Source organism: Enterobacter sp. PTB (assembly GCF_051130085.1).
Taxonomy (GTDB): domain Bacteria; phylum Pseudomonadota; class Gammaproteobacteria; order Enterobacterales; family Enterobacteriaceae; genus Enterobacter; species Enterobacter ludwigii.
The window spans coordinates 171,455-279,744 of record NZ_JBDKEE010000006.1; the positions used below are offsets into that span (position 1 = coordinate 171,455).

Here is a 108,290-nt window from a genome sequence, read left to right on the forward strand (position 1 = left end):
GGGCCTGGTTACCGGACAGACGTTCCTGGTAGGACATACCGGTCCAGTCATAGCCGATACCCGCAGGCAATTTACCTGCCAGCTCTTCCATCAGGTTCATGGCTTCACCGGTGCTTCGGCCTGGTGCGGCCTGACCCAGGATCTCCATGGATGGCAGCCCGTTATAACGTTCCAGACGCGGCGAACCGTATTCCCAATGCGACGTAGAGAAGGATGAGAACGGCACCATCTGACCGTTGTTGCCGCGAACGTACCAGTTGTTGATATCGTTCGGTAACATACGGTATTGCGCTTCTGACATCACGTACACTTTCTTCACACGACCACGGTCGATGAAGTCGTTGACGTAGCTACCGCCCCAGGCCGCGCCCAGCGTGGTATTGATGTCACTGATGGAAACGCCCAGTGCCTGCGCTTTCTCCTGATCGATATCGATTTTGTACTGAGGCGTATCTTCCAGACCGTTAGGACGCACGCCGACCAGAAGGTCAGGGTGTTTCGCCACTTCACCGAACAGCTGGTTACGTGCCTGCGTCAGTTTTTCATGACCCAGACCGCCCTGGTCAATCAGCTGGAAGTCGAAACCTGTCGCTGTCCCCAGTTCAACAATCGCTGGCAGGTTAAAGGCGAAGACCATCGCATCTTTAATCTGTGAGAACGTGCCCATTGCACGGCCAGTAATCGCCTCAACTTTGTTCTCTTCGCCCGGACGTTCTGACCAGTCTTTCAGAGAAACGAAGGCAATACCGGTGTTCTGACCACGACCCGCAAAGCCAAAGCCGTTAACCGCAAACACGGATTCAACGTTGGCTTTCTCTTTGGTGAGGTAGTAATCCGTCACTTCATCCAGCACCTTCTGGGTACGTTCTTGCGAGGCACCCGCCGGCAGCTGTGCCATCGTCAGGAACACGCCCTGGTCTTCATCGGGCAGGAACGAGCTTGGCAGACGAACGAACAGATAGGCCATACCCACCACGATGATGATATAGAGCAGCAGGTAACGACCGGTGCTGCGCAGGATGTTACCCACGCTGTCGGTATAGTGATGCGTGCTCTTATCAAACATGCGGTTAAACCAGCCGAAGAACCCTTTATGCTCGCCGTGACCGCCTTTCTGAACAGGTTTCAGCATGGTGGCACACAGTGCAGGCGTCAGGATCAATGCAACCAGTACTGACAGCGCCATCGCCGAGACGATGGTGATGGAGAACTGACGATAAATTGCACCGGTTGAGCCGCCGAAGAAGGCCATCGGGATAAATACCGCAGACAGTACCATCGCGATACCGACCAGCGCGCCCTGGATCTGGCCCATGGATTTACGGGTTGCTTCCTTCGGCGGTAGACCTTCTTCCGCCATGACACGCTCGACGTTTTCTACCACCACGATGGCGTCATCCACAAGCAAGCCGATGGCGAGCACCATCCCGAACATCGTCAGGGTGTTTATCGAGTAGCCAAAGATGGCCAGTATGGCGAAGGTCCCGAGCAATACGACCGGTACGGCGATGGTTGGGATCAGCGTCGCGCGGAAGTTTTGCAGGAACAGATACATGACCAGGAATACCAGGATGATCGCTTCTGCCAGGGTTTTAACCACTTCGTGAATCGAGATTTTGACGAACGGCGTGGTGTCATACGGATAAACGATCTTCAGGCCGGACGGGAAGAACGGTTCCATCTTCTTCAGTTCCGCACGGATAGCCGTCGCAGTGTCCAGGGCGTTAGCACCTGTCGCCAGTTTGATCCCGAGACCGGAAGCCGGCTTGCCGTTAAACTTCGCAATGATGTCGTAGTTTTCGCCACCCAGTTCCACTTTTGCCACGTCGCGCAGACGAACCTGCGAACCGTCCTGATTCACCTTCAGCAGAATTTTGCTGAATTCATCGGCGGAGGTCAGACGGGTCTGTGCGATGATCGAGGCGTTAAGCTGCTGGCCTTTCACCGGCGGGGTACCGCCTAACTGACCGGCGGCAACCTGGGCGTTCTGCGCTTTGATGGCGTTGATCACGTCCACCGGCGTCAGCTGGAAGTTGTTCAGTTTGTTCGGATCCATCCAGATACGCATCGCGTACTGAGAACCGAACAGCTGAACGTCACCCACACCAGACGTACGGCTGATGGCGTCCTTCATGTTGGCGCCCACGTAGTCGGAAATATCCTCCTGCGTCATGGTGCCGTTGGTGTTGATAACGCCAACAACCATCAGGAAGCTACTGGACGATTTCTCGACGCTCACACCCTGCTGTTGTACTTCTTGTGGCAGCAACGGCATGGCGAGCTGCAGTTTGTTCTGGACCTGAACCTGCGCGATGTCAGCATCAGTACCTGACTGGAAGGTCAGGGTGATCTGTACCGTACCGGTTGAGTCACTGTTTGAGGACATGTACATCAGGTTATCGATACCGTTCATGTTCTGTTCGATAACCTGTGTCACGGTGTCCTGCACCGTTTTTGCATCAGCCCCGGGGTAGGTTGCGGAAATTGTTACCGCCGGTGGCGCAATCGTTGGATATTGCGCGACAGGCAGCTTCAGGATCGCAAGTCCCCCAGCCAGCATGATGATTATGGCGATCACCCATGCAAATATGGGGCGATCGATAAAGAAATTAGGCATGTCTTAACGGCTCCTGTTTAAGTTAAGACTTGGTTTGTTCTGACTGGCCAGCGGCCGAAGCTTGTTGTTTATCGTCAGATTTCACTTCCTGTGCTTTGACCTGCGCGCCAGGACGAACTTTTTGCAAACCAGTAATAATCACGCGATCGCCATCTTTCAGACCTTCCGTCACCAGCCATTTATCGCCAATCGCCTGCGTGGCAGTGATGTTGCGCGTTTCGACTTTGTCATCAGCCCCGACAACCAGTGCACTCGCGTCGCCACGTGGCGTACGGGTGACACCCTGCTGAGGCACCAGAAGTGCGGTTGGGTTGGTGCCTTCTTCCAGACGCGCGCGAACGAACATACCAGGTAAGAGTGTCTTATCCGGGTTCGGGAAAATCGCACGTAAGGTGATGGAACCGGTGGTTTGGTCGACCGTCACATCGGAGAATTCCAGTGTGCCTGCCTGCGGGAACTTGATACCGTCATTGGTCACGAGCTCCACTTTGGCTTTACCGTTTTCCTGCTTCAGCGTGCCGTTTGCCAGCTCTTGTTTCAGGCGCAGGAAATCGTTGCTGGACTGGGTCACGTCAACGTAAATCGGATCAAGCTGCTGCACGGTGGCCAACGCGTTGGTCTGACCGTTCTGCACCAGCGCCCCTTCCGTGACGGAAGATTTACCGATGCGACCGCTGATTGGGGAGGTCACTTTGGTATAGGCGAGGTTGATACGCGCTGTTTCCACTGCAGCTTTCGCGGCAATCACGGCGGCGTTGGTCTGCTGTGCATCAGACAGGGCAGTGTCATAATCCTGTTGACTGATGTACTTGGTACCGAGCAGTTTTTTGTAACGGTTCAGCGTCAGTTGGGAGATTTTGGCTGCAGCTTCTGCTTTCGCCAGATCGCCTTTCGCGCTCTCATAGGAGGCCTGGTAGGTTGCCGGATCAATCTGATACAGAGACTCGCCAGCTTTCACTTCACCACCCTCGGTGAAGTTACGTTTCAGGATGATACCACTCACCTGAGGACGCACTTCTGCGATGCGGTATGCGCTGGTACGGCCCGGTAATTCTGTCGTTATCTGGAGAGGTTCGGACTTGAGCGTCACCACGCCAACTTCTGGCACCTGCTGAGCTCCTTGTTGAGCCTGTTTGTCGTCACATCCTGTTAGCGCTAAGCTGCCTGAGAGCATCAGAACGACCGCCAGAGGCGTTAACCCTCTGTTTTTGTTCATATGTAAACCTCGAGTGTCCGATTTCAAATTGATCAATGGTCCTGAGTCCAAAAACCCATTGCTGCGTTTATATTATCGTCATGCTATGGTACATACATTCACAAATGTATGTAAATCTGACTCCTGTAAATTCACTAACGTATGGCACGAAAAACCAAACAACAAGCGCTTGAAACCCGACAACACATTCTGGATGTGGCTATGCGTTTGTTTTCTCAGCAGGGTGTTTCGTCAACCTCGCTGGCGCAGATTGCTCAGGCCGCGGGCGTCACGCGGGGAGCGATTTACTGGCATTTTAAAGACAAGACAGATCTGTTCAGTGAAATCTGGCAACTCTCAGAGTCCAGCATTAGCGATCTTGAGACTGAGTATCGGGCAAAATTCCCCGAGGATCCACTCTCAGTATTAAGAGAAATATTAGTATATATCCTTGAAGCAACGGTAGTTGAAGAACGTCGCAGGTTAATGATGGAAATCATCTACCATAAATGCGAGTTGGTCGGAGAGATGGCGGTCGTCCAGCAGGCGCAGCGCAGCCTGTGTCTGGAAAGCTACGATCGCATTGAACAGGTCCTGACCCAGTGCATGCAGGCGAACCAGCTGCCGGCGACGTTAATGACCCGACGGGCGGCAGTCCTGATGCGCAGTTATATTTCCGGCCTGATGGAAAACTGGCTTTTCGCCCCGGACTCCTTTGACCTGAAGAACGAAGCCCGCAGCTATGTCGCTATTTTCCTGGAGATGTGCCAGCTCTCCCCGACGCTGCATGGCAAGTCAGGCTCGCTAACAGCCTGACGCGATTCCAGGATTTCTCTTAGAGGCTCACGTTCGCGCTATTCTGCTTCAGGCGAGCGTGATATCCTGCACGCCGGACTATTTTCGGTCATCTTCTGACATCATTCACAACTATGCTGCACACCAATCGCTCGCAACATCCTGTTCTTGTATTTTTATTGGCGACGCTGTTTTTCTTCGCAACGGCACCGCTTTCCTGGGCCCGCGCCGATAACAACAATGACATCCCTTCACGCAGTGATGTTCAGTCGCAACTCGACACCCTGAATAAACAAAAAGATCTCTCTGCTCTGGATAAGCTCGTTCAGCAGGATCTGACGGAGACGCTGGAAACGCTTGATAAAATTGAGCGTGTTAAAGCGGAAACCACACAGCTTCGGCAGAAAGTGGCGCAGGCGCCTGAAAACATGCGTAAGGCCACGGAATCGTTGAATGCCCTGAGCGATGTGGATAATGACGACGAAACCCGTAAGACGCTCGCGACCCTGTCGTTGCGTCAGCTGGAATCGCGCGTCGCACAGCTGCTCGACGATCTGCAAACGGCGCAGTCCGATCTCGGTACGTACAACAGCCAGCTTGTCTCCCTGCAAACCCAGCCCGAGCGCGTGCAAAATGCGATGTACGCCGCCTCTCAGCAGCTGCAGCAGATCCGCAACCGTCTGAACGGTACGTCGGTTGGCGAAGGCACCCTGCGCCCAACGCAGCAAACGCTGCTGCTGGTGCAGCAGGCCTTACTGAATGCGCAAATCGAACAGCAGCGTAAAAGCCTGGAAGGGAATACGGTGCTGCAGGATACGCTCCAGAAGCAGCGCGACTACGTAACGGCGAACATTAATCGTCTGGAACATCAGCTTCAGCTGTTGCAGGAGGCGGTTAACAGTAAGCGCCTTACGCTGACGGAGAAAACGGCTCAGGAAGCCGTCTCACCGGACGAAACTGCCCGCATTCAGGCGAACCCGCTGGTGAAACAGGAGCTCGAGGCTAACCATCAGCTGAGCCAGCGCCTGATACTGGCAACAGAAAGCGGTAACTCGCTGGTTCAGCAAAATATCAGAGTGAAAAACTGGCTGGACCGCGCGCTGCAGGCTGAACGCAACATTAAAGAGCAGATTGCGGTTCTGAAAGGCAGCCTGCTGCTGTCGCGTATTCTCTACCAGCAACAGCAGACGCTGCCGTCCGCCGATGAGCTCGAGGACATGACCAATCGCATTGCGGATTTGCGTCTGGAACAATTCGATGTGAACCAGCAGCGCGACGCCCTTTTCCAGAGCGATACGTTTGTCGCCAAATTGGAAGAGGGCCATTCCAGTGAAGTGAACCCGGAAGTTCACGACGCTCTGCTGCAGGTTGTGGATATGCGCCGCGAGCTGCTCGACCAGCTCAACAAACAGCTCGGCAACCAGCTGATGATGGCGATTAACCTGCAGATCAACCAGCAACAGCTGGTGAGCGTGTCGAAAAGTCTGCAGGAGATCCTGACCCAGCAGATTTTCTGGGTTAACAGCAACAAGCCGATGGACTGGGACTGGATCAAATCCTTCCCTGAAACGCTGAAGGCGCAGATTAAGAGCATGAAAATCACCGTAAACTGGGAGAAAGCCTGGCCTGCGGTGATGATTGCCTTCCTGGCGGGGCTCCCGCTGCTGCTGATTGCTGGCCTGATCCGCTGGCGTCTGGGCTGGCTGAAGAAATACCAGGATAAGCTGGCGTCTGAAGTGGGGCAACTGCGTAACGACAGTCAGCTGCACACGCCAAAAGCGATTCTGATCGATCTGATCCGCGCGCTGCCGGTCTGCCTGATTATTCTGGCGGTGGGGCTTATCCTGCTGACGATGCAGCTCAACATCAGCGACCTGCTGTGGGCGTTCAGTAAAAAACTGGCCCTGTTCTGGCTGGTGTTTGGCGTGTGCTGGAAAGTGCTGGAAAAAGACGGCGTTGCGGTGCGTCATTTCAACATGCCTGCGCAACTGACCAGCCACTGGCGTCGTCAGATTGTACGCGTCAGCCTGGCGCTGTTGCCGCTGCACTTCTGGTCCGTTGTCGCTGAGCTGTCTCCGCTGCACCTGATGGACGATGTCATGGGCCAGCTGGTTATTTTGCTGAACCTGCTGCTCATTGCCATCCTGATGTGGCCGATGTGCCGCGACAGCTGGCGGGATAAAGAGTCTCACAACATTCGTCTGGCCACCGTGACGGTACTGGCGATTATTCCGCTGGCACTGATGGTGCTCACGGCGACGGGGTACTTCTATACCACGTTGCGCCTGTCCGGACGCTGGATTGAAACCGTCTATCTGGTGATCGTCTGGAACCTGCTCTATCAGACCGTACTGCGCGGCCTGAGCGTGGCGGCTCGCCGCATCGCTTATCGTCGTGCCATCGCGCGTCGCCAGCATCAGGTAAAAGAGGGGGCCGAAGGCGCAGAGCCACAGGAAGAGCCAACCATTGCGCTGGAGCAGGTTAACCAGCAGACACTGCGTATCACCATGCTGGTGATGATCGCGCTGTTTGCGGTGATGTTCTGGGCGATCTGGTCTGATTTAATCACCGTCTTCGCCTACCTCGACAGTATCACCCTCTGGCAATACAACGGCACCGAAGCGGGCGCCGCGGTAATGAAAAGCGTGACCATGGGCAGCCTGCTCTTTGCTCTGGTGTCGTCAGTGGTAGCCTGGGCGTTGATTCGAAACCTGCCAGGCCTGCTTGAAGTGCTGGTGCTGTCGCGTCTGAACCTGCGTCAGGGGGCGTCGTATGCCATCACCACCATCCTCAACTACGTCATTATTATTGTCGGGGCGATGACGGTCTTTGGATCGCTTGGCGTCTCGTGGGATAAACTGCAGTGGCTGGCGGCCGCGCTCTCTGTCGGTCTCGGTTTTGGCTTGCAGGAGATCTTCGGTAACTTTGTTTCCGGCCTGATCATCCTGTTCGAACGTCCGGTACGTATCGGTGATACCGTCACCATCGGCACCTTCTCGGGAACGGTCAGCAAGATCCGTATTCGTGCCACCACCATCACCGACTTCGATCGCAAAGAGGTGATCATCCCGAACAAAGCGTTCGTCACCGAGCGACTGATCAACTGGTCGCTCTCCGACACCACAACGCGCGTCGTCATTCGACTGGGTGTGGCCTACGGCTCCGATCTGGATAAAGTGAAAGAGGTGTTGTTAAAAGCCGCGAAATCGCATCCTAAGGTGATGCACGAGCCCGCTCCAGATGTGTTCTTCACCACCTTCGGGCCGAGCACGCTGGATCACGAGCTGCGGTTATACGTGCGTGAGCTGCGCGATCGCAGCTACACCGTGGATGAGCTGAACCGCACTATCGATCGTCTGTGCCGTGAAAACAACATTAATATCGCCTTCAACCAGCTTGAAGTTCACCTGCGTAACGAGAAAGGTGACGAGCATACGGAAGTGAAGCGCGAGATTCAGGGTGACGATCCTACCCCGGCGTAATTCAGGTTCCCTCTCCCGGTGGGAGGGGATCAGGGTGAAGGCGACTGGCCTTCACCTTGCCTTCAAAATCCGTCTTCACTATCTCAAGTGCTTTCAGCACCGTCTGGGCAGGGATGTCATGATTCTCCAGCAGCATAATCAAATCGACGGCCAGCTTGACCTCATCGGGTGCATTTTCCAGTGACATTTACGGCTCCTGTTAACGGGTCAGACGTTCAATGACGCGTTCAATTTCATCCAGTGCCTGACGGCAACGAACGATGCGGCCCTCGAGGGCGCTAATCTCTCGCATTAATAACTGCTGCTCTTCCAGCGTCTCGCTTGCGTTCAGGCGCATTTCCCGCTCCCGCTTCATCTCAAACAGACGGCGCGCAAACTCCTGGTTCTCCAGCCGCTTGCGCTGCCATTTACCGAGACCCGGTGACGCGCTGTCCCAGACGCGTAGCGGCCAGGCGGTCATTTCACGGTGCAGGGCGGTGATCTGCTCGGTGAGATGTTCCGCAAGCCAGGCGACCTGTTGCTGTTGGTTGTTCTCAACCGCGTGGCGCAACTCATCAAGATTCGTCTGCGCCTCAGCAACATAATCCTGGATGCGTGTGCTGCGGGTACGAAAAAGCTGCCGGTCAAAGCGCGGCTTCAGCGTAGCATGCCCCATTAACGGCGTAGCCTGCGCGCGCAGGGTGGACAGCTGATTTTGCAGCGTCTCCAGAAGCAGGGCTGTTTTCAATACGCTCTCCAGTGGTAAAGTAGCCGTTCAGTTTGATAACGATTCGCATTATGCAGCGTACTATTTTAATCATCATTGGCTGGCTCGCGGTAGTGTTAGGCACGCTGGGCGTGGTTTTGCCCTTATTGCCCACCACGCCTTTTATCCTGCTGGCAGCCTGGTGCTTCGCCCGTTCATCGCCGCGCTTTCACCACTGGCTGCTGTACCGCTCCTGGTTTGGCGGCTATTTGCGCCACTGGCAAAAACATCGGGCAATGCCGCCCGGTGCGAAGCCGCGTGCAATCGCGGTGATCCTGATTACCTTTGCCATTTCATTATGGCTGGTGAAAATGATGTGGGTGCGCATTCTGTTGCTGACGATCCTCGCCTGTCTGCTTTTCTTTATGTGGCGGATCCCCGTGGTTGATGAAAAGCAACAAAAGCACTGAAGCCTTATAATGGCTGTTGCAATTATTGCGCGCAGCCAGTAAATTCGACCGTTTTCGAGCACAGCTGCGCCTGGTCAAAGGTTAAACAATTGTTACCCTGGCCGACTCGTTGCGCGCTGTGAGTAACACTGTTTCATTTAGGCACAAACCGATGACCGCAACTGCACAGCAGCTTGAATATCTGAAAAACAGCATCAAAAGTATCCAGGACTATCCAAAGCCTGGCATTCTTTTCCGTGATGTCACCAGCTTGCTGGAAGACCCGAAAGCGTACGCGCTCAGCATTGAACTGCTGGTCGAGCGTTATAAAAACGCCGGGATCACCAAAGTAGTGGGTACCGAAGCCCGTGGATTCCTGTTTGGCGCGCCGGTCGCGCTGGCAATGGGTGTTGGCTTTGTGCCGGTGCGTAAACCGCGCAAACTGCCGCGTGAAACCATCGCAGAGAGCTACGAACTGGAGTACGGCACCGATCAGCTGGAAATCCACGTTGATGCGATCAAGCCTGGCGATAAAGTGCTGGTGGTTGACGATCTGCTGGCGACCGGCGGCACGATTGAAGCGACCGTGAAGCTGATCCGTCGTCTGGGTGGTGAAGTGACCGACGCGGCATTCATCATTAACCTGTTTGACCTGGGTGGCGAACAGCGCCTGGAAAAACAGGGCATTACCAGCTACAGCCTGGTGCCTTTCCCGGGTCATTAATCCCGGTTTTCACAACCTCGCTCAATGGGTGAGGTTGTGATAGCATTCCCCTCCATAAATTCACCTTCCAGCGTTGCAGAGCCTGCCCATGAGTTATCAGGTGTTAGCCCGTAAATGGCGACCACAAACCTTTGCTGACGTTGTCGGTCAGGAGCATGTGCTGACGGCCCTGGCGAACGGCTTGTCGCTAGGTCGCATCCATCACGCTTATCTTTTCTCCGGCACCCGCGGCGTCGGTAAGACCTCTATTGCCCGTTTGCTGGCAAAAGGTCTGAACTGCGAAACCGGGATCACCGCCACGCCGTGCGGCGTGTGTGACAACTGCCGTGAAATTGAGCAGGGGCGCTTTGTCGATCTGATTGAGATCGACGCCGCCTCGCGCACGAAAGTGGAAGATACCCGCGATCTGCTCGACAACGTGCAGTACGCGCCGGCGCGTGGCCGCTTCAAGGTCTACCTGATCGATGAAGTGCACATGCTGTCACGCCACAGTTTCAACGCCCTGCTGAAAACGCTGGAAGAGCCGCCCGCGCATGTGAAATTCCTGCTGGCGACCACCGATCCGCAAAAGCTGCCGGTCACTATTTTGTCGCGCTGCCTGCAGTTCCATCTGAAGGCGCTGGACGTCGAGCAGATCCGCGCTCAGCTTGAACATATTCTTGATGAAGAGAAGATTGTCCACGAACCGCGCGCCCTGCAGCTGCTGGCCCGCGCGGCAGACGGCAGCCTTCGTGATGCCTTAAGTCTCACCGACCAGGCGATTGCCAGCGGTGACGGTAAACTCTCGACCGACGCGGTCAGCACCATGCTCGGCACGCTGGATGACGATCAGGCGCTTTCTCTCATCGAAGCGATGATTGCCGCCAACGGTGAACGCGTCATGTCGCTGGTGAACGCCGCGGCTGCCCGGGGCATTGAATGGGAAGCGCTGCTGGTTGAGATGCTGAGTCTGCTGCACCGCGTGGCGATGCTGCAGCTTTCTCCGTCCGCCATCGGTGCCGATATGGCGGTTATTGAACACCGGATGCGTGAACTTGCGCGCACCGTCCCACCGGCTGACGTGCAGCTTTATTACCAGACGCTGCTGATTGGCCGCAAAGAGCTGCCGTTTGCACCGGATCCCCGGATGGGCGTTGAAATGACCCTGCTGCGTGCGCTGGCGTTCCATCCGCGCATGCCTCTGCCGGAGCCGGAAGTGCCCCGACAGTCTTTTGCTCCGGTCGCCCCCACTGCGGTGATGTCGCCTCAGCAGGTGCCACCGCAGCCGACGGCTCCCCCGCAGCAGAACGTACCGCTGCCGGAGGCCACCAGTTCGGTGCTTGCCGCACGAAGCCAGTTGCAACGTGCTCAGGGAGCAACCAAACCAAAAAAGAGTGAACCGGCAGCGCCAGGAAGAGCGCGGCCGGTGAACAACGCCGCGCTTGAACGACTGGCTTCGGTTACGGAGCGCGTTCAGTCGCGCCCTGCTCCGTCCGCGCTCGAGCAAAAAGCCCCGGTGAAAGAAGAGGCTTACCGCTGGAAGGCAACAACCCTCGTTGAAGAGGTGAAAGAAGAAGTTGCCACACCGAAAGCGCTAAAAAAGGCGCTGGAGCATGAAAAAACACCTGAGCTTTCCGCGAAACTTGCCGAAGAGTCTATTGAGCGTGACGCGTGGGCCGCAGAGGTCAGTAAACTGCAGTTGCCGAAGTTGGTTGAGCAGGTCGCGCTGAATGCCTGGAAAGAGCAGGACGGTCATCAGGTACGTTTACACCTGCGACCGGGTCAGCGGCACCTGAATTCCCCTGGCGCGCAAAAAGCGCTGGCCGAGGCGCTCACCGCATTACACGGTGCACCGGTTGAATTGACTATCATTGAAGATGATAATCCGGCGGTGCGAACGCCACTGGAATGGCGTCAGGCGATTTATGAAGAGAAGCTCGCGCAGGCGCGCGAGTCGATTATCGCGGATAACAATATCCAGACTCTGCGCCGGTTCTTCGACGCCGATCTGGATGAAGAGAGTATTCGCCCCATTTGATCGTGAGTCTGACTTACGGTTGTAATCCTTAAACGTGAAAGAAGAGAGAAGCCTATGTTTGGTGGAAAAGGCGGTCTGGGTGGCCTGATGAAGCAGGCTCAGCAGATGCAGGAAAAAATGCAGAAGATGCAGGAAGAGATCGCTCAGCTGGAAGTCACGGGTGAATCCGGTGCCGGTCTGGTCAAGGTGACCATCAACGGTGCGCATAACTGCCGTCGCGTTGAAATCGACCCAAGCCTGCTCGAAGACGACAAAGACATGCTGGAAGATCTGGTTGCAGCCGCGTTTAACGATGCTGCGCGCCGTATCGATGAAACTCAGAAAGAGAAAATGGCCTCTGTTTCCAGCGGTATGCAACTGCCGCCTGGCTTCAAGATGCCATTCTGATGCAAACCAGTCCGCTGCTCACGCAGTTAATGGAAGCACTGCGCTGTCTGCCGGGTGTCGGCCCGAAGTCGGCGCAGCGCATGGCGTTTACGCTATTGCAGCGCGACCGCAGCGGCGGGATGCGCCTGGCGCAGGCTTTGACCCGTGCCATGTCAGAAATTGGTCACTGTGCGGATTGCCGTACCTTTACCGAGCAGGACGTGTGTAACATCTGCACTAATCCGCGTCGTCAGGAAAATGGTCAGATTTGCGTGGTGGAGAGTCCGGCGGACATCTACGCCATCGAACAGACCGGGCAGTTTTCTGGCCGCTATTTTGTGCTGATGGGGCATCTCTCCCCGCTGGACGGAATTGGCCCGGACGATATCGGTCTCGATCGCCTTGAACAGCGTCTTGAGTCCGAAACGATCAAAGAGGTGATCCTCGCCACCAACCCAACGGTGGAAGGGGAAGCTACGGCCAACTACATCGCCGAATTGTGCGCACAGTATGGCGTTGACGCCAGCCGCATCGCTCACGGCGTGCCAGTGGGCGGTGAGCTGGAGATGGTGGACGGCACCACGCTGTCCCACTCTCTGGCTGGACGTCACAAGATTATTTTCTGACCAAACGGAGGCTGCAATCGCGGCCTCCGCTTGAAATTCTCCCCTCGTATCCCCATCTCTCCCTCAACGTTTTAAAACCCCATTAAATGGCATTGTTGAGGTCGACATAGATGAAAGGACAAGAAACCCGTGGTTTCCAGTCAGAAGTAAAACAGCTTCTGCACCTGATGATCCATTCCCTGTATTCCAACAAAGAAATCTTCCTGCGTGAGCTGATTTCCAACGCCTCCGATGCGGCGGACAAGCTGCGCTTCCGCGCCCTGTCTAACCCGGATCTGTACGAAGGCGACGGAGAGCTGCGCGTGCGCGTCTCTTTCGATAAAGAGAACCGTACCCTGACTATCGCCGATAACGGCATTGGTATGAACCGCGACGAGGTCATCGACCATCTCGGGACCATTGCTAAATCCGGTACCAAAGCGTTCCTCGAATCAATGGGCTCCGATCAGGCGAAAGACAGCCAGCTGATCGGCCAGTTCGGTGTGGGCTTCTACTCGGCGTTCATCGTTGCGGACAAAGTCACCGTACGTACCCGTGCAGCAGGCGACAGTGCGGATCACGGCGTCTTCTGGGAATCTAAAGGCGAAGGCGAATACACCGTTGATGACATCACCAAAGCGGACCGCGGTACCGAAATCACCCTTCACCTGCGTGAAGGCGAAGACGATTTCCTGAATGACTGGCGCGTGCGCTCCATCATCAGCAAATACTCCGACCATATTGCCCTGCCGGTTGAGATTGAAAAACAGGAAGAGAAAGACGGTGAAACCGTGGTGTCCTGGGAGAAAATCAACAAGGCGCAGGCGCTGTGGACGCGCAATAAATCTGAAATTAAAGACGACGAATACAACGAATTCTACAAACACATCGCCCACGACTTTACCGATCCGCTCACCTGGAGCCACAACCGTGTGGAAGGTAAGCAGGAGTACACCAGCCTGCTGTATATCCCGTCTCAGGCGCCATGGGATATGTGGAACCGCGATCACAAGCACGGTCTGAAGCTGTACGTCCAGCGCGTGTTTATCATGGATGACGCCGAGCAGTTCATGCCGAACTACCTGCGCTTTGTGCGTGGCCTGATTGACTCCAACGATCTGCCGCTGAACGTCTCCCGTGAAATTCTGCAGGACAGCACCGTCACCCGCAACCTGCGTAATGCACTGACCAAACGTGCGCTGCAGATGCTGGAAAAACTGGCGAAAGACGACGCTGAAAAATACCAGACCTTCTGGAAACAGTTCGGTCTGGTGCTGAAAGAGGGCCCTGCGGAAGATACATCCAACGTAGAAGCCATTGCTAAACTGCTGCGTTTCGCTTCCACTCACACCGACTCCTCTGCGCAGACCGTGTCGCTGGAAGAGTACGTCTCCCGCATGAAAGAAGGGCAGGAGAAGATCTACTACATCACCGCCGACAGCTACGCCGCGGCGAAGAGCAGCCCACACCTCGAGCTGCTGCGTAAGAAAGGCATCGAAGTACTGCTGCTGTCTGACCGCATCGACGAGTGGATGATGAACTACCTGACCGAGTTCGACGGTAAGGCGTTCCAGTCCGTTGCCAAAGCCGATGAGTCGATCGATAAGCTGGCCGATGAAGTGGACGAAAGCGCGAAAGAAGCGGAGAAGGCGCTGGAGCCTTTCGTTGAGCGCGTGAAAACGCTGCTGGGCGATCGCGTGAAAGAGGTGCGTTTCACTCACCGTCTGACCGATACCCCGGCCATTGTCACCACGGATGCGGATGAAATGAGCACCCAGATGGCGAAACTGTTCGCCGCGGCGGGCCAGGCGATGCCAGAAGTGAAGTATATCTTCGAGCTGAACCCGGATCATCCGCTGGTGAAACGCGCGGCGGATACGCAGGACGAAGCACGCTTCGCCGAGTGGGTTGAGCTTCTGCTGGATCAGTCTCTGCTGGCCGAGCGCGGCACGCTGGAAGATCCTAACCTGTTCATTAAACGTGTGAATGCGCTGCTGCTGGCGTAATTGACCCGCCTCCCCCTGGTCTTCTCCCTCTCCTGTGGGAGAGGACCGGGGGAGGGCTCCAGACCGCTCCTTCCCGTTAATCTCCCTTCATTAACCGTTTCAGCCCGCCTGCCTTCCTTGAGCCATATCCGTTCTGGTGGTATTGTTTAGCGCTTTTGAAAAATTGAATCGACTTTTGAGGGGATTTTCGCAATGCGTATTATTCTGCTTGGCGCTCCGGGCGCGGGTAAAGGAACTCAGGCTCAGTTCATCATGGAGAAATACGGTATTCCGCAAATCTCCACCGGTGATATGCTGCGCGCCGCTGTTAAATCTGGCTCCGAGCTGGGTAAACAAGCGAAAGACATCATGGACGCAGGCAAGCTGGTGACCGACGAGCTGGTTATCGCTCTGGTCAAAGAGCGCATTGCTCAGGAAGACTGCCGTAACGGTTTCCTGTTGGACGGCTTCCCACGCACCATTCCTCAGGCTGATGCCATGAAAGAAGCGGGCATCAACGTGGACTACGTGCTCGAGTTCGACGTGCCGGACGAGCTGATCGTTGACCGTATTGTTGGTCGTCGCGTACACGCTGCATCTGGCCGCGTTTACCACATCAAATTCAACCCGCCTAAGGTTGAAGGTAAAGATGACGTTACCGGTGAAGAGCTGACCACCCGTAAAGACGATCAGGAAGAGACCGTGCGTAAACGTCTGGTGGAATACCATCAGATGACCGCTCCGCTGATCGGTTATTACACCAAAGAAGCGCAGGCGGGTAACACCAAATACGCGAAAGTTGACGGCACCAAAGCCGTTGCTGACGTTCGTGCAGAGCTGGAAAAAATCCTCGGCTAATTGCACCTCTCTCACCCGGGCTCTCCGGGTGAGAAAAATTCTCATCTTACCTATTGCAGCAATGGGTTTCGTTTAAACGCTTTTCCGCTACAATTGAAAACCATTCAAATGGTTAAGAGGCGTGAATGAGTCAGGCGAAAACCGGCATCCTGCTTGCCAATCTGGGTACACCAGATGCACCGACATCAGAAGCGGTAAAACGCTACCTGCGACAATTTTTAAGCGACACGCGCGTCGTGGATACCCCAAGACTGTTGTGGTGGCCGCTGCTGCGTGGCGTCATTCTGCCGATTCGTGCCCCACGTGTAGCAAAGCTTTATCAGTCCGTCTGGATGGAAGAGGGCTCACCGCTGATGGTGTATAGCCGTCGGCAGGAAAAAGCGCTGGCCGCCCGCCTGCCGGATATGCCCGTCGCGCTGGGCATGAGCTACGGTAAACCGTCACTGGAAAGCGCGGTCGACTCGCTGCTGGCGCAGGGCGTCGACCACATTGTGGTTCTCGCCCTTTATCCGCAGTACTCCTGCTCGACGGTTGCCGCCGTCTGGGATGAGCTGGCACGTATTCTGGCGACCCGCCGCCGTATTCCTGGCGTGACCTTTATTCGCGATTACGCCGATAACGAACGCTATATTAAAGCGCTTGCCAGTAGCGCGCGCGCGTCGTTTGAAAAACATGGCGAGCCGGATCTGCTGTTGCTCTCCTATCACGGGATCCCGCAGCGCTTCGCCAATGAAGGGGATGATTACCCGCAGCGCTGCCGCGATACTACCCGTGAGCTGGTCTCAGCCCTCGGCCTGCCGCCAGAGAAAGTGATGATGACCTTCCAGTCGCGTTTTGGCCGCGAGCCATGGTTAACGCCTTATACCGACGAAACCCTCAAAATGCTCGGTGAGAAGGGCGTGAAACATATTCAGGTGATGTCACCCGGTTTCTCCGCCGACTGTCTGGAAACGCTGGAAGAGATTGCCGTGCAGAACAGAGAGTTCTTCCTCGAGGCGGGCGGAACGAAATACGAATACATTCCGGCCCTAAACGACTCGCCTGAGCATATCGAGATGATGGTGTCACTGGTGACAAACAGCCGCTGATCGCACTATGGTCCGGGTTTGTGCTACCATTCCCGGCCCATAATCCTTGCACAGTTCAGACCCATGAAATTTCCCGGTAAACGCAAATCTAAACACTACTTCCCCGTTGATGCCCGCGATCCGCTCCTGCAGCAAATCCAGCCGGAAAATGAAACCAGCGCCGCATGGGTCGTCGGTATCGATCAGACGCTGGTGGACATTGAAGCTAAAGTGGATGATGCGTTTGTCGCTCGTTACGGTCTGAGCGCCGGTCACTCGCTGGTGATTGAGGACGATGTTGCCGAAGCCCTGTATCAGGAGCTGACGCGTGAAAACCTGATCACCCATCAGTTTGCCGGTGGCACTATCGGCAACACCATGCACAACTACTCGGTGCTTGCCGACGATCGCTCTGTGTTATTGGGCGTCATGTGCAGCAACATCGAAATTGGTGGCTACGCCTACCGTTATTTGTGCAATACCTCCAGCCGCACCGATCTGAACTACCTTCAGGGCGTTGACGGGCCGATTGGCCGCTGCTTCACGCTGATCAGCGATTCCGGTGAACGTACCTTTGCCATCAGCCCCGGCCACATGAATAAGCTGCGTGCAGAGAGCATTCCGGAAGCGGTGATAGCGGGTGCGTCTGCACTGGTGCTGACGTCGTATCTGGTGCGCTGTAAACCCGGTGAGCCGATGCCGGAAGCCACCATGAAAGCGATTGAGTACGCGAAGAAATACAATGTGCCGGTCGTTCTGACGCTGGGCACCAAATTCGTGATAGCCGACAACCCCGAGTGGTGGCAGGCCTTCCTGAAGGAACACGTCTCGATTCTGGCGATGAACGAAGAAGAGGCTGAAGCGTTGACCGGCGAGAGCGATCCGCTGCTGGCCTCCGATAAAGCGCTCGACTGGGTCGATCTGGTGCTCTGCACTGCCGGACCGGTAGGGCTGTATATGGCAGGCTTCACGGAAGAAGAGAGCAAACGCAAAACGCAGCATCCACTGCTGCCAGGCGCCATTGCCGAGTTTAACCAGTACGAGTTCAGCCGCGCGATTCGCCATAAAGATTGCGAAAACCCGCTGCGTATTTACTCCCACATCGCGCCGTATATGGGCGGGCCAGAAAAGATCATGAACACCAATGGCGCGGGAGATGGCGCACTGGCGGCGCTGCTGCATGACATCACTGCGAATGCCTACCATAAAACCAACGTCCCGAATTCCAGCAAGCACAAATTCAACTGGCTGACCTATTCGTCGCTGGCGCAGGTGTGTAAGTACGCGAACCGCGTGAGTTATCAGGTGCTGAACCAGCACTCGCCGCGCTTAACCCGCGGTCTGCCGGAAAGGGAAGATAGCCTCGAAGAAGCCTACTGGGACCGATAAAGGCAAAACGGCAACCTTGCGGTTGCCGTATTCGTGTTTGTACCCTCTCCCGGTGGGAGGGGGTCAGTCAGGGGCTGCAGGAGGCACACTTACCCTGTCACCACCTCGTCAACCGGCGGTTTCGTTAACAGCGTCAGCATCGCTTTTGCAATTTCGCGTTCACCCATCACCACCTGATCCGCACCCCGTTCGGTAATGTACTCCACCTCATCGTCATAATGGGCGCGGGCAATGATCTCAATATTCGGGCACTTCTCACGTGCGGACGCCACAATTTCACCCGCTTCATAGCCGTTTGGAATGGTCAGCAGCAACCAGCGCGCGCAGTCCAGATGCGCGAGATTCATGATCTCTTCGTTTGCCGCATTACCCAACACCGCGCGAACGCCGCGCTCGCGCAGCTCGTCGACGCGGGTACGTGATGTTTCAATCACCACCAGCGGGATCCCCTGCGCCATCAGCTTCTCACCGAGCAGGCTTCCTACGCGGCCAAAGCCGACCAGCAGGGCATGATTGCAAATATCCACCGGGATCTGCTTCTCTTCTTCGATAGCTTCTTCCAGCGTCTGCTCTTCCAGCGTTTCGGTTTTATCGAGGTATTTTTCCAGCAATGCAAACAGGACCGGGTTCAGCATGATGGAGAGGATCGCTCCGGCGAGGACCAGATTTTGCCCGGCCTGAGGCAGCAGATTCAGCGCCATACCCAGGCCTGCCAGAATAAAGGCGAACTCACCAATCTGCGCCAGGCTGGCGGCGATGGTCAGAGCGGTACGCGGCGAGTGGCCAAACATCCGTACCAGGAAGAAGGCGGCAACCGACTTACCAAAGATAATAATCGCCAGGGTGCCCATCACGGCCAGCGGCTGCTGAACCAGAACCATCGGATCAAACAGCATCCCGACGGAGACAAAGAACAGGACGGCGAAGGCGTCGCGCAGCGGCAGCGTATCGTGCGCCGCACGGTGGCTCAGCTCGGATTCGTTCAGCACCATCCCGGCGAAGAACGCGCCCAGTGCAAAGGAGACGTCGAACAGTTCTACGGCCCCAAAGGCAATCCCCAGCGCCAGGGCAAGGACAGACAGGGTAAACAACTCACGGGAGCCGGTGGCCGCGCTGCGGGACAGGATCCACGGCACCAGACGGCGGCCCACCAGCATCATAATGGTGATAAACGCCACCACTTTCCCGATGGTGATGCTCATGTCCAGCGCCAGCGTCGCAAAGCCGACGCTCTCTTTTTCCATCATACCGGCGACGGCAGGCAGCAACACCAGCGTCAGCACCATCACCAGGTCTTCCACAATCAGCCAGCCTATCGCGATTTGTCCGCGCTGGCTGTCGATAAGCTGCCTCTCCTCAAGCGCGCGCAGCAGTACGACAGTACTGGCGGTTGAAAGACACAGCCCAAAAACGATACCGGTCATCAGCGACCAGCCAAGCACTGTCGAAAGCGCCATTCCCAGCAGCGTCGCTACGGCTATCTGTGCGATCGCTCCCGGTATGGCGATCGACTTTACCGCCATCAGATCCTTGAGTGAGAAATGCAGACCCACGCCAAACATCAGCAGAATCACGCCTAATTCCGCCAGTTCGGGCGCCAGTTTGGTATCCGCCACGAAACCTGGCGTAAAGGGACCCGCCAGCACACCCGCTAACAAATAGCCCACCAGAGGCGAAATACGCAGTTTATTGGCAATCATGCCGAGGATAAAAGCGAGCACAAGTCCACCAACAATGGTGGTGATAAGCGGTGTGGCGTGATGCATTCCGTCTCCTTTCGTTGTGGGTGTTCCATTTGGTTAAAAAACCAAAAACCGAGTAATAGTTTATGACAATTTTTGCCGTTATGTTTATGAATAATTGTTGAAGTTTGAATAAAACAGCAATATGCGTGTAAAAAAGCGCATTTTGATAAATTAGGCGGGGGGATGCAGAAGAAACCCTTATGGCATCAGGGGGTCAGGTCGCCAAAGTAAAACTTTAGCGACCGTTATATTACGCTTTATGGCGGTTATCAGGCAGGAATATGGTCAACATCCCCAGAAGTGGCAGGAAAGCACAGATTTTATAGACCAGGAAGATACTGGTGTGGTCGGCAATCATGCCCAGCACTGCCGCACCAAGGCCGCCCATGCCGAAAGCAAAACCGAAAAAGAGCCCGGAAACCATACCGATACGGCCTGGCAGCAGCTCTTGCGCGTAAACAAGGATGGCGGAAAACGCCGAGGCGAGGATAAACCCAATAATCACGGTCAAAATCCCCGTCCACTCCAGGCTTGCATACGGCAAAATAAGGGTAAACGGGGCCACGCCGAGGATAGAGCCCCAAATGACGTATTTGCGCCCGATTTTATCGCCCACAGGCCCGCCGATAACCGTCCCTGCAGCCACCGCAAACAGGAAGGCAAACAGGTGAATCTGGGCGTTTTGGACCGATAATCCGAATTTTTGCATCAGGTAAAAGGTGTAATAGCTGCTGATGCTCGCCATATAGAAGTATTTCGAGAAAATCAGCACCAGAAGCACGGAGACGGCCAGAATGACCTTATCGCGAGGAAGGGGATTGATAACCTTCGCTTTAGGTTTACCTTTGTTCACGCGATGCTGCGCGGCATACCAGCGGCTGATCTGAATCAGCACGATAATCGCCAGCAAGGCTGCCAGCACAAACCACGCCACGTTACCCTTGCCGTACGGAGCGATGATCACCGCTGCCAGCAGTGGGCCGAGGGAGCTGCCAAAGTTACCGCCCACCTGAAAGAGCGATTGCGCCAGCCCGTGACGGCCCCCGGAGGCCATGCGCGCCACGCGTGAGGACTCCGGGTGAAAGACCGACGACCCCGTGCCCACCAGCGCGGCGGCAATCAGCACTGCTTCAAAGCTGCCTGCCATTGCCAGCAGCACCAGCCCGCTCAAGGTAAAACACATGCCAATCGGTAGCGACCACGGCATAGGATATTTATCCGTCCAGTAGCCCACGACCGGTTGCAGAAGTGAGGAGGCCAGCTGGAAGGTCAGGGTGATCATCCCGATCTGCACGAACGTTAATGAAAACTCGGACTGCAGCAGCGGGTAGATCGCGAGAATCAACGACTGGATCATGTCGTTGAGCAGATGTGAAAGGCTGATTGCGCCTAACACTTTAAACGAGGTGCGCGACGCCGGAGCGCCAGACACGGGCTGGGTTGATTCACTGATTGCCATAGAGATGAATACCACGTCTTTTGTTATTAGAAATGCAGGGTGTAATTATTATCCAACTAACATACCCGGCAGTGACATTTGAATAAAGTCGCAATTCTGAAAACTTATTTGTCTATTCTTATTAGTCACTGTAATTTTTGCCTTTGTCTATTGGTCAGGGAGAGAGAAGATGAAGTTAATGAAGCGGAGCGTCGCGCTGGCGCTGATCGCCGCCTGGGGTCTGGTTAGCCTGCCCGTGCAGGCCTATGAAAAAGATAAAACCTATAAAATCACCATTCTGCATACCAACGATCACCACGGCCATTTCTGGCGCAGTGAATACGGCGAATACGGTCTGTCGGCACAAAAAACGCTGGTGGATGGCATTCGTAAAGAGGTGGCAGCCCAGGGGGGCAGTGTACTGCTGCTGTCGGGGGGCGATATCAATACCGGCGTGCCGGAATCTGATTTACAGGATGCGGAGCCTGATTTCCGCGGCATGAATCTTATTGGCTACGATGCGATGGCCGTCGGTAACCATGAGTTCGATAACCCGCTGACGGTGCTGCGTCAGCAGGAAAAATGGGCCAAATTTCCGTTCCTCTCTGCCAACATCTACCAGAAAAGCACCGGCGAGCGACTGTTCAAACCCTGGGCGCTGTTTAAGCGTCAGGATCTGAAAATTGCGGTCATCGGGTTAACCACCGACGATACGGCAAAAATCGGCAACCCTGAGTTCTTTACCGATATCGAATTCCGTAAACCGGCAGACGAAGCGAAGCTGGTCATTCAGGAATTGCAGCAGAACGAAAAGCCGGATGTCATTATAGCCACCACCCATATGGGCCACTACGACAACGGTGAGCACGGCTCGAATGCGCCGGGTGACGTGGAGATGGCTCGCAGCCTGCCTGCGGGCTCGCTGGCGATGATTGTGGGCGGTCATTCACAAGACCCGGTCTGCATGGCGTCAGAGAATAAAAAGCAGGTCGACTACGTGCCAGGCACGCCGTGTGCTCCGGACCGTCAAAACGGTATCTGGATTGTGCAGGCGCACGAATGGGGTAAATACGTGGGGCGTGCGGACTTTGAGTTCCGTAACGGCGAGATGAAGCTGGTGCACTATCAGCTCATTCCGGTCAACCTGAAGAAGAAAGTGACTTACCCTGACGGGAAGAGTGAACGCGTACTCTACACCCCGGAAATTGCCGAGAACGCGCAGATGCTCTCCCTGCTGACGCCCTTCCAGAATAAAGGCAAGGCGCAGCTGGATGTGAAGATTGGTACGCTGAATGGTCGTCTGGAAGGGGACCGCAGCAAAGTTCGCTTTGTGCAGACCAATATGGGGCATCTGGTGCTGGCGGCACAAATGGCGCGCACAAATGCCGATTTTGGCGTGATGAGCGGCGGCGGCATCCGCGACTCCATCGAAGGCGGAAACATCACCTATAAAGATGTGCTGAAGGTTCAGCCGTTCGGTAACATCGTGGTGTATGTCGACATGAGCGGTAAAGAGGTGATTGACTATCTCACCGCCGTGGCGCAGATGAAGCCGGACTCCGGCGCTTATCCGCAGTTTGCCAACGTCAGCTTTGTGGCGAAGGACGGCAAGCTCAACGACCTCAAAATCAAAGGCGAGCCGGTCGACCCTGCCAAAACCTACCGCATGGCAACATTAAGCTTTAACGCCACCGGCGGTGACGGTTATCCGCATATCGACAATAAACCGGGCTATGTGAATACCGGGTTTATCGATGCGGAAGTGCTGAAGCAGTTCATCGAGCAGAATTCACCGATCGACGTGAATACCTACGAGCCGAAAGGCGAGGTGAGCTGGCAGTAGTGCGGTTTTGTGCCGGGGGGCGGCTATGCCTGACCCGGCCTGTATGAGAATCGTCGGCCCGGTAAGCACAGTGCCTCCGGGCCACTTCCTCAATCCCGTCGCGCAATATCCGCAAATGTCGCGTCCAGTATTTTCGCCAGATCGCCTGCGGACAGTTCAATATCCAGCCCGCGTTTGCCGCCGGAAATATAAATGGTGTCGAAGGTCTGCGAAGGGGCATCAATCAGCGTCGGCAGGCGTTTTTTCTGCCCGAGCGGGCTGATACCGCCGACAAGGTAGCCGGTAGTGCGTTGCGCAACCATCGGATCGGCCATATCCACCTTCTTTGCCCCCAGCGCTTTGGCCACTTTCTTGAGATCCAGCTGCCCGGCAACGGGCGTTACCGCGACGGCGAGGTGTTTCATATCACCGTTCACCGCCACCAGCAGCGTCTTATAAACCCGATCGGCGTTCAGCCCCAGTTTGCGCACCACTTCATCACCAAAATTCGTTTCGCTGGGATCGTGATCGTAGGTGTGGATCCGAAAGGGAATGTTGTTTTTTTCGAGTAATTTAACGGCGGGAGTCATAGCTATCCTTCTTACGACAGACAATTCATGCTGACAGCATACGCCTGACGTTTGTCTAAAAAATAGCACCATCTTGCGCAATAGTATTGGCAGTGATGGTCACTTTGAGCGACAATCGGCTCAACCGAAGGTCTCCTTCGGCATAATAAAAACGATGAAATTCCTCTTTGACGGGCCAATAGAAATATTGGCCATTTTTTTATTTCAGCAGTGACGGCAAATTCCCTTCTCCGTACAAATGTAACGCCCCGACAGCGACCACGTAACGCCCCGCAGGCAACGCATGTAACGTCTGCTGCCAGGCTTTGTTGCGCTCGTTCATCAGCACATCATACAACGATTCACTGAACGTCGACGGCAGCGCCAGTTTACCGTCCGTGGGCGGCGCATTCAGCCACCAGCCGATCATCGTTTGCAACAGACGCGCGTTGGTGTGCCAGTGGGTCAGGGTATCATCCAGCAGCATCAGCCCATCATCAGGAAGCTGGCGCAGCAGGGCTATCTGGCTGTCCGTACCTTCGAGCTCAATGACTGACAAATGGCGTGCTCTCGCGGCATTCAACAGCTGGTAATCAATACCGTAATCGCCGCGTAGCCCCAGACGCTGCGCCTGGGTCGCCTGCAGGACCATCGCGATTTGCCACAGCGGCAGTGTGTCCAGCATGGAGAGCGACACCCCCGTCTCATCTGCGACGCGCGTCAGTTCAGCAAACTGCGTGTCGTTCAAACGTTCAGCAAGGGGGAGATCGCTTTCGAGGCCGGCAAACGGCGACGTCTGGCCCGAAATATCCGCTTCAACGACCAGCGCATCGGCGCTCTTCAGCAGTTTCATCAGACCGGCTGGCAGCGGGGACATATCCTGCGTGCCCATATGGATGCTGCCCACCAGGTGAAGGTGCTGCCCGCCGGGAAGCGAGATATCCATGCCGGGCCAGGCATAACGGCGGGGGAAGAGGGCGCGAAACGATGTTTTTATACGATTAAACAGACTCATACGCGCTCCATAAACGGAAAGGTTCATGCTAGCGCGTAGGAGAAGAAGGTTCAATCTTTCGGTTTAAACCGCAACAACCGGTTTGCGTTGCTCACCACGGTAATGGACGAGAGCGCCATCGCCGCACCCGCGACAACCGGGTTCAGCAGCGTGCCGGTCAGCGGCCACAAAATACCGGCAGCAATCGGGATACCGAGCGAGTTGTAGACGAAGGCACCCAGCAGGTTCTGCTTCATGTTGCGCAAGGTGGCTTTTGAAATCGCCAGCGCGTCCGCAACGCCCATCAGGCTGTGACGCATCAGGGTGATGGCGGCCGTCTCAATGGCGACATCGCTACCGCCCCCCATCGCAATACCCACTTCCGCCTGTGCCAGCGCCGGCGCATCGTTAATCCCGTCACCGACCATCGCCACCTGGCGACCCTGGCTTTGCAGCGTCTTGATGGCGTCTGCTTTGCCGTCAGGTAACACCCCGGCAATGACCTCGTCAATCCCAGCTTCCCGGGCGATGGCGTTCGCCGTCACAGGATTATCCCCGGTCAACATCACCAGGCGATAGCCCGCACGATGCAGGCGTTGCAACGCCTGCACGCTGTCCTGGCGTAGCGGATCGCGAATTGCCAGCAGCGCCGCGGCCTTGCCATCAACGGCAAGCAGAACCGGGGTTGCGCCCTGAGAGGCTTGATCTTTCAGGTCTTGTTCCAGGGCTGAAGTCTCAACGCCATGCTCCTTCAGCAGTGCCTGATTCCCCAGCAGCAGCGTGTGCCCTTCGGCGGTACCGCTGACGCCTAAACCGCGCAGGGTACGGAAATTGCTCACCTGCGGCAGGCTGGCATTCCCGGCTTTCTCAATAATGGCGTGGGCCAGCGGGTGGCTGGAGCCTTGTTCAAGCGCCGCGGCGAGACGCAGTGCGTCATCCTGCGTGATGCCTGCGGTTATCACGGCCACTACCTGCGGTTTCCCTTCCGTCAGCGTGCCGGTTTTATCAAACACCAGCGTGTCCAGCGTGCTCGCCCGCTGCAGCGCATCGGCATCCCGTACCAGCACGCCAAATTCAGCGGCACGGCCTACGCCTGAGATGATCGACATTGGCGTGGCAAGACCGAGCGCGCAAGGACAGGCAATGATCAGCACCGTGGTGGCAATCACCAGGGTATAGACAATTTGCGGTGCCGGGCCGAAGACATACCAGATAGCCGCGCTCAGCAGCGCGATACCGACCACGACCGGCACAAAAATGGCGGAGATTTTATCGGCCAGCTGACCAATTTCCGGCTTACTGCTCTGTGCCTGACGCACCATGCGAATAATGCGTGACAGCGTGGTATGGCTGCCGACCGCACTGGCGGTGAAAAGCACGCTACCGTCCTGCACCACCGTACCGGCATGAATGGCATCGCCCTGGGCTTTCTGTTGCGGGACGGGTTCTCCGGTCAGCATCGCTTCGTCAAACCAGGCTTCGCCCTGAGTGATTTCACCGTCGACGGGAACGCGGTCGCCGGTGGTCAGGCGCAGCGTCATGCCGGGTTGAACTTCAGCCAATGGCACATTTTTTTCACCCGCATCCGTCACGACGCGCGCGGTCGGTGGGGTTAAATCCAGCAGGCGCTCCAGCGCTTTGGAGGAACGCTGACGGGCGCGCGCTTCAAGCATATGGCCGAGGTTAATCAGGCCGATAATCATCGCGCTCGCTTCATAATAGAGATGACGCGCTTCCATCGGGAACCACTGGGGCCAGACGTTGACGCTCATGGAGTACAGCCACGCCGCACCCGTGCCGAGTGCGACAAGGGTGTCCATCGTCGCGGTGCGATTTTTCAGGCTTTTCCAGGCGCTGGAGTAGAAGTGACCGCCTGCGAAGACCATCACGGCAAGCGTAATCAACCCAATGACTAGCCACAGCATGCGGTTATCGTCGGTGACCATCATATTGTCACCGATCATACCCCACACCATGACCGGGACCCCAACCAGCAGCGCGACGATGGCCTGCCAGCGGAAGCGTTTCATGGTGGCGACGGCCGTTTCCTGCTGGCGTTCACGACGTTTGAGGTCATCTTCGATGGCCTCTGCGCCGTAGCCCGCTTTTTCAACGGCCTGCACTAAATCTGCGGCGGAGGCACTGCCCATCACCAGCGCAGTACGCTCCGCAAGATTGACCCGTGCCTGCGCGACACCCGGTACAGCCTGCAAGGCATTTTGTACCCGGGAGACGCAGCTGGCGCAGCTCATGCCGTTGATCAGCAGCTGTTGGCTGTCATCAATATCATCAGCTACCGGAAGCTCAGGAGTGGCCGCTGTCAGTGCTTCCGACGGGGATGATGACTCTGCCAGCGGTTTAGCCTTTGGGTGGATCAGCTCCGCCCCATAACCAGCCTGTTTGATCGTATCAATCAGCGCATCCGCACTGGCGCTACCGGTGACGGCGGCGTGATCAAGGGTCACTTCAGCGCTGTCTACATCAGGACGCTGTTCCAGACTTTCTTTAACGCGTTTGACACAGTGGCCGCAGGAGAGGCCGTCCAGTGTCAGGTCAATAGTGTGAGACATAACAAAACTCCCGTATAATGATCTGGTCAGATGTTGACCGGCATAACGCTTTTCGCTAACTGTTATGAAGGTTAAACCTTCCATCAAGGGGAAGGTCAAGGGGGAAATGTGAATATCAGTGATGTTGCGAAAAAAACCGGATTGACCAGCAAAGCGATCCGTTTTTATGAAGAGAAGGGGCTGGTGACACCGCCGCTGCGCAGTGAAAATGGCTACCGCAGTTATACGCAACTGCATCTTGATGAACTGACGCTGCTGCGCCAGGCGCGGCAGGTGGGATTTAACCTTGAAGAGTGCGGCGAGCTGGTCACCTTATTCAACGATCCGGCGCGCCATAGCGCAGACGTGAAAAAACGTACGCTGGAGAAAGTGGCTGAGATTGAACGCCACATTACCGAGTTACAGGCGATGCGTCAGCAGCTTCTGGCGCTGGCGGAATCCTGCCCGGGGGATGACAGCGCAGACTGCCCGATTATCGATAATCTGTCCGGCTGCTGTCATCGTAAGGCTCATGCCTGACAGGCTTTAACCCGCAGGGTTATCCCTTCCACCGCAATGACCTCAACCTGCGTGCCGGCGCTGAGGTCATCGTCGGCCACCACGGGCCATGAACTGTCGCCCACGCGCATATGTCCGCGCCCGTTAACCAGCGCCGTGTCGAGCGTAAAACGTTTGCCGACAATCTGCTGCCCGCGCTGATTGAGGTGGGCGTCGAGCGGTTTCTGCTCTGTCACCTGGCGGTTAAGCCAGCGCCACCACAGCCAGGCGGCCAACAGCGTCAGCACGGCAAATAACGCCCCCTGCCACGCCCAGTCGAGGGGCAGTAGCCAGACCACTAACCCGGTAATGACAGCGGCAACACCGCTCCAGAGCAGGTAACCGTTGCCGCCAAGCATCTCCGCGGCCAGCAATAAGCCACCGAGGCTTAGCCAGAATGCATGAGGATGTGCGACGATTAGCTCAATCATTTTTTGCGCTCGTTTCCGCTGTCTTTGATAAGTTCAGTGATCCCGGCGATGGAGCCCATCAGGCTGCTGGCATCCAGCGGCATCATCACCACTTTGCTGTTGTTCGCGGAGCCAATCTCTTTCAGCGCGTCAGTGTATTTTTGCGCAACGAAGTAGTTCACCGCCTGGATATCACCCGCCGCAATTGCTTCAGAGACCATCTGGGTGGCGCGGGCTTCCGCTTCTGCAGAACGTTCACGGGCTTCCGCCTGTAAGAAGGCAGACTGGCGTTCACCTTCCGCTTTCAGGATCTGCGACTGTTTTTCCCCTTCGGCTTTCAGGATCTCTGCCTGACGTACCCCTTCAGCTTCCAGAATGTAGGCGCGTTTGGTCCGTTCCGCTTTCATCTGCGCGTTCATGGAGGCGATTAACTCTGCCGGTGGGCGCACGTCGCGGATCTCAATACGGGTAACTTTGATCCCCCACGGGTTGGTGGCCTCGTCGACAATGTGCAGCAGGCGGGTGTTAATGCTGTCGCGCTGAGAGAGCATCTCGTCCAGCTCCATTGAACCGAGCACGGTACGAATGTTGGTCATCGTCAGATTTACGATAGCCAGCTCCAGATTGCTGACTTCATAGGCCGCTTTTGGCGCATCAATAACCTGAATAAAACAGACCGCATCAATGGTGACGTTGGCGTTATCCTTGGAGATCACTTCCTGGGAAGGAATATCCAGCACCTGTTCCATCATATTGATTTTACGTCCAATCCTGTCCATGAAAGGGACAATCAGGCTTAAACCCGGCTGGAGCGTGTTGGTGTAGCGGCCAAAGCGTTCAACGGTCCACTGATACCCCTGTGGGACAATTTTGACGCCAGCGCCGACAATAACCAGCGCAACGAAAATAAGGACAGGTATAACGATAAGCATAAAAACCTCCTGTTTTGCATGCTGTGACGAAGGGAACTGCGTGTGTGTTATGAGTCAGTATATCGGCTATCGGGCTGAAATTCGCCCCTGTAAAGAAGGGGGCGCGACGAATACCGGTAAAACCTTTACTCCAGCCATCGACACACCCTATTCGCGCTACGTTCGTGAAAGGATTATTCTACGCGTGGTTGCAATAAAGGTGGTTACAGGATGCATGATGAACAATAAAAATACGCTCTTGCAGGTCAGGGATGTCGGTTTTCGTGTGGCAAATACCACGATCCTTCAGCATGTCGATTTTTGTCTTTCCCCGGGGGAGTTCAAACTGATAACAGGGCCGTCAGGCTGTGGCAAAAGTACGTTATTAAAGATTGTCGCTTCACTGCTCAGCCCCACTGAGGGCGCTATTCTGTTTGAAGGGCAGGATATCGCGACACTGTCGCCAGAAAGCTATCGCCAGCAGGTCTCTTACTGCGTGCAAACCCCTTCGCTGTTCGGGGACACGGTTTATGACAACCTGGTCTTTCCGTGGCAAATCCGTCATAAAACGCCGGAGCCAGAAAAATTTATCGCCGATCTGGCCCGCTTTGGCCTGTCGAAAGAGACGCTGACAAAATCCATCAATGAATTATCGGGCGGCGAAAAGCAGCGTGTTTCGCTGATTCGCAATCTGCAGTTTTTGCCGAAGATATTGTTACTGGACGAGATCACCAGCGCGCTGGATGAGGTGAACAAACGCAACGTTAACGAGATTATTCATCGTTACGCAAGCGAGCAGAATATTGCCGTGCTGTGGGTTACGCACGATTCAAACGAAATTACCCATGCGGATGACGTCATTACGCTTGAGCCGCAGGGCGGGAAAATGCAGGAGGCAAACCGTGGGTGAGCATAATATTACGAATACGTCGCTGGCGTTTTCGATGGTACTGGTACTGATCGCTATTGTGGTGAGCTACCGGGAAAAGCTGGGTCTGGAGAAAGATATTATCTGGAGTATCTGCCGCGCGGTTATCCAGCTCATTATTGTCGGCTATGTGCTGAAGTATATTTTTAACGTCAACCACGCGGTGCTGACGCTCCTGATGGTGCTGTTTATCTGCTTTAACGCGGCGTGGAACGCGCAGAAACGCAGTAAGTATATCGATAAAGCGTTTGTCTCATCGTTTATCGCCATTACAACCGGGACGGCGCTGACGCTGGCGGTGCTGGTGGTGTCCGGCTCAATAGAGTTTACGCCGATGCAGGTTATCCCTATTTCCGGGATGATTGCGGGGAACGCTATGGTGGCTGTAGGACTGTGTTACAACAACCTCGGCCAGCGATTTAGCAGTGAACAACAGAAGCTGCAGGAGAAATTAAGTCTGGGGGCAACACCGAAAATGGCCTCGGCGGTACTGATCCGCGACAGCATCCGCTCGTCGCTGATCCCAACGGTGGATTCCGCAAAAACGGTTGGGCTGGTTAGCCTGCCGGGAATGATGTCGGGGCTGATTTTTGCCGGTATCGATCCGGTCAAAGCCATTAAATATCAGATCATGGTGACCTTTATGCTGCTCTCTACGGCCAGCCTGTCGACCATCATTGCCTGCTATTTAACCTATCGGAAGTTCTACAACGCGCGCCATCAGCTGGTGGTGACGCAGTTGAAAAAGGCGGGGTGACCGCCTCTTTTGCAGGCCCGGTGAGCGCTAGCGGCACCGGGCCTGTTCATCAGTAGAGCAGGGCGTACAGCTGACGGCGGTACGTTGACGCCAGCGCATCGCCGGTGCCCAGCGCGGCCAGGATCTCCTGGAACATTTTCCGCGCCTGACCGTCGGCGGCACCCAGATCGTTTTGCAGATGGCTGAACAGCAGTGCCAGCGCTTCTTCGTTACGTCCCACCTGATGCAGCTGCAGCGCCAGCTGGCTTGCCAGCGCGGCATCGGTCGGGTTATCGGCAACCTGCTGTTGAAGCTGCTGGATCTCCGGCGTATCCGCCGCCTGTTTCAGCAGATCAATCTGCGCGACCAGACCCTGATAACGGGTATCCTGATCCTGCAGTGGAATGGTCTTCAGCACAGCTTCTGCATCGTCGGAACGGTGCAGGGCAATCTGCGTTTCCGCAAGGAGCAGGCCAATCTGGCTGTCCTGTTTCGACAGCTGCCACGCCTCTTTGAGCAGCGGCAGCGCTTCGTCGTATTTGCCTTCCTGCATCAGTCCCATGGCTTCCTGCGCCTTCAGCTCTTCCTCGCGTGGCAGGACTTTATCCAGCAGGGCGCGGATCGCTTCTTCAGGCTGTGGCCCCTGGAAGCCATCAACAGGTTGACCATTCTGGAACAGATAGACGGTAGGAATCGCGCGTAGGCCAAACTGAGACGCCACCATAGGCTCTGCGTCACAATCCAGTTTGGCGAGAATGAACTGGCCATTGTATTGCGCGGCAAGGCTTTCGAGTACCGGCGTCAGCTGCAGACAGTGTTGACTACGCTCAGACCAGAAGTAGAACAGCACCGGTTTGGTCATGGACTGTTCGAGGGTCTGTTGCAGGTTTGCTTCAGTAATATTGACGATATTCTGTACGGACATGCGGCCTTCTCTTTTATCGTTTTGTTATTTACATGGGGGTTAGCGACGACGCTTCAACTCAACCGTGTAAAATTTTGTCCATCATCCGGCCCGGCAGCAGGCGTTTTAACCAGCCTACCGCATGGGTTACCAGCGTCACCGGATAGCGCATTTTTGGGTTTTCGCTCTCAAAAGCATGGCGCACTTTAGCGACGACTGCTTCCGGCCCGAGCGTAAAGCGTGCGGCGATACCGGGGTTTTCGACCGGTTTATCCGCCTGGGTCTGGTTAACGTTTTCCGTAAAGCGGGTGCGGATAGGGCCCGGCTCAATCAGGCTGACCTTAATGCCGCTGTGACGCAACTCCATGCGCAGGGCGTCGGACCAGGCCTCCAGCGCATACTTGCTGGCGGCATAGGCCCCGCGGCCCGGCGTTGAAATCAGCCCCATCACGGAGGAGGTCATCACAATGCGTCCTTCACCGTGCGGCAGCATGGCGGGGAGCAGGCGCATGGTGAGCTGATGGACGCCAAAGAAATTGGTGGAAAACTGTTTTTCCAGCTGTTCGCGGGTGAGCGTGTCCAGGGGACCATACACGCCGTAGCCGGCATTGTTAAAAAGGCCGTACAGACGGTTGTCGGTCAGGGTCAGCACCTCATCGGCAGCGCGTTCCACGCTTTCCGGTGAGTCTAAATCCAGTAACACACCGGTAAAGCCCAGCCCGTTCATGCGTTCGACGTCGTCGGGTTTACGGCAGGCCGCCAGTACCCAATATCCCTGACGCTTCAATTCGAGTGCACTTTCAAGACCGATTCCGCTGGAACATCCTGTAATTAAGACCGATTTTTGCATAACTTTACCTGTCAGGATCTCCGCTGAATTAGGAGTCATGTTTAACTAAAGGGGCCAGCCGTGTTGCCATCCAGTCGGCAATAAACGGCTGCGCATCGCGATTGGGGTGGATCCCATCGTCTTGCATCCACTGGGGTTTGAGATAGACCTCTTCCATAAAAAATGGCAGCAGCGGAATATCAAACTCGTTGGCAAGCTTTGGGTAGATCGCGCTAAAGGCTTCATTATACCGACGTCCATAGTTGGCGGGCAGGCGAATTTGCATCAGCAGCGGTTGCGCATTCGCGGCCTTAATATCCTTAAGGATCGTGCGCAGGGTCTGTTCCGTTTGCTGAGGCTGGAAACCACGCAAGCCATCATTACCGCCCAGCTCAACCAGCACCCATCGCGGTTGATGCTGTTTGAGTAAGGCTGGCAGGCGCGACAAGCCTTGCTGCGAGGTATCACCGCTGATGCTGCCATTAATAACCGTTGTCTTACTCTGCCATTTGTCATTGAGCAGAGCTGGCCAGGCCGCGTTGGCCGCCATGCGATAGCCTGCACTCAGGCTGTCACCGAGAACCAGTAACGTGTCCGCTGCCGCCGCGCGGAAGGTCATCAGGATTAAAAACAGGAAGGGCAAATGCCAGCGGAAAACATTGTTGAAGTTCATCGTCTTAAGAAGTCCGTCGGTCAGGGGGAACACGAGCTTTCCATCCTCACCGGAGTTGAACTCGTTGTCAAACGCGCCGAAACCATTGCGCTGATTGGCGAGTCCGGCTCCGGGAAGTCCACGCTCCTGGCCATTTTAGCCGGTCTGGACGACGGCAGCAGTGGAGAGGTCAACCTGGTCGGGCAACCGCTGCATCAGCTTGATGAAGAGGCGCGTGCCGCGCTCCGCGCACGTCATATCGGGTTTGTCTTTCAGTCCTTCATGCTGATCCCGACGCTCAATGCGCTGGAAAACGTTGAACTGCCGGCACTGCTGCGCGGCGGTAACAGCCGTGAAAGTCGCGCCCACGCCAAGGCATTGCTGGAGCAGCTAGGGCTTGGCAAACGCCTCGACCATCTTCCGGCGCAGCTTTCCGGCGGGGAGCAACAGCGTGTGGCCCTGGCCCGGGCGTTTAACGGCCGCCCGGACGTGCTGTTTGCGGATGAGCCTACCGGAAACCTCGACCGAAAGACCGGGGATAAAATTGCCGACCTGCTGTTTTCGCTCAACCGCGAACACGGGACCACGCTGATTCTGGTGACCCACGATCCGCAACTGGCTGCCCGCTGCGACCGTCGCCTGCGGCTGGTTAACGGTGAACTGCAGGAGGAAGCATGATTGCCCGCTGGTTTTGGCGCGAATGGCGCTCGCCCACGCTGTTGATTGTCTGGATGGCGTTAAGCCTGGCGGTAGCCTGCGTGCTGGCGCTGGGCAGCGTCAGCGATCGCATGGAGAAAGGGTTAAGCCAGCAAAGCCGCGAGTTTATGGCCGGAGACAGGGCGCTGCAAAGCTCGCGTCCCGTCCCGCCGGGCTGGCTTGAGGAGGCGCGTAAGCGTGGACTGAAGGTGGGGGAACAGCTGAGCTTTCAGACCATGACCTTTGCCGGCGATACGCCGCAGCTGGCGAGCGTCAAAGCCGTCGACGACCTTTACCCGCTGTACGGTGAACTGCAGACCAGCCCGCCTGGCTTAAAGCCGAAACCGGGCACGGTGCTGCTGGCGCCACGTTTAATGGCGCTGCTGAACCTGAAAACGGGTGACAGCATCGACGTGGGTGACGCCACGCTCCGCATCGCCGGGGAGGTGGTTCAGGAACCTGACTCCGGCTTTAACCCGTTCCAGCTTGCCCCGCGCTTGCTGATGAATGCCGCTGATGTGGCGAATACCCATGCCGTGCAGCCGGGAAGCCGCGTCACCTGGCGCTATAAGTTTGCGGGAACGCCCGCCCAGCTTGACGCGTATGAAAAATGGCTGCTGCCGCAGTTAAAACCGGAGCACCGCTGGTACGGACTGGAGCAGGACGAAGGGGCGCTTGGTAAATCTCTCGAACGTTCTCAGCAGTTCCTGCTGCTTTCAGCGCTGTTAACCCTGCTGCTGGCCGTGGCGGCGGTGGCGGTGGCCATGGGGCACTACTGCCGCAGCCGATACGATCTGGTGGCGATCCTTAAAACCCTCGGCGCGGGCAGCGCCCAGCTGCGTAAGCTGATTGTCGGCCAGTGGCTGATGCTGCTGGTGTTGTCAGCACTCACCGGTGGGGCGATGGGGCTGCTGTTTGAAAAGCTGCTGATGGTCATGCTGAAACCGGTACTGCCTGCCGCACTTCCACCGGCCAGCCTCTGGCCGTGGCTGTGGGCGATTGGCGCGATGATGGTGATCTCGGTGCTGGTGGGGCTTCGCCCGTATCGGCTGTTGCTCGCGACGCAGCCGCTGCGCGTGCTGCGCCGTGACGTGGTGGCCAACGTCTGGCCGCTGAAGTTCTATCTTCCTGTCATTGTTGCGGTGTCGGTTGGGTTGTTGGCCTGGCTGATGGGCGGCAGCACGCTGCTGTGGGCCGTACTGGCCGGGGCGGTGGTGCTGGCGCTGCTGTGTGGTGTGGTCGGCTGGGTGCTCCTTAATGTGCTTAAAAAGCTGACGGTGAAGTCGCTTCCCGTGCGGCTGGCGGTGAACCGTCTGCTGCACCAGCCCTGGTCTACGCTGAGTCAGCTGTCTGCCTTTTCGCTGTCGTTTATGCTGCTGGCACTGCTGCTGGTGCTGCGCGGCGATCTGCTGGATCGCTGGCAACAGCAGCTTCCGCCGGAAAGCCCGAACTATTTCCTGATCAATATCGCCCCTGAGCAGGTGACACCGCTGAAGACGTTCCTGGCGGAACACCAGATTGTGCCGGAGTCGTTCTACCCCATCGTCCGTGCGCGTCTGACGCAGATCAACGGCCAGTCCACGGAGGGAAACAAGGATGAATCGCTTAACCGCGAACTGAACCTGACCTGGCAGGAGAAACGTCCAGATCACAACCCGATTACCGCCGGCAGCTGGCCGCCGAAAGCGGGTGAAGTGTCGATGGAAGAGGGGCTGGCGACGCGCCTGAACGTCAGGCTGGGCGACAGCGTGACCTTTACCGGCGATACGCAGGACTTTAGCGCTAAGGTCACCAGCCTGCGTAAGGTGGACTGGGAAAGCCTGCGGCCGAACTTCTTCTTTATTTTCCCCGCAGGCGCACTGGACGGACAGCCGCAAAGCTGGCTCACCAGTTTCCGCTGGGAAAACGGCAACGGTATGCTGACCCGGCTGAACCGCGAATTTCCGACGGTCAGCCTGCTGGATATTGGCGCGATCCTTAAACAGGTCGGGCAGGTGCTGGAGCAGGTCAGCCGGGCTCTGGAGGTCATGGTGGTGCTGGTGACGATCTGCGGCGTACTGTTGCTGCTGGCCCAGGTGCAGGTCGGGATGCGGCAGCGTCATCAGGAGCTGGTGGTCTATCGCACGCTCGGGGCGAGTAAGCGACTGCTGCGCACCACGCTGTGGAGCGAGTTCGCCCTGCTGGGGCTGGTCTCGGGTCTGGTGGCGGCGATGGGTGCTGAGACGGCGTTAGCCGTGCTGCAGACCCGCGTCTTCGATTTCCCGTGGGAGCCTGACTGGCGACTGTGGTTCACGCTGCCGGTCTGCGGTGCGGTGCTGCTGTCGCTGTGCGGCGGCTGGCTCGGCACGCGATTGCTAAAAGGCAAAGCGCTGTTCCGTCAGTTTGCCAGTTAGTTCAAATCCGTGATAATTACGCACCGGTTTATCTGCTGGTGCGTAATAATTTAGCAGCACAAATCGGTAATACCCATGCGTTTAGTAGCACAAAACATTAAAAACCCGCGCACACAGCAAGATTATTTCCAGTTAATATTCACCTGCTAAATATTTAGCAGCGTGTCTATAAAGGAAAAATAATGACTATAAAAAAATCAGCGCTGGCAGTAACAATTGGCGCAGCAGTGGCATTGACCTCCTTCGCATCTCAGGCGGAAATCACGGTTCTTAAACAAGACCCTCAGGCGGGTAACCCGCTGAGCCGTCTTAACTTTACCGTTGGCGGCAGTATTCGTCCTCAGTTCAACATGATGACGGGCGACGGCGATAAAGGCTCCTACAAACGTAATGGCTTCGACGGCGGCACCCGTTTCCGTTTCGCAGCAGATTACTATCTGTTTGATGACATCAGCTGGATCAGCTACTACGAGCTGGGTGTGAACATTCCGGCGCTGTTCAACTGGGATAATCACTACGCTGAAGGTGCTAACGACACCTCTCGCCGTATGCTGTACACCGGTCTGAAGAGCGACACCTGGGGTACGCTGACCTTCGGTCAACAGAACAGCGTTTACTATGATGTGGTTGGCGTGAAAACCGATATCTGGGACTACGACATGATTGGTCAGGCTCCAGGTAACGGGATCAACGGTGACTACGACGGCTCTTATCGTTCACGCAAAATGCTGAAATATAAGAAAACCGTAGGCGATGCGGATATCTATGCATCCTACCTGTTTGAAGACAGCGAATACCTGCCGGGCAATGGCCTGCGTTACAAACGTAAAGGCGGCGGTTCACTGGGTCTGGATTACCACCTGACCACCGATCTGACCTGGGGCGCAGCGTGGAACTACACCCGCGCGGACATGCGTAACCCGGACAACGGCGACAGCAAATCTTACGACCAGAATATCCTCGGTACCGCGCTGAGCTGGACGCCGGATAACTGGACCTTCTCGGCTGGCGGCGGCTGGTACCAGAACTTCCTGACCACCAAAAAAGTGTCTACTGACAACTACTTTGCCGGTGATGCATGGGGTATTGAATACTTCGCAGGGTACAAATTCCCAATCGATCAGTATGCGGTGAAATCCATCCAGCCTTACTTCATGGGTGACCGTATTGAGTACGTGAATGGTCGTAACTACCAGCGTATCGATAACGGCGTGGGTGTTAGCGTCCAGCTGGACTACGGTTTCCGTGTTGATTACGAACACGTGTTCACCTCCAGCACGGATAACCTGGGCGACATGAACCTGGTGCGTCTGCGTTACGACTTCTAAGTTCAGTCCGCAGGGGAGTCACCCCGATATGAAAACGGCAACCCTGGGTTGCCGTTTTTTGTGCGCGTGATTCAGCGATTGAGCCAGTCAGCCACGTCCTCAAACGTTCCGCGAAACACAATCTTCTCCGCTTTTTTTGCCAGCTGCCAGGTGTACATCGGGTCGTAATAGTCGTTCAGCAGCGGGGCAAGCCAGCGCAAATGCGCGTCGGTGCTGCCAGAACGTTGTTGCTCCTGCAGGGCGGAATCCAGCAGCGCCGTAAAGTCTGCAAAGCGCTGCAGCCCCAGACGGCGGCGAATGGCAAACAGGCCGTGGTGCAGGTATTCGCTGTACGCTTTCCAGCCCGCCTCTTCGCCAAAGGCAGCGGAAAAATCCGCCCACATATGGTCGAAATACTCTTCACGCAGGCGTTCAAGACGGACATCAAACGGGTCTTCTACTACCACAACAGGCGCCTGAACCATGCGGTCTCGCAGGCATTCCGGCAGGTGGTTGGAACCAATCATCCGCCCTTCATCCTCCAGCACCCAGCGTGCGGCCTCTTTTTTCAACAGCACGACGGCGAGCTGATTTTCGAAGCTCGCCTGCGAAAGCTGTGGTGTAAGCGTGCGGCCAAACGACGAGCCGCGATGGTGTGCCAGCCCTTCCAGATCCACGCCCTGCGCGTGCTGTTTCACCAGCAACGTTTTGCCGCTCCCGGTACAGCCGCCGATCAGCACCATCGGTTTTTGCACCTGCTCAGCGGTTACCTCAATCGCGGTCTGACGCAGCGCTTTATAGCCGCCTGCGATCAGCGGGTAATCCACGCCGCGCGCTTTCAACCAGGCCTGAGTGATATGCGAGCGTTGACCGCCACGCGCGCAGCAGAGGTAGCCGGTGGGGTGGGAGAGACAGGCTTCGCGCCAGGCGTTAATGCGCATCTCACGGGTACTGCCTGCGACCAGGCTATGGCCGAGAGCAAGCGCAGCGTCCGGCCCCTGGCGTTTATAGCAGGTACCGACGGCGGCGCGTTCATCATCGTTCATCAGAGGCAGGTTGATTGCCGCAGGCATCGCGCCCTGGGCGAATTCGATCGGCGCGCGAACGTCGATTAAAGGGGTATCGGATGCGAGGATCGCGCGATAGTCCGTTCCATCGTTCATGGTTTTTCCAGAAGAAAACTAAGCTGCAATGGGCGGGGATTGTACGCCGGGGAGGGGGAAGGTCAACTCCCCGGCAGAGGAGTATTACTTAAGCTTTGATTGCGCCCAGATAATTCCGCTCGCGTATTCCGGCGGCAGGAGAGGAATAATCGCTTCCAGCGTGGCGCCCAGACGATCGGTGTCGGTATCGTTCAGGTTCAGGTGACCGACCTTACGACCCGGACGCACCTCTTTGTCATACCAGTGCAGATGCACCAGCGGCAGCTTGAGCCAGTCGTAGTTCAGATCGGTACCGATCAGGTTGATCATCACCGACGGGCTGTTCACCACCGGCTGCGGCAGCGGCAGGTCAGTGATGGCGCGCAGGTGCAGCTCGAACTGGCTGATGGACGCCCCGTTTTGGGTCCAGTGACCGCTGTTGTGAACGCGCGGTGCCAGTTCGTTAATCAGCAGACCGGACGGCGTGACAAAACACTCCATCGCCATGACGCCGACGTAACCGAGTTCGTGCATGATGGCAGAGAGCATCTCTTCTGCCTGCGCCTGCTGTTCAGCACTGGCCTGCGGGAATGCAACGCTGGTACGCAGGATCCCGTCCTGATGCAGGTTATGCGTCAGCGGATAAAAAACGGTATGGCCGTCCTGCCCGCGAGCGCCCACCAGCGAGACTTCACCGCTGAAGTTAATGCCCTGCTCAACGATGCACTCCCCGTAGCAATCGTCCGGCAGCTCGTGAGTGTCGTCGGCGCGCAGACGCCACTGTCCACGACCGTCGTACCCGCCGACGCGACGCTTCACAATTGCCAGCTCGCCCAGCATTGCAAAAACATCCTTCCACTCGCTTTTATCGGACAACAGCTGCCACGGCGCAGTCGGCAGCCCGAGCTTATCGAACAGCTGCTTTTGCGTCAGACGGTCAGCAATAATGGGAAAGACGTCGCGGTTAACGAAGGCATTGTGACGCGCCAGCTCGCGCGTCAGGGCCGTTTGTGGCCAGCGTTCAATCTCCGCGGTGATCACACTCTGGTGAAACGGCACGGCTTCCGGTTCGTCATCCAGCCCGACGGGCCAGACGGCAATACCCAGCGGCTCGCCGGCCTGACGCAGCATACGGCCTAACTGACCATTACCGAGGACACATACCTGCTTCATGCCGCACCCCGCGGGTCCGGATTGTCCAGCACCTCGTCGGTCTGAGCTTTACGCCAGTCCGCCAGACGCTGATGTAACGCTTTATCGTGAGTCGCCAGGATCTGCGCGGCGAGCAGGGCAGCGTTGGCAGCGCCCGCTTTACCAATGGCCAGCGTGCCGACCGGAATGCCACGCGGCATCTGAACGATGGAATAGAGGCTATCGACACCACTTAACGCAGCGCTTTGCACCGGAACACCCAGAACCGGTACCAGCGTTTTGGCGGCAATCATGCCTGGCAGATGTGCTGCGCCGCCCGCACCGGCAATGATCACCTCATAACCCTTCTCTTCGGCGCTTTCGGCGAAGCTGAACAGTTTGTCCGGTGTACGGTGTGCAGAGACCACTTCAACGTGGTGCGGAACATTCAGGATTTCAAAGATTTCGGCGGTGAACTGCATGGTAGCCCAGTCGCTTTTGGACCCCATCACGATGGCGACACGCGCCGGATTATTGCGGGAAGACATGCGTCTTAAAACTCCTGTGGTGCGAAACACACTGCTTTCGAGGGCACAGAGAATAGCATGTAATAGGGGCAAGGAAAACGGTTGCGCGGTTAAAAAATGAGCCGTTGTGGCCCTCAGGAGATAACAAAACAGACCGCGTTCTGGCGGTCTGTTTTATGAGGCATCGATGTGCTTTGATGTGCTTTTGACGGGCGGCACGGTCAGCAGACGTCTTATTTGGTCAGTTCTGCCGTCATGTGAACGCGGTTGTTAAACTGAGCGCTGGTGATTTTGTAAGACGCGCCCTGTTCAGCAGCCTGAGCGGCAATTTTCGCTTCTGCGCGGTCAAGGGTAGAGGCAGTGGCGCTGACGCTCTGAGCAAAAGAACCGAAAGAGATCAGAGAGAGTGCGGTAACAGCAACGAAAGTTTTGATGGATTTCATGGTCGTATTCCTTAAATGTTTTATCTGGGATAGGGCGTGTTGCCCTGATGTGATAAATAATAGGCCGACCACGGGCTGATTAAAATCGAAACAATTTGCCGATATTGTTCAAAAAAATAGAATGATTTTTGGCAAGTTAAAACGGGAAAGCGATCAGTTCCACACCGTCAGGCGTGACGCTGACCATAGAACCTTCGCTGTGCCAGGCCCCCAGGACGACGCGGTGGGCCGCTTCGCCGTTGGCGGTAAGGGTATGCACATCGGGACGATGAGTATGACCGTGGATCAACCACTGAACGCGGTGTTTTTCCATGACCCTGACTACCGCCTGGGGATTAACGTCCATAATGGCCATGGATTTGCCGCTGTTGGCGGCCTTACTGTCGGCACGCATTCTGGCTGCGATCCGCTTGCGGATAAACAGCGGCAGAGCCAGGAATAGTTTTTGGATCCACGGGGTATGAACCTTAGCGCGAAACGCCTGATAGCCGGTGTCGTCAGTGCAGAGTGTGTCACCGTGCATGATTAACACCTTTCGGCCATAAAGGTCGAGTACCTGCTCTTCCGGCAGCAGCGTCATGCCGCTGTCGCGGGCGTAGCGCTTGCCGAGCAGGAAATCACGATTGCCGTGGATAAAGAAGCAGGGGATGCCGGAATCGACCAGCGCTTTAATGGCAGCCGCCATCTCACGGTGCAGCGGGTTGGGATCGTCGTCGCCAATCCAGGCTTCAAACAGGTCACCCAGAATGTAAAGTGCATCGGCACTTTTCGCTTCACCGCGTAAAAAACGCAGAAAACCGGCGGTGATCGCCGGTTCTTCTGTTTGCAGGTGCAAATCTGCAATAAAGAGTGTCGCCACGAATTACTCGCTGACGGTCACGCTGTTAATCACGACGTCTTCTTTTGGAACGTCCTGATGCATACCGCTGCGGCCGGTCGCCACGGCTTTGATTTTGTCTACTACGTCCATACCTTCAACCACTTCTGCGAAGACGCAGTAGCCCCAACCCTGCAGGCTTTCGCCGGAGAAGTTCAGGAAGTCGTTGTCAGCAACGTTGATGAAGAACTGGGCTGTTGCAGAGTGAGGAGCCTGCGTACGCGCCATCGCCAGCGTACCACGGGTGTTTTTCAGACCGTTGTTCGCTTCGTTTTTGATCGCTTCTTTCGTCGCTTTCTGGTTCATGCCAGGTTCGAAACCGCCGCCCTGGATCATAAAGCCGTTGATCACGCGGTGGAAAATAGTGTTGTTGTAGAAACCTTCGCGGCAGTAGTCCAGGAAGTTTTTAACTGTTTCAGGCGCTTTGTCATCAAAGGTTTTGATTACGATATCGCCATGATTAGTGTGGAAAGTAACCATTTTTGCATCCTGTTCCGTTATTGTGGTACGTCGACCCGCGTTTGGGTCATCTATAGGGGCTTGTTATAGCATAACCACAGGATGCGATCACCTTGCATTGTGTGCTGCTTCAGGTTTGAATTACAGGTAGAATAACCGGTTTTCAACCACACACGTGTTTACATGGAATCTTCGATGTTAAAAATCTTTAATACAATGACGCGCCAAAAAGAGGAATTTAAACCTATCCATGCCGGGGAAGTCGGCATGTACGTGTGTGGTATTACGGTTTACGATCTCTGTCATATCGGCCATGGCCGTACCTTTGTTGCATTCGACGTTGTCTCGCGCTACCTGCGTTTTCTGGGCTACAACCTGAAATACGTGCGTAACATCACCGACATCGACGACAAAATCATCAAGCGTGCGAACGAAAATGGCGAAAGCTTTGTTGCGCTGGTGGATCGTATGATCGCGGAAATGCACAAAGATTTCGACGCCCTGAATATTCAGCGTCCGGACAGCGAGCCGCGTGCCACCCACCATATCCACGAAATTATCGACATCACCGAAAAGCTGATCGAACGTGGTCACGCCTATGTGGCCGAGAACGGTGACGTGATGTTCTCCGTGCCGACTGACCCTACCTACGGTCAGCTTTCCCGTCAGGATCTGGATCAGCTGCAGGCCGGTGCACGCGTTGATGTGGTGGACGTGAAGCGTAACCCGATGGACTTCGTGCTGTGGAAGATGTCCAAAGAGGGCGAACCAAGCTGGCCTTCCCCGTGGGGCGAAGGGCGTCCTGGCTGGCACATTGAGTGCTCGGCGATGAACTGCAAACAGCTGGGCAAACATTTCGATATTCACGGTGGCGGTTCGGATCTGATGTTCCCGCACCATGAAAACGAAATTGCACAGTCAACCTGTGCGCATGGCGGCGAGTATGTGAACTACTGGATGCACTCCGGGATGGTGATGGTTGACCGTGAGAAGATGTCTAAATCTCTGGGCAACTTCTTCACCGTGCGCGACGTGCTGAAATATTACGATGCGGAAACCGTGCGCTACTTCCTGATGTCTGGCCACTATCGCAGTCAGCTGAACTACAGCGAAGAGAACCTGAAACAGGCGCGTGCGGCGCTGGAGCGTCTGTACACTGCCCTGCGCGGTACCGATAAATCTGTACCCGCGGCAGGCGGTGAGGCGTTTGAAGCGCGCTTTATTGACGTGATGAACGATGACTTCAACACGCCGGAAGCCTACTCCGTGCTGTTTGATATGGCGCGTGAAGTTAACCGTCTGAAGTCAGAAGATATGGCGGCGGCGAATGCATTGGCCTCCCATCTGCGTAAGCTCTCTTCGGTACTGGGTCTGCTGGAGCAGGAACCGGATCTGTTCCTGCAAAGCGGTGCGCAGGCGGACGATAGCGAAGTGGCGGAGATTGAGCAACTTATCAACGCGCGTCTGGAAGCGCGTCAGGCGAAAGACTGGGCGGCAGCAGATGCCGCGCGTAACCGTCTGACGGAAATGGGCATCATTCTGGAAGATGGCCCGCAGGGAACCACCTGGCGTCGGAAATAATTCTGGTGCGCGCTGATGCCCTCTCCCACCGGGAGAGGGTGCAAACACTAAAACGGCAACTGGGTTGCCGTTTTGCTTTTACCTCCGCTTCCACCACAACAGCCCCATCAGCACAACCCCTGGCAGCCACACCCACAGCAGCTCCGACATAATCACCTGATGCCCGTAGGGCGTGGTATAGCGTGACAGCGCAAACGGCGCGACCTTAATGACCTGCCACGGTGCAAAAAACCGTTCATCTGACCACGGCCACAGCCAGCCGACGCCTTTTCCCCCGGTGGTGATGGAGTCCAGCAAGCTGTGCGACAGCAGAGACACGGTTAAGAACAGCCAGCAGCGGGTCAGGCTTGCCCGAAACCATCGTCGGCCCATCAGTACGCAAAGTATCGGCACCACAAAGGCAAACAGCAGGGAGTGGGTAAAGCCGCGGTGGCCGAACACATTGCCGTAGGCAACGCCGAACTTAAACGCCAGCACGTCGGCGTCCGGCAGCATGGCGAGGACGACGCCGGCAAACAGCAGGCGGGGAGGGATGATTTTACGTCCCAGGCCTAAGCCCAGACACAAAGGCACTGCAGCGTGGGTGATAACGGTAGGCATTGCGATTATCCATGGCAAAGCAGGGAAATATAGCAGCGAATGGGCGCAATGAGGATGGTGTTAGCGTCTTATTTACGCCGATTCCCGGGCAATAAGCTGCCCGGAAAGGGTGATACGCTGTGTTTGCAGTTCCGGCTCTTTTAACTTGCGGATGATCAACCCCGCCGCCTGACGCCCCGTCTCCTCACTGGCGGAGGAAACGTAGGTAAACGAGGGAGACGTCAGGTTCACGTGCAGCATATCTTCAAAACCGACCAGCGCGACCTGCTGGGTGAGAAACACATCTTTCCCCACGGTGCGCCCCACCTGATGAATGCCGGAGATGGAGCCGATCATCGCATCCGGCGAGTGGCAGAGCAGGGCGGTAATGGTGTTGTTTTTTTCCAGCAGCTGGCGGGTGGCGAAACCTGCGGCCAGCGTGTCATCGCTACACGCAGGCGAGTATTCCTCACGCCAGACCAGGCCGTTCTGGGTCATCGCGCTGCGAAAGCCGAGCAATCGCTGCTCGCGGATAAGGCAGCCTTCACGACCCCCAATGTAGGCAATGTTGCGGTGTCCGCGCTCGATAAGATAACGCGCGGCAAGGTTCGCCGCCTGGCGGTTGTCGCGCATCACCAGATTGCATTTTTCATCCAGCAGGGACTGAGAGACCACCACCAGCGGCAGCGGGCACTGGCGGATGTGTTCCGGCAGCGAGGATGCCCGGGTGTCAGAGGCCAGATAGATAACGCCGGCGACCCCCTGCTGTTTAAACGACAGCAGGCAGCGCTCAAGATGTTCATGGTCGTTCAGCGGCTGGCCGAGGAAAACCATATACCCCTGTCTCTCCAGCTCCTGGACGATGCTCGCCATCACCTTAATGGAAAAGCTGTCGCTAAAGTCGCGCAGGATCAGGCCGATCAGGTTGGAGGTGTTAGCGCGGAGGTTGGCAGCGGCGACGTTGTGAACATAGCCCAGCGTAGTGATGGCAGCATTGACCTTCGCGATTGTTGCGTCTGAAATTTTCCCTTTCTGGCGCAGCACCAGCGACACGGTGGAGACCGAAACGCCCGCATGCTTTGCGACATCAATGATGCTGACTTTCTTCAAAACCGCTCCCTGAAATTTACCGATTATCAGCCAGATAAGACAACGTCCCCCAGCGTACAGGAGACGTGTCGTTCAGGCATCTTATTATTTGCCAATCATGGTGGACATGGTCTGGGCGATAAACTGTGCTCTGGCACCGAAAATCACCTGAATACCGTTATCACCGACGAACACTACGCCGCGGGCGCCAAGGCCGTTCAGACCGTCCTTATCAACCGCTTCACTTTTTGCCACTTCCAGGCGCAGACGGGTGATGCAGGAGCCGACGGAGTCGATGTTGTGCGCGCCGCCCAGCAGGTTGATGATCTCTGTGGCGAGTTCTGAATCTGACTTATCGTCCGCACTGGCGGTCACTTCTGTACGGCCCGGCGTTTTCACGTCGAAACGACGGATCACAAAGCGGAACGTGAAGTAGTAAATCAGGCCCATCGGAATGCCGATAATAATGGCGTTCAGGAAGTTAGTTTTGTAGCCGTTAAATGACGGCAGGATCCCGAACGAGAGGTAGTCGATAAAGCCCGCAGAGAACGACTTGGCGATATGCGCATGCAGCAGATACATGGTCATGTACGCCAGACCGGCCATGATGGCGTTAAAGACGTACAGAATAGGGGCGACGAAGATAAAGGTAAATTCAACCGGCTCGGTGATCCCCGTCAGGAAGCAGGTGAGCGCCGCAGAGAACAAAATACCGGCCGCGATTTTCTTATTTTTGGTGTGCGCTTCGTGGTACATCGCCAGACACGCCGCAGGCAGCGCGAACAGCATCAGCGGGAATTCACCCTGCATGAACTTACCTGCGTTCTGGTAGCTGTCACTGCTGAAGGATTTGACCCCTTCTTCCAGCATCTTAAACCAGATGGTCTGGTCGCCGTGAATCACCTGACCGGCCTGGGTGGTGTAATCCCCAAACGAATACCAGAAAGAGGGATACCAGATGTGGTGCAGGCCGAGCGGGATCAGCGCACGTTCCACCAGACCGAAGATAAAGGTCGAGGCTGCCTGATTATCGCCATTAACCACCACGGAGAGCGCATCGATGCCCGCCTGGATATGCTGCCAGACATACGGCAACAGCAGGCCGAGCAGGAAAGAGAGAAACGCTGTCGCAATCGCCACAAAGCGTTTCCCGGAGAAGAACCCGAGGAACTCTGGCAGCTGCAGGGTGTGGAAACGGTTATAGCACCAGGCGGCGAGAATACCGCAGATCAGGCCGCCGAAGACGCCCATCTGCAACGTCGGGATGCCGACCACCATCGCGTATTTGCCGCCCTGAGACGCCATTTCCGGCGTGATGCTCAAGACGGTGCTGATGGTGATGTTGGTGACAAACACCGAGACCGCCGCCGAGAGCGCGGCAATGCCGGACTCGGATGCCAGCCCCACGGCGGAACCAATGGCAAACAGCATCGGCAGGTTATCAAAGATAACCCCGCCCGCGTTCATCATCAGCGGCAGGTGAAACTTATCGCCAAAGGCCAGCAGCAGGCCCGCAGCGGGAAGCAGTGAAATTGGCAGCATTAACGCGCGACCAATCATCGATAATTTAGAGAGCGATTTAACAAACCCTGATATCAGACTCATGCTGATTTCCCCCGAGTAGCGCTTTTTTTGGCGCTGTTATTGTAAGTAGAACGTTTTAGTAGAACGTTCTACTTATCGTGGGGAAAGAGTGAAAAACGCGCAACAGAATTTTCACTTTTCAACAGATGAAATAGTGATTATTTGAAGTCGATCGATAATTAACCGTGATGGGTGTGGGGGAATGTGGGTTCCCTCTCCCGACGGGAGAGGGGGGGAGAGCATCAGGCGGTCACCGTCACGGTTTGCCCTTCAAAGCTCACGGTCTGACCCGCGACAATTTTGCAGCGCTTGCGGGTTTCCACTGCGCCGTCCACCTTAACAAGCCCGTCGGCAATGGCGATTTTGGCCTGTGCGCCGCTTTCGGTCCAGCCTTCCAGCTTCAGCAGATCGCACAGCTCAACGTGCGGGTGTTTACCTAATGAAAATGTGGCCATCTTACGCGTCCTCTACGTCGTGGTACTCTTCGCATGCCTGCAAAGTATTCTGAATCAGTGTGGCAACGGTCATCGGGCCTACGCCGCCCGGAACTGGGGTAATGTAAGAGGCGCGAGCCGCAGCATCTTCGTAAACCACGTCACCGACCACTTTCCCGTTTTCCAGACGGTTAATACCGACGTCCACAACGATCGCGCCTTCTTTAATCCATTCACCCGGAATAAAGCCCGGCTTCCCGACCGCCACGATCAGCAGATCGGCGTTTTCTACGTGATGACGCAGATTTTTGGTGAAGCGGTGGGTCACGGTGGTGGTGCAGCCAGCGAGCAGCAGCTCCATGCTCATCGGACGGCCGACAATGTTTGATGCGCCAATGACCACGGCGTTCAGACCGTAGGTATCGATGTTATAACGCTCCAGCAGCGTAACGATACCGCGCGGCGTGCACGGACGCAGACGCGGGGCGCGCTGGCACAGACGGCCCACGTTGTACGGGTGGAAACCATCAACGTCTTTGTCGGGGGCGATACGTTCCAGCACCTTCACGTTGTCGATGCCGGCTGGCAGCGGCAACTGAACCAGAATACCGTCGATCGCGTTGTCGGCATTCAGGGTATCAATAAGTTCCAGCAGTTCTGCTTCGCTGGTGGTTTCCGGCAAATCGTAAGAGCGGGAGACGAACCCCACCTCTTCACACGCTTTGCGTTTGCTGCCGACATAAATCTGCGATGCCGGGTTGCTGCCGACCAGCACAACGGCCAGCCCGGGGGCGCGTTTTCCGGCAGCTTTACGCGCCTTCACTTTTTCCGCGACCTCAGAGCGCACCTGCTGCGCAATCGTTTTACCGTCAATAATCTTTGCTGCCATCAGAGAGAAGATTCCGTCTGTAACGTTTGAAAGGGGGGATTGCCTGTATTTTGTCAGAAGCGAGCGCCGCTGTCAGTCACCCTTTGCGAGTTTTCATCAGGAGGCCGTAAAAACCCTTCTGAGGGGATGGTCAATTTCTTAGGCAGGATTAGGATGTGACCTGGCGAAATGACAGCGTTTTGACATATTTTAAAATACATTCATGAGCTACTTTGTCTCCTCCGAAATAAGCTTTCAATTAATCAATTGAACGTATTTCTTATTCCCGATTATTCGCGGGAAGGGTTATTTACATTTTAAAGGAATAGACATGAAACTCAGCAACATTGCTTCTACTGTTATTGCTACTCTGGCCCTGGTTGCGGGTGCCGCAAATGCAGCAGATCCAGCCACTCCGGTTACCGTAAATGGCGGTACCGTACACTTTAAAGGTGAACTGGTTAATGCTGCATGTTCAGTAAATACTGATTCTTCCGAGCAGACGGTTAACCTGGGCCAATACCGTACCGCGAAGTTCACGAAAGTGGGTGACACCACCTCTAATATTCCGTTCACCATTGAACTGAATGATTGTGACCCGCTGGTTGCGAAAACGGCCGCAGTTGCGTTCACCGGTCAGATCGACGCGACCGACAAAACCCTGCTGGCGGTAACCTCTGGTAACAACGACAACTCCGCGAAGGGCGTGGGCATCGAGATCCTCGACAGCAAATCCACCACCCTGACTCCAGATGGTTCAACCTTCTCTGCCGCGCAGAACCTGATCGAAGGGACTAACACCCTGAACTTCACCGCGCGTTACAAATCAACGGCTGCGACCACCGAGCCAGGCCAGGCAAACGCTGACGCCACTTTCGTAATGAAATACGAGTAATTCCTCCGCACAGGGATGTTCAGGCCTCAGGGAAGAGGCCGTCATACGCAAAGGCCAGGAACGAAGGATGACAAGGACCGGAACACTACTGCTGTTAACCCTTGCGATGGCCTGCCAGGCCTCAGCACATACCGTGGTAATCGACGGCGGCAAAGTTCATCTCAGAGGTGAACTGGTGAACGGCGGCTGCGCCGTGGCACCCGACAGCCAGAACATGCGCATCGAAATGGGGCAGTACCGAACCAATTCATTTTCCGGTGTGGGCAGTTTTTCCACGGTCAATGTGCCCTTCACCGTGCGGCTGCTGGATTGCAGCGTGGATGTCTCGCGCACCGTGGGGATCCAGTTTCAGGGCGTTACGCCAGCAGAAGATCCGCAGGTTTTTCTGGCGACATCGCGGCCAGGTGAATCACCGATAAGCAGCGGCGTCGGGCTGGCTCTTTTTGACGAACAACAACGTCAGATTATCCCGAACGCAACGGCCGTCAGCTGGTTGCCGGTGAATACCAGTGAGCTTGCGTTTCATTTTAGCGCCCGCTATCGGGCTATTTCCGAACACCTCGTGCCAGGCAATATTCAGTCGGATGTCTGGTTTACGTTGATTTATCCATAACACCTGCGAACACATTATTAAAGGTACGGTTGTGATGAATACCCTAATTAAACCAGGACTGTTTTTATCGTTAATTTTAATGATGGTTTCTGCATGCGCAAATGCTTCCGGCGGTATTGCGCTGGGGGCCACCCGCGTTATTTATCCGGCAGATGCAAAGCAAACTTCGCTGGCGATCACCAACAGCAATAAACAAGAGCGCTATTTAATCAACGCGTGGATCGAAAATGCGAATGGGCAAAAAGAAAAAACCTTTGCCGTGACCCCGCCGCTGTTTGTCAGCGAGCCGGACAGCGAAAACACGCTGCGCATTATTTATGCCGGGCCCGCGCTGCCTGCCGATCGTGAATCGCTCTTCTACATGAACGTGAAAGCGATCCCGTCCGTGAACAAAGCGAAAACGGAAAACAATAACGTGCTGCAGCTGGCCATCCTGTCGCGGATCAAGCTGTTTGTCCGCCCGACAAATCTGCCGATGCAGCCGGAAGAGGCGCTCTCGCAGCTGCGTTTTGAGCGCGTCGGCAACCACCTCAAAGTCAGTAACGCTTCGCCGTATTACATCACGCTGGTCAATATGAAGCTGGGCGGACAGACGCTGGATAACCTGATGGTTGCGCCTAAAAACTCGGCGCAGCAGGTACTGCCAGCCGCCGCAAGCGGTACGCTCTCCTGGCAGAGCGTGAATGACTACGGTGCCATTACGCCGGCGCGTAGCGTCAACCTGTGAGCAGAGTCAGCGCGATGAATAATCACCAGGGACGTTACTGCCCGGTCGCACTGGCGCTGATGGCAGCGCTCTGGCCACAGGCTGGCTGGAGCGAAAGCTACTTTAACCCGGCCTTCTTGTCCGATGACACCGCCAACGTGGCGGATTTATCGCGTTTTGAACAAGGTCACCAGCAGGCGCCTGGCGTTTATCGCGTGGATATCTGGCGTAACGATGAGTTTATCGCGACGCAGGATGTGCGCTTCGAGCAGGCCGACAATACACCGCCGGTTGCCGGTGGGTTGTCGCCGTGCATTACGCGCGTGATGCTGGAGCGTTTTGGCGTCAATATCGCAGCCTTTCCTGAGCTGGTTAACGTGAAAGGGGAGACCTGTATTCCCCTGGCGAAGGCTATTCCCGGCAGTGAGATCGCGTTCAACTTCGCCTCGCTGCGCCTGAATATCAGCCTGCCACAGGTGGCGATGCAGAACAGCGCACGCGGCTACATTCCGCCCGATCAATGGGATGAAGGGATCCCTGCCGCGCTGGTGAACTACAGCTTTACCGGCAACCGCGGGAGCGAGGACGACAGCTATTATCTGAACCTGCAGAGCGGGCTGAACTATGGCGCGTGGCGTTTACGCAATAATGGCGCATGGCGTTACACGCAGAATAACGGGCAGCGGCACAGCAACTGGCAGAATATTGGCACCTGGGCGCAGCGCACCGTGATCCCGCTGAAAAGCGAGCTGGTGCTGGGCGACAGCAATACCGGTAATGACGTTTTCGACAGCGTGGGTTTTCGCGGCGGGCGGCTCTTCTCGTCTGACAGCATGTACCCGGACAGCCTGCAGGGCTACGCGCCAACCGTTCGCGGCATCGCCCGGACGCCCGCCAAAGTGGTCGTTCGACAAAACGGCTACGTTATCTATCAAAGCTATGTACAGCCTGGCGCCTTTGCCATCACCGATCTCAACCCAACCTCATCAAGCGGTGACCTTGAGGTGACGGTTGAAGAGAAAGATGGCAGCCAGCAGCGCTATACCGTGCCGTATTCCACCGTGCCCCTCCTGCAGCGCGAAGGTCGCTGGAAGTATGACCTGGTGGCCGGGGATTACCGCAGCGGCAACAGCGAACAGGATACGCCATTCTTCACGCAGGGTACGTTGATTACCGGGCTTGGCGACGGCTACACGCTGTACGGCGGTACCCAACTCGCGTCACGTTATACCGCGGTGGCCATCGGGGCTGGGAAAAACCTCGGTGACTGGGGGGCAGTGTCGCTCGATATCACCCATGCCCGCAGCCAGCTCGCGGATGACAGCCGCCATGAAGGGCAGTCGCTGCGTTTCCTCTATGCAAAATCGCTTAACGGATTCGGAACCAACTTCCAGCTGCTGGGCTACCGCTACTCCACAAAAGGGTTCTACACCCTGGACGATGTCGCGTGGCGTTCAATGGAAGGCTACCAGTATGCCGACAACCAGGATGATGACGGTGTGCCGGATGTGGAGAGTTATCACAACCTGACGTGGAATAAAAAAGGGCGCTTCCAGCTCAATATTTCCCAGTCGCTGGGGGATTACGGCTCGGTCTATATCTCCGGTAGCGAACAGACGTACTGGGGCACCGATGAGTCCAACCTCTGGTATCAACTGGGGTACGCGGGCGGCGTGAAGGGCGTCAACTACTCCGTGTCCTGGTCATGGAACAAATCCGTCGGGATAGACGGCACGGACCGAATCGCGTCGTTTAACGTCTCCGTACCGTTCAGCCTCTTTACCCGCCAGGGTTTTCGTCGGGACAGCGCCATTGACCGCGCCTATGCCACGGCGTCAGCCAGCCGTAATAGTGATGGCGACACAAGCTGGCAAACCGGGGTCAGTGGGACGTTGCTGGAAGATCGCAACCTGAACTACAGCGTGACCCAGGGCCACACCAGCAATAACGGCTCAAGCGGAAGCGCCAGCGCGAACTGGCAGGCAACCTACGGCACGCTGGGGGTGGGCTACAACTACGCACGCGACCAGCACGATCTCAACTGGCAGCTCTCCGGCGGCGTGGTCGGCCATGCGGATGGCGTAACCTTCAGCCAGCCGCTGGGTGATACCAACGTTCTGATCAAAGCGCCGGGAGCATCGGGCGTGAGCGTGGAAAACCAGACCGGTGTGAAAACCGACTGGCGTGGCTATGCGGTGATGCCGTATGCCACCGTCTACCGCTATAACCGCGTGGCGCTGGATACCAACACCATGAGCAATAACACCGATATCGAAAATAACGTGAGCAGCGTGGTGCCGACAAAAGGGGCGCTGGTGCGCGCCAGCTTTGATACCCGTATTGGCGTGCGCGCCCTGCTGACCGTCACGCGCGGCAACCAGCCTGTGCCATTCGGTGCTGTGGTGCGTGAAACCCAGAGCGGCGTCACCAGTATGGTGGGCGATGACGGACAGATTTACCTGAGCGGCCTGCCGCTGGAAGGTGAACTGTTGATCCAGTGGGGCAACGGGATGCAATCCCAGTGTCGTGCGCACTACAGCTTGCCAGAAAAGAGCCTGCAACAGGCAATCACACTTAAGGGGATTCGCTGTGAGTAAAATCCATTGCCTGGCTTTATCACTTCTCTCTATTTTGCCCGTGGGGAATGCCTTAGCCACCGTGTGTGTGAATGAAAAGGGCGTCCCTACGGAGGTGCATTACGACCTGACGGATAAATTTAACAGTTCGAATAACCAGATCGGACAGGTGGTGACGCTCAGCGAGAAATCGCAGTGGGTGGGGGTGAATGCCGTCTGCCCGAAGGGCACCACCGGAAACACGACCAAACGTAGTTATGTTACCGATTACCCGGTCACGGGAACGAGTGATGGCTATCAGTACCTGAAGCTAAACGACTATCTGGATGGGGCAATGAAAATTACGGACAGCTTTGCTGGCGTATTTTATCCGCCAAAAAGTTACATCCAGATGGGGAGTCACCCGAACGTCTCTAAAAACAAACCGTTTGGCGTTCAGGATTCCAGCCTCGTCTTTCGCCTTAAAGTGACACGACGGTTTATAAATATGGTGGTGATCCCGCGGGCGACCATGTTCCGCGTCTATGTCACCACTACCTCTTCTGATCCGTTAACCTCGCCGGTCTACACCATCAGCTACAGCGGGACCATTCAGGTGCCGCAAAGCTGCGCCATCAATGCGGGGAATATCGTGGAGTTTGACTTCGGCGATATCGGGGCCTCCCTGTTCAGCAAGGCCGGGGCGGGTAACAAACCGGAGGGGGTAACCGCGCAAAGCAAAACCATCGCCATCAAATGCACCAACGTGGAAGCGAACGCAATGCTGACGATGCGCGTTGAGGCAGAAAAGGTCTCCAGCAACGCGGTGGTGTCGGATAACCCCGATGTGGGGTTTGTGATTGCCAACGAAAGCGGTACCCCGCTAACACCCAACAACCTGACCAGCAAAATTCCGTTCCGGCTCGACGACAGTGCGCAGGCGCAGGTGGGGATCCGGGTCTGGCCGGTCAGCGTGACGGGGAATAAGCCTGCGGAAGGCCGTTTTACGTCGCGGGGTTATCTGCGTGTGGATTACGATTAAGGGGAAGAGATGCGGAACCGGAACTGGCATTTCGCCGCGATGACACTGATGATGCTTCACGCCAGCGCGCAGGCAGCCACTGCGCTGGGGGAGATCAATATTCAGATGTACGGCAACATTGTTGATTTTACCTGTGTGGCCGAGGGCAGCGATAGCGACAAGACCGTCACGCTGGGAACCTGGCCCACGAAACAGCTCAGCACCACGGGAAGCCGCACGCAGCCCATGGCGTTTACGCTGAAGCTGACCGGCTGTCCGCCAGGTGCGGCGTCCATCACGTTTTCGGGTAAAGCCGACGGAAGCAATAACGGGTTACTGGCGCTCAATGACGCCAGTACGGCAAGCAACGTTGCCGTCGAGATCAGGGATGCGGATAAAACGCGTCTGGCACTTCAGCAGGCCAGCCAGCCGGTAGCGGTTGATGCGCAGGGAAATGCGACATTGTCATTTTATGCCAATTATATTGCCACTGCTGATAACCCTCAGCCCGGACGGGCTGATGCTGATGCCACCTTCATGATTAATTATAATTAGCGCTGACCGCACTCCCTGCAGCTCGGATAAGCTGCAGGGAGTGAATTCAGGTTATAGCAGTTCGTGTGCTTTGGCATAATCAATTAATTCAACGATGCTTTGCACACCCAGCTTGGAATAAATATTGGATTTATGTGCGCTGATGGTTTTGTTGCTTAATAGCAACTGCTCTGCAATCTCCTTATTGGATAAACCATTTGCCAGGTAACGTAATACCGTCACCTCACGATTCGATAATGGCATATCCGCGACCATCCCTTTCCCCGAACCCAAATGGTTTATAAAATTCAACGTTTCCGACGGGAAAAAAGAATAGCCCATCAGGATCATTTCAACGGCGTTGTAGATCTCGCCCAAATCTTTTCGTTTACTGACAAAACCATTTGCCCCGGCGCGAATGGCGCGTCCCGCGTAAAAAGACTCGGATTTTGAAGAGAGGAACAGGACCTTGATGTCTTTATTTAAGTTTCTGATTCTCTTCAGTAAAGCGAAGCCATCTGTGCCCGTAAGTTCGATGTCCAGGATCACCAGATCGATAGGGTGGTTACGGATACAGTCAAGGACTTCATGGCTGTCGCCAGACTTGAGTTTGACTGTGATGTTTTTATTTTTCTGTAGCAGGACTTCTATCGACATTCTGACGATAGGGTGTTCGTCCATAATGATAACGGATGCCGGTTTCATTTTTAATGCCTCAGACTGTTAAAAGCGTTATGCCGAGTTTGGTTAAAACTCTCGAAATGCCGGAAGGATAAATGTGCAGATCCTTATACCGTAGTATTTCCCTGGAAAGAGCGAAAGCATCCTTGTTAACGTAGTGAAGAAATCTATGCCTCAGCGCGGTCATCTCATTTGGCTGGTGTTGGCAAAAAGGTTTTTCTTATTCATATTTGATACGCGTCTTATTATACCGTGTAAGTTTTTTCCGAAAACCCTGTAAATTACCCCTCGCTTATTACTTTGTATTATCTTCTGGATCCGAATAGCTATTTTTTTAAAATTAGATTAAATATCCTGTTATCCCATTTACCACATCTTTTGATCTTTATGTAATAACAAAAAATGACATATCACACTGTATGTTGATCAAATGTTAACAAATCGAAGGCCGTTTTCAGGGGCTGAAAGCGGGATCGGATGGCGAAAAAGTGTTCACAGAGGGCACCAGACCTTCGTTTGAAAGTGATCGGGTCGCCGCCGGAAAGGGCACCCGTCGTACAGCAGAACATACTACAGACTTCGCTTTCGACTGCCAGGCAGTCTCGCCGAGCCGCTTGTTTTTACATCATTATCGTCTTATTAACTCCTTTATCAAACACTTAACGCACGGAGGAAAGTACTGCAGATTATTCATTCTGTGACATTTCACATGGTTTAAGCCCGTAAATTAGGAATAGTTATAAAATTGAAATTATTGTTAAAATTTAACAAATAAGTAACATGATTGATAAGTAAATTCCTAAAGGTCTTTAGGAAATAAGGGCTTAGTGGGTGGGTTAGAAGGTGCAGTCTGAGAGGTTATTGAGAAGGTGCAGCAGTTCCTGGCGATGGGTCAGACCCAGTTTCAACAGAATGCAGCTGAGACGATAGATAATGCGGCTATAGGGGCGATTCTGCATCAACGCTATCTGGCGAAGGGTCTTCCCCCGCGATAACTCCTGCAAAATAGGCCATTCGGTGCGGGAGAACCAGTCTTTATCGCAGCCCTGGGGAGGGCTGGTATCCATCAGGCTGTGCTGGAAAGCAGACGGCGTCAGTTGACGTTCGAGTACGTGAAAAGGGCCCGCCGCTTTGCAGAACAGGCGAGTATCGTAATTATCCGCCCTGACTAACAGATAGGGCGTCAGAAAAGGGGGATAGAGGCTATGCCTTCTGAGCTGATCCAGCTTGTCGATCAGCGCAGTGGAGCGGCTTTCAATATCCACCACCAGACGGGCGGATGGCCACTGGGCCAGGGCGCTAAACGCATCCTCCAGCGTAGGATAGTCGCAACAGCTGCTCAGGGGAAATTGGCCGTTGAGAAAACCGGTGCGCAGAAAATGATCCTCCGTCACCAGAATGATAAACGGAGCGTCTGTTTTGCGGGGCTGGCTGATGGACTGGCTCAAAAATTCGAGCCGGTCGAAGAAGGGGGGAGCAAAAGGCGAGCGCGTAAATCCCAGTGCATCACTTCCTGTACGCCGCCGCCGGTAACGGCGCACTGTCATTCGCATGGACTCCCCCCTGGAAATGGCTTTTTAATCCTCCGGCCATGTCCAGGACGGCCAGTAATAGCCCTGGCCGAGTTCTGCGCCTGCCTGCAGTGCCCAGGTACAATCCTGCTCAGTCTCAATACCTTCAATAAGCACTTTCCCGGCAAGCTGAAAGCACCGGGACACCAGTTGCCGTAGCGCGGGCGTGGCGCGTAGACGCCAGAATGCATCCTTATCGATTTTTACGCCGCTTAACGGTAACCGGCAGGATAAAAAGGGCGGGATGAGTGTTTCATCAATGTCATCCAGCCAGATACCGTGACCTTGTCTTATGAGCTGCAACAGGCTCCGGGTAACGGCCTGCCTCTGCGCGGCTGACAGCGTTAAAAAAGCACTGGGGTCGACAAGTTCAATATTCAGCGGCGGACATTTTATCCGGCTAAGCCGCTGAAAAGCGTCGGGCTCTGTCAGGACGGTTATCGGCAGATTAATGAAAAAATTATTACAGTGCGGGGTATTTTTTAACGCGGTGAGCTGTGCTTCAAGCAGCGTTATCGACCAGTCTGCAGACTGAAGGCGGAAAAAGGCTTCGCTATGCTGCGTTTCAGACAGGACGCTAAGGACCTCCACGCCGACCCTGCGTAAAGAGGAGAGGGCGACGATGGGCTCAAGTTTGATGCCGACGATGTCCTGAGAAAGGTACTGTAACCGGGGGGGCGTATAGGTCAGGTTTTGCGCTGTCACTCCATGGTCCTGTTGTCTGTCAGCCTCCAGGCGGCCGGGATACCTCACACTAGTGTGACGAGCTGACGCTCAGGAAAACAGCAGGCGTTACTTAAATGCAACTAAGCCTTTTCGCAGCGCGAAATTCTACGACGGAAAAGCGATGAATGTTGAAAAAACAGCCGTATTTACAATCGGCTAGCGGTAATTGCCCCTGAAAGCCGAAAAGGCATTGACTCACCTGTCATTGACCGTATAATTCCAGGCGTTTCACCACCGCGAAGTTCACTCTTCTCAGTGCGCCCTTAGCTCAGTTGGATAGAGCAACGGCCTTCTAAGCCGTAGGTCGTAGGTTCGAATCCTACAGGGCGTGCCATTTACTGCCTTCACCCTTTTTCGCTTCCACTCTCCCGTTTTACGCTAAATACACGTTTATGCCGATCTCATTCTGTCGATTAAATAATCGGGAAATAAATAGAACGCTAATGAATATTTGTTATTTTTCCAGCCTAAGGTTTTCTTAATCTTTATTTCATCCATTTTTATAATCTGGATTTTTATCATATTTATCCGCTGTATAAGAATATTTTACACTTTTACGACTAAACTTGATTGATACTAATTATCATTAGCGTTTTTGTATGCTTTAATCCTGTCCCACAACGCTATGCGTGGTAAATCACCCTGGTCTATAAAGGATATGTTCATGAATTCTCGCCTGTTGTCATGCTTCTCGCTTGCCTTGTTGTCTTCATCTCTTTTCCTTTCCACACAGGCACTTGCCGCTGATAACAACGAAGGTATCGTTGTTTATAACGCGCAGCATGAAAATCTGGTGAAGGCGTGGGTTGACGGTTTTACCAAAGAAACGGGTATTAAGGTGACGCTGCGTAATGGCGATGACAGCGAGCTGGGTAACCAGCTGGTTCAGGAAGGCACGGCATCACCTGCAGACGTGTTTCTGACGGAAAACTCGCCTTCAATGGTTCTGGTGGATAATGCCAAACTGTTCGCGCCACTGGATGCAGAGACCCTGAAGCAGGTGCCTGCGGAATTTCGTCCTGCGCACGGCCGCTGGATCGGGATTGCTGCGCGTAGCACGGTGTTTGTCTATAACCCGGAAAAATTGAGCGAACAGCAATTGCCAACATCGCTGATGGATCTGGCGAAACCTGAGTGGAAAGGCCGCTGGGCGGCATCGCCGTCAGGCGCGGATTTCCAGGCGATCGTGAGTGCGATGCTGGCCCTGAAAGGCGAGCAGGCTACCCTTGAGTGGCTGAAGGCGATGAAAACCAATTTTGTGGCCTACAAAGGTAACAGCACCGTGATGAAAGCCGTTAACGCCGGCCAGATTGATGGCGGTGTGATTTATCACTACTACCGTTTTGTCGATCAGTCCAAAACGGGTGAAAACAGCAAAAACACCCAACTCTACTACTTCAAACATCAGGATCCGGGTGCCTTTGTCAGCCTTTCCGGCGGTGGCGTACTGGCGTCCAGCAAACACAAAGAACAGGCTCAGGCATTCATCAAGTGGATCACCGGTAAAGAAGGTCAGGAGAGCCTGCGCACCAACAACGCGTTTGAATATGCGGTTGGCGTGAACGCGGCCTCTAACCCGAAACTGGTTCCGCTGAAAGATCTGGATGCGCCGAAAGTGGAACCTTCAACGCTTAACAGCAAAAAAGTTATCGAGCTGATGACGCAAGCCGGCCTGCTGTGATCCTGAGAGTTAAGTGAACGCCTTATGTCTGGTCTGAGTCTCGACATCGGAAAAAACAGGATGCAGGAGCCTGCCCGCAGGCGACCTGCGCTGCCGATGGTTGCGTTAGCTGTCTTATTTTCATTAATGGCGCTTCTGCCTCTGGGTTTTATCATTGCCATTGGCATTGAGACGGGCTGGGAGACCATTAAGACGCTGGTGTTCCGCCCGCGTGTTGCTGAGCTGCTCAGCAACACGCTATGGCTGACGGCCTTAGCGGTTCCGCTTTGTATTGTGACCGGCGTGGCGATAGCCTGGCTCACGGAGCGTACCCGGCTGGCCGGGCGGGGAATATGGTCTGCGCTGGCGGTCGCCCCGCTGGCAATCCCCGCGTTTGTACAAAGCTATGCCTGGGTGAGCGTCGTCCCCTCCCTGCACGGTCTTTCCGCGGGAGTATTCCTCTCTGTTTTAGCCTACTACCCGTTTATCTACATGCCGGTTGCCGCGGTACTGCGCCGCCTCGACCCGACCCTTGAAGATGTGGCCGCGTCGCTCGGCACGCCGCCGTGGCGGGTCTTTTTCCGCGTAGTGTTGCCGCAGCTCAAGCTTGCTATCTGCGGCGGGGCGCTGCTGGTCGCGCTGCACCTGCTGGCGGAATACGGCCTGTACGTGATGATCCGCTTTGATACGTTCACCACCGCGATTTATGACCAGTTTCAGTCTACCTTCAGCGGCCCGGCAGCCAATATGCTGGCGGGCGTGCTGGCCTTATGCTGTCTGGCCATCTTAATGCTGGAAGGGGTGACGCGCGGAAAAGCACGCTATGCGCGCATCGGCGGCGGGGCCGCACGTGAACAGAAACGCTGGCCGCTGAAGCCGGTCGCGGCCACGCTGGGCCAGCTGTTTTTCCTCACGCTGATCGTGCTGGCGCTGGGCGTACCGTTAATTGTGCTGTGTCGCTGGGTCTGGCTGGGCGGTATTGAGAACTGGATGAGCGCGGACCTCTGGCACTCCCTGCGCCAGACGCTCATACTCGGCGTGGGTGGGGCACTGCTGACCACGGCCTGCGTGATCCCCATTGCGTGGCTTGGTATCCGTTATCCGCACCGCGTCTTCCGGATGCTGGAAGGGTGTATCTACATCACCAGCTCGCTGCCGGGGATTGTGACCGCTCTCGCGCTGGTAACGGTGACGATTCATTACGCCCGCCCCATTTATCAGACGGAAATTACGCTGTTCCTCGCCTATCTGCTGATGTTTATGCCCCGCGCGCTCATCAACCTGCGGGCCGGGATTGCACAGGCGCCGGTAGAGCTGGAAAACGTGGCGCGTAGCCTTGGCAGCACGCCTGCGAAGGCGCTGTGGAGCGTCACCATGCGGCTGGCCGCGCCGGGTGCCGCCGCGGGGGCTGCGCTTGTTTTCCTCGGCGTCAGCAACGAACTGACCGCCACGCTGCTGCTCTCCCCGCTGGGAACACGCACGCTTTCCACCGGTTTCTGGGCGCTGACCAGTGAGATCGATTATGTTGCCGCCGCACCGTACGCGATGCTGATGATCCTGATTTCACTCCCGCTGACCGCCATCCTCTACGTGCAGTCGAAAAAAATTGCAGGACTATGACATGCTTGAATTAACGTCTATTTCTAAATCCTTTTCCGGTGTGCAGGTGCTCGACAGCTTAAACCTGAGCGTTGCGCCGGGGAGCCGGACGGCGATAGTCGGGCCGTCCGGGTCAGGGAAAACGACGCTGCTGCGCATTCTTGCCGGCTTCGAAACGCCGGACGCCGGGCGGATAGTGATGCAGGGCCGAACGCTGTTTGACGAAAACAGCTTCGTTCCCGCCCATCTGCGCGGCATCGGCTTTGTTCCCCAGGAGGGGGCGTTATTCCCGCATCTCAGCGTTGCAGACAACATTGCCTGGGGGCTGGACGGCACGCGCCACGAAAAGCGCCAGCGCGTAGAGGCGCTGATGGAGATGGTGTCGCTGGACAGGCAGCTCGCGACCCACTGGCCGCATGAGATTTCTGGCGGACAGCAGCAGCGTGTGGCGCTCGCCCGCGCGCTGGCTCAGCGTCCTTCATTGATGCTGCTGGATGAGCCGTTCTCGGCGCTCGATACCGGTCTTCGCGCCATGACCCGCAAAGCGACCGCTGACCTGCTGGCGGAAGCGGGCGTTGCCTCGATTCTGGTGACGCACGATCAAAACGAAGCATTATCTTTTGCCACCCAGGTGGCAGTAATGCGTTCCGGGCGCTTTACCCAGGTGGGTACCCCGTATGACGTCTACACTCAGCCCGTTGATGAAGAGACCGCGCTGTTTCTGGGCGACGCGGTGATCCTGCCCGCTCAGCTTACCGCCGGCCATGCGGTGTGCGCGCTGGGTGAGATACCCACCAACAATACGCATGCCACCGGGCAGGGCCGGGTCATGATGCGCCCTGAACAACTGCGCGTGACGGCGTGCGCGCCGCATGAAAGCCCGGTGTCGATAATTGATGTCGATTTTACCGGTCATTTGTCCACGCTCACCCTGGCGTTTGCCGGGCATCAGGAGCCTGTTGTTCTGAAGACTGTAAGCCAGCCTGGCTGGAATCCGGGTACGGCTGTGCGTATTGATGTTGCGGGAACCGCCCGCGTTTTATCGTTCTCCCGCCGCGCCTGAAAGACCGTCCCGGAAACGGGGCGGTTATGCCACGCTATCCCGTCCATACGTCCTCCTGCTTTCCCGCGCCTGTTAACCGATTTTCTCACGCAGTGACGTGCGTTTACGCTTGCCAACAATCATGTAATGCGTATAGTTCTCATTTGCATTGCACTTGATTACATTCTAAGGCCCGACAACGGGCCCTTTTTGCGCGCACGTTTAATGAGTTAATTATGAACAACACGAAAAGGCATAAAACGCTGCTGGCTCTCGCCATTGGCGCGGTCACGCACTCCGCCCTGGCGGCGGATGAAAAGAAAGAAGACACCCTGATTGTCCAGTCTGCGCCTGCCAGCGATTTTAAACCCGGCGGCGACCAGCTTGTGCCGGCGTTCCTTGACGGGCAGGTGGCGAACGGTGGACGCATGGGGATGCTGGGGCAGCAGAACGCCATGGACGTGCCGTTTAATATCATCAGCTACACCTCGAAGCTGGTAGAAGATCAGCAGGCGAAAACCATTGCTGATGTGGTCGCTAACGACGCGGGGGTGCAGTACGTTCAGGGTTACGGCAACAGCGCCGAAACCTTCCGTATCCGTGGCCTGAAGTTTGACGGAGATGACATGACCTTCGGCGGCCTGTCCGGCGTTCTGCCGCGTCAGGTGGTGGATGCGCAGATGGTCGACCGCATTGAGATTTTTAAAGGGGCAAACGCCCTGATGAACGGCGCGGCAAGTTCAGGCGTGGGGGGAATGATTAACCTTGAGCCGAAACACGCGGATGAAACGCCGCAGGCAAAAGTGGGCGTCGATTACACCTCCGATTCCCAGTTTGGCACTACGCTGGATGCGGGCCGTCGCTATGGCGACAACGACCAGTTTGGCGCGCGCGTGAACCTCGTCCATCGCGAAGGGGAAAGCGGGGTGCCCAACGATCGCCGCCGCACTACGCTGCTCTCCACCGGCCTCGACTACAAAGGCGACAATTTCCGCACCTCGCTGGATGTGGGGTATCAGAAGAAAACCTTCCATGGCAGCCCGACCAGCGTCAATATCTCCGCCGTGGATTTCGTGCCTGAACCGCCGAAAAACGATCGCAACTTCTCGCAGAAATGGGCCTACAGTAACATCGAAAATGAATTCGGGATGTGGCGCAGCGAGTACGACATTACCGATAACTGGACGGCCTATACCGGCCTCGGCGCACAGCACGCTCACGAAGAAGGGATTTATAGCGCGCCGAAGCTGCTGGATAAAAGCGGTAAGGCGACGGTCAGCCGTCTTGATACCAACCGCATCAGCGATTCCGTCAGCGGGATGGCGGGTATTCGCGGTAACTTTGCTACCGGCTTCGTAACGCATAAAGTCAACGTCGGTTACTCCGCGATGACCAAAAACGAAAAAATCGGCTGGAAAATGTCGTCGGCGGCGGATAACCCAACCGCCAATATCTACCACAATACCGGTGTGGATATGCCGGATAGCTCCAGTTTCAACGGCTTAGGCGGAAATTACAGCGATCCGCTCACCAGCGGGCGTACCCGGACGCAGGGCTGGCTGTTGAGTGATACGCTGGGCGTGCTGGACGACAAACTGCTGTTTACCGCCGGGGCGCGTCATCAGAAGGTGGTCATTCGCGGATACAACAAAATTACCGGGCAGGAAAATAAAGCAGACGGTTTCGACGGCAGCCGCTGGATGCCTACCTACGGCGTGGTTTACAAGCCGTGGGAGGCGATCTCCCTGTATGCCAACCACACCGAAGCGCTGCAGCCGGGTCAATCAGCCCCTAACACCGCCACCAACTACGGGCAGAGCACCGGCATCGTTCACTCTAAGCAGAACGAAGTGGGCGTGAAGGCGGATTTTGGTCGCGTGGGCGGCTCCCTGGCGCTGTTTGAGATCAAAATGCCGTCGGCGATCCTCAACAGCAACGGTCATTATGGTCTTGATGCCGAGCAGCGTAACCGCGGCGTGGAGCTGAATGTGTTCGGTGAGCCCCTGCTGGGCGTCCGTCTGAACGCTAGCGCTACCTGGCTGCAGGCGGAGCTGACCAAAACCAACAACGGCCTCAACCAGGGTAACGATGCGATTGGCGTTCCGAATTTCTATGCCGTTCTGGGCGCAGAGTATGACATCAAACCGATTGATGGCCTGACCGCTACCGCGCGCGTGAACCACTCCGGCACGCAATATGCGGACCTGGCGAACACCAAAAAGCTGGACAGCTACACCACGCTGGATCTGGGTATGCGTTATCGCTTCGCCGTTAACCACAATCAAAATCAGATGACGGTGCGTGCGGGTATCGACAACGTGACCAATGAAAACTACTGGTCCAGCGTGGATGATTCAGGTACCTACATCACCCAGGGCGAACCGCGTACCTTTAAAGTCTCGGTGGGCTACGCATTCTGAGAACGCCGCTCGTTATCCGGGGCAGGGATGCCCCATTCCCTTGCTACCACCAGCCTGAAGTGTTAAAACGTGCCCCTTCTAAAAAAGAGACAGGGGTAGGGCGTGAAAGACGCGTCATCCGCTTCAGGCACCGGTAGCGCTGAAGCTTCGTCGGAACAGAATCCGACGCTGCAACGTGGTTTGCAAAATCGACATATACAGTTAATTGCCCTCGGTGGGGCTATCGGTACCGGGCTGTTTCTCGGCATCGGCCCGGCCATTCAGATGGCGGGGCCGGCGGTATTGCTGGGTTATGCCCTCGCCGGGATTATCGCCTTCCTGATCATGCGCCAGCTCGGCGAGATGGTCGTCGAAGAGCCTGTGTCAGGCTCGTTCGCGCACTTTGCGTATAAATACTGGGGCCCGTTTGCGGGGTTCCTCTCCGGCTGGAACTACTGGGTGATGTTTGTGCTGGTGGGGATGGCAGAGCTGACCGCCGCTGGCATCTACATGCAGTACTGGCTCCCGGATGTGCCCACCTGGATTTGGGCGGCGGCCTTCTTCATTATCATCAATGCCATCAACCTTGTGAACGTCCGTTTGTACGGTGAAACCGAGTTCTGGTTTGCGCTCATCAAGGTGCTGGCGATTATCGGCATGATTGGTTTTGGCCTGTGGTTGCTGTTCTCAGGTCACGGCGGTGAGCGTGCCACGATCGACAACCTGTGGCAGCACGGGGGGTTCCTGGCGACCGGCTGGAAGGGGCTTATCCTTTCGCTGGCAGTGATCATGTTCTCTTTCGGCGGGCTGGAGCTGATTGGTATCACCGCCGCTGAAGCGCGCGACCCGCATAAAAGCATTCCGAAAGCGGTCAACCAGGTGGTGTACCGTATTCTGCTGTTCTACATCGGTTCGCTGGTGGTATTGCTCGCGCTCTATCCCTGGGTTGAGGTGAAATCAAACAGCAGTCCGTTTGTGATGATTTTCCACGATCTCAACAGCAATGTGGTGGCCTCAGCGTTGAACTTCGTTATTCTGGTGGCGTCACTTTCGGTCTATAACAGCGGCGTCTACTCCAACAGTCGAATGCTGTTTGGCCTCTCCGTGCAGGGGAATGCGCCGAAGTTCTTAACCCGCGTCAGCCGTCGCGGCGTGCCGGTGAATTCTCTGCTGTTGTCCGGTGCGATCACCTCTTTGGTGGTGGTGATCAACTACCTGCTGCCAAAAGAGGCGTTTGGCCTGCTGATGGCGCTGGTGGTTGCCACCCTGCTGCTGAACTGGATCATGATCTGCCTGGCGCACCTGCGTTTTCGTGCCGCGATGCGTCGTAAGGGACGTGAGACGCAGTTTAAAGCGCTGCTTTATCCGGCAGGAAACTATCTCTGCATCGCTTTCCTCGGGTTGATCCTTGTGCTGATGTGCACCATGGACGACATGCGCCTTTCCGCGATGTTGCTCCCGGTGTGGGTCATCTTCCTGTTTGTGGCATTTAAACTTTCCCGCAAGCAATAATGCATGCCGTCCTCTCCCGGTGGGAGAGGGCGAGCTATCCGGTTTCCCATCCCAACGCGATAAACCTCTTTATCGTGACCCCTCTCCCAAATCTCTCCTGATCCACAGGATCTTTATTTTGTAATCGATTACTTTTCATTTGAGGGTATTTGTAATCGATTACTTTTCTAGGGTGAGGCTCATTATGGTGTCAACAACTGAAAGTAGTGGAAAGGTGATAGCGCAGCACCGGCTGCTGGTTCCGCGTCTGTCGCTGATGATGTTTCTGCAGTTTTTTATCTGGGGTAGCTGGTCGGTCACGCTGGGTCTGGTGATGACCCAGCACAACATGTCGTTGCTGATTGGCGATGCGTTCTCCGCTGGGCCCATCGCCTCTATTTTGTCGCCGTTCGTGCTCGGGATGCTGGTGGATCGCTTCTTCGCCTCGCAGAAGGTGATGGCGGTAATGCACCTGGCGGGCGCGGCTATCCTGTGGTTCGTTCCGGGGGCGCTGATCGCTGAAAATGGTGCGCTGCTGATCGGCCTGCTGTTTGGCTACACGCTTTGCTATATGCCGACGCTGGCCTTAACGAACAACATCGCGTTTCACAGCCTGGCAAACGTCGATAAAACCTTCCCGGTGGTGCGCGTGTTCGGCACTATCGGCTGGATTGTCGCGGGGATCTTTATCGGCGTTACCGGCGTGGCCTCCAGCGTCACGATCTTCCAGGTTGCGGCGGCGAGCTCCGTGCTGCTGGCGCTCTACAGCCTGACGTTGCCGCACACGCCCGCCCCGGCAAAAGGGCTGCCGGTCCAGATTCGCGATCTGTTCTGCGCTGATGCGTTTGCCCTGCTGAAAACCCGCCACTTCCTGGTCTTTTCCGTCTGCGCAATGCTGATTTCCGTGCCGCTTGGCACCTACTACGCTTACACCGCCTCATACCTGGCGGATGCCGGGATTGCTGATGTCAGCACCGCGATGTCGTTCGGCCAGATGTCAGAGATTGTCTTCATGCTGGTGATCCCGCTGCTTTTCCGCCGTCTGGGCGTGAAAGTCATGCTGCTGGTCGGCATGCTGGCGTGGTTTGTCCGTTACGCGATGTTTGCCATGGGGGTGAGTGAGGAGGGACGTTTCCTGCTCTATCTCGGCATCCTGCTGCACGGTGTGTGCTATGACTTCTTCTTTGTGGTGGGCTTTATCTATACCGACCGCGTGGCGGGCGAAAAGGTGAAAGGCCAGGCGCAGAGCATGATCGTGATGTTCACCTATGGCATCGGCATGCTGCTTGGTTCGCAGATTTCTGGCGCGCTGTATAACCGTCTGGTGGCGGGACAGGCCGTGCCGCAGGCGTGGGTCACCTTCTGGTGGATCCCGGCGGTGGCGGCAGCGGTGATTGCGCTGATTTTCCTTCTCACGTTCAAATATGACGATGACAAGGCGTAACGTTCAGGAGGTGGTATGAGAACGATTAAGGGACCCGGTATTTTCCTGTCGCAGTTTATCAGCGCAGAAGCGCCGTTTAACTCGCTGGATGGGCTGGCAGGCTGGGCAGCAGGTAAGGGCTACAAAGCCGTGCAGATCCCCTGCAATCATCCGCACATTTTTGACGTGGAGAAAGCGGCTGTGAGCCAGGCCTACTGTGACGACATTACCGGCACGCTGGCGGAGCACGGGCTGGCGATCAGCGAGCTGTCGACCCATCTGGAAGGGCAGCTTATTGCGGTGAACCCGGTCTACGGCGACGCGTTTGACCATTTCGCGCCGGCAGGCGTGAGGGGTAACGACGCGGCTCGTCGGGCGTGGGCGACCAGCAAACTCAATCAGGCGGCGGCGGCCTCCGCAAAATTAGGCCTGACAGCGCACGCCACTTTTTCTGGATCGCTGGCGTGGCCATTTTTCTACCCGTGGCCGCCGCACAACGCGCAGCGTTTTCAGGACGCTTTCCAGACGCTGGCAACCCGCTGGCGGCCCATTCTGGACACCTTTGATGAGCACGGCGTCGATGTCTGTTATGAGCTGCATCCGGGGGAAGACCTGCATGACGGCGTGACGTTTGAGCGTTTTCTGGCGCTGGTGGACAATCACCCGCGCTGCAATATTCTCTACGATCCCAGCCATATGCTGCTTCAGCAGATGGACTACCTGACGTTTATCGATCTCTACCATGCGCGCATTAAAGCGTTTCACGTCAAAGATGCAGAGTTTCGTCCCAACGGGCGCAGCGGCGTATACGGTGGCTACCAGCCGTGGCTTCATCGCGCGGGTCGCTTCCGGTCGCCGGGCGACGGGCAGATCGACTTCACCGGTATTTTCAGCAAACTGACCCAGTACGACTACGAGGGCTGGGCAGTGCTGGAGTGGGAGTGCTGTCTTAAGGATGGCGATACCGGTGCCCGCGAAGGCAGCGAATTTATCCGTCGTCATATCATTCCGGTATCCGGGCGCGCGTTTGACGATTTCGCCGCGGGAGGCAGCCATGATTAACGTCGGGATCGTCGGCAGCGGCTTTATCGGCCCGGCGCACATTGAGGCGCTGCGGCGTCTCGGCAGTGTGCAGGTGGTCGCCCTGTGCGACAGCTCGCTTTCACAAGCGCAGGAAAAGGCGCGCCAGCTGAATGTGCCCCATGCTTACGGGAACGTTGAGGCACTGCTCGCCCATCCGGATCTGCACGTGGTGCATAACTGCACGCCAAACCATCTGCACGCAGAGATTAACCGCCAGATTTTGCGGGCGGGTAAGCATGTTTTTTCCGAAAAGCCGCTGTGTATGACCCCGGAAGAGGCCCGCGAGCTGGTGGCTCTGGCTGAGCAGGCGGGCGTGGTACACGGCGTCAGCTTTGTCTATCGCCAGTTTGCGATGGTGCGTCAGGCGGCCAGCATGAAGCGCGAGGGCAGTCTCGGTCGGCTGTTTGCCACGCATGGCAGCTACCTGCAGGACTGGATGCTGCTGGAAACCGACTACAACTGGCGGGTGGATGCCACGCTGGGCGGTGCGTCGCGCGCGGTGGCGGATATTGGCTCCCACTGGTGCGACACGGTGCAGTTTGTGACCGGGCGGCGGATCACCGACGTGATGGCCGATCTCGCCATCGTCTGGCCAACGCGCAAGGCCAGTGCGGCGGGAAACCGGACCTTCACGGATGATCGCAGCGCGAACGATGAAGACAAACCGGTCACCACCGAAGATTTTGGCTCGGTGCTGGTGCGCTTCGACGATGGCAGCAAAGGCAGTTTTAACGTCTCGCAGGTCAGCGCCGGGCGCAAAAATCGGCTGACGTTTGAAGTTAACGGCAGCGAACGGTCCGTGGCGTGGGATCAGGAGGTGCCGCAGCAACTCTGGATCGGCCATCGCGCGCAGGCAAACCAGACCCTCTCCGACGATCCAAACCTGATGAACCGTGACGTGGCCGAAAGCGCCCATTTTCCCGGCGGACATATCGAAGGCTGGCCTGATGCCTTTAAAAATATGATGGCGCAATTTTACCGCGCCGTGATGCAGGGGGAGATGCCGGCACAGCCGCTGTTTGCGACGTTCCATGACGGCGCGAACGTCATGTATATCATTGATGCGATAGTGAAAAGTCATCAGCAGCAGCGCTGGGTGCGCGTTGCCTATTGACGCGTTGCCCGGTTCGCCGGGCAACGAATTTATGGTAGCCTGCATAAAACGTTAACCGCAGGAAATGCCGTCGCTATGTCCATTCAGAAAATCGCTCAGCTTGCCGGGGTGTCCGTGGCAACGGTCTCTCGCGTGCTTAACAACAGCGATACCGTGAAAGCGAAAAACCGCGAACGCGTCCTGCAGGCGATCAAAGAGAGTAATTACCAGCCCAACCTGCTGGCGCGCCAGCTGCGGACTGCCCGCAGCTATATGATTCTGGTAATGGTGTCGAACATCGCTAACCCGTTCTGCGCCGAAGTGGTGAAAGGCATTGAAGAGGAAGCCGAAAAGAACGGCTACCGCATTCTGCTGTGCAACTCCGGCTCTGACATTGAACGCTCGCGTTCGGGGCTGAGTTTGCTGTCCGGTAAAATTGTCGACGGCATTATCACCATGGATGCCTTCTCAAAGCTTCCTGAACTGGCTGCCCTGATTGGCGCTGCGCCGTGGGTGCAGTGCGCCGAATACGCCGATGCCGGTGCGGTCTCCTGCGTCGGGATTAACGATGTGGACGCCTCGCAGCATGCCGTCAGCCAGCTTGCCGACGGCGGGCGCGGGCGGATCGCGATGATTAACCACGACCTGAGTTATAAATATGCCCGCCTGCGCGAGCGTGGCTATAAGAGCGTTATCCACCTGAAAGATCTGGCTTACCAGGCGGTGGAATACGCCAGCGATCTCAGCTTCGGCGCCGGAATGGCGGCGATGCAAAATCTGCTGAAGGAAAACCCGCCGGACGCGGTCTTTGCCGTTTCCGATACCCTGGCGGCAGGCGCATTGCATGCGATCCAGCAGGCGGGATTACGCGTGCCTGAAGACATTGCGGTAGTCGGGTTTGACGGTACGGAACTGGCGGAGATGATTTCGCTCACCACCATCGAACAGCCGTCTCGGGATATTGGGCGCAAGGCGGTCGATTTGTTGTTGAATAAAATCGATAACCCGGATGCGCCCACGGAAAGAGTGATGATGGACTGGCGCTTTATCTCCCGCGCCAGCGCCTGATTATTTCGCTATTACGCCAGCCAGCGAGCGAATATCGTTTCCGGTCGGAGACTGATGAATACGCAGACCAAATTCATCCACCACGGCGAATATATGGTCGAAAATATCGGCCTGAATCGCCTCATATTCCGCCCAGACGACCGTGTTAGTGAACGCGTATATTTCAACTGGCAGCCCGTTAGCTTCTGGCGCTAACTGGCGAACCATCAGCGTCATATCTTTACGGATCCGCGGGTGATTACGCAGATATTCATTTAAATAGGCGCGGAAGGTTCCAATATTGGTCATTTTGCGCAGGTTCAGCACCGATTCGCCTTCACCGTTTTCCTGATTCCAGAGCGAAATTTCTTCGTGACGCGCCGCCATGTACGGCTTAAGCAGCTTCGCCTGAATCAGCTGCTGTTGCTCCTGCTCGTCGAGGAAGTGGATGCTGGTGGTGTCTATATTCAGGCTACGCTTGATGCGTCGCCCGCCGGAGGCCGACATGCCGCTCCAGTTGATAAAGGCATCAGAGACCAGCGCCCAGGTCGGAATGGTGGTGATGGTGTTGTCGAAGTTGCGCACCTTGACGGTGGTCAGGCCGATGTCTGTGACCGTGCCGTTGGCTCCGTATTTTGGCATCTCCAGCCAGTCACCGAGTTTAAGCATGTCATTGGCGGAGAGCTGGATCCCGGCGACAAGCCCGAGGATCGGGTCTTTAAACACCAGCATTAACACCGCAGCCATGGCGCCCAGGCCGCTAATCAGAATGGCTGGCGACTGACCAATCAGCAGCGAGATAATTAAAATCCCCACCAGAATAGCGCTCACCAGTTTTATCCCCTGGAAGATGCCCTTCAGCGGGAGCTGCGAGGCTGTCGCCATCTTTTGCGAAAGATTGAAAATGACGTCCAGCAGCGAGAAGAACGAGAGCAGGGCATACACCATCACCCACAACTTTGCGCAGGTGGTGAGCATTTCCGCGGCTTCGCTGCCTTTTTGCAGCCACAGTACCGCCTGAACGTTGACAATAATCCCCTGCAGGGTAAAGGCGACACGGTGAAATAACTTGTTCTGGGTAATGATTTGCAACCATAAATGGCTGCTGGCCTGCGCGCGCTTCTCAAAGGCCCGCAGGACCACTTTGTGCAGAATAAAATGAACGATGAGTGCGGTAAGAAAAATAATACCAAAGATAATCACTAAAGAGGTGGTGTGATTAATTTCAATGCCTAACTCTTCAACCTGAGCAATTAATTCCTGCATAACGTCTCCTGTATTGATGCAGCCCCATAATGGCGGCTGCGGATCTATTATGCAAATTCGTCAGGGTTATTTGACGGCGTGGCAGGTCGTCACCACCGGCAGGCACAGGTGATGGCGAACCCGCAGCGTCGCCAGCGCGAGGATCACCATCAGGCCAGTTTCCACCGCGAGGAAGAGGGTGATCGCCTGGGTGTAATCTCCGTGATGATTTTGCAGACCGTGCAGCAAAATCGCGCCAAAGATGGCCGGGCCGAGTCCAAGCGCCGCCTGCTGCAGCGTGCTCAAAATGGCGCTCGCCGCCCCGGCGTCATCAGACTGAATATCGCGCATGCCAATACGATAAAAACTGTTCACGATCAGCGCCTGACCGTAGCCGACCAGCCCGGTCGCGGGTGCCAGCGTCAGCGCGGTATTGTGCATTCCCCAGAGGCGGAAGGTGACAATCAGCGCCAGCAGGCCCGCTATCTGGATCGCCAGACCGGTCAGCAGAATGGTACTGGTGCTGTAGCGGGCAATCAGACGCGGGGCAAACCACGCTGAAATAAAGTAGGTAACACCCAGGGCGATAAAACTGTTGCCAGACTGCCACGGCGCCATCCCCAGACCGGTCTGCATGGTTAACGCCATGCAGAACATAAAGCCGGACCAGACGCTAAAAAAGAGCAACGCAATCAGCACGCCAAAGCGGATACTGCGCAACTGCAGCAGGCGCGGCGGGATCAGCGGATGCGCATCGTCCCGCTCTTTTTTGCGGGCGTTGAGGGCCATCAACCCGGCAAGCGGGATAATGGCGATAAGCGCGACCTTAAGCGGCCAGGACCAGTGCCACTGCGGGCCAAGCGCCATCGGGAACAGCAGGCAGCAGAGGATGATCGCCAGCAGGACGGTGCCCGTCCAGTCAATGCTTGATGGCGTGTCGCGGCGGGTCTCCGGCACGTAACGGCGGCTCATGGCCAGCACCACCAGACAAATTGGCACGTTGATAAAGAAGGCGTTACGCCAGCCGAGGCCGGCAATGTCCGCCGATACCAGCCAGCCTCCGCCCATCTGGCCGACGATAAACGCGATGCCGCCGATGCCGCCAAAGAGGCTGATGGCCTTCGCGTGGGCCGTGCCTTTCAGCGTTACGTGCAGGGTGGCGAGAATTTGCGGCATGATCAGCGCCGCGCCAGCCCCCTGAAGAATACGGGCGCACAGCAGTTGTTCAATGTTGCCTGCCATTCCGCACAGCAGCGAGGCCAGGCCAAAGCTCGCCACGCCCCACATGAAAAGACGACGGCGGCCAAGGTTATCCCCCAGCTTGCTGCCGAGGGCAAGGCAGACGGCAAAGGCCACACCGTAGAGGGCAACAATTAATTCCAGCTCGGTGGCCGTAGCGTGCAGCGAATGGGTGATAGCATCCAGCGCCACGTTGGTGATTGAGGTATCAATCAGCGGCAGCATCTGGCCGGTTAACAGCAATATCAGGCCTGCGCGGCCCGGTGAAACGACTGACGTATTCATGGTAACTCCATTGCGTCATTCAACAGATGGTCGTAGCATCAACGATCTGATAAACGGGTACCAGTTCTTGCTTATACTGGTACTGGTACTACCATGCAGGGGGATTTATGGCGCTGATGTCTGAACCCGTCGTCTCGCTCAAGGATGACACCCGAAAACAACTTGGTGCGTTTTTACGCGCCCGACGCGAAAGCCTCGATCCGCAGCGGCTCGGCCTGCCGCGCAGCGGTCGACGCCGCACGCCCGGGCTGCGCCGTGAAGAGGTGGCCCTGCTGGCGGACGTCGGGGTAACCTGGTACACCTGGCTTGAGCAGGGCAGGGACGTCAATCCGTCCAGCGCGGTGATGGCCGCCGTGGCAAAAGCGCTGCAATGCACCCCGACCGAAGCGCGCCATCTTTTTGTGCTGGCCGGGCTACCGCCGGGTGAAGCACCGCAGGCCACCTGCTGTGAAGGGATCAGCGAAGGCACGCGCCTTCTTGATACGTTGATGCCGAAACCGGCCAGCATTCAGAAACCCAATTTCGACATCGTGGCCTGGAACGACAGCTTTGGTCATCTGATGGGGGTCGATTTCAATGCGATCCCCCCGGAAGACCGCAACTGTATTTATCTGTTCCTCACCCACCCGGCATGGCGCGCCCGTCTCGGCAGACGTGACGATGTGCTGCCCGTCTTTGTCTCCTATTTCCGGGCGGCGATGGCCGAGCACCGGGGTGACCCGCTGTGGGAAGCCAAACTGGCGCGCTTCTTTGCGGTGTCTGAGGAGTTTAAAAATCTGTGGCATCAGCGCAATGACGTGCGCGGTGTGGAAAACCAGCTCAAGTTGTTTACCCATCCTGAGCTTGGGGAATTTACCCTGCAGCAGATGTACTGGTACTCTGCTCCACGAAACGGTTCCCGGTTGCTGGTGTATCTGCCAGTGGATGAAGCCGGGGAGAGAGCAATGGAATGGCTGACGGAGCAGGCAAAATGAAGGTTACTGGCAAACAGGAGCGGCTGCTACGCCGCGCACTCAACGAGTGGCAACAGGAAGGCACATTAACCGCTGACGACCATCAGCGGCTGGCCGGTACGCTTCAACGCGTGACCATGGACTGGCAGCGGCTGAGCCGCTACGCCTTCTGGACGGCACTCGCCTGCGTCATTATCGCCATCGGCAGCCTGTTCTCGGACAGCGAACTGATGGCGCGCATTATCGAATTCTTCGCTTTTTCCTCCCTTGCCCGCATCGGGCTGCCGGCGATCCTGGCCGTGCTGTTTTATTTGTGGGGCTTCAGCCGCCAGCGGCGGGAGACGCAGTGGCATTACAGCACCGAAGCGATTTTGTTCCTCGGAGTCTTGTTTACCGCCATCGCGCTCTGGCAGCTGGGTGAACGGCTGGATAATGGCAGCGGCCACATCGCGCCACTGTTCCTGGCCGGCTGTGCCGTCTATGGTCTGGTAGGCTTTTTCGGCCGCTCCGGGCTGGTCTGGCTGTTCTTCTTGCTCTCGCTTGGCAACTGGTTTGGCGCGGAGACGGGCTATATGTCCGGCTGGGGGGCTTACTGGCTGGGGATGAACTATCCGGTGCGCTTTATCTTTTTCGGCGGCGCGCTGCTGGCCCTGTGCTGGATCCTGCGTGCTGTGCTGCAGTCCCGTCATCTTTACACCACCAGTAAAGCGATGGGGCTGACGTATCTCTTTGTCGCCCTGTGGATCATGTCGATATTTGGTAATTACGATATCGATAACTGGTACAGCGTGACCCAGGCCTCGTTGCTGCCGTGGGCGCTGCTGTTTGCGGTGGCAGCGGTTCTCTGTATTTACATCAGTCTGAAAACCGACGACGGCATGCTGCGCGGGTTTGGCCTGACGTTCCTCGCCATTAACCTCTATACCCGCTACTTCGAATACTTCTGGGATGGGATGAACAAGGTGGTGTTCTTCCTGATTCTGGCGGCGTCGCTGGCGGTGATAGGGCGGTATGCGGAGCGGATCTGGCATGCCGGGCGTGCGGAGAAGTAAGTTTTGCGCGTGTTTATCGGGAAGACGCAGAAAACGCCGTCTGCGTGAGAAGCTGGTTCAATGGCGAAACCAGGCAGATGACGCGTGATTGAAAACGGGCCGCAGTTGCGGCCCGTTTGTCTTAGCACTCGGTCACAATCGTGCTCAGCGGCAGGCGAGATTTTGGCAGCGCGGCGTTGAAATCTTCCACGCTGTGGTGTCCAACCGGGACCACCACCAGGCTGGTGAAGCCTTTCTCTTTCAGGCCAAACTCTGCGTCGAGAATGGCGGCGTCAAAACCTTCAATGGGTACGGCATCCAGGCCCAGCGCGGCCACGCCTAACAGGAAGTTACCGACGTTGAGGTAAACCTGTTTCGCCATCCACTGGTCGTCATCTTTCAGATCCACGCGGTGCATGTCGGCGAAATAGCAGCGACCTTTGTGATTCGCCGCTTTTGCTTCTGGGGTGTTGAAGCGACCGTCGGCCTCTTCCTGATCCACGACGCGCTCAAGCCACGCATCGTCCATGGCGGTTTTCGCGCAGAACACTACCACATGAGAGGCGTCCATCATTTTGCGTTCGTTGAACACGTAAGTGCCTGCCGCAGATTTGGCCACGCGCGCTTTACCTTCCTCAGTGCTGGCAATAATAAAATGCCATGGCTGGGAGTTCGTGCTGGACGGGCTGTACTGCAGCAGGGTTTTGATCTTCTCCGCTTCTTCAGCGGTCAGTTTCTTGCTTGGGTCAAACGCCTTGGTGGAGTGGCGTTTCAGGGCAACGGAAATGATATCCATAACAACTCCTGGTGATAAAATTCGCCCGCGTGCGGGCGCGAAAAGGAGTGCAGATTACCGTGCGAAGCGGGAAAAGATAAGTGCATTTTGAGCGCTTAATCTGTTCGTCTCAGACGAACAATCAGCGCGGCCTGATCCATTTCTGGTCTTTTTTCGGCAGCTTATCGACGACCAGATTCCAGGAATCGTTGATGAGATCGGCCACCAGTTCCGGCGTAACATCGTCGGTGCCGTAGAGTGAAATCCAGTGCTTTTTATTGAGATGATACCCCGGCTCAACGCCGCGGTAGATCTGCTGGTTTAACAGGGATTTTTCCGGATCGGATTTCAGGCTGACATGCGGTCGCCCGTGAGCAACCGCAACAATCATGAAAATCTTGCCACCCACTTTAAACACATCAAATTCCGGCCCGAACGGCCAGCAGTGTTCGGTGAACGGCAGTTCCAGCGCCACGCGTTTGGCGTGTTCCTGCAGCGATTTACTGTCCATCAATATCCTCGGAGGCGAGTCCACGCCACATGGCTTCAAAGCCCAGCGCTTTAAAATCGACGGCGCGGGACGGATCGCGGGTGGCAAATTCCATGGTGGTTTCGGCAAGCGATAAGAACATGGCATCACCAAAGGTACGAAACTCATCGGACATAAATACCGGGCGCACTGCGCGACGGCACAGTTCATGCAGCTCCGGGAACATCTCCTGCACGGCCTGCTCCGTTTCGGCGCTGATCTTCTCGCTGACGCCAAGCTGGCGAATGGCGGCGTGAGCGACAGGATTACGGATGCCCCAGTCCACGTAGCTGTTCCAGATATTGCGGGTATGTTCTTTGGGGAGGGTGAGCGTGCGATCAAGCTCCGCCAGCATCGTCTGGCAGAGATCCTGCTTCAGGTGCAGATAGAGGGCATTCAGCAGATCGTCTTTGGTAGCAAAGTAGCGGAACAGTGTGCCTTCAGCGACGCCCGCGTTCCGGGCAATTAAGGCCGTTGAGGCGGCAATACCTGACTGTGCAAATGCAGCGGTTGCTGCGTCCAGTAAGGCCTGTTTTTTATCTTCACTCTTCGGACGTGCCACTAAATTGTTCCTCCTGTCAATTGTAAAAACCTTGATTGAAACACGTGCTTTGACAGGCTGCAACGCGCAATGTCAAAGATCGAAAACGTCTTGACGACTTTATCATCATATCTATAATGAGTGCTTACTCACTCATAATCAAGTTCAACCCGCGTAAACCATCGGATGGGGCGCGTTTTCGGGTCAGGATATGAAAAAGCCTCTATTCATCTGCGTGGTGTTCGTCATGATTATTGCTTCAGCTGCGAGTTTACCTTTTGTCCTGAATCCTGGATTTGGCCAGCCACCACAGGGTGCGCAGCTTACCGAAGTGGAGGCCTCCCCGCAGTATCGCGACGGGAAATTCCACAATACGTTGCCGACACCGGGCTTCACCGGCGAGCAAAATATGCTGGTGGCGTGGTGGCAATTTCTGACCCGCAAAACCGAAAATGCCCGTCCCGCGCAGCCGCTGCCGCTGGTGAAAACCGATCTCGCCAGTCTGTCGCTGGAGCAGGACACGCTGGTCTGGCTCGGCCACTCATCGTGGTATATGCAGCTGGCGGGTAAACGTATTCTGATCGATCCGGTGCTCAGCAACTATGCCGCGCCGTTCTCGTTCCTCAATAAAGCTTTTGCGGGCGAGTATCCCTGGCATGCGCAGAACATGCCGGAGATCGACCTGCTGATCATCTCCCACGATCACTACGATCATCTGGATTACGCCACCATCAGGGCGTTACTGCCGAAGGTGAAACGTGTGGTTACCCCGCTGGGCGTTGGATCTCATCTGCGCTACTGGGGCATGAAGCCGGAGATTATCGACGAGCGCGACTGGAACCAGTCGGTGCGCATCAGTGATGACTTAACGGTGCACGTCCTGCCGGCACGTCACTTCTCCGGACGCGGGATTAAACGCGATCAAACCCTGTGGGGGAGCTTTATGTTCGTCACGCCGGCGCAGAAAGTTTATTACAGCGGAGACTCCGGTTACGGCCCGCACTTCAGGGCCATCGGTGAGCAGTTCGGCGAGGTGGATTTAGCCATCATGGAAAACGGCCAGTACGATCGGGACTGGAAGTACATTCACATGATGCCGGCGGAAACGGCGCAGGCGTCGGCTGACCTTAACGCGAAAGCTGTCGTGCCCGGTCATAACGGACGCTTTGTGCTGGCGAAACACACCTGGAATGATCCGCTGATCCAGCTGGCGCAGGCCAGCAAAGATAAAAATTATCGGCTACTGACGCCGGAGCTGGGTGAACCTGTTCATGTGAGTGATACCACGCAAACCTTTCGTGAGTGGTGGGAATAATGTTTAAGCGAGAAGCAGAGGGGGAGAGCAGTATGACCATTTCCGCTCAAGTCATCGACACCATCGTCGAGTGGATCGACGACAACCTGCACCAGCCATTACGTATCGAAGAGATCGCCCGCCACGCGGGTTACTCGAAATGGCATCTGCAGCGTTTGTTTATGCAGTATAAGGGCGAAAGTCTCGGGCGTTACATTCGCGAACGCAAGCTGCTGCTGGCAGCGCGTGACCTGCGTGAATCGGACGAGCGTGTCTACGATATCTGTTTGCGCTACGGCTTTGATTCGCAGCAGACGTTTACGCGTATCTTTACCCGTACCTTCAACCAGCCGCCTGGCGCGTACCGCAAAGAGAACCACAGCCGGACACACTGAATGTGTCGTTATGCAGAAATCCGACCGGGTAAGGCGCAGCCGCACCCGGTTTTTTTTTACTTACGATGCCAGTGAAAACCAGCGACGCCAGACGAAACGCAGGATGAAGAATTCGAGGGCGCCAAGCAGTAAAAACCACACGCAGAACAAAATGGTGTACAGCTGGTTAAGATCGACCATGTGGAAGATCGTCATCAGCTTTTTCGCCAGCACCAGCCCAAGCGACGGCGCAGGTAACAGCAGGCAGGAGAGCAGGGCCATCAATAAAATGCCCCCCGCTGTGAGCAGCGATTCTAACGGGTGTTTCATCTTAATGTTAATCGTCAGTTAAAAATGTCATTGTCCGGCATCGCGGAACGTAAAGCAATATAAACCCGGCAGACGTTTTTTGTTAAATCAAATGCACTTTTCTGCGAATAAATAACAGAAAGAGAATAATCTCTCAGAAGCGATTAAATTATTATCGCGTTATGTAAATAAATGTCCTTGTCATGCAAATAATTTTACAAACATATAAGTGCTATATCCAATTAACGTGGCAATAACAATGGCTGCGACAATGTATAACGCCAGGCGGCGTGCGCGATAAATACCAAACATGGTTCCTCCTCGTTTAGCGTTGGTTTAGAAATATTTTGTAAAAATCATCGTATTCGAATAATATTTATTAGTTTTGAATATCCCGGCAGTAATTATATTGCGGTAGATCAATTTTACCCGCAAGCCTTAAAAATGAATTTATTAAAGCCAGAAAGGAATTCAGGCTTCCGTCCACCGTATATTGAAGGAAAAATACGATGACCAAAAAAAATCTCTCTCAGAACATGCCACCTGCTGGTGGGCAGGCGTATCAGCAGACCGTTGAGCAAGTGCTTGCTAACAAGCAGAGCCAGGCAAGCGGCCTCGACCGTGCTGAAGCGCAGGCACGTCTGCATCAGTATGGCCCTAACGCGTTGCCGGAGAAAAAAGGCAAACCCGCCTGGCTACGTTTTCTCGCCCATTTTAATGATGTACTGATTTACGTTCTGCTTGCCGCGGCGGTATTAACCGCGGTTATGGGCCACTGGGTCGATACGCTGGTTATCCTCGGTGTGGCGGTAATCAACGCGTTAATTGGCCATATTCAGGAAAGCAATGCGGAAAAATCCCTGAAGAGTATTCGCAATATGCTCTCCAGCGAAGCGCGCGTCATTCGCAATGGCAATCATGAAACGCTACCGACAACTGAAATAGTCCCGGGCGATATTATTGTATTACGCGCAGGTGATCGTATTCCGGCGGATATGCGTTTAATCGAAGCGCATAATTTACGCGTGGAAGAGGCTATTCTGACCGGCGAATCTACCGTGGTGGATAAACACATTAATCCGCTGACCGGTGAATTACCGCTGGGCGACCGCACTAACCTGGTCTTTTCCGGTACGACCGTGAGTGCAGGGGGCGGCATTGGCGTGGTCATTGCCACCGGGCAAGAGACTGAACTTGGCCACATTAACCAGATGATGGCGGGTATTGAAAAGCATCGTACGCCGCTGCTGGTGCAGATGGACAAGCTGGGGAAGGCGATCTTCGCCATTATTCTGGCGATGATGGCGGCACTGTTTGTCTTCAGCCTGGTGTTCCGCGAAATCCCCATGGGCGAGCTGCTGCTCTCTCTGATTAGCCTGGCGGTCGCCTCCGTGCCGGAAGGTCTGCCAGCCATTATTTCTATCATCCTTTCTCTTGGCGTGCAGGCGATGGCACGCAAGCGGGCGATTATCCGCAAGCTGCCAACGGTTGAAACCCTGGGGGCGATGACCGTGGTCTGCTCGGATAAAACCGGCACCCTGACCATGAACGAGATGACGGTGAAAGCCATCATTACTGCCGACAGTTGCTACCGCGTGGACGGTAACAGCTACGAGCCGGTGGGGAACATTTACCTGGAAGGCAGCGACGAGCCGATGCAGATCCAGCCGGGCACCGTGCTGGAGCAGTACCTGCGCACTGTCGATCTCTGTAATGACAGTCAGCTGATACAGGACGAACGCGGTCTGTGGGGCATCACCGGTGGGCCGACCGAAGGGGCGCTGAAGGTGCTGGCGGCGAAGGCGCATCTTGAGCCGGTGATGACCACCCTGATTAACAAGATCCCGTTCGATTCGCAGTACAAGTACATGAGCACCCACTATCAGATTGGTCACGAGGAGCACATCCTGATTACCGGCGCGCCGGACGTGATTTTCGCGCTGTGTAAACAGCAGCAGGCCCGTAACGGCGCTGAAGCGTTCGACCGCGCTTACTGGGAAACCGAGATGGAGCGCTATGCACGCCAGGGGCTGCGTATGGTTGCCGCAGCGTTCAAACCGGCGAACGGTGAGCAGGCGCTGACGCATGACGATCTGAATCACGGGCTGATCTTCCTCGGTATTGCCGCAATGATGGATCCACCGCGTCCTGAAGCGATTGATGCGATTCATGCCTGCCAGCAGGCCGGGATCCGCGTGAAGATGATCACCGGGGATCACCCGCAGACGGCAATGAGCATCGGCCAGATGCTCGGGATCACCAACAGCGAGCAGGCGGTGACGGGCTACCAGCTGGAGAAAATGGACGACGCTGAGCTTGCAGATGCCGCGGTGAAATATGACATTTTCGCCCGTACCAGCCCGGAGCATAAGCTGCGCCTGGTGAAAGCCCTGCAGGACAAGGGTGAGATCGTGGGCATGACCGGCGACGGTGTGAATGACGCTCCGGCGTTGCGCCAGGCGGACGTGGGCATCGCAATGGGCATTAAAGGCACCGAAGTGACCAAAGAGGCGGCGGACATGGTCCTGACCGACGATAACTTCGCGACCATCGCCAGCGCGGTAAAAGAGGGGCGTCGCGTTTACGACAACCTGAAGAAAACCATTCTGTTCATTATGCCGACCAACCTGGCGCAGGGGTTACTGATTGTTATTGCGCTGCTGGCAGGAAACATTATCCCGCTGACGCCGGTACTGATTTTGTGGATGAACATGGCAACCTCCGCCACGCTCTCCTTTGGCCTGGCCTTTGAAGCCGCTGAGCGCAACATCATGAAGCGTCCGCCGCGTCAGACCGGACAGCACGTGATGGATGCGTACGCCGTATGGCGCGTGGCCTTTGTCGGAACCATGATTGCCATCGCCGCCTTTGCGCTGGAAGCCTGGCTGGCACCGCGCGGCCACAGCGCGGAGTTCATCCGTACCGTGCTGCTGCAGATGCTGGTCTGCGCCCAGTGGGTATACATGATTAACTGCCGCAACACTGAAGGGTTCTCCCTGAACCGTGGCCTGCTGGCGAACAAAGGGATTTGGCTGGTCACAGGCGTGTTGTTCCTGCTCCAGGCGGCAATCATCTACCTGCCGTTTATGCAGATGCTTTTCGGCACGGAAGCGCTGCCTCTGCGCTACTGGTTCGTCACGCTGGCGGTAGCCGCGGTGATGTTCTTCGTTGTTGAAATCGAGAAGCGACTGACCCGCAGGTTCCGTAAGGCTGCATAACCTTTTGCCCTCACCTTAACCCTCTCCCGCCGGGAGAGGGGATGCTGACTTCCCTTTCATTGGGCAGAGGGCCGGGGTGAGGGAAACACATCAGAGGTACATCCCCATGAAATTCCCGCTCCTGTTCGTCCTCCTCGCCCTCTTTCAACCCGCGTTTGCTGCTGCCATTCCGGTTCGCGTGGCGGTTGTGGAGCAAACGACCCACGCAGCTGAACGGCACGTGCCTGGCCGCATTGAAGCCATTCATACCGTCGAGATAAGAGCGCGCACGGAAGGCGTGATTACCCAGGTTCATTTTCGCGACGGACAATACGTGAAAAAAGGTGACGTGCTGTTTGAACTGGACGATGCCGAGCCACGCGCCGCCGTGCGTCTGGCACAGGCTGAGGTAAAGAGCGCGGAAGCTACGCTGCGTCAGGCGCAGCAGCAGCTTTCACGCTTTGAAAGCCTGGGCAACAGCAATGCCATCAGCCGTCACGACGTGGATAACGCGCGCATGCAGCGCGATGTCGCCAGCGCTGCGCTGGAGCAGGCGAAAGCTCGCCTCGAAACCCGTAACGTGACGCTGGCGTACACGCGCATCACATCGCCGATTGATGGCCGAGTGGGGCACAGCCAGTTCCATGCCGGCAGCCTGGTGAACCCGTCAAGCGGCGTGCTGGTGGATGTCGTGCAGCTTGATCCGATCCGTATCGCCTTTGCGCTGGAAGAGGGGGCGTTTGCCACCAAAGCCGGACAACATGCGGATATCAGCGCCCTGAAGCGCGCCTGGCAGGCGCGGATTGACAGCAATGGTCAGCGCCTGAACGGTGAACTGACCTCCGTGGACAATCGTATCGACCCGCGTACCGCCAGCGTGATGCTGCGCGCCGAATTCGCCAACCCGCGCCATCAGCTGCTGCCGGGCGGCAATGTGAATGTCTACCTGCGTCCGGCAAGCGCGCAGCCGGTGCTGACAGTGCCCGCTGCGGCGGTACAGCAAAACGGCGAGGGATTTTTTGCCTGGGTGGTTAACGCAGAAGGCAAAGCCGAAAAACGCCCGCTGAAGATTGCCGGACAGATTGGCCAGCAGTTTGAGATTTCATCCGGCTTACATCCCGGTGAGCGAGCGATCACCGACGGTGCCCAGCGCGTACAGCCTGGCGCAGCCGTCCAGATACTGAATTAAGGAGCCATCATGCTGACGTTTTTCATCAAACGCCCGCGCTTCGCGATGGTGATTGCGCTGGTGATAACCCTGCTGGGTGCCATCGCGCTGAAGATTATCCCGGTGGAGCAGTACCCGCAGATCACCCCACCGGTGGTGAATGTCTCCGCCAGCTGGCCCGGTGCCAGTTCGGCTGACGTGGCGGAAGCCATTGCCACGCCGCTGGAGACTCAGCTTAACGGCGTGGATCACATGCTCTATATGGAATCCACCAGTTCGGATGAAGGTGCCTACAGCCTGAACATCACATTTGCGGCAGGGACCGATCCGGATCTGGCCGCCATCGACGTGCAAAACCGCGTGGCGCAGGCTGTGGCGCAATTGCCCACCGAGGCGCAGCAAAACGGCGTGCAGGTGCGTAAACGCGCCACCAATCTGATGATGGGGGTAAGCCTTTACTCACCGGACAATACCCACACGCCGCTTTTCGTCAGTAACTACGCCAGCACGCAGGTGCGTGAAGCGCTGGCGCGTTTGCCGGGCGTCGGGCAGGTGCAGATGTTTGGCGCGCGCGACTACAGCATGCGTATCTGGCTGCGTCCGGATCGCATGAACGCCCTGAACGTGACCACCGATGACGTGGCTCAGGCGTTACGCGAGCAGAACGTCCAGGGGGCGGCAGGCCAGGTCGGAACGCCGCCGGTGTTTAACGGCCAGCAGCAAACCCTGACGATTAACGGCCTGGGGCGTTTAAATCAGGCTGAGGACTTTGCGGACATCATTATCCGTGCGGGGGAGATGGGCCAGTTGGTGCGCCTGAAAGATGTCGCCACGATTGAACTGGGGTCGCGCAGCTACAGCTCCGGCGCCCAGTTGAACGGGCATGACTCGGCCTATCTTGGCATCTACCCTACGCCGTCCGCCAACGCCCTGCGCGTAGCCGATGCGGTTCGCGCGGAGCTGGCGCGACTCTCTGCACGCTTCCCGGACGATCTGACCTATGAAATAAAATTCGATACCACCACCTTTGTCGCCGCGACCATCAAGGAGATTGGCGTCTCGCTGGCGCTGACCCTGCTCGCCGTCGTGGTGGTGGTTTCCTTATTTCTGCAGAGCTGGCGTGCGACGCTGATTGTGGCGCTCGCCATTCCAGTGTCGCTGGTCGGCACCTTTGCGGTGCTCTATACCCTCGGTTATTCGGCCAACACGCTCAGCCTGTTCGCCATTATTCTGGCGCTTACCATGGTGGTGGATGACGCCATTGTGGTGGTGGAGAGCGTTGAAACGCTGATGGCGGAAGGGCAAAGCCGCACGGCGGCTACCGCACAGGCGCTGCGCCAGATTGCCGGGCCGGTGATTGCCACCACCCTGGTGCTGCTGGCGGTGTTTGTGCCGGTGGCGCTGCTGCCGGGGATCGTGGGGGAGTTGTATCGCCAGTTCGCGGTCACGCTCTCCACCGCCGTCACGCTCTCAAGCCTGGTGGCGCTGACCCTGACGCCAGCGCTCTGTGCGCTGTTGCTGCGCCCGCGCCCGAAGAAGCCAGCCGCGGTTTACCGCGTTTTCAACCGCGGACTGGATACCACACGCACCGTTTATACCCGCATCGTTAACTGCATTAACCTCCGTCCGTGGCTGGTGCTGCTGGCAACGGCCGGCGCGGCGGGCGTGGTGGTGTTCAGCTTTATGTCGATGCCAAAGGGCTTCCTGCCGCAGGAAGATCAGGGCTACTTCTTCGCCAGCGTGCAGTTGCCGGAAGCGGCGTCGCTGGAGCGTACCGAAGCGGTGATGACCACCGCGCGGGAGCTTATCGCCAGACACCCTGCGGTCGAGGATGTGATTCAGGTCTCCGGTTTTAACATTCTCAACGGTACCAGCGCGTCTAACGGCGGGTTTATCTCCATCATGCTGAAGACATGGGGGGAGCGTCCGCCGCTTGATGAGGTGAGGGGAACGCTGCAGCGTCAGCTGCTGGCGCTGCCGGAAGCGACCATCATGACCTTCGCCCCGCCGACGTTGCCGGGGCTGGGCAACGCCTCCGGCTTCGACCTGCGTATTCAGGCCCAGGCGGGGCAAAGCCCGGCGGAGCTGGAACGCGTTACCCGCAACGTTCTGATAAAAGCTAACCAGCATCCGCAGCTTAACCGGGTGTTTACCACCTGGAGCAGCAACGTGCCGCAGCTGACGCTGACCGTTGATCGCGAGCGCGCTGCCCGCCTCGACGTGCCGGTCTCGCGCATCTTCAGCAGCCTGCAAACCGCCTTTGGCGGCACGCGTGCCGGGGATTTTAGCGTTAACAACCGCGTCTACCACGTGGTGGTACAGAACGAAATGCAGTGGCGCGAGCGTGCCGGGCAAATCAGCGAATTGTTCGTGCGCAGCAATAACGGTGAGCGGGTGCGTCTGAGTAATCTTGTCACGATTACCCCGACCGTTGGCGCACCGTTCCTGCAGCAGTACAACCAGTTCCCGTCGGTGTCAGTGAGCGGGTCGGCGGCAGACGGCGTGAGCAGCAGCACGGCGATGGCCGTGATGAGCGAGCTTCTGGCGGAAAACCTGCCTGCCGGGTACGACTATGCCTGGAGCGGGATGTCTTATCAGGAGCAGCAGACCGGAAATCAGGCCATCTGGATTGTCCTGGCCGCAGTGGTTATGGCGTGGCTGTTCCTTGTCGCGCAGTATGAGAGCTGGACGCTGCCCGCGAGCGTGATGCTCTCAGTCCTGTTCGCCATCGGGGGCGCGCTGGTGTGGCTGTGGATCGCGGGATACGCCAACGATGTGTATGTGCAGATTGGCCTGGTGCTGTTAATCGCGCTGGCGGCCAAGAACGCGATCCTGATCGTCGAGTTTGCCCGCGCACGGCGTAATGAGGGGATGGCGATTGTCGATGCGGCCCGTGAAGGCGCCTCACGCCGCTTCCGGGCGGTGATGATGACGGCGGTGTCATTTATTATCGGTGTGCTGCCGATGATGCTGGCGTCCGGGGCAGGGGCGCAGAGCCGCCGCATCATTGGCACCACGGTGTTCAGCGGGATGCTGGTGGCCACCGTGGTCGGCATTCTGTTTATCCCGGCGCTGTTTGTGCTGTTCCAGCGCCTGCGTGAGTGGGGGCATCGCCTTACGGACTCGTCGCCCACAGCTCGCAATGTTTCTGAACCAGAGAAATAAGCGAACCGCCGTCTGCGATAAAATCGCGCATGCGCTGCGCCTCGCTCTTGCCCTGTTTTAACATCAGGGCTATTTCCTTAATCGCGCTCGTCGCGCCGAGCTTCTCGGCCGACGGCGCAACCTGCTCCAGCAGCCACCCAATATCTTCCGCCACGGTTTTATGCTCGCCAGTCTGCACGTCCGTCAGAATGCCCTCTAACCCGTAACGACATGCCTGAAAACGGTTAAAGCGGTACAGCAGAAAATCCTTTTCCTGATGCTTATAGGGCCGCGTGGTCAGCAGCCAGTGAGACGTCGCCTGAATCAACCCGGCGATGTTGATCGCGTGGCCGAGCGTCAGCGGTGTATCCATCACCCGCACTTCGACCGTGCCAAAATGCGGGCTGGGGCGAATATCCCAGTGCAAATCTTTAATGCTGTCGATCATGCTGGTGGCGCTCAGACGACGAAACAGCCCTTCGAACTCCTGCCAGTTGTTTACCCACGGCATCTGTCCATTATCCGGAAATCCCGAGAAGATATTGAGTCGCGACGAGGCGAACTTTGTGTCCGTACCCTGCATATAGGGTGAGGACGCCGCCAGAGCAATAAAGTGGGGGACAAAGCGCGACAAACCATGCAGCAGATAAATAGCGTCGTCGCCGGTCCGACACCCGACATGCACGTGCTGGCCGAATACCGTCGCCTGCAAAATCAGATAGCCAAACCGTTCGAGCGTGACGTTATAGCGCTCGTCATCGCACACCTCCTGACGCTGCCACTTCTGGAAAGGGTGCGTCCCACCGCCGCAGATCTGAATATGCTGCTCCGCAGCGGCGCGCAGAATACTTTGCTGCATCACCGAGATTTGTGCGGCGGCCTGATCAATGTTCTGACACACGCCGGTGGCGATTTCGAGCATGCTCTCGGTGATATCGTGCTTCACCTCCCCGCCTTTGATGTCGTTTTTGACGGCAGCGATAAGGGCGGAGGAGTCCTGGCTCAGATCGTACCCCGGCGGGTTAACCACCTGCAGTTCAAGTTCAATACCAAGGGTATAAGGTTCAGAGGAATGGAAATCGGGTAATGGCATGGTGCACTCCGTTGTCGTAGATGAAATGAGTATAGACAACGGGTATGGCTCCCACTTCAGGCGGTGGTATAAAGGGACGTGTGGCGGCTATGCTGAACGCCACGGCACACTGATTAGGGCTTTAGCGACCAGGGGAGTTAACAATGTCTGACTATCCAACCATTGCGCTGATTGGACCCGGTGCAATCGGAACCACTATCGCTGCGGTGCTGCATGAGGCTGGCCGCACGCCGCAACTGTGTGGACGTACCGCACATCCGCAATTACGTTTGCGGCACGATGAGGGTGAAATCGTGGTACCCGGGCCGGTATTAACCGATCCGACGGTCATCGATCGTCCGTACGATCTGGTTTTTATCGCAGTGAAAACGACCCAGAACGCCGACAGCGCGGGATGGCTGAACGCGCTGTGCGATGAAAACACGGTGGTCTGCGCGCTGCAAAACGGCGTCGAGCAAAAGGCCCAGCTGGCACCGTGGGTCAATGGCGCGACGGTACTGTCGTCGGTGGTCTGGTTCCCGGCGCAGCGTGAGCCGGATGCGTCCGTCTGGCTGCGCGCCAGTCCGCGGTTGACGCTGCCGGATGTGCCACAGGCAAAACGGGTGGCTGATGCGCTGAACGGCACGCGCTGCGCGGTAGACTTGTCGGCAGATTTTCTTACCGTCGCATGGCGCAAGCTGCTGCAAAATGCGGTTGCAGGCCTGATGGTGCTTGCGAATCGTCGTGCCGGGATGTTCTCCCGTGAGGATATCAGCGAGCTGGCGCTGGCGTATCTGCGCGAGGGGCTTGCCGTGGCTCGAGCAGAAGGCGCGGTGCTGCACGATGACGTTGCGCAGGAGATCCTGGCGAACTTCCAGCGCGCACCTGCCGATTTAGGCACGTCTATCCTGGCCGATCGTCAGGCCAACCGTCCCATGGAGTGGGATATCCGCAACGGCGTGATCCAGCGCTACGGTCGTGCCCACGGAATTCCCGTTCCGATTAGCGATGTGCTGGTTCCTCTGCTTGCTGCAGGCAGCGAAGGGCCGGGTTAACGGCCGCTGACTTTTCGTTCGGCAAAATAGTGCGCGGGCGTGGTGCCCATGGCTTTCCTGAACATGGTGATAAACGCATTCACGGATTCATACCCAAGCGTTGTCGCCACGTTCTGGACCGGGACACCGCTTGCCAGCTCCTGCAGGGCAATAATCAACTGCAGCTGCTGACGCCAGCGGCCAAAGCTCAGCCCGGTCTCGCGCGCCATCAAACGCGCAAAGGAGCGCTCGCTCAGCGCCAGCCGTTTCGCCCACGCTTTCAGGGTGCTTCTGTCGTCAGGATGGCTGACCAGCGCGTCGGCCATGGCGCGAATTTTGGGATGGGCTGAAACGGGCAGGCTCAGCTTCTGCTGCGGCATGCTGGCGAGCTCATCAAGCGTCACTCTGGTCAGCCGCGCGGCATGGCTCTCTGGCGGATAATCAACGCGTTCATGCGTCAAACGGTCAACCAGCGCTTTGATTAACGGGGAAATGGCCAGCGTGCAGCATTTCTCCGGCAGCGCGGCGGCACCGGGCTCAATAAACAGATAGTTGAGATGAGCATTCCAGGTCGCTTTGGCGCTGTGTGCGATCCCGCCAGGGATCCAGACGGCACAGTCTGGCGGCACGATCCAGATATCATTTTCCGCATGACAAATCACCGCGCCATACAGGGCAATAATCAGCTGCCCCTTACGGTGGGTGTGCACCGGCACTTCCGCGGCGTACTCCACGAAATCCAGATGTCGGGCTACGGCCGGGCATGCGGTGGCGTCAGGGTCGAAGAGCGTATTGGCAAGTTGAGGTTTCACGTTTCTGGCAACATTTAGGTATTTTTTGACAGAATAGAGTATTTAAGCGGGTTCGCAAGCCAGTAATAATTCTGGCATGAACATATTAAACGCTTTTCATTTTCATTCGTGGCGCGCCATGCGTGAGCGGTTTTCTCCCGTGCTGCGTAACGATGCCAGTGCGTTGCTCTATTCCGCGAGAAGTTTTGCAGCGGCGATGCTCGCTTACTACATTGCGCTGTCGATAGGCCTCGAACGTCCATCGTGGGCCATTATTACCGTCTATATCGTTTCGCAGACGTCGGTAGGGGCCTCGCTGAGCAGAAGTCTCTATCGTCTGGCCGGCACCGTTGTGGGGGCCTGCGCCACCGTTGCGATCGTACCTGTCTTCGTCAATATGCCGATCCTCTGCAGCGTGATGCTGTCGGGCTGGATCACGTTCTGCCTCTATTTATCTCTGCTGGAGCGCACCCCGCGGGCGTATGCCTTTGTGCTGGCCGGGTACACTGCGAGCCTGATTGGTTTTCCTGCGGTATCCGACCCCGGCGGGATTTTTAATATCGCTATTATCCGTGTGCAGGAGATTGTCATTGGGATCTTCTGCGTGGCGCTGATACATCGCTATGTGTTACCCGCGCGTATCTCCGGCCTGTTCAACAGTAAGTTATCGCAAACCCTGCACGCCGCGCGTGAGCGGGTGGCTGACACCCTCGCAGGCAAACCCGTCGCGGTTTCAGACCCGCTGCATCTGGCGCTGGCGCTGCAGTTTCTGCAGGGTATAAGCCACCATATTCCGTATGATTTTGCCCTGTCTGCTCCGGTGCGGCAGGGCAGAAAGGCTATCCATGACCGACTGGCGCGGCTGGTCATCGTCAACTGTGAATTACGCGATCGCTTACCGGCGACGGTGCCTGCCGGGTTGCAGGTATTGCTCGACGACGTTCAGGCCTGGCTGGGGGATAAAGATGCTGCACGTCACAGCACGGCAGATGCGTTAATAGCACGCAGTGAACAGCTCGCAGAGCGCTACGCTGAACAGGCCCGGACGATGAACGACGCGCTGCTGGCCAGTTTTGTCCGTTATCTGACGCAGGCCATTACGCTGTTGCAGCAGTGCGAACGTCTTTCTGATGCCATCCACCATGCGAAGCCCGCCCACGGACTGACGGCGGGCAGGGCAGTTAAAGGGTATGTTTTTCACCGCGATCCTCTTACTGCCGCCCGCACCTCGCTGGGCGCGTTCGCCATCATCCTGAGCGGCTGCCTGGTCTGGATCTTCTCCGCCTGGCCCGATGGCAGCACGGCGGTCTCTATCCTTGGGGTCTGCTGCACGCTGTTTGGCAGTTTCGACACCCCGGCTCCGCACATTGTGAAATACATTATTGGCTCGTTCTGGGGCGTATTGATTAGCCTGCTGTACAGCTTTGCGCTGCTTCCGCAGGTGAGCGATTTCCCCGTGCTGGTGGCCGTGCTGGCGCCGGTATATTTGCTGGCCGGGTCGCTTCAGGCACGTCCTCCCACCACGTTTATGGCAATGGGGATCACCCTGACGCTGCCGGTATTGTGCGAGCTGGGTGCCCACTACAGCGGAGATTTTGCCACGGCGGCCAATACCGCCATTGCGCTGTTTGCCGCAACCGGCTTTGCTGTTATCAGCATGAGCCTGCTGCAAACCGTGCAGGCCGACGCGGCCATCGCACGTCTGCACACGCTGTGCCAGCGCGATATTCGTCGCAGCGTGAAGGGCAAGCTTCTGCTGGATGAGACGCACTGGACCAATCTGATGATTGACCGCGCTGCCCTGTTACTGCCGCGCCTGCAGCGCAGCGGGCGTGCCTCAGAGCAGGTGCTTAACCCGCTGCTGCGCGCGCTGCGCATCGGCCTTTCGGTGATGCATTTACGCCGCTGCGGTATGCCCGCGAGCAGAGAGATTAGCGCGCGCCTGTATCACCTGAACGACACCGACGCCTTGCGTGAACACATCGGCGACCACATCCGCCTCTGTTTGCCTGCCGCAGATGCACAAACGCGCCAGTTTGTCGGCCATCTGGTGGATTTGCATTGCGCATTACGGAGGGCAGACGATGGTCAATGATCTGAATATCGGGGGCGTTTTTATCCCGGGACTGCTTGTCACCGCGCTCGCGGCGCTGGCCTGCACGCTGGCACTCATCGCGCTTTTATCGCTCAGCAGGCTCTACCGTCGTTTGCCTTTTCGCCCGCTGCTGGACGTTTCAACTTATCTGGTCACCTTTTTCCTGCTGATGCAGGGCCTGACCGCGCTGGGGTTATTTAGATGAAATCACTACTTTCTCTGGTCGGTCGCTATGCGCTGACGTTATGTGCCGTCGTGGCGGCCACGCTTCTGGCTTTTATGATGTGGAAACATTATGCGCAAACGCCCTGGACCCGCGACGGCCGGGTACGGGCGGATGTGGTACAGATTGCGCCGGACGTATCCGGGCCGGTAATCCGCGTGGCCGTCCGGGATAACCAGTGGGTTAACCGGGGCGATGTGCTCTACGCTATCGACCCGCACTGGCTCACGCTGGCGGTGGCCAGCGCGCAGGCGGAGGTGGAATCCAGACGGCATGAGATGGTGATGCGACAGGATGCCGCCAGACGACGCGCACAGATTAAAGCCGCGATATCCAGCGAGGATTTACAGCAAACGGGCAGCGCCGCGAACGTCGCGGTGGCGAATTATCACGGTGCGCAGGCCGCGCTGGAGCTGGCCGAGCTTAATTTGTCCCATGCCACCGTACGGGCTCCCGTCTCGGGTTATATCACCCATCTGCGGCTTCGTCCGGGGGACTATGCTACCGCGGGGGAGACTAAGGTCGCCATCGTCGATGCGCACAGTTTCTGGGTGGTAGGGTATTTCGAGGAGACCAAACTTCGCTATATTCGCGTTGGGGACACGGCGCATATCGTGTTGATGGGCTATGAACCGGTGATTGCCGGGCATGTCGAGAGCATCGGCCATGGGATCGGTGATAACAACGATGAGACGGGCGGGCTTGGGCTTCCCGACGTCGAGCCGACGTTTAGCTGGGTGCGGCTGGCGCAGCGCGTCCCGGTGCGCATACATATTGATGCATTGCCGAAGGGGGTTGAGCTGGTAGCCGGGTTGTCGGCGAGCGTGGAGGTGGTGCCGGAATAAGGGGCGTCAGCGTACCGAAGGGAAATTCGATCGTGAGCGCTCTTGAGCAAAAAAAACCTTACCGCCCGGCAGAGAGGCGGTAAGGACAGGCAAAGTGGCATAAAAGAGAGGAAAAATACCTGAAATGAGGGTGATGAAACTGTCTGTCAACGTGCCTTACAGGACGTAGCGCACGCCGAATACAAATTCATTGTTCACCAGGCGTCCACGCAGGTTTTCATCCTGCAGACTGCGGGCGTTGACAAAGGTGTTACGGCCGCTTTCGATATTGCCCATATCGACATAACGATAAGTGGCGTACAGGGTCAGATCGTCGATAACTTCATAAGACGCACCTGCACCCACGGAGTAGGTAAAGTTGGTTTGCGTGTTGCCAGCAAACTCGCGGGTGTCATTACCCTGCCAGCCACCCACTTTCACTTTCGCCACACCGGCACCCGCCGTTGCGTACAGGGCGAATTTGTCGGTGATCATAAAGTCACGATAAACGTTGAGCATTGCACGTTCAGAATCAACTTTCATGTGGTTGAAACTGGTCGCAAACGTGGAAGAGCCGCTGGTGAATTCTGTTTTTTCTTTAAACACATATTCCGCTTCGGTACGCCAGTTATTGCCGAACTGATAGCCAGCGGCCACGGAACCGTTCAGCTTGTGCTCTTTTTCGTCCCCGGCCACAAATGAACCGATCCCCGGGCGTTCGCTCAGGTTCATGCTCTTGGCCTTCTGATGGGTGTCAATCAGGTTCAGGGCGCCGTAATAACCTTCTTTAACGTTTTCGGCAGCCAGTACCGGGCCGGAAGCGCACAGTGAAATCACAGAGGCGAATAAAACACGTGGCGTTACGTTCATAATAAGTTCCTTTTTATCTTTCCGATAAATGACAGATAGCTTTACTTATTTCAGCTTTTTAATAGCGTCGAGTGCGCAGGCTTCATCAATATCACCACTCGGCGCGCCGCCAATACCAATGGCACCGATGGTGGCGTTATTTTCTTTAACCGGTACGCCGCCAGCCAGTAATAAGAAACCCGGGATATCGCCGAGGTTTTTCGCCGCCGGGTACTTATTTGAGTTTTCCAGAAGCTGGCTGGTCGCCGCTCCGCTGGACGCAGAGGTAAACGCTTTCTGATAGCTGGCTGTCAGGGTGTGTGGCCCGGCGTTATCCATACGCTGTACCGCGCGGGTGAGACCTGCAGCATCGACAACCGTTACGCTGACGTTATAGCCTTTAGCGCTGCACGATTTAACGGCTTCGCTGGCGAGTACAGATGCCTGTTCCAGAGACAGGGTGGACTGCGTCAATGATTTAGCGTGCGCAGTCATGGTTAATGCCGTGAGCACAGGCAGAATAAGAAATGTTTTTTTCACAAGGAATACCTTTTAATTAATGAGGCGTAAATAATAAAAATAAAACGCCCGTGAGGTTGATCATCAAGAGCATCAGAATAAGAAAACGCAGTTCTGTTGTAGTGGTCTCAAATAAATTATTTAACATGGCAACCTTCTTTATTTCAAAAACGTTGCCATGGTGACAACGGGGTCACTATATAAATTCCAGGTCAGTGAGATACATGAGGGCAGGATGATAGGCGTGTAAGGGAAGGACTATAGGCGTGTAGTCCTTGTCGGTGAAAAACAGGACAGGCCAGGCGCAGGCGCCCGCTCGATAGCGTGTAAGGAAAAGTAAACCTGAGGTTAGCGTGGTGTGGTGAAGGCTGTAATCGCCTGATTCAGCGCCGCGACGTCCCTGAGCAGGGTCTGGAGGCGGGGCACAATGTCAGACTCGACGGGCAGCGTTGTCCCTTCGCATGCCTTTTCAAGACTGCGACACTGCTGCGCTATCGCAGTTGCGCCAATGATATCGGCGGCACCGGCCAGGCGATGTACGTGATACGCCAGCACTGCCCAGTCGCCCTGACGGGCCAGCGTAAGGCAGGGTTGCATGTCGCGTTGGTTTTCATCCCGAGTGGCATTCAGCAGGGTGAACAATAAGGTATTGTCATCGCCGGTTAACGACCGAAGATTGTCCACACGGATAAACTGGCCGAGGCCTTTCGGGTCAGCAAGTTTTGTAGTCGCCTCTTTTGGGGATACCCGCTGTAGACCCGCCTCCAGTTGCTTCAGATTGAGCGGTTTGAAAAGGCAGTCGTCCATACCTGCGGCAATACAGCGGCTACGCTCTTCGGGCTGAGCATTCGCAGTGAGACCAAGGATAATTAACGGTTTTTGCTGCCGTTCCCGTAACAGCCGGGTGAGGGTTAGCCCGTCCATCACCGGCATATTACAATCGGTGATGACCATATCAACCTGCTGTTCGCTCCAGCGCACAAGGGCTTGTTCGCCGTTTTCTGCCTCGACAACCTCATACCCCAGGCGGATCAATTGCTGCCTGAGCAGGAGCCGGCTTGCCGGGTGATCGTCTACAGTCAGTATGCGTAGCGGGCGTGCCGCCGAAGGGGATTCCGTCACATTTTTCCCTTTAAGACCCGGTGTTGGCTCATTCTATTTTGTTGCGCAGGGCAAAATCATAAATGTCTTTCGGGCTTTTAAGATCGAGCTTTTTCATCAGGCGGCTTTTATAGGTGCTGACCGTTTTATCACTGATCATCATTTCCCCGGCGATATCGACAATCCGGCTTCCTTTTGCCAGAAAATGCAGAACCTGCAGTTCCTTATCCGACAGACTGGCAATATTCCCTTTGTCATCCAGTGGAATATCCTCTGCGGCAATCTGGCGGGCGCGGTTAATCGGGAAAAAACCATAGCCACTTTTGATTGCACGGATAGCGTCATGAAGTTCCGTCAGATTATTGCGCTTGCTAATAAACCCATCGGCGCCCGCACCGGCACAACGCTTAATATAATGATCGTCATCTTTACCCGTCAGAACCAGGATCCCGCCTTTAAAATCATTCGCACGGAGTCGCTGAACAACGTTAATCCCATTAATTGTAGGAATATCGATATCGACAATAACCAAATCCGGAAGTAACTGACGTGCCTGTTGTAATGCCTTAAGGCCATCATCAGTCTCGCCGATCACCGTCATCCCGTCTTTTTCCAGCAACATTCTCACCGCCAGACGGGCAACCGGGTGGTCATCCACGATTAATACGCTATTCATTTTATCATCCTGGTTCAAAGGGCTTTGCCTGATGAACACAGGCATGAATATTATGCATAACTATACCATATCTGCAACGATATTACCCGCCGGTCAATAAGCGGAAAATAGCGCTATTTCAATGATATGAAAATTAGAGTGGTGGGTTTTTCTGGCATATTTGCTCGGCAGGAACGACGGGATAATCTTTTTTATATTGGCCCAAAAGTACCGTTTTTCGTTCTTCAGGTGACTCCTGTCTTTTACGTCAATACGAAATAATGCCTCCCGAACACAACACAGAGGGAGTTCTTGTTATGAAAACGATTTTCCGTACCGCACTGTTGGTGAGCATGATGAGCGCATTTTCCAGCCAGGCCACCGCACAGGAGACAAATCAGGTGAATACAAAAACAATTCGCGCGATGTCAGGCGCTGTTGCTACGACGTCTTTATCCGCAGCTGAAACCGCGTTAATCGTGGTGGATATTCAGAATGAATATTACGCGGGTCAGGACTTCCGCGGCCGGATGGTTATCCCGGATGGCGCGGATGTGCTGTTGAAAAACAAAAAGCTGGTCGAGTATGCACACCAAAAAGGGATGCCGGTCTACTTTGTGCGCCACATAACAAAAAATAGCCCGCAGCAAAACGGTACGCCGCTGTTCGCTGAGAATTCCGTATTTGCCCAGTTCCATAAGGATCTGCAGCCGACTGCGCAGGACACCATTATTACCAAGGAGACCCCGAGCGCTTTCGTGGGCACCGATCTGGATGCCCGCTTAAAGAAACAGGGAATTAAAAAGGTCATCGTGGCGGGCCTGATGACGCATATGTGTATCTCATCGACTGCACGTGATGCTGTACCGCTGGGTTATAGCGTGATTATTCCGGAAGATGCGACAGCCACGCGCGATCTGGATGACGGGAAGGGGGGCGTGGTGGATCACGACACGCTGCAGCGTGCAGCGCTGGCAGGCGTCGCGGATGTCTTTGCTGAAATCATGACCACGGATCAGGTGATGGCGCTGGCGGTGGAAAAATAAGACCGAACTGAAATCCCTGTGGCCAGCCAGCCCTCTATACTGGCTGGCTTACGGAGGCGGTCATGACATTGAAAATTGGTATCGTAGTCTTTGAAGGCATTATTCCTTTTCACCTTTCGGTGCCTTATGCCGTGTTTGAGAAAGCACTGACGCCGCAGGGTGACGCCCTGTGTCAGCTCGTGGTTTGTGCCACTACACCCGGTGCGCTTAAAACCAATGCCGGTTTTTCCATCGTGGTCGACCGAGGTCTGGATGCGTTAGCCGGGATGGATATGGTGATTGTGCCGGGCTGGGATGTGCCCGAGCATGCACCGGAGCCTGAACTGTTAACGGCGTTACAAAACGCGCATGCAGCCGGGTCCCGCATTGTTGGGTTGTGTATGGGCACGTTCGTGGTGGCCGCCGCAGGCCTGCTGGAAAACCGTCCGGCAACGACACACTGGCGATGGGCGGCGGACTTTCAGCGTCTTTATCCTTCAGTGCAGATGGATAAAGATGTGCTTTACATTGATGATGGCGATGTTGTGACGTCAGCAGGAACGGCAGCCAGTATCGACTGCTGTTTGCACCTGGTCCGACAGGCGTGGGGCGCGGATGTCGCCAACCGCGTGGCGCGCTTGCTGGTGGTGCCGCCTCATCGTCAGGGCGGGCAGCGGCAGTTTGTGGAGCTGCCGGTGCAGAATACGCGTCGTGGAGATAACTTCACCGACGCGCTGGCCTGGGCAACAGAGAATTTACAGCTGGCCATCACGCTGGACTGCGTGGCAGAGAAAGCCTGCATGAGCCGCCGGAGCTTTACCCGCCGCTTTCAGCAAACGACGGGGGAATGTTTTTCAAACTGGCTTTTGAACCAGCGCATTCTCGTTGCCCAGCGCTTTCTTGAAAAAACCGATCGGCCAGTGGAAGATATTGCCGAACGCGTCGGCTTCCCTTCCACGACCTCTTTACGGCGCCACTTTCAAAAGCAGCTTAATACCTCACCTTCCCGCTATCGTCGCGAGTTTCGTGGTCGTTAGTCATTTCCCGGCGTCATTTCTGTTCAATAGAGATAATTACGTTTTGCCAGATCCACCAGTTCAGTCAATTTGGATATTTTAAATTTCAGCATGATGCGCTTTTTATAAGCGCTGACGCGTTTATTATTTATATTCATTATGCCGGCAATGACCTGATTGCTGTAGCCGGCAGAAATGTAGCGCAAGATACAGATGTCAGTATGGGATAGCGATAACAACAACGAGGCGTCTCGCGGGTATTTTGTCCGGTGCAGCCTCAGTTCATTGCCATAACAGAACTGGCCGGATGCGACTTTATTGACAGTCCGGACGAGGTTGTCCAGCGTACTGCTTTTATTAAGATAGCCGGCAGCCCCCGCCTTCCTGCTAAGCTGAATGTGAAAATCACTGGATGATGAGGATAAAATCATTACCTGTGTATCAGGGATATTTTTTATTAACTGAGCCAGAGAAGAAAACACGTCTGGCTGTTGTTGCAGATGCTCCATTATTATCAAGTCGGCGTTGAACAACGAATGTTTATCCAGCAATTCTTCCATTGTGCCAAACTGCGCAACAATCTGATGACCATGTTCTGATAATAAGCCCTGGAGTCCAGCGCGAAGCAGTGGGCTGGCGTCCATGACAATGACTTTTTTGCCTGACATTCCTGGTTGTCCTGAATCGGGAAAGGAAAAATTTATTCTCTATCCCGTCAATGCAAATTTGGCTAAGACTTGTCTTTAACTGAGACTTTATTTTCCTCCTCAGCGCTGCCCTGCCTGGCCTGCCAGGTAACGGATCCTTCCTTTTATTATGTCTCCTTGCAACCTTAACCTGGTCGTTTGCGACAGGTCTTATTAAGACTCCGTCGCTCTGACAGGAAGATAGCGTCAGCCAGGGAAAGAATCCCGTATGGAAGTGCGTCTGGCGCGTTGCGCAGACACAGATCGATTATTTACACGAGAATTTAGCGAATGAATCTCAAGCCAGTAAATATTGCAGTCGTTGATAAAAATACGATTGTCAAAGCCGACGTTCTGCGCAGTGAAAAAATAGGCAGTGCCGTCAAAATTAAAGCCATCCCGAATGCAAAATACATTCTTGCTGAAGGGGAAAACGGCGTTGCGCCAGAAAACATTACCCAGAAACGTGTCGGTAAAGACCTGTTCATCATGCTGGAAGGCACTGATGAAGATCAGCCGCAGCTGATTATCGAAGACTACTTTGATAATCCGGGTGAACTGGTCGGTAAAGGGGAAGATGGTCAGTGGCATGAATACATCGCCACCGACGGTGATGATGACCACGAAGCTGCTTTCCTGCTGGACGGTGAATCCTCTGCGCAAGCGCTGGGCGCAGGCGCGATTGCCAGCCTTGACGGTCTGGCGGTTGCGGGTACCGCGTTTTCCCCTGCCTTGCTGGCACTGGGTGCATTAGCGGCGATTGGTGCGGCGATTGGCATCGGCTCCATTATCCGCCATAACCGTGGCGGCAATGACGGTAGTGATAACGGCGACGTTATTCCCCCTCCACCGACAGGTCCTGGCAAACCAACGATCGGCGAAGTTGAGGATGACGTTGGCCCGATCACTGGCCCTATCCACAACGGCGATGCCACTGACGACGCCCAGCCTGTTTTCCGTGGCGGTGGTGCGAACCCTGGCGATACCGTTGAGCTGATTGTCGACGATGAAGTCGTGGGCACCGCGATCGTGGGTGAAGACGGCAACTGGGAAGTGACGCCAGAAAAACCGCTGCCGGAAGGCGAACATGAAGCGGTGGTGGTCATCACCGATCCTGAGGGTAACGCCAGCGAACCGTCCGACCCTATTGATTTCGTGGTCGATCTCACCCCGCCGGAAAAACCGGTGATTGGTGAGGTGGAAGATGATGTCGGTCCGGTGGTTGGCCCAATCAATGACGGTGACACCACTGATGACGCCCTGCCTGTATTCCGCGGTGAAAACGGCACGCCGGGCGACACCGTTGAGCTGATCATCGACGATAAAGTCGTGGGTACCGCGGTAGTGGGGGCAGACGGTAAATGGGCAGTGACGCCGGAAAACCCACTGGCTGAAGGCCAGCACGAGGCGGTGGTGGTCATCACCGATCCGGCAGGCAACGCCAGCGAGCCGTCCGATCCGATTGGCTTTATCGTTGACCTGACTGCACCAGCGAAACCGGTGATCGGTGACGTGGAAGATGACGTCGGCCCAATCACTGGCCCGATTAACAATGGCGATATTACCGATGATACCCAGCCGGTATTCAGCGGCGGCGGTGCCGTACCTGGCGAAACCGTTGAGCTGATTATCGACGATGAAGTCGTGGGCACCGCGATTGTGGGTGAAGACGGCAACTGGGAAGTGACGCCAGAAAAACCGCTGCCGGAAGGCGAACATGAAGCGGTGGTGGTCATTACCGATCCGGCAGGCAACGCCAGCGAACCGTCCGATCCTATTGATTTCGTGGTCGATCTCACCCCGCCGGAAAAACCGGTGATTGGTGAGGTGGAAGATGACGTCGGTCCGGTGGTTGGCCCAATCAATGACGGTGACACCACTGACGACACGCTGCCTGTATTTCGTGGTGAAAACGGCACGCCGGGCGACACCGTTGAGCTGATCATCGACGATAAAGTCGTGGGTACCGCAGTGGTAGGTGCAGACGGTAAATGGGCAGTGACGCCGGAAAACCCACTGGCTGAAGGCCAGCACAACGCGGTGGTGGTGATCACCGATCCGGCAGGCAACGCCAGCGAACCGTCCGATCCGATCGGCTTTATTGTCGACCTGACTGCGCCGGAAAAACCGGTGATCGGTGACGTGGAAGATGACGTCGGCCCTATCACTGGCCCGATTAACGATGGCGATGTCACCGATGATACTCAGCCGGTATTCAGCGGCGGTGGTGCCGTGCCTGGCGAAACCGTTGAACTGATTATCGACGATGAAGTGGTGGGCACTGCGATTGTGGGTGAAGACGGCAACTGGGAAGTGACGCCAGAAATCCCGCTGCCGGATGGCGAACATGAAGCGGTGGTGGTCATTACCGATCCGGCAGGCAATGCCAGCGAACAGTCGGATCCGATCGGCTTTATCGTTGACACCACGCCACCGGCACAACCGACCATCGATACCGTTTTCGATAACGTTGGCGACAGAACCGGCAACCTGGCGGCAGGTGAAACCACCGATGACAACACGCCAACCTTCAGCGGTACGGCTGAAGAAAATAGCCTCGTTTACATCATCGTCAACGAGAAAGTGGTGGATTCCGTGCGCGCAACCGAAACCGGCTCCTGGACCTGGGAACCGTCTCCGGGGTTGGCTAACGGTCCGTATAACGTCCGCGTTGTTGCGGAGGATCAGGCTGGGCTGCGCTCTGAGTCGTCTGAGGACTTTAACTTTAACGTGCAGGTGGGCGGTGTCCCTACAGCGCCGGCAATTACCGATGTGATTGACGATGTTGAGTCTCACACCGGCACCGTACAGCAAAACGGTACCACCAACGACGACCGCCCAACCCTCGTGGGGACCGGTCAGGACGGTACCACCGTTTACCTGTACGACGGCGCGAACCCGGACCCGATCGGCAGTGCCGTGGTCACGGGCGGACGCTGGACCATTGAATTTGATGCCCCGCTGGCGCAGGGCGAGCACCGCTTCCGTGCGGTAGCGGAAGACGGTACCGGCAACCGCAGCCCGGAAACGGGCGAGTGGGTCATCAACATTGATTCCGTCGCACCGGGCGAGGCGACAGACGTTGAACTGTGGGACGACTTCGGCACGCCGGGGATTATCGCCGACAACGGTACGACCGATGACAACACTCCGACCTACCGGGGTAAGGGTGAAGCGGGCGGTACGGCGATTATCGACCTGGGCGATGGCACCACCGTGCGTGTACCGGTTGATGCCAGCGGCAACTGGAGCTACACCCCGGCGCCTGCACTGGCGGACGGCGACTACACCTGGCAAGTCTCGATTGAAGACAAGGCGGGCAACGTCGGACCTGCATCCGACCCTATCCACTTCATCGTGGATACCAGTGGAAACGGGATTTCGATTAGCCACGTTGTGGATGATGAGGGTGGCATTCAGGGCAACCTGGCCAGCGGCAGCCACACTGATGACACGACGCCAACCGTTGTGGGCCGCGCTACGCCTGGTGCCATTGTGAAAGTCTACGTTGACGGAAACCTGGTTGACAGCGTGGTGGCCGATCCGACCACGGGTCAATGGCAGTACACCATCAGCCCGGCGCTGTCGGCCGACGGCACATATCAGATCACCGCCAGTGAAAACACCGGCACCGGTGACGGTCCACAAACCGCACCGTTTGAACTGACGCTCGATACTCGCATTCCGACCGGCACCCTGGACGGTATAGCGGATGATGTCGGCCTGGTTCAGGGCGATCTGGCGAACCCGTCTGTGACCGACGATACCACCCCGACCCTGCGCGGTACCGGTGTGGCGGGCGACCGGGTGTTTATTTACGACGGTACGACCCTGATCGACTCCGTCATCGTCGGGCCTGACGGCAGCTGGAACTACACGTTACCGCCGCAGAATAACGGGACAGAGCTGGATATGAACGTGGTGTTCCAGAGCCCAACGGGCGTCAGAAGCGCACCGAGCGATTCCTGGAAAATCACCATTGATACCGAAGCGCCAACGGCCAGCGCGGTGGCTGACGGCCTGAGCAAAGACTCCGGCGTGAGCGATGCGGACTTCATCACCAATAACAGCGGCCCTGGCAGCCTGGTCACCGGCCATCTCTCGGCTGCGCTGGACGCGGGCGACAAAGTCCTTGTCTCCGTTGATGGCGGTGCGACCTGGCAGGAAGCGCTGGTCGACGGCGATAAGTGGGCCTATGTGGACACGCAAGGCCACAGCGCTGACTGGACCATTTTGACCCGTGTTGTTGATGCGGCAGGTAACTACACCGAGTCGTCGCAGAACGTGGTGGTGGATCAGGTTGCACCGGACGCCCCGACCGACGTGGTGCGGAGCGGTAACGATGTCACCGTCACGCTGCCGGGCAGCAACGTGACGGCGGGTGATTCGGTTCTGGTGAAGGTCGGAGATGTCTCTGTCACGCACACGCTGACGGCAGCGGATATCGCGAACGGTAACGTGACGCTGAGCCTGCCGCCGGGCGGTTATACCGATATTCCGGTCGGGGCAGCCATTGTGGACGCGGCGGGTAACAGCTCGAAATACCGTACCAGCGACTTCACCAGCACCAACAGCTTTGAATCTGCTGATGAGTTTACGGCGATCAATGCGGGCCAGTGGGTGCACGGAATGCGTTTCTCACACACGACGGATACCAGTACGGCTGACTACGAATTCGACAGACAGACCATCGGGGCGGGAAGCACAAACAGCCTGTACCTGTTCAGTTCGTCAACTGATGGCGGGATGGAAGCCAGCATGTTTGTCGACTTCCAGTATGGCGCCAAAACCGTCGATTTCGATTTCAACCCGAGATTTGCGGGTCCGTCTACGGTGGTGACGTTCTATGACATCAACGGCAATGTGATTGGTTCTCAGCCTGTGAACGCGCCGATCAGCAACCGTAACGTCCATGTGTCGTTCACAGGCCAGGAGGATACGCCGGTTTACCGGATGGAAATTCACCATCAGGAGCAGCCGGGCAGCACCGGGTTTGGTTTCAGTATCGATAACCTGGTGGTGAGCGGCACGGCGAAAACCGTCACGCCGGGTGAATTCCTGGCGGATAACCAGGGCGATGTCTGGTATGGCGACGCGGCGGACAACCTCTATCAGGTGAGTGACGTGGCCAGCCTGACCGACGCGGTGATCCAGGGGGGAGAAGGGACGGACACGCTGAAGTTGTTGGGTGCGGATCAGCATCTCGATATGAGCGCGCTGACCAACAAAATCCAGTCAATGGAAGTGTTCGACATAACGGGAACAGGCAACAACACCCTGACGCTGAGCGCGGGCGATGTGCTGGAAAATGCCACACAGAACCTGTTCCACGATAACGACTTCAACCAGTTGATGGTGAAGGGCGATGCAGGCGATCGGGTCAATCTCAGCGACCTGTTGCCAAACGATATAGACCCGGGCAACTGGACAGACGGTGGCACGGTTAACGTTGGCGGAGTGGAGTATCAGTCCTTCCAGATGGAAAGCCTGAATACCGAAATCCTCGTTCAGATGGGAGTGACGGTCACGCTGCAAAACCACTAATTGATATCAGGAAACGGAGGCGCCTTTAAGGCGCCTCCGGAAAGTAAAAACGTTTAGCCGTTTTTTTAATCCAGGGATTTTCCCGAACATAAACAGAATATAGTTGGAAATAGAGTATGAAAAAGACCATCGCTTCTAACAACAATACTGAGCCAAACATCGCTGCTGTGGCGACACTGCCGCCGCTGCCGACCGACGTTTTACTGTGGAACGACTATCAGTTCCCGCGTGAAATTAATAATAACGATATCAGCGAAGATAACACCCCGACCATTAGCGGTAAGGGTGAGCCGGGCATGACGGCTGTGATCGACCTCGGTGGCGGGCAGAGCGTTCGCGTACCCGTCAATGCAGAAGGTAACTGGAGCTGGACGCCTGCCCCTGCGCTGGCGGACGGAACCTATAGCTGGTCTGTGGCGCTGGAAGATGCTGCGGGTAACCGTGGTGAAGCCACCGCGCCAGTGACCTTTATCGTCGACACCGTGGGTAATGCGGTATCCATCAGCCACGCGGAAGATAATACCGGCACGTTGACCAACCCGCTGGCCAGCGGCAGCAGCACGGATGACCTTAAACCGGTTATCGTGGGGACGGCAACGCCTGGCTCTCTGGTGACGCTGTATGTTGACGGGGAAGCGGTGGGTACGATGACTGCCGATCCAACGACCGGTGCGTGGGCCATTGAGATCAACCCTGCGCTGGAGTCGGGTAAAACCTATGAAATTACGGCTGGGGAATTCAGCGGTCCTGGTGAAATTCCACCTCCGACACGTCCATTCCTGCTGACCATCGATACCGTTGTTCCGACCGGGACGTTCGATCGCGTATCGGATGACGTTGGTCGCTATCAGGGTGACCTGCCGAATCCGGCGGTGACGGATGACACCACGCCAACCCTGCACGGTACGGGCCGTCCAGGTGACATCGTTTTCGTACGTAATGGCAGCGACATTATTAGCTCCGTAACCGTGGGCGCTGATGGCCGCTGGGAATATACCCTGCCTGAACAAACGAACGGTGCCGCGCTGGATGTGAGTGTGGTATTCCGTGGCCCAACGGGCGTTGAAAGCGCGCCAACCGATCCCTGGAAGCTGGTGATTGACACCGAAGCGCCAGTGAAACCGATCATTGGTGACGTTGAAGACGATCAGGGTCCGGTTATCGGCCCAATTAATAACGGCGATGTGACCGATGATACCCAGCCGGTATTCAGCGGCGAAGGCGCTGTGCCGGGTGAAACCGTAGAACTGATCATCGACGATGAAGTGGTAGGTACCGCGATCGTGGGTGAAGACGGTAAATGGGAAGTCACACCAGAAAATCCACTGGCAGAAGGCGAGCATGAAGCCGTGGTGGTCATCACCGATCCCGCGGGTAACACCAGCGAACCTTCCGATCCGATCGGCTTTATCGTTGACACCACGCCACCGGTGAAACCGACTATCGACACCGTCTTTGACGACGCGGGTCAGCAAACAGGTTATCTGCAAAACGGCGATATCACTGACGACAGCACCCCGACGTTCGCAGGTTCTGCCGAAGAGAACAGCCTGGTGTACATCATCGTCAATGGCCGTGAAGTTGCTTCCGTTCGCGCCACCGATGAAGGTACCTGGACGTGGACACCGCCGCTGGGGCTGGCGAACGGTCATTATGACGTGAAAGTGGTCGCCGAAGACAAAGCGGGTCTGCGTTCGGATCCTTCTGATGCGTTCTCCTTTGACCTGCTGGCGGGCGGTATTCCAACGGCTCCGGCAATCACCGATGTGATTGACGATGTCGAATCACACGTTGGCACGGTACAGAACGGTGGCATCACGAATGACGATCGTCCGGTTATTACCGGTACTGCGCAGGATGGCACCACCGTCTATCTGTACGACGGCGCGAACCCGAACCCAATCGGCAGCGCGGTGGTCACCGGTGGACGCTGGACCATTGAGTTTGATTCGGCGCTGGCGCAGGGCGAGCACCGCTTCCGCGCGGTCGCAGAAGATGTGACCGGCAACCGCAGCCCGGAGACCGGCGAGTGGGTCATTATTGTGGACTCCGTCGCACCAGGCGAAGCGGCTGACGTGGAACTGTGGGACGACTTCGGTACGCCAGGTCTGATTGGTAACAACGACACCACCGATGACAACACCCCAACCTACCGTGGTAAAGGTGAAGCGGGCGGTACCGCTATTATCGATCTCGGTAATGGCACTACCGTGCGCGTTCCTGTCGATGGCAGCGGTAACTGGAGCTACACCCCGGCACCTGCGCTGGCGGACGGTGACTACACCTGGAAAGTCTCGATTGAAGACAAAGCGGGTAACGTCGGCCCTGCGTCCGACCCGATCCACTTCATCGTGGACACCAGCGGTAACGGCGTATCCATCAGCCACGTCGTGGATGATGAAGGTGCCATTACCGGCAATCTGGGCAGCGGCAGTCACACCGATGACACGACCCCAACGGTTGTGGGCCGCGCGACGCCGGGCGCACTGGTGAAGGTGTACGTTGACGGCAATTATATCGATAGCGTGCGTGCTGATGCGGTAACCGGTAACCGGTAGCTGGCAGCTGACCATCACCCCTGCGCTGAGCGCGGATGGGACATATCAGATCACCGCGACGGAAGATCCGGGGACGGGTGACAGTGCGCCTACCGCACCGTTTGAGCTGACGCTGGATACCAGCATTCCGACAGGGACGCTGGATCGCATCGCCGACGATGTAGGCCTGGTGCAGGGCGACCTGGCGAACCCGGCGGTGACCGATGACACCACGCCAACGCTGCACGGTACTGGCCGTGCGGGCGACACCGTGTTCATTTACGACGGCACCACGCTTGTTAATTCTGTGACCGTAGGCAATGACGGCACCTGGAACTACACGCTGCCACCGCAGAACAACGGCACCGAGCTGTCTCTGAGTGCGGTCTTCCAGAGCCCGACCGGTGTGAAAAGCGCACCAACCGCGCCGTGGGATCTGACGATTGATACCGATGCGCCAACGGCGCCGACCATTACCGGCATGTATGACGATGCGGGTACGCTGATCGTCGATGGCGGCCGTTCACGCGACACCACGCCAGAACTGCGCGGTACGGCTGAGAAAAACAGCCTGGTGAATATCTATGGCCCGGACAGCAAAACGCCAATCGCTTCGGTGTATGCCGATGCGGACGGTAACTGGACGTGGACATCGCCTGCGCTGGCAGATGCGAAACATGACTTCTACGTGACGTCACAGGATGCGGCGGGCAACGTCTCTGGCGAATCCAACCACTACGGTCTGGAAGTGGATACCCGCGCTGCAGCTCCGATCATTCTGGGGGCGTACGATGACGTGCAAGGTGGCATCTATAACGGCCTGGTGCCAGACGGTGGGCTGAGCAACGACGGCAATATGCAGCTGCGCGGAACCGCTGAGCCAAACAGCGTCGTGTATATCTACAACGCGTATAACAACGCGGTGCTGGATACGGTGAAAACTGATGCGAAAGGTAACTGGACCTGGGAGCATGCGGTTGCTGACACGGCTGCCGGTCGTCCGCATATGTTCTACACCATTGCGAAAGACGATCTGGGTAACGTGTCGGGTAAATCTGAGACCTATTCGATCAACGTGGATACGGTGAACAACGCACCGGTTATCCTCGGCTCTTTCGACGATGTTCAGGGCGGTGTCTATAACGGCCTGGTGGGTAACGGCGGCGTAACGAATGATCGTACGCTGGATTTACGCGGGACAGCGGAAGCGGGCAGCGTGGTGTACATCGTTATTGATAACTATGGCACGGTCGCAGGTTCTGTCACGGCGGGGGCTGATGGTAAATGGTCGTTCCCTACAACCGCGAACTATAACCAGACGTACAATTTCCATGCTTATTCCATTGATAAGGCTGGAAACCGTTCTGAAGATTCGTCGCAATTCGCAATCACCGTGGATACGGTGAATAACGCGCCAGTTATCACTGGCTCTTACGATGATGTTCAGGGCGGCGTGTATAACGGCCTGGTGGGCAACGGTGGCGTAACCAACGACCGTGGCCTGGATTTACGCGGGACAGCGGAAGCGGGCAGCGTGGTGTATATCATCGACCCGGCAACCGGTGGGACTTATGGCTCGGCGGTTGCGGCTGCGAATGGCGCATGGGCATACCCAGTGACGACCAACTACAACAAGCTGTATGAATTCCAGGCTTATTCAATCGACAGGGCCGGAAACCGTTCGGCTACCTCGTCGAAATTTGGGAT

91 protein-coding genes, 1 tRNA gene and 1 other annotated feature (1 of these 93 cut by a window edge) are annotated in these 108,290 nt (G+C 56.2%); of the genes, 51 read left to right on the plus strand and 41 right to left on the minus strand.

The window, feature by feature from the left end; all coding sequences use genetic code 11:
* Positions 1-2,617 carry the 5' portion of a multidrug efflux RND transporter permease subunit AcrB gene (gene acrB / locus AAIR21_RS10105; RefSeq protein ID WP_014168904.1) on the minus strand. 530 nt of this gene lie to the left of the window's left edge, so only the first 2,617 of its 3,147 coding nucleotides appear in the window; the start codon lies at positions 2,615-2,617; its stop codon lies off the left edge, out of view.
* A 22-nt stretch (positions 2,618-2,639) separates the two neighbouring features.
* Positions 2,640-3,833 carry a multidrug efflux RND transporter periplasmic adaptor subunit AcrA gene (gene acrA, locus AAIR21_RS10110; protein ID WP_020885186.1) on the minus strand — a complete coding sequence of 398 codons (1,194 nt, stop codon included), beginning with the start codon at positions 3,831-3,833 and terminating at the stop codon, positions 2,640-2,642.
* Between the two features lie 141 nt (positions 3,834-3,974).
* On the opposite strand from acrA, the gene acrR reads away from it, so the two are divergent.
* Together acrR and mscK are read left to right on the plus strand one after the other, a co-directional pair.
* Positions 3,975-4,628, plus strand: coding sequence for a multidrug efflux transporter transcriptional repressor AcrR (gene acrR, locus AAIR21_RS10115; protein WP_014168906.1), 654 nt, complete (start codon positions 3,975-3,977; stop codon positions 4,626-4,628).
* A gap of 113 nt (positions 4,629-4,741) precedes the next feature.
* Positions 4,742-8,089, plus strand: a complete 3,348-nt coding sequence (gene mscK / locus AAIR21_RS10120) for a mechanosensitive channel MscK (protein WP_014168907.1) — start codon at positions 4,742-4,744, stop codon at positions 8,087-8,089.
* Position 8,090: 1 nt separating this feature from the next.
* Here the strand turns inward: mscK and rsmS are convergent, their stop codons facing one another.
* Together rsmS and priC are read right to left on the minus strand one after the other, a co-directional pair.
* The gene (gene rsmS / locus AAIR21_RS10125) at positions 8,091-8,276 is read right to left on the minus strand and encodes a pleiotropic regulatory protein RsmS (RefSeq protein WP_014168908.1); all 186 of its coding nucleotides are present in this window, start codon (positions 8,274-8,276) and stop codon (positions 8,091-8,093) included.
* A gap of 12 nt (positions 8,277-8,288) precedes the next feature.
* A complete protein-coding gene (priC, locus tag AAIR21_RS10130) occupies positions 8,289-8,816 on the minus strand; it encodes a primosomal replication protein N'' (protein WP_183516592.1) in 528 nt (175 codons plus the stop codon).
* A 50-nt stretch (positions 8,817-8,866) separates the two neighbouring features.
* Between priC and AAIR21_RS10135 the strand changes: the two genes are divergently transcribed.
* The 9 genes from AAIR21_RS10135 to AAIR21_RS10175 all read left to right on the plus strand — a co-directional run bounded on the left by AAIR21_RS10135 (position 8,867) and on the right by AAIR21_RS10175 (position 18,234).
* A complete protein-coding gene (locus tag AAIR21_RS10135; RefSeq protein ID WP_020885182.1) occupies positions 8,867-9,244 on the plus strand; it encodes a DUF454 family protein in 378 nt (125 codons plus the stop codon).
* Positions 9,245-9,395: 151 nt separating this feature from the next.
* Positions 9,396-9,947: an adenine phosphoribosyltransferase gene (gene apt / locus AAIR21_RS10140; protein ID WP_000127359.1), complete on the plus strand. Its 552-nt coding sequence runs from the start codon at positions 9,396-9,398 to the stop codon at positions 9,945-9,947.
* Between the two features lie 88 nt (positions 9,948-10,035).
* Entirely contained in the window at positions 10,036-11,964 is a 1,929-nt protein-coding gene (dnaX, locus tag AAIR21_RS10145) for a DNA polymerase III subunit gamma/tau (protein ID WP_020885181.1), read from the plus strand.
* Positions 11,294-11,358, plus strand: a sequence feature (DnaX frameshifting element). Its footprint overlaps the gene before it by 65 nt.
* 54 nt (positions 11,965-12,018) lie before the next feature.
* Positions 12,019-12,351, plus strand: a complete 333-nt coding sequence (locus AAIR21_RS10150; protein WP_010428194.1) for a YbaB/EbfC family nucleoid-associated protein — start codon at positions 12,019-12,021, stop codon at positions 12,349-12,351.
* Positions 12,351-12,956, plus strand: coding sequence for a recombination mediator RecR (gene recR, locus AAIR21_RS10155; RefSeq protein ID WP_006809843.1), 606 nt, complete (start codon positions 12,351-12,353; stop codon positions 12,954-12,956). Before AAIR21_RS10150 ends, recR begins: the two co-directional genes overlap by 1 nt.
* Positions 12,957-13,066: 110 nt before the next feature.
* The gene (htpG, locus tag AAIR21_RS10160) at positions 13,067-14,941 is read left to right on the plus strand and encodes a molecular chaperone HtpG (protein ID WP_014168914.1); all 1,875 of its coding nucleotides are present in this window, start codon (positions 13,067-13,069) and stop codon (positions 14,939-14,941) included.
* 192 nt (positions 14,942-15,133) lie between these two features.
* Positions 15,134-15,778: an adenylate kinase gene (gene adk, locus AAIR21_RS10165; RefSeq protein WP_006809841.1), complete on the plus strand. Its 645-nt coding sequence runs from the start codon at positions 15,134-15,136 to the stop codon at positions 15,776-15,778.
* A gap of 125 nt (positions 15,779-15,903) precedes the next feature.
* Positions 15,904-16,866: a ferrochelatase gene (gene hemH, locus AAIR21_RS10170; protein ID WP_025204839.1), complete on the plus strand. Its 963-nt coding sequence runs from the start codon at positions 15,904-15,906 to the stop codon at positions 16,864-16,866.
* 63 nt (positions 16,867-16,929) lie between these two features.
* Positions 16,930-18,234 carry an inosine/guanosine kinase gene (locus AAIR21_RS10175; protein WP_020885178.1) on the plus strand — a complete coding sequence of 435 codons (1,305 nt, stop codon included), beginning with the start codon at positions 16,930-16,932 and terminating at the stop codon, positions 18,232-18,234.
* Between the two features lie 89 nt (positions 18,235-18,323).
* Here AAIR21_RS10175 and ybaL read toward each other — a convergent pair whose 3' ends face one another.
* Both ybaL and AAIR21_RS10185 read right to left on the minus strand, forming a co-directional pair.
* On the minus strand, positions 18,324-20,000 hold the full coding sequence (ybaL, locus tag AAIR21_RS10180; RefSeq protein WP_014168917.1) for a YbaL family putative K(+) efflux transporter: 1,677 nt from the start codon (positions 19,998-20,000) through the stop codon (positions 18,324-18,326).
* Positions 20,001-20,229: 229 nt separating this feature from the next.
* Positions 20,230-21,438 carry an MFS transporter gene (locus AAIR21_RS10185; RefSeq protein WP_183516591.1) on the minus strand — a complete coding sequence of 403 codons (1,209 nt, stop codon included), beginning with the start codon at positions 21,436-21,438 and terminating at the stop codon, positions 20,230-20,232.
* Between the two features lie 169 nt (positions 21,439-21,607).
* Here AAIR21_RS10185 and ushA point away from each other — a divergent pair, with 169 nt between their 5' ends.
* A complete protein-coding gene (gene ushA / locus AAIR21_RS10190) occupies positions 21,608-23,260 on the plus strand; it encodes a bifunctional UDP-sugar hydrolase/5'-nucleotidase UshA (RefSeq protein WP_014168919.1) in 1,653 nt (550 codons plus the stop codon).
* Between the two features lie 89 nt (positions 23,261-23,349).
* On the opposite strand, the gene ybaK is transcribed toward ushA, so the two are convergent.
* From ybaK to copA, 3 genes are all read right to left on the minus strand, one after another.
* Positions 23,350-23,829: a Cys-tRNA(Pro)/Cys-tRNA(Cys) deacylase YbaK gene (gene ybaK, locus AAIR21_RS10195; protein WP_020885175.1), complete on the minus strand. Its 480-nt coding sequence runs from the start codon at positions 23,827-23,829 to the stop codon at positions 23,350-23,352.
* A gap of 199 nt (positions 23,830-24,028) precedes the next feature.
* Entirely contained in the window at positions 24,029-24,823 is a 795-nt protein-coding gene (locus tag AAIR21_RS10200; RefSeq protein WP_025204835.1) for a TraB/GumN family protein, read from the minus strand.
* 50 nt (positions 24,824-24,873) lie between these two features.
* The gene (gene copA / locus AAIR21_RS10205) at positions 24,874-27,372 is read right to left on the minus strand and encodes a copper-exporting P-type ATPase CopA (RefSeq protein ID WP_183516590.1); all 2,499 of its coding nucleotides are present in this window, start codon (positions 27,370-27,372) and stop codon (positions 24,874-24,876) included.
* A gap of 108 nt (positions 27,373-27,480) precedes the next feature.
* Here copA and cueR point away from each other — a divergent pair, with 108 nt between their 5' ends.
* Positions 27,481-27,891, plus strand: coding sequence for a Cu(I)-responsive transcriptional regulator (gene cueR / locus AAIR21_RS10210; RefSeq protein ID WP_014168923.1), 411 nt, complete (start codon positions 27,481-27,483; stop codon positions 27,889-27,891).
* On the opposite strand, the gene AAIR21_RS10215 is transcribed toward cueR, so the two are convergent.
* A complete protein-coding gene (locus tag AAIR21_RS10215; RefSeq protein WP_014168924.1) occupies positions 27,882-28,340 on the minus strand; it encodes an NfeD family protein in 459 nt (152 codons plus the stop codon). The two genes, cueR and AAIR21_RS10215, sit on opposite strands and share 10 nt — an antisense overlap.
* A complete protein-coding gene (locus AAIR21_RS10220) occupies positions 28,337-29,251 on the minus strand; it encodes an SPFH domain-containing protein (RefSeq protein WP_014168925.1) in 915 nt (304 codons plus the stop codon). Before AAIR21_RS10220 ends, AAIR21_RS10215 begins: the two co-directional genes overlap by 4 nt.
* Positions 29,252-29,468: 217 nt before the next feature.
* Between AAIR21_RS10220 and fetA the strand changes: the two genes are divergently transcribed.
* Entirely contained in the window at positions 29,469-30,140 is a 672-nt protein-coding gene (fetA, locus tag AAIR21_RS10225; protein WP_032677558.1) for an iron efflux ABC transporter ATP-binding subunit FetA, read from the plus strand.
* On the plus strand, positions 30,133-30,915 hold the full coding sequence (gene fetB / locus AAIR21_RS10230; RefSeq protein WP_020885171.1) for an iron efflux ABC transporter permease subunit FetB: 783 nt from the start codon (positions 30,133-30,135) through the stop codon (positions 30,913-30,915). The genes fetA and fetB overlap by 8 nt, the downstream gene beginning before the upstream one ends.
* 49 nt (positions 30,916-30,964) lie before the next feature.
* Here fetB and AAIR21_RS10235 read toward each other — a convergent pair whose 3' ends face one another.
* From AAIR21_RS10235 to tesA, 3 genes are read right to left on the minus strand one after another with little or no spacing between them, the layout of a single operon-like run.
* Positions 30,965-31,819, minus strand: coding sequence for a co-chaperone YbbN (locus tag AAIR21_RS10235; RefSeq protein ID WP_025204830.1), 855 nt, complete (start codon positions 31,817-31,819; stop codon positions 30,965-30,967).
* 58 nt (positions 31,820-31,877) lie between these two features.
* Positions 31,878-32,687 (minus strand): SDR family oxidoreductase, encoded by an 810-nt coding sequence (locus tag AAIR21_RS10240; RefSeq protein ID WP_086532865.1) that lies wholly within the window; start codon positions 32,685-32,687, stop codon positions 31,878-31,880.
* The gene (gene tesA / locus AAIR21_RS10245) at positions 32,677-33,300 is read right to left on the minus strand and encodes a multifunctional acyl-CoA thioesterase I/protease I/lysophospholipase L1 (RefSeq protein WP_025206538.1); all 624 of its coding nucleotides are present in this window, start codon (positions 33,298-33,300) and stop codon (positions 32,677-32,679) included. The genes AAIR21_RS10240 and tesA overlap by 11 nt, the downstream gene beginning before the upstream one ends.
* Between tesA and ybbA the strand changes: the two genes are divergently transcribed.
* From ybbA to AAIR21_RS10260, 3 genes are all read left to right on the plus strand, one after another.
* Positions 33,271-33,957 carry a putative ABC transporter ATP-binding protein YbbA gene (gene ybbA, locus AAIR21_RS10250; RefSeq protein WP_014168931.1) on the plus strand — a complete coding sequence of 229 codons (687 nt, stop codon included), beginning with the start codon at positions 33,271-33,273 and terminating at the stop codon, positions 33,955-33,957. The two genes, tesA and ybbA, sit on opposite strands and share 30 nt — an antisense overlap.
* Positions 33,954-36,368, plus strand: a complete 2,415-nt coding sequence (gene ybbP / locus AAIR21_RS10255) for a putative ABC transporter permease subunit YbbP (protein WP_149376880.1) — start codon at positions 33,954-33,956, stop codon at positions 36,366-36,368. Before ybbA ends, ybbP begins: the two co-directional genes overlap by 4 nt.
* Before the next feature lie 182 nt (positions 36,369-36,550).
* Positions 36,551-37,696: a porin gene (locus tag AAIR21_RS10260; protein ID WP_014168933.1), complete on the plus strand. Its 1,146-nt coding sequence runs from the start codon at positions 36,551-36,553 to the stop codon at positions 37,694-37,696.
* Between the two features lie 71 nt (positions 37,697-37,767).
* On the opposite strand, the gene mnmH is transcribed toward AAIR21_RS10260, so the two are convergent.
* From mnmH to ppiB, 6 genes are all read right to left on the minus strand, one after another.
* A complete protein-coding gene (mnmH, locus tag AAIR21_RS10265; protein ID WP_014168934.1) occupies positions 37,768-38,838 on the minus strand; it encodes a tRNA 2-selenouridine(34) synthase MnmH in 1,071 nt (356 codons plus the stop codon).
* An 84-nt stretch (positions 38,839-38,922) separates the two neighbouring features.
* Complete coding sequence (purK, locus tag AAIR21_RS10270) at positions 38,923-39,990, minus strand: 5-(carboxyamino)imidazole ribonucleotide synthase (RefSeq protein WP_025204827.1); 1,068 nt, start codon at positions 39,988-39,990, stop codon at positions 38,923-38,925.
* Positions 39,987-40,496 (minus strand): 5-(carboxyamino)imidazole ribonucleotide mutase, encoded by a 510-nt coding sequence (gene purE, locus AAIR21_RS10275; RefSeq protein ID WP_020885164.1) that lies wholly within the window; start codon positions 40,494-40,496, stop codon positions 39,987-39,989. The genes purK and purE overlap by 4 nt, the downstream gene beginning before the upstream one ends.
* Before the next feature lie 212 nt (positions 40,497-40,708).
* The gene (locus tag AAIR21_RS10280; RefSeq protein ID WP_044859257.1) at positions 40,709-40,918 is read right to left on the minus strand and encodes a YdgH/BhsA/McbA-like domain containing protein; all 210 of its coding nucleotides are present in this window, start codon (positions 40,916-40,918) and stop codon (positions 40,709-40,711) included.
* A gap of 136 nt (positions 40,919-41,054) precedes the next feature.
* A complete protein-coding gene (lpxH, locus tag AAIR21_RS10285; RefSeq protein WP_138013567.1) occupies positions 41,055-41,777 on the minus strand; it encodes a UDP-2,3-diacylglucosamine diphosphatase in 723 nt (240 codons plus the stop codon).
* A gap of 3 nt (positions 41,778-41,780) precedes the next feature.
* Entirely contained in the window at positions 41,781-42,275 is a 495-nt protein-coding gene (ppiB, locus tag AAIR21_RS10290; protein ID WP_014168939.1) for a peptidylprolyl isomerase B, read from the minus strand.
* Positions 42,276-42,449: 174 nt separating this feature from the next.
* Here ppiB and cysS point away from each other — a divergent pair, with 174 nt between their 5' ends.
* On the plus strand, positions 42,450-43,835 hold the full coding sequence (cysS, locus tag AAIR21_RS10295; RefSeq protein WP_059305797.1) for a cysteine--tRNA ligase: 1,386 nt from the start codon (positions 42,450-42,452) through the stop codon (positions 43,833-43,835).
* 78 nt (positions 43,836-43,913) lie between these two features.
* Here cysS and AAIR21_RS10300 read toward each other — a convergent pair whose 3' ends face one another.
* The 5 genes from AAIR21_RS10300 to folD form a co-directional block, all read right to left on the minus strand.
* The gene (locus AAIR21_RS10300) at positions 43,914-44,435 is read right to left on the minus strand and encodes a metal-dependent hydrolase (protein WP_040016810.1); all 522 of its coding nucleotides are present in this window, start codon (positions 44,433-44,435) and stop codon (positions 43,914-43,916) included.
* Positions 44,436-44,507: 72 nt separating this feature from the next.
* Positions 44,508-45,524: a Mal regulon transcriptional regulator MalI gene (gene malI / locus AAIR21_RS10305; protein WP_078774943.1), complete on the minus strand. Its 1,017-nt coding sequence runs from the start codon at positions 45,522-45,524 to the stop codon at positions 44,508-44,510.
* An 84-nt stretch (positions 45,525-45,608) separates the two neighbouring features.
* Complete coding sequence (locus AAIR21_RS10310) at positions 45,609-47,108, minus strand: PTS transporter subunit EIIC (RefSeq protein WP_014168943.1); 1,500 nt, start codon at positions 47,106-47,108, stop codon at positions 45,609-45,611.
* A 221-nt stretch (positions 47,109-47,329) separates the two neighbouring features.
* Positions 47,330-47,542 (minus strand): ribosome-associated protein YbcJ, encoded by a 213-nt coding sequence (gene ybcJ, locus AAIR21_RS10315; protein WP_014168944.1) that lies wholly within the window; start codon positions 47,540-47,542, stop codon positions 47,330-47,332.
* A gap of 1 nt (position 47,543) precedes the next feature.
* A complete protein-coding gene (gene folD / locus AAIR21_RS10320; protein ID WP_014168945.1) occupies positions 47,544-48,410 on the minus strand; it encodes a bifunctional methylenetetrahydrofolate dehydrogenase/methenyltetrahydrofolate cyclohydrolase FolD in 867 nt (288 codons plus the stop codon).
* 310 nt (positions 48,411-48,720) lie between these two features.
* Between folD and fimA the strand changes: the two genes are divergently transcribed.
* The 6 genes from fimA to sfmF all read left to right on the plus strand — a co-directional run bounded on the left by fimA (position 48,721) and on the right by sfmF (position 54,734).
* Positions 48,721-49,284, plus strand: coding sequence for a type 1 fimbrial major subunit FimA (fimA, locus tag AAIR21_RS10325; protein ID WP_014168946.1), 564 nt, complete (start codon positions 48,721-48,723; stop codon positions 49,282-49,284).
* A 67-nt stretch (positions 49,285-49,351) separates the two neighbouring features.
* Positions 49,352-49,897, plus strand: coding sequence for a type 1 fimbrial protein subunit FimI (gene fimI / locus AAIR21_RS10330; RefSeq protein ID WP_020885157.1), 546 nt, complete (start codon positions 49,352-49,354; stop codon positions 49,895-49,897).
* Between the two features lie 34 nt (positions 49,898-49,931).
* Positions 49,932-50,624 (plus strand): type 1 fimbria chaperone FimC, encoded by a 693-nt coding sequence (gene fimC, locus AAIR21_RS10335; RefSeq protein ID WP_020885156.1) that lies wholly within the window; start codon positions 49,932-49,934, stop codon positions 50,622-50,624.
* 14 nt (positions 50,625-50,638) lie between these two features.
* Positions 50,639-53,200: a fimbrial biogenesis usher protein gene (locus AAIR21_RS10340; RefSeq protein ID WP_020885155.1), complete on the plus strand. Its 2,562-nt coding sequence runs from the start codon at positions 50,639-50,641 to the stop codon at positions 53,198-53,200.
* Positions 53,193-54,200 carry a type 1 fimbria D-mannose specific adhesin FimH gene (gene fimH, locus AAIR21_RS10345; protein WP_020885154.1) on the plus strand — a complete coding sequence of 336 codons (1,008 nt, stop codon included), beginning with the start codon at positions 53,193-53,195 and terminating at the stop codon, positions 54,198-54,200. Before AAIR21_RS10340 ends, fimH begins: the two co-directional genes overlap by 8 nt.
* Positions 54,201-54,209: 9 nt before the next feature.
* Complete coding sequence (gene sfmF / locus AAIR21_RS10350; protein ID WP_183516589.1) at positions 54,210-54,734, plus strand: fimbria assembly protein; 525 nt, start codon at positions 54,210-54,212, stop codon at positions 54,732-54,734.
* A 51-nt stretch (positions 54,735-54,785) separates the two neighbouring features.
* Here sfmF and fimZ read toward each other — a convergent pair whose 3' ends face one another.
* From fimZ to AAIR21_RS10365, 3 genes are all read right to left on the minus strand, one after another.
* Positions 54,786-55,418, minus strand: coding sequence for a fimbria biosynthesis transcriptional regulator FimZ (fimZ, locus tag AAIR21_RS10355; protein ID WP_014168952.1), 633 nt, complete (start codon positions 55,416-55,418; stop codon positions 54,786-54,788).
* A gap of 812 nt (positions 55,419-56,230) precedes the next feature.
* Positions 56,231-56,947, minus strand: coding sequence for a helix-turn-helix transcriptional regulator (locus AAIR21_RS10360; protein WP_032677572.1), 717 nt, complete (start codon positions 56,945-56,947; stop codon positions 56,231-56,233).
* A 24-nt stretch (positions 56,948-56,971) separates the two neighbouring features.
* Positions 56,972-57,670, minus strand: coding sequence for an EAL domain-containing protein (locus tag AAIR21_RS10365; protein ID WP_078774941.1), 699 nt, complete (start codon positions 57,668-57,670; stop codon positions 56,972-56,974).
* A gap of 278 nt (positions 57,671-57,948) precedes the next feature.
* Here AAIR21_RS10365 and AAIR21_RS10370 point away from each other — a divergent pair.
* From AAIR21_RS10370 to AAIR21_RS10415, 10 genes are all read left to right on the plus strand, one after another.
* A tRNA-Arg gene (locus tag AAIR21_RS10370) sits at positions 57,949-58,025 on the plus strand.
* A 330-nt stretch (positions 58,026-58,355) separates the two neighbouring features.
* The gene (locus AAIR21_RS10375) at positions 58,356-59,372 is read left to right on the plus strand and encodes an iron ABC transporter substrate-binding protein (protein ID WP_032677574.1); all 1,017 of its coding nucleotides are present in this window, start codon (positions 58,356-58,358) and stop codon (positions 59,370-59,372) included.
* A 24-nt stretch (positions 59,373-59,396) separates the two neighbouring features.
* Positions 59,397-60,971: an ABC transporter permease gene (locus AAIR21_RS10380; protein ID WP_183516588.1), complete on the plus strand. Its 1,575-nt coding sequence runs from the start codon at positions 59,397-59,399 to the stop codon at positions 60,969-60,971.
* 1 nt (position 60,972) lies between these two features.
* Positions 60,973-62,013 (plus strand): ABC transporter ATP-binding protein, encoded by a 1,041-nt coding sequence (locus tag AAIR21_RS10385; protein WP_025204783.1) that lies wholly within the window; start codon positions 60,973-60,975, stop codon positions 62,011-62,013.
* Between the two features lie 215 nt (positions 62,014-62,228).
* A complete protein-coding gene (locus AAIR21_RS10390) occupies positions 62,229-64,412 on the plus strand; it encodes a TonB-dependent receptor (protein ID WP_151887117.1) in 2,184 nt (727 codons plus the stop codon).
* A 102-nt stretch (positions 64,413-64,514) separates the two neighbouring features.
* Positions 64,515-65,903 (plus strand): phenylalanine transporter, encoded by a 1,389-nt coding sequence (pheP, locus tag AAIR21_RS10395; protein WP_014168959.1) that lies wholly within the window; start codon positions 64,515-64,517, stop codon positions 65,901-65,903.
* Between the two features lie 184 nt (positions 65,904-66,087).
* Entirely contained in the window at positions 66,088-67,326 is a 1,239-nt protein-coding gene (locus AAIR21_RS10400) for an MFS transporter (protein ID WP_044867815.1), read from the plus strand.
* 15 nt (positions 67,327-67,341) lie between these two features.
* Positions 67,342-68,367 carry a sugar phosphate isomerase/epimerase family protein gene (locus AAIR21_RS10405; protein ID WP_183516587.1) on the plus strand — a complete coding sequence of 342 codons (1,026 nt, stop codon included), beginning with the start codon at positions 67,342-67,344 and terminating at the stop codon, positions 68,365-68,367.
* On the plus strand, positions 68,360-69,502 hold the full coding sequence (locus AAIR21_RS10410; RefSeq protein ID WP_183516586.1) for a Gfo/Idh/MocA family protein: 1,143 nt from the start codon (positions 68,360-68,362) through the stop codon (positions 69,500-69,502). Before AAIR21_RS10405 ends, AAIR21_RS10410 begins: the two co-directional genes overlap by 8 nt.
* Before the next feature lie 75 nt (positions 69,503-69,577).
* The gene (locus AAIR21_RS10415) at positions 69,578-70,549 is read left to right on the plus strand and encodes a LacI family DNA-binding transcriptional regulator (protein WP_025204778.1); all 972 of its coding nucleotides are present in this window, start codon (positions 69,578-69,580) and stop codon (positions 70,547-70,549) included.
* On the opposite strand, the gene AAIR21_RS10420 is transcribed toward AAIR21_RS10415, so the two are convergent.
* Positions 70,550-71,794 (minus strand): mechanosensitive ion channel family protein, encoded by a 1,245-nt coding sequence (locus tag AAIR21_RS10420; RefSeq protein WP_014168964.1) that lies wholly within the window; start codon positions 71,792-71,794, stop codon positions 70,550-70,552.
* A gap of 66 nt (positions 71,795-71,860) precedes the next feature.
* Positions 71,861-73,297 carry an MFS transporter gene (locus AAIR21_RS10425; protein WP_183516585.1) on the minus strand — a complete coding sequence of 479 codons (1,437 nt, stop codon included), beginning with the start codon at positions 73,295-73,297 and terminating at the stop codon, positions 71,861-71,863.
* A 107-nt stretch (positions 73,298-73,404) separates the two neighbouring features.
* Between AAIR21_RS10425 and AAIR21_RS10430 the strand changes: the two genes are divergently transcribed.
* Positions 73,405-74,271: a helix-turn-helix transcriptional regulator gene (locus AAIR21_RS10430; RefSeq protein WP_434680919.1), complete on the plus strand. Its 867-nt coding sequence runs from the start codon at positions 73,405-73,407 to the stop codon at positions 74,269-74,271.
* A complete protein-coding gene (locus AAIR21_RS10435) occupies positions 74,268-75,302 on the plus strand; it encodes a DUF2157 domain-containing protein (protein WP_078774934.1) in 1,035 nt (344 codons plus the stop codon). The genes AAIR21_RS10430 and AAIR21_RS10435 overlap by 4 nt, the downstream gene beginning before the upstream one ends.
* Before the next feature lie 121 nt (positions 75,303-75,423).
* Here AAIR21_RS10435 and nfsB read toward each other — a convergent pair whose 3' ends face one another.
* The 3 genes from nfsB to AAIR21_RS10450 form a co-directional block, all read right to left on the minus strand.
* Positions 75,424-76,077 (minus strand): oxygen-insensitive NAD(P)H nitroreductase, encoded by a 654-nt coding sequence (gene nfsB, locus AAIR21_RS10440; RefSeq protein WP_040016828.1) that lies wholly within the window; start codon positions 76,075-76,077, stop codon positions 75,424-75,426.
* Between the two features lie 121 nt (positions 76,078-76,198).
* On the minus strand, positions 76,199-76,567 hold the full coding sequence (locus tag AAIR21_RS10445; protein WP_020885135.1) for an MmcQ/YjbR family DNA-binding protein: 369 nt from the start codon (positions 76,565-76,567) through the stop codon (positions 76,199-76,201).
* A complete protein-coding gene (locus AAIR21_RS10450) occupies positions 76,557-77,147 on the minus strand; it encodes a TetR/AcrR family transcriptional regulator (protein WP_020885134.1) in 591 nt (196 codons plus the stop codon). The genes AAIR21_RS10445 and AAIR21_RS10450 overlap by 11 nt, the downstream gene beginning before the upstream one ends.
* 190 nt (positions 77,148-77,337) lie before the next feature.
* On the opposite strand from AAIR21_RS10450, the gene AAIR21_RS10455 reads away from it, so the two are divergent.
* Positions 77,338-78,441 (plus strand): MBL fold metallo-hydrolase, encoded by a 1,104-nt coding sequence (locus AAIR21_RS10455; RefSeq protein WP_183516584.1) that lies wholly within the window; start codon positions 77,338-77,340, stop codon positions 78,439-78,441.
* Positions 78,442-78,473: 32 nt separating this feature from the next.
* Positions 78,474-78,815, plus strand: a complete 342-nt coding sequence (locus AAIR21_RS10460) for a RamA family antibiotic efflux transcriptional regulator (RefSeq protein WP_020885132.1) — start codon at positions 78,474-78,476, stop codon at positions 78,813-78,815.
* Between the two features lie 60 nt (positions 78,816-78,875).
* Here the strand turns inward: AAIR21_RS10460 and AAIR21_RS10465 are convergent, their stop codons facing one another.
* Positions 78,876-79,124, minus strand: coding sequence for a DUF1158 domain-containing protein (locus AAIR21_RS10465; RefSeq protein WP_025204775.1), 249 nt, complete (start codon positions 79,122-79,124; stop codon positions 78,876-78,878).
* Between the two features lie 488 nt (positions 79,125-79,612).
* Here AAIR21_RS10465 and AAIR21_RS10470 point away from each other — a divergent pair, with 488 nt between their 5' ends.
* The 3 genes from AAIR21_RS10470 (at position 79,613) to AAIR21_RS10480 (ending at position 86,633) form a co-directional block, all read left to right on the plus strand.
* Positions 79,613-82,321: a cation-transporting P-type ATPase gene (locus AAIR21_RS10470; protein ID WP_047744073.1), complete on the plus strand. Its 2,709-nt coding sequence runs from the start codon at positions 79,613-79,615 to the stop codon at positions 82,319-82,321.
* Between the two features lie 106 nt (positions 82,322-82,427).
* Positions 82,428-83,489: an efflux RND transporter periplasmic adaptor subunit gene (locus AAIR21_RS10475; protein ID WP_020885129.1), complete on the plus strand. Its 1,062-nt coding sequence runs from the start codon at positions 82,428-82,430 to the stop codon at positions 83,487-83,489.
* A 9-nt stretch (positions 83,490-83,498) separates the two neighbouring features.
* Positions 83,499-86,633, plus strand: coding sequence for an efflux RND transporter permease subunit (locus AAIR21_RS10480; RefSeq protein WP_183516583.1), 3,135 nt, complete (start codon positions 83,499-83,501; stop codon positions 86,631-86,633).
* Here AAIR21_RS10480 and AAIR21_RS10485 read toward each other — a convergent pair.
* Positions 86,584-87,705, minus strand: a complete 1,122-nt coding sequence (locus AAIR21_RS10485) for a YbdK family carboxylate-amine ligase (RefSeq protein WP_183516582.1) — start codon at positions 87,703-87,705, stop codon at positions 86,584-86,586. The two genes, AAIR21_RS10480 and AAIR21_RS10485, sit on opposite strands and share 50 nt — an antisense overlap.
* A gap of 143 nt (positions 87,706-87,848) precedes the next feature.
* Between AAIR21_RS10485 and AAIR21_RS10490 the strand changes: the two genes are divergently transcribed.
* Complete coding sequence (locus AAIR21_RS10490; RefSeq protein ID WP_183516581.1) at positions 87,849-88,739, plus strand: oxidoreductase; 891 nt, start codon at positions 87,849-87,851, stop codon at positions 88,737-88,739.
* Here AAIR21_RS10490 and AAIR21_RS10495 read toward each other — a convergent pair.
* Positions 88,736-89,530 carry an AraC family transcriptional regulator gene (locus AAIR21_RS10495; RefSeq protein ID WP_025204769.1) on the minus strand — a complete coding sequence of 265 codons (795 nt, stop codon included), beginning with the start codon at positions 89,528-89,530 and terminating at the stop codon, positions 88,736-88,738. The two genes, AAIR21_RS10490 and AAIR21_RS10495, sit on opposite strands and share 4 nt — an antisense overlap.
* 76 nt (positions 89,531-89,606) lie before the next feature.
* On the opposite strand from AAIR21_RS10495, the gene AAIR21_RS10500 reads away from it, so the two are divergent.
* From AAIR21_RS10500 to AAIR21_RS10510, 3 genes are read left to right on the plus strand one after another with little or no spacing between them, the layout of a single operon-like run.
* Positions 89,607-91,604, plus strand: a complete 1,998-nt coding sequence (locus AAIR21_RS10500) for an FUSC family protein (RefSeq protein ID WP_230391340.1) — start codon at positions 89,607-89,609, stop codon at positions 91,602-91,604.
* Positions 91,594-91,809 (plus strand): DUF1656 domain-containing protein, encoded by a 216-nt coding sequence (locus tag AAIR21_RS10505; RefSeq protein WP_020885123.1) that lies wholly within the window; start codon positions 91,594-91,596, stop codon positions 91,807-91,809. The genes AAIR21_RS10500 and AAIR21_RS10505 overlap by 11 nt, the downstream gene beginning before the upstream one ends.
* Entirely contained in the window at positions 91,806-92,672 is an 867-nt protein-coding gene (locus AAIR21_RS10510) for an efflux RND transporter periplasmic adaptor subunit (RefSeq protein ID WP_183516580.1), read from the plus strand. Before AAIR21_RS10505 ends, AAIR21_RS10510 begins: the two co-directional genes overlap by 4 nt.
* 156 nt (positions 92,673-92,828) lie before the next feature.
* Here AAIR21_RS10510 and AAIR21_RS10515 read toward each other — a convergent pair whose 3' ends face one another.
* The 4 genes from AAIR21_RS10515 to AAIR21_RS10530 all read right to left on the minus strand — a co-directional run bounded on the left by AAIR21_RS10515 (position 92,829) and on the right by AAIR21_RS10530 (position 95,796).
* Positions 92,829-93,521: an outer membrane protein gene (locus AAIR21_RS10515; protein ID WP_025204766.1), complete on the minus strand. Its 693-nt coding sequence runs from the start codon at positions 93,519-93,521 to the stop codon at positions 92,829-92,831.
* A gap of 45 nt (positions 93,522-93,566) precedes the next feature.
* Positions 93,567-94,040: a GlcG/HbpS family heme-binding protein gene (locus tag AAIR21_RS10520; protein WP_020885120.1), complete on the minus strand. Its 474-nt coding sequence runs from the start codon at positions 94,038-94,040 to the stop codon at positions 93,567-93,569.
* Positions 94,041-94,367: 327 nt separating this feature from the next.
* Complete coding sequence (locus tag AAIR21_RS10525; protein WP_183516579.1) at positions 94,368-95,141, minus strand: response regulator; 774 nt, start codon at positions 95,139-95,141, stop codon at positions 94,368-94,370.
* Positions 95,142-95,169: 28 nt separating this feature from the next.
* Positions 95,170-95,796: a response regulator gene (locus AAIR21_RS10530; protein ID WP_032681506.1), complete on the minus strand. Its 627-nt coding sequence runs from the start codon at positions 95,794-95,796 to the stop codon at positions 95,170-95,172.
* A gap of 296 nt (positions 95,797-96,092) precedes the next feature.
* Here AAIR21_RS10530 and AAIR21_RS10535 point away from each other — a divergent pair, with 296 nt between their 5' ends.
* Both AAIR21_RS10535 and AAIR21_RS10540 read left to right on the plus strand, forming a co-directional pair.
* Positions 96,093-96,821 (plus strand): cysteine hydrolase family protein, encoded by a 729-nt coding sequence (locus AAIR21_RS10535; protein WP_044857524.1) that lies wholly within the window; start codon positions 96,093-96,095, stop codon positions 96,819-96,821.
* Positions 96,822-96,883: 62 nt separating this feature from the next.
* Positions 96,884-97,837 carry a GlxA family transcriptional regulator gene (locus tag AAIR21_RS10540; RefSeq protein WP_032681504.1) on the plus strand — a complete coding sequence of 318 codons (954 nt, stop codon included), beginning with the start codon at positions 96,884-96,886 and terminating at the stop codon, positions 97,835-97,837.
* A gap of 23 nt (positions 97,838-97,860) precedes the next feature.
* On the opposite strand, the gene AAIR21_RS10545 is transcribed toward AAIR21_RS10540, so the two are convergent.
* On the minus strand, positions 97,861-98,484 hold the full coding sequence (locus AAIR21_RS10545) for a response regulator transcription factor (protein WP_032681503.1): 624 nt from the start codon (positions 98,482-98,484) through the stop codon (positions 97,861-97,863).
* A gap of 309 nt (positions 98,485-98,793) precedes the next feature.
* On the opposite strand from AAIR21_RS10545, the gene AAIR21_RS10550 reads away from it, so the two are divergent.
* The 3 genes from AAIR21_RS10550 to AAIR21_RS10560 form a co-directional block, all read left to right on the plus strand.
* Positions 98,794-104,046 carry an Ig-like domain-containing protein gene (locus tag AAIR21_RS10550; protein WP_183516578.1) on the plus strand — a complete coding sequence of 1,751 codons (5,253 nt, stop codon included), beginning with the start codon at positions 98,794-98,796 and terminating at the stop codon, positions 104,044-104,046.
* 116 nt (positions 104,047-104,162) lie between these two features.
* A complete protein-coding gene (locus tag AAIR21_RS10555; protein WP_434680932.1) occupies positions 104,163-106,604 on the plus strand; it encodes an Ig-like domain-containing protein in 2,442 nt (813 codons plus the stop codon).
* Positions 106,605-106,752: 148 nt separating this feature from the next.
* Positions 106,753-108,290 (plus strand): Ig-like domain-containing protein (locus AAIR21_RS10560; RefSeq protein ID WP_434680936.1); only part of this gene is annotated, 1,538 nt, incomplete at its 3' end.

Excerpts from the sequence above, each read along its gene's own strand:
- acrA (WP_020885186.1), bottom strand. The coding sequence starts at position 3,833 with ATGAACAAAAACAGAGGGTTAACGCCTCTGGCGGTCGTTCTGATGCTC.
- acrR (WP_014168906.1), top strand. The coding sequence starts at position 3,975 with ATGGCACGAAAAACCAAACAACAAGCGCTTGAAACCCGACAACACATT.
- mscK (WP_014168907.1), top strand. The coding sequence starts at position 4,742 with ATGCTGCACACCAATCGCTCGCAACATCCTGTTCTTGTATTTTTATTG.
- rsmS (WP_014168908.1), bottom strand. The coding sequence starts at position 8,276 with ATGTCACTGGAAAATGCACCCGATGAGGTCAAGCTGGCCGTCGATTTG.
- AAIR21_RS10135 (WP_020885182.1), top strand. The coding sequence starts at position 8,867 with ATGCAGCGTACTATTTTAATCATCATTGGCTGGCTCGCGGTAGTGTTA.
- apt (WP_000127359.1), top strand. The coding sequence starts at position 9,396 with ATGACCGCAACTGCACAGCAGCTTGAATATCTGAAAAACAGCATCAAA.
- dnaX (WP_020885181.1), top strand. The coding sequence starts at position 10,036 with ATGAGTTATCAGGTGTTAGCCCGTAAATGGCGACCACAAACCTTTGCT.
- AAIR21_RS10150 (WP_010428194.1), top strand. The coding sequence starts at position 12,019 with ATGTTTGGTGGAAAAGGCGGTCTGGGTGGCCTGATGAAGCAGGCTCAG.
- recR (WP_006809843.1), top strand. The coding sequence starts at position 12,351 with ATGCAAACCAGTCCGCTGCTCACGCAGTTAATGGAAGCACTGCGCTGT.
- htpG (WP_014168914.1), top strand. The coding sequence starts at position 13,067 with ATGAAAGGACAAGAAACCCGTGGTTTCCAGTCAGAAGTAAAACAGCTT.
- adk (WP_006809841.1), top strand. The coding sequence starts at position 15,134 with ATGCGTATTATTCTGCTTGGCGCTCCGGGCGCGGGTAAAGGAACTCAG.
- hemH (WP_025204839.1), top strand. The coding sequence starts at position 15,904 with ATGAGTCAGGCGAAAACCGGCATCCTGCTTGCCAATCTGGGTACACCA.
- AAIR21_RS10175 (WP_020885178.1), top strand. The coding sequence starts at position 16,930 with ATGAAATTTCCCGGTAAACGCAAATCTAAACACTACTTCCCCGTTGAT.
- ybaL (WP_014168917.1), bottom strand. The coding sequence starts at position 20,000 with ATGCATCACGCCACACCGCTTATCACCACCATTGTTGGTGGACTTGTG.
- AAIR21_RS10185 (WP_183516591.1), bottom strand. The coding sequence starts at position 21,438 with ATGGCAATCAGTGAATCAACCCAGCCCGTGTCTGGCGCTCCGGCGTCG.
- ushA (WP_014168919.1), top strand. The coding sequence starts at position 21,608 with ATGAAGTTAATGAAGCGGAGCGTCGCGCTGGCGCTGATCGCCGCCTGG.
- ybaK (WP_020885175.1), bottom strand. The coding sequence starts at position 23,829 with ATGACTCCCGCCGTTAAATTACTCGAAAAAAACAACATTCCCTTTCGG.
- AAIR21_RS10200 (WP_025204835.1), bottom strand. The coding sequence starts at position 24,823 with ATGAGTCTGTTTAATCGTATAAAAACATCGTTTCGCGCCCTCTTCCCC.
- copA (WP_183516590.1), bottom strand. The coding sequence starts at position 27,372 with ATGTCTCACACTATTGACCTGACACTGGACGGCCTCTCCTGCGGCCAC.
- AAIR21_RS10215 (WP_014168924.1), bottom strand. The coding sequence starts at position 28,340 with ATGATTGAGCTAATCGTCGCACATCCTCATGCATTCTGGCTAAGCCTC.
- AAIR21_RS10220 (WP_014168925.1), bottom strand. The coding sequence starts at position 29,251 with ATGCTTATCGTTATACCTGTCCTTATTTTCGTTGCGCTGGTTATTGTC.
- fetA (WP_032677558.1), top strand. The coding sequence starts at position 29,469 with ATGAACAATAAAAATACGCTCTTGCAGGTCAGGGATGTCGGTTTTCGT.
- AAIR21_RS10235 (WP_025204830.1), bottom strand. The coding sequence starts at position 31,819 with ATGTCCGTACAGAATATCGTCAATATTACTGAAGCAAACCTGCAACAG.
- AAIR21_RS10240 (WP_086532865.1), bottom strand. The coding sequence starts at position 32,687 with ATGACTCCTAATTCAGCGGAGATCCTGACAGGTAAAGTTATGCAAAAA.
- ybbA (WP_014168931.1), top strand. The coding sequence starts at position 33,271 with ATGCCAGCGGAAAACATTGTTGAAGTTCATCGTCTTAAGAAGTCCGTC.
- tesA (WP_025206538.1), bottom strand. The coding sequence starts at position 33,300 with ATGAACTTCAACAATGTTTTCCGCTGGCATTTGCCCTTCCTGTTTTTA.
- ybbP (WP_149376880.1), top strand. The coding sequence starts at position 33,954 with ATGATTGCCCGCTGGTTTTGGCGCGAATGGCGCTCGCCCACGCTGTTG.
- AAIR21_RS10260 (WP_014168933.1), top strand. The coding sequence starts at position 36,551 with ATGACTATAAAAAAATCAGCGCTGGCAGTAACAATTGGCGCAGCAGTG.
- mnmH (WP_014168934.1), bottom strand. The coding sequence starts at position 38,838 with ATGAACGATGGAACGGACTATCGCGCGATCCTCGCATCCGATACCCCT.
- purK (WP_025204827.1), bottom strand. The coding sequence starts at position 39,990 with ATGAAGCAGGTATGTGTCCTCGGTAATGGTCAGTTAGGCCGTATGCTG.
- purE (WP_020885164.1), bottom strand. The coding sequence starts at position 40,496 with ATGTCTTCCCGCAATAATCCGGCGCGTGTCGCCATCGTGATGGGGTCC.
- AAIR21_RS10280 (WP_044859257.1), bottom strand. The coding sequence starts at position 40,918 with ATGAAATCCATCAAAACTTTCGTTGCTGTTACCGCACTCTCTCTGATC.
- ppiB (WP_014168939.1), bottom strand. The coding sequence starts at position 42,275 with ATGGTTACTTTCCACACTAATCATGGCGATATCGTAATCAAAACCTTT.
- cysS (WP_059305797.1), top strand. The coding sequence starts at position 42,450 with ATGTTAAAAATCTTTAATACAATGACGCGCCAAAAAGAGGAATTTAAA.
- AAIR21_RS10300 (WP_040016810.1), bottom strand. The coding sequence starts at position 44,435 with ATGCCTACCGTTATCACCCACGCTGCAGTGCCTTTGTGTCTGGGCTTA.
- AAIR21_RS10310 (WP_014168943.1), bottom strand. The coding sequence starts at position 47,108 with ATGAGTCTGATATCAGGGTTTGTTAAATCGCTCTCTAAATTATCGATG.
- ybcJ (WP_014168944.1), bottom strand. The coding sequence starts at position 47,542 with ATGGCCACATTTTCATTAGGTAAACACCCGCACGTTGAGCTGTGCGAT.
- folD (WP_014168945.1), bottom strand. The coding sequence starts at position 48,410 with ATGGCAGCAAAGATTATTGACGGTAAAACGATTGCGCAGCAGGTGCGC.
- fimA (WP_014168946.1), top strand. The coding sequence starts at position 48,721 with ATGAAACTCAGCAACATTGCTTCTACTGTTATTGCTACTCTGGCCCTG.
- fimI (WP_020885157.1), top strand. The coding sequence starts at position 49,352 with ATGACAAGGACCGGAACACTACTGCTGTTAACCCTTGCGATGGCCTGC.
- fimC (WP_020885156.1), top strand. The coding sequence starts at position 49,932 with ATGAATACCCTAATTAAACCAGGACTGTTTTTATCGTTAATTTTAATG.
- AAIR21_RS10340 (WP_020885155.1), top strand. The coding sequence starts at position 50,639 with ATGAATAATCACCAGGGACGTTACTGCCCGGTCGCACTGGCGCTGATG.
- sfmF (WP_183516589.1), top strand. The coding sequence starts at position 54,210 with ATGCGGAACCGGAACTGGCATTTCGCCGCGATGACACTGATGATGCTT.
- fimZ (WP_014168952.1), bottom strand. The coding sequence starts at position 55,418 with ATGAAACCGGCATCCGTTATCATTATGGACGAACACCCTATCGTCAGA.
- AAIR21_RS10360 (WP_032677572.1), bottom strand. The coding sequence starts at position 56,947 with ATGCGAATGACAGTGCGCCGTTACCGGCGGCGGCGTACAGGAAGTGAT.
- AAIR21_RS10375 (WP_032677574.1), top strand. The coding sequence starts at position 58,356 with ATGAATTCTCGCCTGTTGTCATGCTTCTCGCTTGCCTTGTTGTCTTCA.
- AAIR21_RS10380 (WP_183516588.1), top strand. The coding sequence starts at position 59,397 with ATGTCTGGTCTGAGTCTCGACATCGGAAAAAACAGGATGCAGGAGCCT.
- AAIR21_RS10385 (WP_025204783.1), top strand. The coding sequence starts at position 60,973 with ATGCTTGAATTAACGTCTATTTCTAAATCCTTTTCCGGTGTGCAGGTG.
- AAIR21_RS10390 (WP_151887117.1), top strand. The coding sequence starts at position 62,229 with ATGAACAACACGAAAAGGCATAAAACGCTGCTGGCTCTCGCCATTGGC.
- AAIR21_RS10400 (WP_044867815.1), top strand. The coding sequence starts at position 66,088 with ATGGTGTCAACAACTGAAAGTAGTGGAAAGGTGATAGCGCAGCACCGG.
- AAIR21_RS10405 (WP_183516587.1), top strand. The coding sequence starts at position 67,342 with ATGAGAACGATTAAGGGACCCGGTATTTTCCTGTCGCAGTTTATCAGC.
- AAIR21_RS10410 (WP_183516586.1), top strand. The coding sequence starts at position 68,360 with ATGATTAACGTCGGGATCGTCGGCAGCGGCTTTATCGGCCCGGCGCAC.
- AAIR21_RS10415 (WP_025204778.1), top strand. The coding sequence starts at position 69,578 with ATGTCCATTCAGAAAATCGCTCAGCTTGCCGGGGTGTCCGTGGCAACG.
- AAIR21_RS10420 (WP_014168964.1), bottom strand. The coding sequence starts at position 71,794 with ATGCAGGAATTAATTGCTCAGGTTGAAGAGTTAGGCATTGAAATTAAT.
- AAIR21_RS10425 (WP_183516585.1), bottom strand. The coding sequence starts at position 73,297 with ATGAATACGTCAGTCGTTTCACCGGGCCGCGCAGGCCTGATATTGCTG.
- AAIR21_RS10430 (WP_434680919.1), top strand. The coding sequence starts at position 73,405 with ATGGCGCTGATGTCTGAACCCGTCGTCTCGCTCAAGGATGACACCCGA.
- AAIR21_RS10435 (WP_078774934.1), top strand. The coding sequence starts at position 74,268 with ATGAAGGTTACTGGCAAACAGGAGCGGCTGCTACGCCGCGCACTCAAC.
- nfsB (WP_040016828.1), bottom strand. The coding sequence starts at position 76,077 with ATGGATATCATTTCCGTTGCCCTGAAACGCCACTCCACCAAGGCGTTT.
- AAIR21_RS10445 (WP_020885135.1), bottom strand. The coding sequence starts at position 76,567 with ATGGACAGTAAATCGCTGCAGGAACACGCCAAACGCGTGGCGCTGGAA.
- AAIR21_RS10455 (WP_183516584.1), top strand. The coding sequence starts at position 77,338 with ATGAAAAAGCCTCTATTCATCTGCGTGGTGTTCGTCATGATTATTGCT.
- AAIR21_RS10460 (WP_020885132.1), top strand. The coding sequence starts at position 78,474 with ATGACCATTTCCGCTCAAGTCATCGACACCATCGTCGAGTGGATCGAC.
- AAIR21_RS10465 (WP_025204775.1), bottom strand. The coding sequence starts at position 79,124 with ATGAAACACCCGTTAGAATCGCTGCTCACAGCGGGGGGCATTTTATTG.
- AAIR21_RS10470 (WP_047744073.1), top strand. The coding sequence starts at position 79,613 with ATGACCAAAAAAAATCTCTCTCAGAACATGCCACCTGCTGGTGGGCAG.
- AAIR21_RS10475 (WP_020885129.1), top strand. The coding sequence starts at position 82,428 with ATGAAATTCCCGCTCCTGTTCGTCCTCCTCGCCCTCTTTCAACCCGCG.
- AAIR21_RS10480 (WP_183516583.1), top strand. The coding sequence starts at position 83,499 with ATGCTGACGTTTTTCATCAAACGCCCGCGCTTCGCGATGGTGATTGCG.
- AAIR21_RS10485 (WP_183516582.1), bottom strand. The coding sequence starts at position 87,705 with ATGCCATTACCCGATTTCCATTCCTCTGAACCTTATACCCTTGGTATT.
- AAIR21_RS10490 (WP_183516581.1), top strand. The coding sequence starts at position 87,849 with ATGTCTGACTATCCAACCATTGCGCTGATTGGACCCGGTGCAATCGGA.
- AAIR21_RS10500 (WP_230391340.1), top strand. The coding sequence starts at position 89,607 with ATGAACATATTAAACGCTTTTCATTTTCATTCGTGGCGCGCCATGCGT.
- AAIR21_RS10505 (WP_020885123.1), top strand. The coding sequence starts at position 91,594 with ATGGTCAATGATCTGAATATCGGGGGCGTTTTTATCCCGGGACTGCTT.
- AAIR21_RS10510 (WP_183516580.1), top strand. The coding sequence starts at position 91,806 with ATGAAATCACTACTTTCTCTGGTCGGTCGCTATGCGCTGACGTTATGT.
- AAIR21_RS10515 (WP_025204766.1), bottom strand. The coding sequence starts at position 93,521 with ATGAACGTAACGCCACGTGTTTTATTCGCCTCTGTGATTTCACTGTGC.
- AAIR21_RS10530 (WP_032681506.1), bottom strand. The coding sequence starts at position 95,796 with ATGAATAGCGTATTAATCGTGGATGACCACCCGGTTGCCCGTCTGGCG.
- AAIR21_RS10535 (WP_044857524.1), top strand. The coding sequence starts at position 96,093 with ATGAAAACGATTTTCCGTACCGCACTGTTGGTGAGCATGATGAGCGCA.
- AAIR21_RS10540 (WP_032681504.1), top strand. The coding sequence starts at position 96,884 with ATGACATTGAAAATTGGTATCGTAGTCTTTGAAGGCATTATTCCTTTT.
- AAIR21_RS10545 (WP_032681503.1), bottom strand. The coding sequence starts at position 98,484 with ATGTCAGGCAAAAAAGTCATTGTCATGGACGCCAGCCCACTGCTTCGC.
- AAIR21_RS10550 (WP_183516578.1), top strand. The coding sequence starts at position 98,794 with ATGAATCTCAAGCCAGTAAATATTGCAGTCGTTGATAAAAATACGATT.
- AAIR21_RS10555 (WP_434680932.1), top strand. The coding sequence starts at position 104,163 with ATGAAAAAGACCATCGCTTCTAACAACAATACTGAGCCAAACATCGCT.